This window comes from Pseudomonas sp. NGC7 (assembly GCF_047159675.1).
GTDB classification, from domain to species: domain Bacteria; phylum Pseudomonadota; class Gammaproteobacteria; order Pseudomonadales; family Pseudomonadaceae; genus Aquipseudomonas; species Aquipseudomonas kermanshahensis.
Window position 1 is genome coordinate 5,472,125 of sequence record NZ_BAAFZY010000001.1, and the last position, 112,908, is coordinate 5,585,032.

The following is a 112,908-nucleotide window of genomic DNA, read 5'->3' on the forward strand; positions in this document are numbered from 1 at the left end:
GGACTGGCTGGACAAGCTGCAGGTCGGCAACAAGACCCTGAGCAATATCCAAAGTTGCCTGCGATCAGCCCTAAACGACGCGGTCGACGAGGAGCTGCTGGACACCAATCCGCTGGCCGGCTGGACATACGCCCGTAAGGAAGCGCCGCCGAAGGATGACGACGTGGACCCGTTCACGCCTGAAGAGCAGCAGGCAATTCTTGCCGCCCTCAACGGCCAGACCAAGAACATGGTGCAATTCGCGCTCTGGACGGGGCTCAGGACAAGCGAGCTTGTCGCGCTGGATTGGGGAGATGTGGACTGGGTCCGAGGAGAAGTGATGATCAGCCGGGCAATGACGCAAGCTGCAGGTGGAGAGGCTGAGGTGACCAAGACTACCGCCGGTCGACGGTCGGTAAAGCTACTTCGCCCCGCTCTGGAAGCGCAGACCGATCAGAAGGCGCACACATTCCTGGCTGATCAAGAGGTATTCCAGAACCCGCGCACACTTGAGCGCTGGGCAGGAGATCAGCCGATCCGCAAAACCATGTGGCATCCCGCGATGAAGAAGGCCGGCGTTCGGTACCGACGTCCCTACCAGACCAGGCACACCTACGCATCGATGATGCTTTCAGCAGGAGAGCACCCAATGTGGGTGGCCAAGCAGATGGGGCACAGCGACTGGACCATGATTGCCAGGGTCTATGGTCGATGGATGCCTTCCGCAGACGCTGCTGCTGGGAGCAAAGCGGAGTGCCTATGGTCCAACGAACCGAAGCAAGAAAATCTTGCAAAATAGCTCTTTGCAAGATTTTCTTGCGAGCTATCCTATTCATAGCTATGCTCCGCAACCGAATGGAGGAGCCATGACCGCCCCAGTTATAACCTACCGCTTGCAGCATCTGCGCCGCACTCATTCCCTGACGCAGGAACAGCTTGCGCAGCAGCTTGGATTCAAAGACCGTCAGACTCTTTCTCAAATCGAGAACGGAGAGCGGAAGCTCAGCTCCGCAGAAATGGTTCGCGCATCAGAGATTTTCGGCGTTTCTTTGGATTACTTTACCGACCCATTTGAATTGGCCGGAGAAGGCCATTTTTCTTGGAGGGAGAACGGTACCAAGCCAGAAGCACTAGACGACTTTGAACTTCGTGCAGGGCGATGGATTGCTGCTTATAGACATCTATCTAAGCTCAAAGGAGACGTGATTAACTCGTCTACCCGAAGGGTAGCCCTTAATCACCAGTCCACATTTGAAGAGGCCATTGCTGAAGGCGAAGCAATGGGCAAAGCGCTAGAGCTTGGCAGTATTCCATCGAAAAAACTTGCCGAAGCTCTGGTAGATAAGCTGGATACTCTGGTCCTTGAAGTAGACACCGCACAAGGTATTTCAGGCGCGGCGTGCCGACTCAATCAGCTGAATGCCATTGTTATTAATCGTCAAGAAACTGCTGCGCGACGAAATTACGATATGGCACATGAGCTTTTCCATCTAATAACTTGGGATACAATGCCCCCACCCCGGCTTGATATTGCTGCCCCTACCGATAAAAAGGCAAAACGTGTAGAGCAGTTGGCCGACAATTTCGCTGCTGGGTTACTGATGCCGACAGCACTAATAGAGAAGCTAATTGAGGCTTCAGAATTAGCTAAAGGGCCGGAACTAGTACCTTGGCTTAATTCTCACGCTCAAATGCTGGGGGTAAGCGCAATTGCGCTTCAGTGGCGCCTTGTTAACATGGGTATCATTAACAAAGCCTGCATGGTAAGTGAGGATTTCATCAAGAACAATGGTGACTCCCAGCGTGCAAAGCCTCCAGCTAAATTCGGCAGGAAATTTATGGAAATTATCGGCTGGGGTCTCGACGAAGGACATGTTTCTGTTCGTAGAATTTCGTCCCTTCTGAATGTTACAGTCGATGAGCTCGCAACAATTTTCGAGAATCACGCCCTACCGATTCCGTATGACCTTTGAGGATACCAATGTTCGAGAAGGACCAAATCGTACTTATCGATACGAACGTGATACTTGAAGCTCATCGAGTGAGCTGCTGGAACACTCTCTCAAGCTATTTCAGACTCACAACGGTAGAGACTGTAGTGCAAGAGACTCAGACTGGCTTCCAAAACAGAAGTCCTGGGCAAACTATCCAGCTGGCACCACTCCGCGCCTCATTTCATCACATCGAGGATGTTAAGGATCTTGACAGGGCTCAGTTTGCCGCTGACCACCCTGGCGTGCTCCTCGACCCAGGTGAGCGCGATCTCGTCATCTACGCGGGTTCGATTGACCCCAAAACGGTTTGGTTTCTCAATAGCCCCGACATGGCCGCAGTTAGATACTGTCACGAAAACAAGTGGCTTGATCGCGTTGTGTCTCTCGAGGCGATGAACAGGCATATCCAGGCCCACACCACATCCAGCCTTCGTGACAATTTTACGGAGAGCTGGCTTAGCAGCCGGCGAACTCGTTTGAAGCTGAATAGTTTATGACAGCTTAATGCCAGCTTTATGGCCACAAGCCGCATAGACAAAGTGCCGGCTGCGGGTTCAAATCCCCCCGGCTCAAGAAAGATGTGACACTAGCCCCCACGACTCTCTTTTTCGCACCGTGTTTCCAGCCCTTTGTTCGCGCCGCTTCCTCCAAGTATCTCGCCCAGTGAACCTGCCGCATCCCCCCAAAAAATCCACGCCCCCCCTCACCTTTTTCATTGCACCCCGCAGCAATAAATCCTACCGTGCATGTCGTTTTTGGATATGGAGGCTAAGGATATGGCCCAACTCTTCCCCGCACTAAGTGCCTGCCGCTTCGACGCCCCAGGCGAAAAACGAATCGCCGAACGACTCGAAAAAAAGCTCTCAGACCACTGGTTGTGCTGGTTCAACGTGCCAGTCGGGCCAAAAGGCCTGCAACCTGATTTCGTCCTCCTGCACCCCAAAATCGGGCTGCTAGTGCTTGAGGTCAAAGACTGGAAAATCACTTCGCTGATCTCGATGACGGCCAGCGATGTAAAAAAATACGATGACGGCCAGGAAAAAACCGTCATCAACCCGCTGGCCCAAGCCCGCAAAAATGCCTTTGAAACGGTCCAGGCATTGGAAAAAGACAGCGCCTTAACCCAAGGTGCTGGGGCTTACCGGCCTGGCAAACTCATCATGCCGTACAGCTGGGGGGTGGTCCTCACCGAGATCACTCGCAAAGAGTTCGATGCAAAGAAGCTCGGCGCAGCGATGGAAGGCACGCGGGTAATCTGCAAAGACGAAATGTACGAAACTGCAGACAGCACGGTATTCGAACAGCAGGTGTGCAAGATGCTCGTACATCAGTTCCCGGTGCATTTGCAGCCGGAGCAAATTGACCGAGTGCGCTACCACCTGTTTCCCGAGATTCGGTTAAACCCGGCACGTGCTCAGTTCGGGTTGTTCAGTGAACAAGATGCTCCCCTTCCCAGCCTGCTTAAGGTGATGGACCTTCAGCAAGAGCAGCTGGCACGTTCCATGGGCGATGGCCATCGGGTGATCCACGGTGTCGCCGGTAGCGGTAAAACCATGATCTTGGTCTATCGCTGCTTGTACCTAGCCCGCGTAGCTACCAAACCGGTTTTGGTCTTGTGCTTCAACAAAACGCTTGCCGCGCGTTTGAGCCAAGTACTGCAGCAGCACCGTCAGGACCACAAGGTTACGATTATGGGCTTCCATGCCTGGTGCCACGGTTTACTGACCAATGCAAAGCTAAGTCTTCCTGAAATGAAAGGGGCGAAGTTCGTTCAAGCATTGGAAGAAGAAGTGCTTCGGCACATGGAAAGCGGCGCCCTAGCCCCAGAGCAATACGCCGCCATCCTCATTGACGAAGGGCATGACTTTAAACCCGAGTGGTTTCGCTTGGTCGTCCATCAGGTGGATCGCGAGCGTGAAGACCTGTTGGTACTGTATGACGACGCTCAAGCCATCTATCGCGGCAAGACGACGGGCACGGCCAAAATGGCGTTCAGCTTTGCCAGCGTAGGCATCAAGGCCTCTGGCCGGACCACAGTGCTGCGTACCAATTACCGCAACACCCTAGAAGTACTCTCGGTGGCCCATGCTTTCTCCAAGGATCTGCTAAGCGCACGTGATGCCGAAGACGATCATGTACCGGTGCTTGCACCTCAAAGTGCGGGGCGTCGGGGTGAGATGCCACAGCTTTTAAGCTTCTCTCAGCCAGCACAAGAAGCACAGTGCCTGGCGATGAGGTTAAGGGCAGAACATGAAAACGGCAGAGCCTGGGAAGACATGGCGGTGATTTACCGACATACCAGTCAAGCCATCTGGGTTGAGGAGGCGCTAAAAGCGGCAGGTATTCCGTACACCAGTGCTAGGGTGATCTCTCAGCGTACAAAGCTCTATGCCGAAAACTCGGTAAAAGTCGTCAGCATGCATTCCAGCAAAGGGCTGGAGTTTGGTTTTGTGATGATCCCGCGCCTGCATGAAATGCCAGGAAAAGGTGAGGATGAGGCCGACGAGATGCGCTTGCTGTACGTGGCGATGACACGGGCAGTTGATCGCCTGGTGATGAGCCATCAAGGCCAGTCAGGGTTCACCGAGCGTCTTGGGGAGGCGGTGGCCCAGGTAAAAGCCAGCCTTTAGGCAGCTGCTTAAATCAGTACCACATTCACCATGCGTGAAGGAGCCAACGTAAGTGCCCGCCATACGGCGGGCACTTCACAATCCAGAAATCGCCTTACCAGCTATAACTCAACTTAGCCGTAACCTCCCGCCCCGGGTTGTAATAATTCGCCGTCCCCGACCCCACCACATGCTGCTCATCAAACAGATTGCTCACATTCAGCGCAAGGTCGGTCCCCTTGGCAATCTTGTAATTCAAAGCCGCATCAAACAGCGTGGTCCCATCGCTTTTCTTGGTATTGGCCGCGTCCATGTAATAGGCCCCCACATACCGCGCCCCCAGCCCAACGCTCACGTCAGTATCAGGAATGCTGTAGTAGCTCCAAAGCGAGGCAGAATGCTTCGGCGCCGTGGTGAATTCCTTACCCTTCAGCGACGAGCCGTCATACAACGACCCACGCAGCACTTCAGACTCCATATACGAGTAAGCCCCGATCACGCTGATGTCTTGCGTCACCTGCGCCTTGGCTTCCAGGTCCAGGCCGCGCACGCGAGACTCACCCACTGTCTGCTGCTCGATGATGCCGCTCGGCAACACCACGGCAATGGTGACGTTCTCCTGCGTCAGGTCATAAACAGCCGCAGAGAACAACGCATCCATCCCCATGGGCGAATACTTCACGCCCACTTCGTACTGCCGGCCCGTTTGCGGGGTAACGCCAACCTGTGGCGGCGAAACGGATTCCACCATGCTCACGTAGGTCGACACTTCATCGTTGACGATATAGGTCAACGCACCGCGGTAGGAGGTTTCGGAGAAGCTGTCGTTTTCACTCGTGGCGCCGCCGATGTACTCCTTGCTGGACAGGTCCATGGAGTCGTTACGCACACCGGCAGTTGCAATAACGCGGTCGTAGAACGACAAGTTCTGCTGCAGGAAAACAGCCTTGGTCGTGGCGTCGTTCTTTTTGCGGGTATACGGCGAGATATCGCCCGGCACGCCGGTGAAGATTGGGTTGGCGATATCGATGGAAGGCGCCAGGCCATAGACGGAGCTTTGCTTGGTGGTGGAGTCGAGGTACTCCACGCCCACCAGGGTGCTGCTGTCGATGTGCTCGAACTGGGCATCGTATTGCAGCATCAGGTTGCCGTTGAGTTGGTCGGCATCGCTGTCGGTACCAAACACGTAGCGTGGGATCGTGGTGCCAACACGCGTAGGGCTGTCGCTCAGGTAGGCGTAGCCGAAGTCATCGCTCAGCTCGCTGTAACGCAGGTTGCTGCGCAGCACGAAGCCGTTGTCGAAGTCGTGGGTGATGTTACCGCTGAGGCTGGTGCGCTCGACGTTGTGGAAGTTGTAGCTGGGCTCACCGTAAAAATCGCTGCGGTCGTATTCCTTGTCCAGCGGGTAGCCACCGCTGTTGGGCGAGCTGTCGGTTTTCAGGTAGTCCAGGATGACGGTGGCCGAGGTGTAGTCGGTCGGCGCCCAGGTCAGGCCACCCATCACGAAGCGGTTGTCGTCTTGCGAGTGGTCGTACTCGCGGTCGCTGTTCTGCATCTTGGCGGTGAAGCGGCCGGCGACGGTTTTTTCGTCGTTCAGCGCATCGCCAACATCGATGCCGGTCTCGGCATGGTCGTAGGAGCCGTAAGTGACGTAGCCCTGGCCGAACTGCTCGAAGCGGGGCTGTTTGGTCACGAAGTTGACCGAGCCACCGGGGTCGGCCGGGCCGAACAGGGTGGAGTTGGCGCCGCGCAGAATCTCGATGCGCTCGTAGGCGTAGGGGTCTTCGCGCACACCGCGCATCGAGCTTAAGGTCAGGCCGTCGCGGTAGGTGGTGGCCTGGAAGCCGCGGATCTGGAAGTAGTCGTTGCGGTCGTCCGAGCCGTAGAAGTCGCTGATGACGCCTGGGGTGTAGAGCAGGGCCTCTTCGGTGGTGCTGACGCTGCGCTGCTCCATTTCCTTGCGGGTAACCACCGACACCGACGCGGGCGTGTTGAGGATGCTGGTCGCGACTTTGCCACCCACCCACAGCTCTTTGGCGACCACCGAGTCGGCATCGTCGTCAGCGCTGGCCTTAACCTTGGCATTGATGATGACGGGCGCCAGGCGATAGTCCTCGGTCGCGCCAAGTTCGAGCGGGCCGGCAGGCTTGGTTTGCGCAATGATCAGGTAGGCATTCGGGCCTTGCTGCTCTGGCTGCAACTCGGTCCCCTGCAACAATGACGACAGTGCTGCCGACGTCTCGAGCGTGCCTTGGACGCCTTGGGTCGTGCGGTTGCCGATGCTCTGCGCATCGTAAGACAGGCTGATGCCCGCCTGGCGCGCAAAGCGGTCGAGCGCCGGCGCCAGCGGCCCCCCCGGGATGTTCCACTGCTGCAGTTGGTTGTTGTGATCAGTGGCCAAGGGTTGCGCAAGCGACGGCAAGGCATAGCTGCTGACAACCAACCCCAAGAAAGCGCCGTGCAGGGCACGATTCAAGGGGTGGCGCTGTGGAACCGGGGTCGAACTCATTTTCTCGCTCCGTGGAGTGCTGGCAGACTGGCCTGTATTCCGGCCTTCTCTACAGGCCGAACGAGAATGAGAAAACACCTCATTTATTTTCAGGTTTCTGCGCAGCACACGTCACACGCGCGCTATTGAGACTCCTACACCGCCGTCGAGGCTTACCGTGCGCCCGCTTCCACCGTTGAATGTGCCCCGTCGTCGCGGTCATTCAACTTCAGAATGTGCTCTTTGATGGAAGTACCCGCCAGGCTGACGAACGTCATATAAAAGTCCTTACCCAGATGCAGCAATGGCGAGCCTTTCAAGGAGTCGGCGGCAGCCCTTAATGTAAATACCCCGAATTGTTCCGCGATGCTTTCGATGCTGCGCGTACGCTTGGAGGGCTCGTCATAGGGCTTCTGATACCAGGTGGCGATTTGGTAGTCGACATCTTCTCGTTCAAACACCGCATACACATGGCTGACCAGGGCTATGCTGGTTTCGCGAATCAAGCCAGGGTCGACATTGTGTTGTTCAAGCAGCGCTTCGATGGGCTGGTTCATGACAAACAGCAGGTCTGCATTCGTATAACCGGGCATCGGAGGGAACACGCCGGGAGGCAGTTCGATGGTTGGGGCAGGTACGTCGTCATTGTGCATGTGAAGCTCCTTCTTCAGCCTGAATTGGCGCGCAGTCAATGACATTTGCCAATTGAATTAGTTGCGCGTCAAGAAGAAACAATCGCATTGCGCCCACGGCCTCATCACTAGCCTCTGTACGGAAAGTTCTGTGGGAGCAACTGTCTTGCGCAATTTCTACAAATCTACGCATTGTGGGAGCGGGCTTGCCCCGCGAACACCGGCGAAGCCGGTGCCATGCACCGCGTAGCCCCATTCGCGGGACAAGCCCGCTCCCACAACGATGGATGACCCTACTTTTCGTACAAAACCTAGCCTTCGGTTATACGTGCATCCTGCAGGGCCGGCAGGGGTCGGCTCAGTAACACGCCGACCAGCACCGCGAACAGCAACGCCGCGACGCCCGCCACGTGCAACACGGCTTCAAACCCTCCGATGAAGGCCTGGCGGGCCAAGGGCGCCACTGCCTCACGCAGGCCAGGGTCCAGCACGGCTAAAGCCGCCTGCAGGTCGCCCGCGGCAACGCGCGTGGCCATCGTGGCAACCTCGCCCAAATGCGCGGGCGCCACGGCGGCCATGGCCTCGTGCAGCAGTTGGCCGCTACGGGCCGCCAGCACGCCGCCGAGCACACCGATGGCCAGCACGATCGCGCCGAAGCGCGTGGTGGTGCTCAGCCCCGAGGCCATGCCGGTACGCTCACGGGGCACGCAGGCCATGATGTTCTTCTGCGTGTCGCCATTGAGCAGCCCTGCCCCCGCGCCCAGCACCACGCTGGCCAGGGCAAAAGCGGTGTAGCCGCCGTAGCCAGCGGCCCAGGCACACAGCAGGTTGCCTGCGCCCACCAGCAGCAGGCCAAGGGCGAACACCTGGGCCGGGCTCAGGTGAGTGGCCAGGCGCATGCCCAGGCGGGGTGTCAGCAGCATGGCCACGGCGAACGGCAGCATCCCCGCCCCCGCCGCCAGGGCCGACAGTTGCAGGCCGTTTTGCAGGTAGAGCGGCAGCAGGGTCATCATCACCTGGGCACAGGCCGCATAGCCAAACATGCCCAACAGGGCCCCCACGAAACGCCCGCTGCGCATCAGCCGCAGGTCGATCATCGGCCGTGTCTGGCTGCGTTCGACCATGATGAACAGGCCGAACAGGAATGCGCTGATCACCAGCCGCGCCAGGGTCTGGGCGCTGCCCCAACCGACTTGGTTGGCGTCGATCATTGCCCAGATCAGGTAGCCCAGGCTGCCTGCGAAGGTCAGGCTACCCCAAGGGTCGAGGCGTGCTGCGGCGCTGTCGCGGGACGGCTCGACGCTGCGCAGTACCATCACGGCCAGCACCGCGACCAATGGCAGGTTGATATAGAAGATCCAGCGCCAGCCCAGCGTGCTGGCGATCACCCCGCCGAGCAGCGGCGCGAAGGTGATGGTGGCGCCCATGCAGGCGCCCCAGAAGGCCCAGGCGCGCAGGCGTTCCTGGGGTTCATGGAAGCGGTGGCCGATGGCGGCGAGTGCCGAGGTCAGCAGCATGGCGGCGCCGATGCCCTTGGCCGCTCTGGCCAGGTTGAGGAACATTAAGCTGGGGGCTGCGCCGCAGGCCAGCGAGGCGATGCCGAACACCGCCAGGCCGATCAGCAGCAGGCGGCGTCGGCCAAAGCGGTCGGCCAGGCTGCCGGCGGGCAGCAGGCAGGCGGCGAAGGCCAGCAGGTAGGCGCTGACCACCCATTCGATATCGGCGAACGCGCCGGACAAATCGCGGGCGATGCTGGGCAGGCTGACGGCGACGATGTTGGTGTCGAGGATGATCAGGGCGCAGACCAGTGAGGCGGTGAGCAGGGTGAAGCGCGGGGAAGCGGGCGTGGGCATGGCAAGGCTCCGAAGGCGGGCTGGATCTTTGGGGCCGCTGCGCGCCCCTTCGCAGCACAAGGCTGCTCCTACAGGTGCAGCGCATGCCTTGGGTGCTGCGCTGTACCTGTAGGAGCAGCCTTGTGCTGCGAAGGGGCGCGCAGCGGCCCCGGCAATATCACTCACAGCACCGATACCTTTGCCGCCATGGCACCAGCCTTGTAGTGTTGTCTTCACCCTAACGCCATCAGCCCCACGGCTTGTTAGCCACAGTGGCCCGCGTCATTAGCTTGCAGGTAACACCGCATGGAAATCCGCCATTTCCGCTACTTCCTCTGCGTCGCCCAGCACGGCCATTTCACCCGTGCCGCAGAACAGCTGGGCATCGCTCCGCCTACCCTAAGCCGGCAGATCCAGGACATGGAACGCGAGCTGGGCGTGCGCCTGTTCGAGCGCAGCCAACGCGAGGTGAACCTCACCGCTGCAGGCCAGGCATTGCTGATCGAAGCCGAGCAGGCCGTACGCCAGTTCGATGCCGCACAACTGGGTGCGCAGCGTGCAGGGCGCGGCGAAAGCGGGCGTATCGAGATGGGCTATGTAGCCTCTGCCGCGTATTCGGGCATGCTGCAGCGGCAGGTGACCGGCTTTAGCGAAAGCCACCCAGACGTACGCCTGAACATCCGCGAGTTGCCCATGGCGGAGTTGCCTGGACAGGTGCGCGATGGCCTGCTCGACCTCGCCTACGTGCGCTCGCCGATGGAGCTGCCGGAAGAACTGGAAACCATCGCCCTGCACCAGGAAGGTTTCGTTCTCGCCCTGCCGGCCAACTCGCGGATCAATGAGTTGCCACAGATCCCTGCATCACGCCTGGCCAATGAGACCTTCATCCTCCCCGAGCAGATTTCCGGCACGCTCGAAGTCTCGGCACAAGGTGGTTTCGTGCCACGGCTCGGCCCGCAACCTGGGAGCCTGGTCGCGGTCATCACCTTGGTTTCGTTGGGCCAGGGCATCGCCGTGGTGCCGGAGTCGGTCGTGCAGCGCATCAGCCTGGCGCAGGTGAATTACCGGCGTATCGCCGATTGCCAGGCCAGCTCATGGCTGAGCCTGATTCATCGGCGTTTCGAAAAGGCACCTGCGGTGATCAGGTACATCGAGATGATGCGCTGATCCCCCGCAGTAAACGTCTCACCCCATCGCCTGTATTGGGGCCGCTTTGCGGCCCATCGCGGCACAAGGCCGCTCCCACAATGTTCGCGCATGCCCTGTAAATAGGGCATAACGCGGTCGGTGTGAGAGCGGCCCCGGCATTCTTAAGTGAACAGGGGTGAGACTTTTGGCTTGGACGATTAAGCCGATCCCCTCACCGACCGCGCCGCCACTGCCTGCGTATGCCCCCGCGATGTGACTATCCCCAGGAAGGAAATCACGATCGCCAGGCCCAGTGTCGAGCTCACTTCCACCCGGTGCTCAGGCGTATACATCATCACCGCCAGCGCCGCGGCGATGAAGATGATCACCGCCCAGGTCAGCCATGGGAACAGCCACATGCGGAACTTCAGTTCGGCGTTCTCGCGCTCCAGGCGACGGCGCATGCGCAGCTGGGAGATGGCGATGACCATGTACACCAGCAGGGCGATGGCGCCAGAGCTGGCCAGCAGGAACTCGAACACGCCTTTGGGGGCGAAGTAGTTGAGGATGGCGATGGCCGCACCGATCAGGGTACTGCCAAATACCGCCGAACGCGGCACGCCGACCTTGGAGGTCTTGTTGAGGAAGGCCGGTGCGTCACCGCGCTTGGCCAGCGAATACATCATCCGCGAGGCGATGTAGATCGACGAGTTCATGCAGCTGGTCACGGCCACCAGCACCACCAAGTCGACCATGAAGGCTGCGTTGGGGATGTTCATGATCTCCAGCGCACGCTGGTAGGAGCCCACCACCGCCAATTGTGGATCGTTCCACGGCACCACCGAGATGATCACGAAGATCGACAGGATGTAGAAGGTGCTGATCCGCCAGATCACCGAGCGGGTGGCCTTGGCGATGTTGCGGGACGGGTCGCTGGACTCGGAGGCGGCGATGGTCACGGCCTCGGTACCGATGAAGCTGAACATCACGGTGATGAAGGCACCGATGACGGCAGACCAGCCCTTGGGCGCGAAACCGCCGTGCTCAGCGACCAACGTGCTCAAACCGCTGACTTCTCGGTTTGGCAGCCAGCCCATCAAGGCCGCGAAGCCCAGGCCGATGAAGCCGAGGATGGCGGTGACCTTGAGAATCGCGAACCAGAACTCGAACTCGCCGTACTTGGCCACGCTGAACAGGTTGGTACCTGCCAACAGCAGCACCGAGGCCAGTGCGAAGATCCAGCTGTCCACTTGCGGGAACCAAGCGTTCAGTACATGCCCCGCCGCCAGTGCCTCGATGGGGATGACCAACACCCAGAACCACCAGTACAACCAGCCAATGGTGTAGCCAGCCCAGCGGCCAATGGCCTGGTCGGCGTAGGTGGAGAAGGACCCAGTATCAGGGTGCGCGACGGCCATTTCGCCGAGCATGCGCATGACCAGCACCACCAGGGTGCCGGCCACGAAGTAAGAAATTATGGTGGCTGGCCCGGCCGCGGCAATCGCGTGCCCGGAGCCTACGAATAGTCCTGCACCGATAATGCCCGCGATGGACAACATCGTTACATGACGCGGCTTGAAACCTTGTGCAAGGTTGCCATCAGATCCCACGGTGTTCATTGATCTTGTTCTCTTTTTGCTGACACAAGGAAGGACGGGGGGCAGGCGTAGGCGAACATTATCTCCTAGAGAGTCCATCGGAATGACACATCACTCACGCGCTGTTGTTGGCCTTTTGCACGCATTCAGAGCAACGCACCAGCAGAATTCGAGGTCCATTTAAGCCCCGTAAGGCGTAGGAAAATTACACGAGAACGTCCCGCAGGTGTGCGATCACGACAACGCTTTTCCATTCCCGCCAGATGTCGCGATTGGCATGTCCAAACGCGCCATCGGGCCGTCTGAAGCTATCGTTTTTCATTTGGGTGTGCATCGCCCTGCAACGCTTGCTGCATGGTCAGGGCTCTGATTCTTGCACTGTAGGAGCAGCCTTGTGCTGCGAAGAGGCCGGTGAACACAGCAGAGATTCACTGTGTGTTCACCGGCCTCTTCGCAGCACAAGGCTGCTCCTACAGAGAGGGTGTTGGGCGCTTGGGTAGCGCGCTAGAAAGGGCTCAGCGCACCAGGCATGGGCGCTTGTTGTCGAACTGCCAGCCCGGTATCAGAAACTGCATCGCCACGCTGTCATCCCGCGCCCCGAGGCCCATGTTGCGGTAGCACTCGTGCGCCTTGGCCAGTTGGTCTTCATCGATCTCCACACCCAGCCCTGGGCGCGCCGGCACGCGCACATGGCCGTCGACGATACGCAGCGGCTCCCGTGTCAGGCGCTGGCCGTCCTGCCAGATCCAGTGGGTGTCGATGGCGGTGATTTCGCCCGGTGCGGCGGCAGCCACTTGGGTGAACATGGCCAGGGAGATGTCGAAGTGGTTGTTCGAGTGCGAGCCCCAGGTTAGCCCCCAGTCATTGCACATCTGCGCCACCCGCACCGAGCCCTGCAAGGTCCAGAAGTGCGGGTCGGCCAGCGGGATGTCCACCGATTGCAGCTGAATCGCATGGCCCATCTGCCGCCAGTCGGTGGCGATCATGTTGGTGGCAGTAGGCAGCCCCGTAGCCCGACGGAACTCGGCCATCACCTCGCGGCCCGAGTAGCCGTTTTCGGCACCGCAGGGGTCTTCGGCATAGGCCAGCACGTCGTGCTTGTCACAGCACAAGGCGATGGCCTCTTTAAGCGACCAGGCGCCGTTCGGGTCGAGGGTGATGCGCGCATCGGGGAAGCGTTCGGCCAGGGCGGTCACTGCCTCCATCTCTTCCTCACCGCGCAATACGCCACCCTTGAGCTTGAAGTCACTGAAGCCATAGCGCTGCCTGGCGGCTTCGGCCAGGCGCACGACCGCGTCCGGGGTCAGGGCCTTCTCGTGGCGCAGGCGGAACCAGTCATCGTCCGCCTCCGCTTCGCTGCGGTAGGCCAGGTCGGTCTGCTGGCGGTCGCCGATGTAGAACAGGTAACCGAGCATCTTCACCGCCTCGCGCTGCTGCCCTTCGCCGAGCAGTGCGGCCATGGGCACGTTCAGGTGCTGGCCAAGCAGGTCGAGCAATGCAGATTCGATGGCTGTCACAGCGTGCACGGTGATGCGCAGGTCGAAGGTCTGCAGGCCGCGGCCGCCGGCATCGCGGTTGGCGAAGGCCTGGCGCATGGCGTTGAGCACGCGCTGGTAATGGCCGATGGGCTGGCCTACGACCAGGCTGCGGGCATCCTCCAAAGTCTGGCGAATGTTCTCGCCACCCGGCACCTCGCCCAGGCCGGTGTTGCCCGCGCTGTCGCGCAGCACTACCACGTTGCGGGTGAAGTACGGGCCATGGGCGCCACTGAGGTTGAGCAGCATGCTGTCGTGGCCAGCCACCGGGATCACGCGCAAATCGGTGACCACGGGGGTGGTGGTGTGAACGGCGGGAGTCGTCTGCATGTTCATGGTTTTATCTCGCAGTCATCAGTGGGTCTGGCCCAGGGCCGAAGGCGCCTTGAGCTCATCGGAAGGAGCGCCCTTTGGGCGAGTGCGTACGAAGAACACGGCGATGGCCGCCAGCACCGAGGTCACCGCCAGGCCATACAAGCCGCCCTGGATCGAGCCGGTCTGCTGCTCGAGCAGGCCGAAGGTGGTGGGGGCCACGAAACCGCCGAGGTTGCCGACCGAGTTGATCAGGGCAATCACTGCCGCCGCGATGCGGGCGTCCAGGTAGCCCTGGGGGATCGGCCAGAACAGCGACGAGGCCGACTTGAAACCGATGGCGGCAAAACAGATGGCGACAAAGGCGAACACCGGCCCACCGGTGGTGGACATGAACATGCCGATGGCGGCGACCACCAGCGCGGCGGCTACCCAGGCCTGCTGGAACTTCCAGCGTGCCGAGCCGGACGCGAAGGCGTACATCGCCAGGATCGAGATCAGCCAGGGGATCGAGTTGAAGAAGCCAACCTGCAGGTCGCTGAGGTCGCCCATGCGCTTGATGATGCTCGGCAGCCAGAAGGTCGCGGCATAAATGGTCAGCTGGATGCAGAAGTAGATCAGGCAGAACAGCACGATCTGGCGGTCTTTGAGCAGGCTCCAGGCCGAGGTCTTGACGCTACCGACGGCCTCCCGCTCACGCTGCTCGCGGTCGATGGTGTGCACCAGCGCATCCTGCTCGGCCTGGCTCAGCCACTTGGCATCCTGCGGCTTGGAGTCGAGCCAGAAGAACACGAAGAAGCACAGCGTTACCGAGGCCATGCCCTCGATGAACAGCATCCACTGCCAGCCATGCAGGCCAAGGCCCTGGATTTGCATCAAGGCCCCGGCCAGCGGGCCGGAGATCAGCGACGCCAGTGCCGAGCCGCTGAGAAAAATCGCAATCGCCTTGCCGCGCTCGGCGCCGGGCAGCCAACGGGTGAAGTAGTAGATCACCCCAGGGAAGAACCCGGCCTCGGCGACGCCCAACAAAAACCGCAGCACATAGAACTGGGTTTCGGTCTGGACAAAGGCCATGGCCGTGGCCACCAGCCCCCAGGTGAACATGATGCGGGTCAGCCACAGCCGAGCGCCGACACGCTGCAGGAGCATGTTCGAGGGCACTTCGAACAATGCGTAGCCGATGAAGAACAGCCCGGCTCCAAACCCATAGGCAGCAGCACTGATGCCCAGGTCGCTTTCCAGGTGCGGGCGGACGAAGCCGATGTTGACGCGGTCGAGGTAGTTGACGATGAACATGATGACGAACAGCGGCAGGACGTGGCGCTTGACCTTGGCCACGGCACTGGCCAGAGCGTCGCCATCATTCCCGGCAGACGGAGCGAGGGTGTCGTTCACTTGCGGATCTCCCACTAGTTGTTTTTATGCGGGTTGTCTGACATGACAGTGGGGTGGAGCATATGCCCCGCGCAGTTGTACGACAAGATCGATAAAGTCGATAAAATTGTAAAATACAAGCTGTAAAAATGAGTATTTGCTGCGAACGTTCAAAAACAACCGAGCACGATGCGGCCTTCTCGATCAGAAAAATAAGCGGAAATTATTTTTGTGTTTTAACTTGTCGTACAAGCTATCGATACCACGGAGCACACCATGGACTCAGCACACCCCCGCGTGCGCGGCCACAGCCGCGCTCACGACCTGGTCTCCAGCCTGACGCAGCAGATTTTGCTGGGCACCTTCAAGCCAGGCGACAAGCTGCCCTCGGAAAACACCCTGGTGCGTGAACATGGGGTCAGCCGCACCGTGGTGCGCGAAGCCTTGTCGAAGCTGCAGGCCTCAGGGCTGGTGGAGCCCCGCCACGGGATCGGTACCTTCGTGATAGAGCGCCAGCCCCAGGCGGGGCTGCGCGTTGGCGCGGAAAACGCCGCCAGCGTGCGCGACCTGCTGGAATTGCGCATCGGCCTGGAAGGCCAAGCCGCCGCCCTCGCCGCAGTGCGCCGCAACGACGGGCACGTGGCACGCATGCGCCAGGCGCTGGACGACTATCAAGATTTGGCGGCCGCTGGCGACAGTTGCATCGAGGCCGACCGGCGCTTTCACCTGCTGATCGCCGAGGCCACCGGCAACCTGTACTTCAGCGAAATGATGGCCCAGCTCGGCAGCGGCCTGATCCCCCGCAACCGCATGGCCCTGGCCGAACGCGCCGGCGCCAAGCTGGCCAGGCATGCGTACCTGGCCAACCTGGAGCATGAGGCGATACTCAATGCCATCCGCCGCCAGGACCCGGATGCGGCACGGGCAGCGATGTGCCTGCACCTGTCCAACAGCCGCGACAGATTACTGCCCGACTAGGGGCCGCGATGCGGCCCATTCGCGGGCAAGCCCGCTCCCACCCGAACCGTGTAGCACCCAAGGCTAGCACCGCACCCGTGTAGCACCGAAGGCTAGCGCCGCACCCGTGTAGCCTCCAAGGCTAGCGCCGCACCTGTGGGAGCTGGCTTGCCAGCGATGAGGCCGGACAAGGCAATCGGACTCACAGGTGCGATTACCAGGTCAGGCAGATCTTGCCGAAATGCCGATTGCTCTCCTGGTAGCGAAACGCGTCGACGATCTGCTCCAGTTCGAAGTGCTTGTCCACCACCGGCCGCAGGCCATTGGCATCGATCGCCCGCACCATCGCCTGCTGCTGTGCACGGCTACCGACCAGCACGCCCTGCAGGCGGATTTGCCGCACCAGTGCCTGAACCAACGGCAACTGCCCCGCTACCCCGGTGAGAATGCCGATCAACGACACATGCCCGCCGATGCGCGTGGCAATCATCGACTGCTCCAGGGTCGCCGGCCCGCCCACTTCGATCACATGGTCGACACCGCGGTTGTGGGTCAGCTCACGCACCTTCTCACCCCAGGCCGGGGTGCTCTTGTAGTTGATCAGGTGGTCGGCGCCGAGGGCCTTGAGGCGCTCGAGTTTGGCATCGCTGGACGAGGTCGCGATCACCGTGGCACCCGCCAGCTTGGCAAACTGCAAGGCGAAGATCGACACCCCGCCCGTGCCCTGCACCAGCACGGTATCGCCGGGCTTGAGGTGGTCATCGCTCATCAAGGCCCGCCAGGCCGTCAGCCCTGCGGTGGTCAGCGTGGCTGCCTCCGCATGGCTGTAACCCTTTGGCGCCAGGGTGAAGGCCGTGGCGCGGGCAGTAACTTGTTCACGGGCGTAGCCGTCGAGGCCATCGCCGGGCACCCGGGCAAACCCTTCGACATTGGCCTGGCCGTCGAGCCAGTCTGGGAAGAAGGTACTGACAACGTTGTCGCCCACCTGGAACTCGCTGACACCCGGCCCCACTGCCGTGACCTCGCCGGCGCCGTCGGCCATGGGGATGCGCCGCTCGCTCGGCCCCCACATGCCGCTGACCACGGCGAAGTCGTGGTAGTTGAGGGAACTGGCGTGCAGACGCACAGTGATTTCGCCGGCCTGTGGCGCAGGCGCCTCGCAGGTGCCGACCTGGACGTTGTCGTAGCCGCCGCCAGGTTGGACGTAGATGGCCTTGCTGCTCATGGCTGGGTCTCCATTCAGGGAAAAACTGCGGTTCAGCATAGCCAGTGCAGGCTGCCTCCTCCCGTGTGGGAGCGGGTTTACCCGCGAAGAGGCGCACACGGCCAACACAAAAAATCAGCCAAGCATCGCGCGCAACGCTCGGCAATCCGCCGCATGCCAATCCACCAGATGCGGCCACGGGTTATCCGGCAAGTTGACCAATACGGTACGCGCCCCGGCCGCACGCCCACAATCCAGGTCAAACCGATAGTCACCCACCATCACCAGTTCGCTGGGCGCCACACCCCACGCCTCTGCAATCTTCAGCAGGCCATCCGGGCTAGGCTTGGGTTCGGCCTCATCACGGCCAAGCACATGCTCCACCGGGAAGCAGTCAGCCAGGCCGATGGCCTCCAGGGTGACATGCGCCAACTCCCGGGCATTGCGGGTCAGGATCGCCAGACGGCAGCCACGCCCGGCCAGTTCGCGCACCAGCTCCACCGCCCCCGTCGCGGCCGTCGAAGCCAGCGCCAGGTCGCGTTCATGCTCCAGCAGCCAGGCGTGCTTGGCCGCCGCTTGCGCCGCCGGCAAGGCCGCCAGGTGGGTCAGTATGTCGTCTTCAGGCGGTATCTCCAGCGCTTCGCGAATCGCCGCAAAGTCATGCACCGCCACGGTCAGGGTGCCGTCCATGTCGAACACCCAATTACGTACCTCGCCCAGGCTCATGCCCAGTCCTTGCGATGGCGAATCAGGCCTTCCTGGCTCGACGACGCCACCAGTTGCCCGGCCTGGTTGAAGATGCTGCCACGGCAGAAGCCGCGGGCATTGCCGGCCCACGGGCTGTCGGTGGCGTACAGCAACCACTCGTCGGCGCGCAGGTTGCCATGGAACCACAGCGAATGATCGAGGCTGGCAATCTGCATGTCGCGCTGCCACACCGATTTGCCATGGGGCAGCAAGGCGGTGGTCAGCAGGCCGAAGTCCGAGGCGTAAGCCAGCAAGTACTTGTGCAGCGCAGGCACGTCCGGCAGGTTGCCGTCGGCACGGAACCAAGCGTACTTCACCGGGTCGCCGGGCTTGGGGTTGAACGGGTCACGCTCGGTCACCGGGCGTATCTCGATCGGCTTGGCGCACAGCACTTTGTCGCGGATGCGCTCAGGCAGGTGCTCAGCCATGGCACTGGCCAGTTCGACTTCGCTGGGCAGGTTTTCCGGGCCGACCACATCGGGCATCTGCGCCTGGTGCTCGAAGCCCTCTTCGTCGTACTGGAACGACGCGCTGCAGGTGAAGATGGTGTGGCCCTTCTGGATTGCCGTCACCCGCCGGGTGCTGAAGCTGCCGCCGTCACGCACGCGGTCCACCGAATAGACCACCGGCAAACTGGCATCGCCAGGGCGCAGAAAGTAACCGTGCAGCGAATGCACATGGCGCGCATCTTCGACCGTCTGGCTCGCCGCCGACAATGACTGGCCCAGCACTTGCCCGCCGTACAACTGGCGGAAGCCCAGGTCCTGGCTGCGTCCACGGAACAGGTTCTCCTCGATGGACTCGAGGCTCAACAGGTCGACCAGGTCGTCCAACACATGACTCATCGGGGGTTCTCCTAGCAAGGCAACACGGCTCTACAGCGCTTTCATGAAGGCGAATGATACAGGGTTTGTCATTCGCACCGCGCATGCCCATCCATTCAGCCGCGCAGGGTCTGCTCCCAGCGTGCGCGGTCGATGCGATACAGCACATGCGGGCGCAAGGGGTGGCCGGCAGGCAGGCGCGGGTGTTCGAAACTGCCGCTCGGGTCCTGCTGCATGCCGATGGCCTGCATCACTTTCTGCGAGGGCAAGTTGCTCTCACTAGTGAACGACACCACCTCGTCCAGGCGCAATTGGGCGAAGGCACAACGCAGGCAGGTCCAGGCCGCTTCACTGGCAAACCCCAAGCCCCAGTGGCGACGCGCCAGGCGCCAGCCGATTTCTACCGCGGGCGCAAAATCGGCATCGAAGCTGACGTTCAGCAGCCCGGTCATGCCGATGAAGGCGCCGCTGTCTTTGCGCTCCAGCGCCCACAGGCCAAACCCATGCTCATTGAAATGGCCACGGATTCGACCAATCAGCGCAGCCGCCTCCAAGCGCGTCAGGGGTGCCGGAAAATACTGCATCACGTGCGGGTCGGCGCACAGCGCGGCGAACTCGCGCAGGTCGTCGTCGTGCCATTGCCGCAGCACCAGCCGTGCGCTTTCCAGGTGAAGAATCGGGGTCATCGGGCGTGCTCCGGTTTTGCTGTCTTGCAGTTTACAGCGTAGGCGCGGGCGACGGTTTCACTCAAGCGGCGGCGCCTGAATGCAATTTTCACAACGCCTTCACCGCCACCCGACAGGCCGCTCACCAGAATGTCGCCAGCCACGACCACACCCGGCGCGGCCATGCCATCGGAGTCCCGCATGCTATCGAGCAATACCCTGGGCCACCCTGCCATCCACGCCCGGCGCAAGCGACGTTTGTCACGCAAGGCCCTCGGTGCCGCTTTGGGCCTGTGCATGGTCGTGGCGGCGTTGACCACCTGGCTGGCAACGAGGACGCACATCGTGGACCTTGGCAACGAGCAACAGTTGAGTGACAGCGGCCTGCTGCAGGATTGGGCCGAAGGCGCAGTGATCGTGATGATCCGCCATGCCGAACGCTGCGACAGCGCACCCGGGCCCTGCCTGGACGACCCCACCGGCATCACCGTGGCCGGCACCCAGGCGGCCACCCGCGTCGGCCAGGGTTTGCACACGCTGGGCTTAAGCAATGCCGATGTGCTGAGCAGCCCCAAAGTACGTACTCGCCAGACCGCGCACTTCATTCTGGGCCAGGCCGTGCCGAGCTCTGCCTGGCTGGAGAGCTGCGACAACCAGTTCGCCGATGAAGCCCTGGCGCGCAAACGCCCGGGTCACAATCTGGTCTTGGTGACCCACAATGGTTGCATCGACCACTTCCAGCGCCAGCAGCGTGTAGTCGGCGGGGATCGGGAAAGCGGCTATGCCAGTGCGCTGTTCGTGTCGGTCGACGGCAACGGCAAGGCGCGGATTCTCGGGCGCTTGAACGAGCCGGATTGGCAGCGAGTACTGGCCAGCACCGGCAAATGACAAGCTAATGCCACAAGCCGGTTGCGCGGCGCGCCACAACTGGCAAGATCAGCACTGGCCCCGATTGCGAACCGACCATGCCGTTGCCGCTGATCTACCACGATGACTACAGCCCGGAATTCCCCGCCGAGCACCGCTTCCCGATGGACAAGTTTCGCTTGCTGCGCGACCACCTGGTCGACAGCGGCCTAACCCGTGACCAGGACCTGTTGCGCCCGCAAATCTGCCCCAACGACATCCTTGCCCTGGCCCACGACCGAAGCTACATCGAACGCTACATGAGCGGCGACCTGTCCCGCGAGGACCAGCGTCGCCTCGGCCTGCCCTGGAGCGAGGCGCTGGCCCGGCGCACCGTGCGCGCCGTGGGCGGTTCGCTGCTGAGCGCCGAGCTGGCCCTACAGCACGGCATCGCCTGCCACTTGGCCGGCGGCACCCACCACGCCCATTACGACCACCCTGCAGGCTTTTGCATCTTCAACGACCTGGCCGTGATCAGCCGCTACCTGCTGGAAGCCGGGCGGGTGCACCGGGTGCTGATCTTCGACTGCGACGTGCACCAGGGCGACGGCACCGCGCGAATTCTGCACGACACCCCCGATGCAATTACCGTGTCCCTGCACTGTGAACAGAACTTCCCGGCCCGCAAGGCCCAGAGCGACTGGGACATCCCCCTGCCCCGTGGCATGGGCGACGCGGCCTACCTCAAGGTGGTGGAAGACGCCCTCAACTACCTGTTGCCGCTCTACCAGCCAGACCTGGTGCTGTACGACGCCGGCGTCGATGTGCACAAGGACGATGCCCTGGGCTACCTGCAGTTGACCGATGAGGGCCTGGCGGCACGCGACGAGTTGGTGATGCGCCAGTGCCTGGGCCGCGACATCCCGGTGGTGGGCGTGATCGGTGGCGGCTACAGCAAGGACCGCGTGGCCCTGGCACGGCGCCACGGCATCCTGCACCACAGTGCGGCGCGGGTCATGGGTTGTTCACAATGACTGTGGAACCGCCTGTGGATAAGCTGCTGGAAAGCGGCTGCAGCCCTTTAGCTACGCCACCTGTAGAGTATTGATCATTTTTTGACCAGTGCTTCCGCCTACCGGCCTGCGCTAGAATGCGCGCTCTTTTCCACAGCCTGCCGCCCCCATGCCCGATCTACACCACTGCACCCCTCCCCTTGTCGCCGTCATCGGTGGCGGCCCCGCCGGCCTGATGGCCGCCGAAGCGCTGGCCCAGGCGGGCTTGGCGGTCGAGGTGTTCGATGCCATGCCCTCGGTCGGCCGCAAGTTCCTGCTGGCAGGTGTCGGCGGCATGAACATCACCCATTCCGAGCCCTACCCGGCCTTTGTCGCGCGCTACGCCGAACGCCAGGGCGAGATTGACGCCCTGCTGCGCGGCTTCGATGCCGACGCGCTGCGCCAGTGGATTCACGGCCTGGGCATCGAAACCTTCGTCGGTACCTCGGGCCGGGTCTTCCCGCGCGACATGAAGGCCGCGCCCTTGCTGCGCGCCTGGCTCAAGCGCCTGCGCGACAGCGGTGTAGTTATCCACACCCGCCATCGCTGGGTGGGCTGGCATGACGATGGCAGCCTGCGGATCGCTTATCCACAGGGTGAACGCCAGGTACACGCGGCCGCCGTGGTGCTTGCACTGGGTGGGGGTAGCTGGGCGCGCTTGGGGTCTGACGGTGCGTGGCAGCCGCTGCTGGCAGAGCGGGCTGTGGATATCTCGCCCTTGCAGCCGAGCAATTGTGGGTTTGAAGTCGAAGGCTGGAGCACCTTGCTTAAAGACAAGTTTGCCGGCGCACCGCTGAAGAACATTGCCCTGAGCGTGCCCGGCAGCCTGCCGCGCAAAGGTGAGTTCATCCTCACTGCGCAAGGTGTCGAAGGCAGCCTGGTGTATGCCTGGTCGGCGCCGGTGCGTGAGGCCATCAAGCGTGACGGCCGGGGCGTGCTGCTGCTCGACCTGCTGCCGGACAAGGCTGTGGATAACATCGCCCAGGCATTGGCCAAGCCACGCGGCTCGCGCTCCATGGCCAAGCACCTGCACAGCCAGTTGGGCATCGATGGGGTCAAGGCGGCGTTGTTACGGGAGCTGACCGATCAGGCCACGTTCGCCGATCCACAGGCGCTGGCGCGGGCCATCAAGGCGTTGCCGATCACGTTGGTGCGTACCCGGCCGCTGGATGAGGCCATCAGCAGTGCTGGCGGGGTGCGTTTCGAAGGGCTGAGCGAGGGGTTAATGCTCAAGGCATTGCCGGGGGTGTTCTGTGCCGGCGAGATGCTGGACTGGGAGGCGCCGACCGGGGGGTATTTGCTGACGGCATGTTTTGCCAGCGGGCTGCGCGCCGGGCGGGCGGCGGCGCAATGGGTGGCGGCGGGGGCGGCCTGATAGATCGCCGGGACCGCTTTGCGGTCCTTTCGCGACACAAGGCCGCTCCTACAAAGGCAACGCGATCTCCAGTAGGAGCGGCCTTGTGTCGCGAAAGGGCCGCAACGCGGCCCCAAAATCTCAAGGCTTACGCTTACGCGGCCCACCATTGAAGCTCGGCACCTTACGCACCGCTTTCACTGACGGCGCCGGGCTCGCGGCCTCGGCACTGTCCATCCAGCGCCCCAAACCACGCTTCGCGCTGTTCTCTTTCGGCTTTTTAGGCTTTTTCGGTTTCTTGATCACCTGGCCACTGGCATCGGTCATCGGCACGCGGTGCTCTGGGATAAAGTCCGGCTCTTCATGCCGCGGCAAGGTCTGGCGGATCAATGTCTCGATCGACGCCAGCATCTGCACTTCGTCGGCACACACCAGCGAAATCGCCTCCCCTTTGTTACCGGCGCGGCCAGTGCGGCCAATGCGGTGCACATAATCCTCGGCGACGATCGGCAGGTCGAGGTTGACCACCAGCGGCAGGTCGTCGATATCCAGCCCGCGCGCAGCAACATCGGTCGCCACCAACACCTGGATCTCACGGGCCTTGAAGGTATCCAGCGCACGTTGGCGCGTGGCCTGCGGGCGATCGCCATGGATGCCGTCGGCGTTGATACCCTCGCTCAACAAGCGCTCCACCAACTGGTCGACACCGTTGCGGGTCTTGGCAAACACCAGCACCTGGCTCCAGCGCTGCTTGCGCAGCAAATGGCAGAACAGGTCGGCCTTGCGCTTTTTGTCCACAGGCACCAACCACTGTTTGACCGTGTTGGCGGCGGCATTGCGGGGGCTCACTTCAATGCTCAGCGGGTCGTTCAGGGCCAGGCCGGCGAGGACCCGGATCTGGTCCGAGAAGGTCGCGGAAAACAGCAAGGTCTGGCGCTTGCGCGGCAGTGCGGCGTACACCGACTGCAGCTCTTCGGCAAAACCCAGGTCGAGCATGCGGTCGGCTTCATCGAGCACCAGGGTTTGCACCTGGTTGAACTTCACCGCGTTCTGCCGGAACAGGTCGAGCAAGCGGCCCGGGGTGGCGACCAGCAGGTCGACGCCACGGCGCAGGCGCATCATCTGTGGGTTGATGCTCACCCCGCCGTACACCGCATAGGTGCTCAGCGGCAGGTTCTCGGCATACTCGCGCACATTGTTGTGCACCTGCTCGGCCAGCTCGCGGGTCGGTACCAGCACCAGCGCGCGGATCGAGTTGCTGGCAACCTTCTCACCTTCCAGAGCCAGGCGCTGCAGCACCGGCAGGGCGAAGCCTGCGGTCTTGCCGGTGCCGGTCTGGGCCGCAGCCATCAGGTCGCGGCCGGCCAGCACGGCGGGGATGGCCTGGGCCTGGACCGGGGTCGGGGTGGTGTAGTCCAGCTGCTGCAGGGTACGCAGCAAGGGTTCGATCAGGCCGAGTTTGGCGAAATTCATGGCAATACCGTCAGGGGGTTCAGCGAAGGCGGCAAGTTTACCGCAACACCCCCGTCTACTTGCAGATTTCGCCCTTCAACGGTTGCGCAGGCGCGGGAGCCTTGCGCCACTGAGGCAGGCCGATCAGCACCACTGCGCCAATGATCACCGCCATGGCCACGCATTCTTCGGCGCCGATCTGTTCGCCGGCGAAGACGATCCCCAACAGCACCGCCACCGCCGGGTTGACGTAGGCATAGCTGGTAGCCGCCGCCGGGCGCACATGCTTGAGCAGGTACATGTAGGCACTGAACGCCAGGATCGAGCCGAAGAACACCAGGTAGGCCAGCGCGCCCCAACCGGCAGCGGTGGGCATCTGGGTCATGCGCTCGCCCGACAGCACACTGCCCAGCAGCAACACGGCACCGCCCACCAGCATTTCGGCGGCACTGGCCATCGGCCCCTGCGGCAGCGGCAAGCTTTTGCTCCACACCGAACCAAATGCCCACGAGGCCGCCGCGAACAGAATCAGTGCCGCGCCAATCGGGCTTGCCTGCAAGTTGGAGCCGAGGTTAAGCAGTGCAATACCGGCCAGCCCGAGGCCGATCCCCGCCCATTCGAGCCGCGAGTTGCGGTGGCCGAACAGCAGGCCGAAGACCAGGGTGAACAGCGGCACCGTCGCTACCGCCAAGGCCGCCACGCCGGACGCTACACCGGCGTGTTCGGCCACGGTGACGCCGCCGTTACCGCAACTGAGCAACAGAAAGCCGATTGCCCCTGCGGCCCGCCATTGCGGCCAGGTCGGTGCCGGCACACCGCGCCAGCGCAGAAAGCCATACAACAGGCCCCCGGCGATCAGAAAGCGCACGCCTGCCATGAGCATCGGTGGCCACGATTCGACGCCGATGCGAATGAACAGGTAGGTGGACCCCCAGACCAGGTACAGGGCCATGAAGGCACCGATGAGCAGGAGTGGGAAGCGGCGGGAGGCAGGCATGGCTAAGTACTCGAAATCCGTTTACGGGTGACTTAGTTTAGAAAGGTCACTGCGTAAACTTAAGTTACAAAACCGGAATAAATGAGCGACACACTTGGTGGGGGTGCGTTGAGGTTGTGTGCTGGCCCGGGTGTTTGGCTTGAGGTTTTGGGGGTGTTTGAGATCGAGCGCCGCCCGCGCGGCGCATCGCGAGCAACGCTCGCTCCTACGTTTGTTTCGGGCCAATTATTCCTGGGGCATATGCGCGCGACCGCCTTTGGCGCATGGCGCGATATCGCGTCGAACAAACAAGGCGGTCGCGCGCAGCTACCACAGGCGTGACTGGCCCGAAACAGACGTAGGAGCGAGCGTTGCTCGCGATGCGCCGCGCGGGCGGCGCTCGATCTCCCAGGCGCTAAAAACCTAACGCCATGCCCCTCTTCGCCCTGACGCCATCAACACCCCTCCACCTCGCGCCCCAACCCCGCGCTCAATGCCGCAACAACAACCGCCCCTCAATAGGCACATAACGGCTCGCAGCACGGATCAGTGACATCGCCGTAAGCCCAGGCACGCCATACACCACCGCTTCGGCACCATGGCGCTGGATAACCCGCTCCAGCAACAAATCGAAGTCGCCATCACCGGAGGCCAACACCACCTGGTCCACGCGGCTGGCGGCGTCGATCACATCCAGGGTAATGCCCACATCCCAGTCACCTTTGGCCGAGCCGTCACTGCGCTGGATGTACGGTTTAAGGCGTACCTCGAACCCGAGGTTGCGCAAGATCTGCTGGAACTGCTGTTGCTTGCTGTCACCGCGGTCGATGGCATAGGCCACGGCTTCGACAATCTGCCCTTCACGGCTGACCTCGGCCCACAACGCGGCGTAATTGAAGTGGCAGCCATGCGCCTGGCGCACGGTGTAGTAGAGGTTCTGCACGTCGGCGAACAACGCGATCTTTTTCACGGGAACCTCATGGTCTGATGGAATCCGGGGCTGCCGTGCAGCCCCAAATGCCAGCAGTATGCCAGACCCGTCAGACGTAGGAATCGTCGTCGGAGAAGAACCCGCCGTCACCACCGCCGTAATCGGTATCGGCGTAACCACTCTGGTCATTGCCCCAACCGCCGTTGTCGGCCACCTGCTGCTGCCCGCCCTGGTCGTTCCAGCCGCCGCTGTCGCTGGCCGGTGTCGGCTCTTCCTTGATCACTTCCACCACTTCCTCTGGCTGCGAGTTGTGGTTGAACAGGCTGCTGATCCCTTGGGCCAGCAACACCCCGCCGGCCACGCCGGCAGCGGTCTGCATCGCACCGCCGAGGAAGCTGCTGGCGCCCCCTCGCGCTGGCGCTGCGCCGAAGCCAGCTTGCTGCTGTTGCTGCGGTTGCTGCGGGCTGAAGCCCGGCGCCGACGGTTCACGCCAGCCACCCCCGCCAGCAACGGGCGCCGAGGGGCGCTGCGGTTGCACGGCCGGTGGCGTGTTACGCCCACCCGAACCAAAGAGGCTCGACAGAAAACCACCGCCACCGTTGCTGGTGGGGCTGCTGTTACCGGCGCGGCTGACTTCGACCTGTGCGCGAGCTTGCTGGAGCTCCGCCTCCAGTTGCTTGTTCTGCTCGTCAAGGCGCTTGATCGCGGCTTCTTGCACGAGGATCGCCTGGGCCATGTAGTAAGGCGCTGCCGGCTGCTGGCGCACATGCGCCTCGATGCACGCCTGGGCCTGCGCGTCGCGCGGCTGGCTCGGGTCTTCCGCTTGCTTGATGCGGCCGAACAGGCTATCGATCAGGGTTTGTTCTTCAGTGTTCATGAAGCTACCTCATGGGGAAGCGGGACAACGGACAGCGTCAAAGATGGGGCGTTCAGGCACGGGATTCAATCACCTCGGCGGTGAAACTTTTTTCAGCAAGTGACAGCTACACGCCTGCTTTGGGCTAAAGTACACCCCTGCTTTTACTGCCATGCGATGTTGACCGATGAATCCGCTGAGCGTTCTGCGCGACTCCCTGTACTTCTTCCGCCGCCACCTGCCGAACATCCTCCCGCTGTGCCTGCCGCTGGTGGTGCTCGAAGCCTTAATCACCCAGCTGCTGTACCGGCAAATGGGCGACCAGGCGTCGCCGGCCTACGGCATGCTGGTCAGCTTGCTGTTGTACCCGCTGTACAGCGCGGCGCTGATCCTTTACCTCGACACCCGCAGCAATGGCCAGGAGATCGCCAAGCGCGACCTGTTTGCCCGGGCCGTGCAACTGTGGCCGCAGCTGGCCCTGCTGATTCTCATCAGCTCTCTGCTGATCATGGCCGGCCTGGCGTTGTTCATCTTCCCGGGCGTGTGGATCATGATCAACCTGGTGTTCGCCGAGTACCTGCTGGTACTGCGGGGCCTGCCGGTGGTGCAGTCGATGCGCGAAAGTGCACGGATGACCACCGGCAACTTCCTGCGCATCATGATTTGCGTGCTGGCGGTGCTGGCGCCGATCTGGCTGATCGACGGGCTGCTGCTGATGGCCTTCCCAGAGCCGTCCCCCGGCATGGAACTGGCCATGGACAGCCTCAGCGGCTTCTTGCAGCTGTTCAGCACCGTGGTGCTGTACCGCCTGTTCACGCTGCTGGAGTCTCCTGCCAGCAGCTGAGAACAGCGCCGTGAAAAGGTTCACGCTGCCCCCACCTGCCATGCCTGTCTACCGTGCGTGCTTCTTTAATTGAATTCGAGAAAGCACCATGGACGAAGACATCCAGGCGGGCTACGCCAGGTCATTTCGCGGCAAACTGTATGTACGGGCAGTCGGGCGCGATATTCCGTTGCGGTTAAGCCGCAGCACCGACAAGTTCAGCTGGGGCATCACCCCGGAAGATGACTGGCTGCAAGCTGGCGGACCAAAGGATTCGCCAGTCATGAGCTTCCATTTCGACTCCCGGACCGAAGATCGACTGCATTATCACATCAGCATTCCGGGTAACCCACGCACCAAAAAACTGGGCATTAGCCGCAATGGCTACCTGGGGTTTTACTGGAACGCCGAAGTGACAGATTTCTGGAAAATCGAACCGCTGCAACTGACCGATGAAGGCCTTGTTTGCTACCTGCGAGACCACAAGGGCCACAGGGTTGGCGCACTCCAAGATGATCCGCACTTCAGTGGCGACTGGATTGCCTTGCTCAATGTCGAGCAAGGCACGGTCGTGACCTTCCTGCTCAAACAGACGGCTTGAACGCAGTATCCATTAAACCCTCAGGTACCCCGTGGCTTGGCCCGCGCCGTGGCTTCGGCTACCAGCGGGTCATCCGGCCAATAGTGCTTGGGATACCGGCCCTTGAGGTCCTTCTTCACCTCGGCATAGGTCGTGCGCCAGAAGTTGGCCAGGTCCTGGGTCACTTGCACGGGCCGGCGTGCTGGCGATAGCAGGTGCAATTTGACCTGCTGTCGCCCTTGGGCGATGCGTGGCGTGTCTGCCAGGCCAAACAGCTCCTGCAGGCGCACGGCGAGGATGGGCGGGTTTTCACTGTAGTCCAGCCGTATGTGCGAGCCGGACGGCACGGCCAAGTTCGCCGGCGCCCATTCGTCGAGGCGCTGCGGCAAAGGCCATGGCAACAGGTTGCGCAGCATCGACGACAGGTCCAACGCGGCGAAATGGCTCAAGCGGGACACTTTGCCCAGGTAGGGTTGCAGCCAGCCTTCCAGGTTCGCCAGCAGGGCTTCGTCGCTTAAATCTGGCCATTCACTTTGCCCGGTCTTGTCCAGGTCCAGCTGACGTAACAACGCCACCCGCGCCTGCCACTGGCGCAACTCGGGTGTCCAGGTCAGCAGGTTCAAGCCTTTACGCCGTACCAGGCCGAGCAGGGCTCTGGCGCGGGCGTCGTCGTCCAGGCCAGGCAACGGCTCGCGGCTGAGCACCAGTTCGCCGACCTTGGTCTGGCGCTCGGCGCGCAGCACCTGCTCGCGGTCGTCCCAGTCGAGGATATCAATACGCTCGACCTGCTCGGCCAGCACGTCGTCCAGCAGTGCGGGGTCGAACTCGGCCGCCAGGTATATGCGTTCTTCCCGCTGGCCTTGGCGGCTGCCCAGGTCGGCAATCACCAGCCAGGGGCATTTCATCAAGGCATCGACCTCGGCGAAAAGGGCCGCGCGGCCATTGGCCAGGCGATACTCGGCACCGCCCTCGCGGCGCTGCTGGGCAACCCGGTCTGGGTAGGCCAGCGCCAACAGTGCGCCCAACCAGCGTGGATGATCAGGGTCGGCAACCCCGGCACCCGCCTTGCCACGCAGCAGCCCACGGTACTGGCGGGCCAGCTGCCGCGCACGCTGCACGCCGCCCTGCCCGCCTCGGGCTGTTTTGCTTTCACCGCTGATCAGCGCCAGCCGGCTGTGCAGGTCGGCGCCACCCCCGCGCTGGATATCACGCTCACCCAACAGGGCCGCGACATCACAGGCCATGGCCGCCAAGCCCAGACCCTGCCCGCGCAGCAGCAAATGGGCGATACGTGGGTGGGCCGGCAGTTCGGCCATGGCCTGGCCGTGCTCGCTGAGGTTGTCGCGGCTGCCCGCCTTGAAGGCACTGAGCCGTGCCAGCAGGTCCTGGGCCTGGGAGAACGCCGCCGCGGGCGGTTGGTCCAGCCAGTGCAGTTGATCAGGGGTGACGCCCCACCGGGCCAGTTGCAAGGCCAGGCCGGCGAGGTCGGCCTGGAGGATTTCTGCGCTGCCATGCGCCGCCAACTGGTCATGCTGGGCCTCGGACCACAGCCGGTAGCACACCCCCGGCTCCAGGCGGCCAGCCCGGCCGGCGCGCTGGGTGGCGCTGGCGCGAGAGATACGCTGGGTGTCGAGCCGCGTCATGCCGCTGCCGGGGTCGAAGCGCGGCACCCGTGCCAAGCCGGCATCAACCACCACGCGCACGCCGTCGATGGTCAGGCTGGTTTCGGCGATGTTGGTGGCCAGCACCACTTTGCGCTTGCCGGCAGGGGCTGGGTCGATCGCCGCACGCTGGGCATTGAGGTCGAGCTCGCCGTGCAATGGGCAAAGCAGGATGTCGGAACGTTCGCCCAGCATGTCCTGAAGGCTCTGATGAACGCGGCGGATTTCGGCCTGGCCGGGCAGGAATACCAGCACGCTGCCGGCCTGGTCCGCCAGCGCATGGAGCACGCAATCGACGACCCGCGGCTCAATGAACTCGCCCGGCTGGAACGGCCGACCCCAGCGGATATCCACCGGGTACATGCGGCCTTCACTGCTGACCACCGGCGCATCGTCGAGCAGCCGCGACAGCCGCTCGCCCTCCAGCGTCGCCGACATCAGCAAGATTTTCAGGGGCGGTTCGTCACGTAGCAGTTCACGCCCATTGAGGCTCAAGGCCAGGGCCAGGTCAGCGTCCAGGCTGCGTTCGTGGAACTCGTCGAAGATCAACAGCCCCACACCCTCCAGCGCAGGGTCTGCCTGCAAGCGGCGGGTGAGAATACCCTCGGTGACCACCTCGATACGGGTTTTCGGCCCGACCTTACTGTCCAGGCGAATACGATAGCCCACGGTCTCCCCGACCTTTTCACCCAGCTCGCTGGCCAGCCTTTCGGCCGCCGCGCGGGCGGCCAAGCGGCGTGGTTCGAGCATCACGATGGTTTGCCCAGCCAGCCACGGCGCGTCCAGCAATGCCAAGGGCACACGGGTGGTCTTACCGGCGCCGGGCGGTGCTTCGAGCACGGCTTCGTCGCGGTTTTCCAAGGCCTGGCGCAAGGCGGGCAAAACAGTATCGATCGGTAATGAAATCATGGTGGTCCTCGAACAGTCGGGCGAGTATAACGGCGAACCCAGCCTGCTCTATCATGGTCTTAGCATCAGGTGCTGGCGCTTCGCTTGCCCTGCTGAATACCTTTTCGGAGATTTACATGCGTATCCCATCCCGTGTCATCGGCGGCGCCCTCATCGTCACCTTGCTGACCCAGCTGACGGCCTGCGGCACGCTGTTCTACCCAGACCGCCGCGGCCAGATCGACGGCAAGATCGACCCCGTGGTCGCCGCCATGGATGCCATCGGCATTCTCTTCTACGTAATCCCCGGGCTGATCGCCTTCGGCATCGACTTTGCCACCGGCGCCATCTACTACCCGGGTGGCCGCACAGCCCAGGTCGCCCCAGAGAAACTGCGCGAAGCGGTAAGCCCGGACGGCAAGGTCGACAACCTCAAGCTGCAGGCCATTCTTGAAAGCGAACTGGGCCAGCGCCTGCCGCTCAACGACCCACGGCTGATCCAGCACCGTGGCAGCGTTGAGCAACTGGCCGCCTACCAGTTGGTACCGGCTGCCTGACCCTGACAAGGACATCCCCCCGGCATGATCACCCCGGCTGAACACCAGCGTCTGCTACGCCTGGCCACCCGCGCGTCACTGGCGGTGGCTAGCATCCTGGTCGTGAGCAAGGCGCTGGCCTGGTGGCTGAGCGGCTCAGTGAGCCTGTTGGCCGGGTTGACCGATTCGGCACTGGACGCCGTCGCCTCGTTCCTCAACTTGCTCGCCGTGCATTACGCCCTGCGCCCCGCCGATGACGACCATCGGTTTGGCCACGGCAAGGCCGAGGCCTTGGCGGGCATGGCCCAGGCGCTGTTCATCGCAGTCAGCGCGGTGCTGATCGGGGTGCAGGCAGTCGAACGCCTGCAAACTCCACAACCCTTGGGTGACACGGGCGTCGGCATCGCGGTCATGCTGCTTTCACTGGCCCTGACCGTTGCCTTGCTGGCGTTGCAGCACAAGGTCATACGCCTGACCGGCTCCACTGCGGTGCGGGCAGACTCCCTGCACTACCGCTCAGACCTGCTGCTGAACGGCAGCATCTTGCTGGCGTTGCTGCTGACCCAGTTTGGCTGGTCGCAACTGGATGCCCTGTTCGGCCTGGGCATTGCCTTCTACATTCTCTGGAGCGCGCTGCAGATCGCGCGGGAGAGCACCGCCATCCTGATGGACAAGGAGCTGCCAGGCGATGTGGGCGAGGCGATGTCCGCCCTGGTACTGGCCATCCCTGGTGTGAAGGGGGTGCATGATTTGCGTACACGGGTCTCGGGCAACCAATGGTTCGTGCAGTTGCACCTGGAGTTGCCAGGCGAGTTGGCGCTGCATGAGGCGCACAACCTGTGCGTGGCGGCATCGGAGGTGATCCGCCAGCGTTATCCACAGGCGGATGTGATGGTGCACGCCGACCCGGTGTAACCCTGTCCGGCCCTATCGCCGGCAAGCCGGCTCCCACCCGAACTGTGTAGCCTCAAAGCCTAGCGCCGCACCTGTGGGAGCAACTGTCTTGTTCAAATTTCTGAGGGCATTCCATCCTCTGGGAAATCAGCCAGCCCTTTGGACCGCGTTGTCGAGCAGAGAAGTGCTCGCAGCACCTCCGGCAGTCAGCTTGCCATTCACCGCTCTCACTCCTGATTCTAATACCCCCTCAAGACACAAGCCGGCTTGCCGGCGATAGGGCCGGATCATTCAGCGACAATTTCAGTTGATGCTGTAACCCCGCCCGCTGAAACAAGCCCCCAGCGCACGCCGGTAGGTATCGGTCACATTCAAAGGGGGTGCATAGGCCGCCGTCGCTGGGTCAAAGCCTGACTGGCTCACCGCCCAACGGTGGCACTGGTAGCGGTCCTGTTCCTGCTGTTCCTGCCCCTGGCCATACATCGGATAAGCCACCACATCATAGCCACCCGCTGCTGGAGCCATTGGCGCAGGCGCGGGTGCAACCATCGGCGGGTTGACCACCACATACTCGCGGCTGTCCGCCAGGTACTGGTAATAGGTATCGGCTACCAGGAAGTACAGCGCCCCACCCAGCCAAACCTCACGCGCATACGCCGGCAGGTACTCCACCCGCGCCCCATAAGGCGGTGCTACGACGATGTAACTGCCGCCGTGCGGTCGATACCAATAGCCGCCCGAATAGAAGTAGTCGTGCCCGCGGTAAGGCACCTTCCAGTAGCGATCCGGGAAGCGGTCGATGGTCTGCCCTGGGCGATACTGCGGCCCTGGCCCCCAGCCATTGCCATGGCCGTCCGGGCGCCCCTGCCAGTCACCGCCCGGCCGCTGCCCCGGCCCACCGGCTTGCCAATAGCGGTTATCGCCATTGTGCCGGGGGATGTCCTGGTAATAGCCCTGGCGCGGTGGCTGGGTCTGGCGTACTTCGTCGCGCGAGTTGAGCGGGGAGCGGCCCGCGGCAGCGCCGTTCGGGTCCTGTGGCCCGTTGCCGCCGTGGCCCCCGCCATGCCCCTCATCAGGCCCCTGCGCCACAGCGCCAAGGCTGATGCTCAACGTAACCAAACCAACACCTGCCCACTGCCAGATGCGCGACTTCATGGTGCCCCTCTCGATCAAAATGACTGCAGCCGCTGCCAGTCTACCGCGCCGGCCACACCGGCAACTTAAAATCGCGGACATGAAAAAAGGGAGGCCGTAGGGCCTCCCTTTGGGAATTGTCGTCCGTGCTCGGCACTTGTGGCGCCGGCTCACCTCACGCCGTCTTCTGGACGGTGTGTAGCCCGGGGGCCTGGCGGATCCTGTTGGATGGCTGGGCCGCGACCGCTCGCCTAGAGCGCGTCGCCGTGGACTGATGTCCGGGCAGTGATTCTGTGGATAAAGATACCGGGCAGAGGGCGACAGAGGATTGCGAAGATTGCTCAGATAAATAGCACTTGCGCAATTTTTCACCTTAGATTGATAATTCACCGCAATCTGAACAGAAAAGGCATATTCCATGAGCAAACTTGACCGCTACGACCTGAGCATCCTCGCCGAACTGCAGCGCGATGCGCGCATTTCCAACCAGGAGCTGGCCGAACGCATCGGCTTGTCGCCTTCGCCGTGCTCGCGTCGGGTCAAACAACTTGAGGACGACGGCTACATCTCGCGCCAGGTTGCCCTGCTCGATCGCAAGAAGCTGGGGTTGAGCCTGACCGCCTATGTACTGATCGGCATGGACCGCCACACCCCAGAGCGCTTCGAGACCTTCGAGGCCGCCATCCGCAACTTGCCCCAGGTGCTTGAATGCAGCCTGGTCACCGGTATGGACGCCGACTACCAGCTCAAGGTGGTGGTACCGGACATGGACCACTATCAGAAATTGCTACTCGGCAGCCTGACCCGCATCGAAGGCGTCACCAGCGTGCGTTCTAGCTTCGTGCTGAACCAGGTACTGGCCAGTACCGAGCTTCCATTGACCCACCTGCGTTGAATACTTCATCGCCCGGCGTATGATCGAGCGCTCAGCCTGCCTGGAGAACACTGATGGATCCCGCCGTATTCGAAGAATGGATGATGATCATCCTCGTCACCGTGTTGATCGGTTTCATGGGCTTTATCGTCTGGGACCTGGCGAAAAAGTCCAAGGCCGGGCGGTTTGGCACCCTGATCCTATTCTTCGTGCTGGGGCTTGGGGTACTGGCCTTTATCATCAAGAGCGTGGTGGTGGCGTTTCTGGAAGGGGTATAACAGCCGGGCATGGGCCAGGGACCTGTGGGAGCTGGCTTGCCAGCGATGAGGCCGGAACAAGCACCACAAGACAGTTGCTCCCTCAGAGACTTGAGCAGGCTTCGAGGTTTCCCAGTTATCTCGGTAGCTTGGCTGGGACTTCGCGCCAACAGCCTTGGTCCAACCCGTCCAACGTCCAGTCGCCAATCCGCACCCGCACCAGGCGCAAGGTCGGCAACCCCACCGCCGCCGTCATCCGCCGCACCTGGCGGTTGCGCCCTTCGCGAATCACCAGCTCCAGCCAATGGGTCGGCACGCTCTTGCGAAAACGTACCGGCGGGTTGCGCGGCCACAGTTCAGGCTCATCCAGGCGGCGGGCCTCGGCCGGCAAGGTCGGGCCGTCATTGAGCATCACCCCCTCGCGCAGGCGTTGCAGCTGCTCGTCGCTCGGCTCACCTTCCACTTGTACCCAGTAAGTCTTGGCCAGCTTGTGCTTGGGGTCGGCGATGCGCGCCTGCAGGCCGCCATGGTTGGTCAGCAGCAGCAGGCCTTCACTGTCGCGGTCCAGCCGCCCAGCCGGGTAGACGCCCGGGATGTCGATGAAGTCCTTGAGGGTCGCGCGCCCTTCACCATCGCTGAACTGGGTCAGCACGTCGAACGGCTTGTTGAACAGGATCAGGCGCGGCTCGGCCGGCGGCGCCTTGGGCTGGCGACGCGGGTCGGCAGGCCGCGCCTGAGGGCGGCGCGGCTTGGAACGGGGTGGCAGGGGCATGGATCCTCAGCGGAACGGCGGCTCATCGAAGCTGCGCAGTTTACGCGAGTGCAACGAATTGAGCTCGGTACGTAGCAGGTCGAGGGCGGCAATGCCGATCTTCAAATGCTGGCTGACCGCCCGGTTGTAGAACGCGTTGGCCGAGCCCGGCAGCTTGATCTCGCTGTGCAGCGGCTTGTCGGAGACACACAGCAACGTGCCGTACGGCACCCGCAACCGGTAGCCTTGAGCGGCAATGGTGCCACTCTCCATGTCCACCGCCACCGCACGTGACAGGTTGATCAATGGCCGCTCCTGGGCCCAGCGCAGTTCCCAGTTACGGTCATCGTAGGTCAACACAGTGCCGGTGCGCAGGCGCTTTTTCAGCTGTTCGCCGCGCTCACCGGTCACCTGTGCTGCCGCCTCCTGCAAGGCCATCTGCACCTCGGCCAGGGCCGGGATCGGAATGTTTGGCGGCACCACACGGTCAAGAATGCCGTCGCGCCGCATGTACGCGTGCGCCAGCACATAGTCACCGATGGTCTGCGACTGACGCAGGCCGCCGCAGTGGCCGATCATCAGCCAGCAGTGCGGGCGAAGCACGGCCAGGTGGTCGGTGATGTTCTTGGCATTGGAAGGGCCGACGCCGATGTTGACCAAGGTCACGCCGTCGCCATCGGCGGCGATCAAGTGGTAGGCCGGCATCTGGTAACGGTGCCAGACCACGCTGGCCACCAGGGCCTGGGTTTCGCCATGGTCCATACCCTTTTCGATCACCACGTTGCCCGGCAGCACCATGCGCACGAAACGCGGGTCGTCACGCAGTTGCTCAAGGCCATGGCTGATGAACTGATCGACATAGCGGTGGTAGTTGGTCAGCAAAATCCACGGCTGTACATGCCGCCAGTCGCTGCCGGTGTAGTGCACCAGGCGACGCAGCGAGAAGTCGACACGCGCGGCATCGAACAGCGCCAGCGGCAGGGTTTCGGTGCTGTCCCAGTCGTACAGGCCATCGGCGATATTGTCGGTGGCTGCCGACAGGTCAGTGCTGGGGAACACCCGTGCCAGCTGGGCGGCGGTGATGCCGCTGCCGGCCAGTTCGTCGCCCTGGTCGACCACGTACGGGTACGGGATGTTCTGCTCGCTCACACCCACTTCCACTGTCACGGTGTAGTCGTGCATGAGCGGGCGCAGTTGCTCGAGCAGATAGCCACGGAACGCGGCTGGCTGGGTGACGGTGACGCTGTAGGTGCCGGCGACCTGGACCTTGGCGTAGGCACGCGTGGTGGCCGCGACCTCACCCTGGCTGTAATAGGTCAGGCGCAGCGCGGGATAACGGAACAGCCCGCGCTCGTCGGCATCGGGCTCGGTTCGGTCCTTGAGGTAGCGCTTGAGGGCTTGGCTGAGGGCACCGGTGGCCTGTTCATGCAGGGCCGCCAGACGGTCGACGGCCTGTTCTGGGGTATCAACGACTACAAAAGCGTGGCTCACACTGTGCTTCCTGTCTGGACATGCATGTGGACCATCTTGCCTGCCTTCGTGGGTAAATACACCCCCATTGATCAGTCTTGCCAGACCGGCGTGGCCCTTGCCACCAGCGCCTGCACATCCACACCCCGCGGCAGCGCGCCATAGGCCCGACCACCACCGGCCAGGCGGCTGCCGATGAACGCATCGCTAACCACCGCATTACCCGCCTCCAGCAGCAGCTTGGCCTGCAGCGCCAGTGCAATGTCCTCGGTCAACTGACGGGCGCGGTACTGGATGTCGGTGGTGTCGGCGAACGCCCCCTTGAGGTTGCCAATGTGCGCAGCCAGCCGTGGGTCGCCATGGCCATCACCCAGCTCGGTGAACAGCGCGTCCAGCACCCCCGGCTCCTTGGACAAAGCCCGCAACACGTCCAGGCACTGCACATTGCCCGAGCCTTCCCAGGTCGAGTTGACCGGTGCTTCGCGGTACAACCGCGGCAGGATGCTGTCTTCGACGTACCCGGCCCCGCCCAGGCATTCGGCGGCCTCGTTGATCATTGCCGGGGCACGCTTGCAGATCCAGTACTTGCCCACCGCTGTGACCAGCCGGGCAAAATGCGCCTGCTGCGGGTCATCGAGCTGCTCCAGGGCCTGCCCCATGCGCAGGCTCAGGGCCAGCGCCGCCTCGCTCTCCAGCGCCAGGTCGGCCAGCACGTTCTGCATCAGCGGCTGCTCGTTCAATACCCGGCCGCCGACCTTGCGGAACGCGCAATGATGGGCGGCCTGGGTGAGGGCCTGGCGCATCAGGGCACTGGAGCCGACCATGCAGTCGAAACGGGTCATGGCGACCATCTCGATAATGGTCGGCACACCCCGCCCTTCTTCACCCACCATCCACGCCAGGGCGCCCCGAAACTCGACTTCACTGGACGCATTGGAGCTATTACCCAGCTTGTTTTTCAAGCGCTGGATATAGAACTGGTTGCGGTTGTCATCCGGGCGATGGCGGGGCAACAGGAAGCAGCTCAGGCCTTTTTCGGTCTGGGCCAGGGTAAGAAAGGCATCGCACATCGGCGCCGAGCAAAACCACTTGTGCCCGACCAGTTCATACGCCTGGCCAGGGCCCGGCGCACCGACCGGGTAGGCGCGCGTGGTGTTGGCACGCACGTCGGTGCCGCCCTGCTTCTCAGTCATGGCCATGCCCAGGGTAACCCCGGTCTTGTGCCGGTCCCCGACGTTGCGCGGGTCATATTCGCAGGCCAGGATTTTCGGCAGCCAGTACTCGGCCAGTTCGGGCTGAAGGCGCAGCGCCGGCACGGCGGCGAAGGTCATGGTCAGCGGGCAGCCAGTGCCAGCTTCGGCCTGGCTGTGCAGGTAGGTCATCGAAGCCCGCGCTACGTGGGCACCGGCGCGGGGTTCTGCCCATGGCAGAGAAGGCAGACCGTGCTCGACGGCAGTGCGCATCAGCTCGTGGTAGGCCGGATGGAACTCGACCAAGTCAATACGATGGCCATAACGGTCGTGGCTGCTGAATTCGGGCTTGTGCGCGTTGGCCAAGAAGCCCGCAGCCATCAGCGGCCCACCGGCCAAGGCACCGTAGGCATCGATCCGCGACTCGGCCCAGCCAGCGCCAAAACGCCGCGACCACTCCTGCAAGGGTTGGTCAAGGCGGTACAGGTTGGCGCCGTCGAGGGACGGCGGCTGGTTGGTGACTTCGTGGGTTTCAGCGTACTGGTGCAGGTTCATTGGCAGCTCCTGGATCCGTGCAGGCCTGAAAGTCCCAGTGAAGCACTCCCTGGGGGTCAGTCAAAGTGACAAAAATGACTAATCGGGATGGCATTTGGCTGCGGCGGTGATTATCGGACGACATCCAAATCTGCATTTCGTGTAGGAGGCTTCCTAAACCATTCTTCCAGTGAAATGTGCCGTTTCCAGAGTGCTAGGTTCGGGCTTCCACCCTTTTAGGAAGCGTCGAACCATGAGCCAGCGTATGAACATCCTTGGCAAAGGCCAGGGACTCGACGGCGACCAGACCACCACAGGTGCCACCTGCATCGCCGGCCAGGCACGTGGGCGTGTACACGGGAGCGGCTGGCTGCTGGTGGGCGACAAAACAACACCCTGCCCACTCTGCGGTAACGAAGGGACCATCGTTGAAGGCGAACGTCGATGGAAGCAGGACGGGATACCGACCGCCGTGGATGGCGCACTGGTCCAGTGTGGCTGCCCCATAGGCAGCAATCGCTTGGTTGCGCGGGCACCCAATGGGCCGACCCCGCGCAGAGCGCCCGCACCTGCGACCGTCTATGAGGCACAGCCACAGGCCCAAACGAGTAACCCGACAAGCAGTAGCTACCGACCTGAGGGGTTTCAGCCCTCGCCCGCTACGCAAGCCATGGAACCTGGCTTTTACATCGTCCCGCGCTGCATGACCTACCAGGAAGTCCTGGCAGAGCTCGGCGCGCCACAAGCCAACTTACCGCGTTCAATCCTGGAACGGCTGAACCCGACGTATCAGAGTGGGTTCAAGGCAGGCGAAATCTTTGTCATCGGCGACGGCCAGAGACGCCCGGTGTGCACCCGTGAAGAGCTACAGGCGATGAGTGCGGCGAAACAGGCACGGGAAGCGTTGGCGAGCCTGACACCAGAAGAAGCCGAATTCATGATGCGTCATTTGCCCCAAATAGCTGGGTTACTCAGCGATGCCAGCCTGGCAATGGGCGTGAGCGAAGCGATGATGGCCCAGGCGCTGGATGATCTGAGCGCGACATTGCGCAAGATTGAAAATTTGCACCAGCGGCAGTTCTCTAAGTATGGACATCTGCGCAGCCCCGAGTTTTTTACTGAGCGTTCAAAGCTTTTCAGACAATTGGATGCGCATTTGAGCATGGGCCTTCTTAACAAGCACATGAATCTGGGTAGTTATGACAGCTTACGCAGGGATCTGGGGATATCAAGTCGTAGTCTTGTTCACCACTGGAACAAAGCTGGAGCACCTGGAGCGATCCCGGGGTATTCAACACATTTGGACAAATTGGCACGCCTGTCGAATTTTCTTAAAAAAGGAGGTTATGTAGGAATAGGGTTGGGCGCAGGGAGCGGCCTCATGAACATTAAGCAGGCATGCCAAGAAGGAAAAGCCGACGCCTGTAAAAAAATAGTATTTAAAGAGTCAGGGAATTTTGCAGGAGGTTTAGCGGGAGGAGCGCTTGCGGGCAAAGCGTCAGGCGCTATTGCAGCTGCCGCCTGCGTAAGCTTTGGACCACTTAGCGCCGCCGCATGCACCATCATTATAGTAGGCGCAGGTACTGCCGCTGGGAGCATGGCAGGCATGGCTGGAGGCGAGTGGCTTGGCGAAGTCATTTATGAATATACAGAATAGAAGAATACATTATGGAATTTCGAGCGAAATAATGAAATTACTTATGACGACAACATCATGCCTCATGATCATGACCGGACTGGCACTTTATATCCGCCTGGCACAAAGCAAAACCATGGAAACAATGATTTCCGCATTACCAAGCAGTTACTGGCTGAAATTGAATGTTGCCATATGGGGCAAACAAAGCCTTCGCTCACGACTACAGCTAATAGGAGTCGTATCAGCCGTATTATTTTGGCCAATAAAAAACCTGCATATCCGCCACAACAAACTAGACCCAAAAGATATCGACAAATTTCCGAAGAACTTAAGAAAACAGCTACTGCTCTGCAATTATCTACTTTACCTAGGCGCAGCCTGCTTTGGTATAACTTACTTCATATACAGCTAGCACCACATAGGCAAAACTGCTTTGACTGGAAGCGTTGGCGGCATGAAACATGGCGAATCAATCTTCGAAGGCTCTGGAAATGATTGATCACCTTGACGTAAAACTAAGGCTATTTTTGTTAGGCACCCCTATCTGCCTCGCCTTGATCGGGCTTGTATCTGACCTTCACATCGCTTGCTCTCGCCAATATAAAGAAATGACCTCAGCACTCCAACGGAGCGCGTGCCTTCCATTTGCGACCGGCATGTGGGGAGAGAAAAAAATAGGTTCCAGAATTCTAGTTATTTCTGTAATCGCTGGCGCCATTGGATCCCCCGCTTCGAGCATTCGCAGCGGGCTATTGAATGAGCAAGATCACTTACAATTCCCTAGGTATTTGAGAAGAAAAATACTTATTGCATCTTCGTTAAACACTATTGGAGTTGTCTGGGTAGCGGCATATTACCTAATGAAGCTAATAAAATGAGAGAACACCAAATGAGCTCCGACCAGAAGCACCCTCACGAGTCGCCCCAAAAAATACAGCTCTATGTCATCTCCATATCAAAGCTCATGATCATGGGATCTTTATCAATGGGCCTGTACCTTTACTACTGGTACTATCGACACTGGTTACTCATCAGAGGTCAGCATGGCCTCAGACTCATCCCGCTGCTTTGTACAATTTTCGGCGCTGTAACAATCTACTTCCTAATGAAAAAAATCGTAGCGCGCTGCACTCAAGCGAACCGGCCAGTAGAAGGTAGTGCGGTCGGTGTCACTCTGATGTTTTACGCACCCATCCTGATGATAGTGGGCTGGGAATTCTATATATCCGAAAAGTTATTCGATAGCCTGCCACTCTCCTTTTTCACTATAATCCCGATTATGCTCACACTCCTGTATACCACCTTTTTCTCGGTAGCAATGGTACAGATACAGCAATCAGTCAATGTTTGTGAGGGTGATGCGTGTGGGTTTGAAAATTCAAAAATAACTTGGGCAAATGTTCTATGGCTGATTGTCTGCTGGATGCCCATTACCGCTCTTTTTGGCTATTTGTCGGCTTACGCACCATGAATGCAGTAACCCGCGCTGCCTAGCCTTGGCTGAGGCGTATCATCCAGCAACGCCTTGGCCATGGCTCCTGTGCAGATGCGTAGGAAGAGGCTGGAGTTGTTGTAGGTCGCGGGGGCGAGTCTTGAGAATGCATCAGGGCTGACAGGTGCTCGCCACAACACATTCAGCGCCCATGAGACCGAGCGCCGCCCGCGCGGCGCATCGCGAGCAACGCTCGCTCCTACGTTTGTTTCGGGCCAGTAACGCCTGTGGCAGGCGCGCGCGACCGCCTGGTGTGTACGACGCGATATAGAGCCATGCGCCAAGGCGTACGCGCGCAAAACCCACAGGAATAATTGGCCCGAAACAAACGTAGGAGCGAGCGTTGCTCGCGATGCGCCGCGCGGGCGGCGCTCGATTTCCCAGGCGCTAAACCTCCCGCGGCGGGCGCCTGTAGCCCCAAACGCGTCCTGCCCGCTATCGATACACCTACTACTAGAAGGAGCGACGCGTCTGCTGCGAGTGCGAAGGCAACTGCACCTGCGATATCGCGACTTTCATCGTCAGCTCGAACCGGCTCCCCAACCCGCGCGTAGAGTCATGCGACAGCGTGGCCCCCAGCAACTCGCCCATCTGCCTGCAAATCGACAAGCCGATGCCCAGCCCGCCATAACGCCGGGTCATGGAACCATCAACCTGGAAAAAACGCTGGTAAAGCGTGGCCTGGTCGAGATCATCAAAGCCGATGCCACTGTCGCTGACCGTAAAGGTAAGCGCCAGGTTGTCCGGCCCCAGGCGCTGGCCACGCACCTGCAGCATGACCCCGCCCTGATCGGTGAACTTCAGGCCGTTGTCCAGCAGGCAACCCAGGCAACGGGCCAGTTTTTGCGCATCGGTCAAGAGCGCGTCTGGCAGATCGGCAGGTATGTCCAGGCTCAGGTACAACCCTTTACCCAGCGCCTGGCCAGCGTGTGCGGCTCGCAAGCCTTGCAGCATGTTACGCAGGCTGAAGGGCGCGGCCTGCACACGCAAGCGGCCGCCCTGCAGCTCGGAGAGGGTGAGGATGTCGTCGACCATGTCCATCATGCTCTGCGCCGACGTGACCGCTGTGCGATGGTACTGGGCCATTTCGGCCTCCATCGGCAGGGTGTGCATCAATTCAAGCGAGCCGATCACACCATTCATCGGGGTGCGCAGTTCATGGGTGACCGTGGCCAGGAACTCGTCCTTCAAGCGGTTGCTCCTGGCCAGTTGCAGGTTCAACTGCTCCAGGGTTCGACCGGTTTCACGCAGGGTCTGCGCCTGTTGCTCGCGCAGGCTGTTGATACGGTCGGCCAGCGCCAGCGACAGCAGCGCCACCTCCAGCGCCGAGCCCAACTGGCTGGCATACATGGTGATAAACACGTTCGGCAGGTAACCCAGCACCATCAAGGTGTTGACCAGCCCGCCCAGCAAAAACGCCGACCAGGCGATGATGAACCAGCGCGCCACCCGCAAACCGCGCGACCAGGCATACACGCCTGCGGCAAAGATGCTGACGGTGAACAGCAACGCCAGCACCGTGGCCATGCGCAGGGCGATGCCATACGGCATGCTCACGGCCAGTACCATCACCAGCCCGCCGCCCAGCATCAGCAGTTGCAACAACCGGTCGAAGCCACGGCTGATCTTGCCCAGTTGCAGAAAATGCCGGGCGAACTGGCAGCCGAATAAACCGGCAGCGCCAATGAACAAGGGCGTCGAGGCATTCGCCCACCAGGGGCTGTCCGGCCAGAAGTAGGCGACTCCCGCACCGTTCACCGAAACCTGATAAAGGCCGAACGAGGCGATGTAGAGGATGTAGTAGAGGTAGCTGACATCCCGCACGCTGAGGTAGATGAACAGGTTGTACACCAGCATCACCAGCAACACGCCGTAGATCATGCCCAGTACATACAGGCGCGTGGGCTGGTCCTCCATGTAGGCCTCGGCCGACCATAGCGCCAGCGGCGCCTGCACCGAACCCTGGCTGTGCAAGCGCAGGTAGACGGTGGTCGCCTGGCCTGGGGGCAGCGGCAACTCGAACAGGTAGTTGTTCTGCCGGATCTGCCGGCTGGCGTAAGGCAAGGCGTCGCCCGTGCGCTGGGCCAGGCGGTAAGTACCGGTGCTGTCGGGCAGGTACAACTCGAGGTGATCCAGAGGTGGGTAGGCCAGTTCCAGCAGCCATTGGCGGGGGGTGGCAGTGGCCGACGGCAGGTAACGCAGGTCGATCTTCAACCAGAACACCGACGTGGAATAACCAGCGTTCAACACAGGCTCGTGATGGGCCCGAAAGTGCTTGGCGAACGTGGGCTCACTGACTTGGGCAATGCTGGTACTGCCATCAGGGTCTTCGAAGACCTGAAGGGTTTCGCCCAGCGGAAGATGGCGGGTAGCGTCGTCGAAGTCGACCGCAACGGCCAGCACGGGCAACAAGCCCAGAAGCACAATCAGCAAATAGCGCATACAGCCCCAGCATGGCCTGTCCGGTCGCGTCGCGGTTGCCTCCCATCCGTTTGAGACGACGTAATCCGGCAGAACCCGTTTGTCGAGTTATCCGAGCACTCTAGCATAGCTTTCCTACCTGGCAATCGGCCATCTCCAATTGCGACCAAAAGGCTCTAAATCAATACTTTCAGCAGAACAACACACCTGAATCTGACCGGTCGATCAGCAAAACTCGTTTGTAGGACGATCCCCACAAATGGGTTTGGTGGTAAGCTCGCCGCCCATGAATACCTACAGCTCCCGCCCCGTTGTCCTCTGTCTCTCCGGCCACGACCCCAGTGGCGGCGCCGGCTTGCAGGCAGATATCGAAGCCCTGATCGCCCAAGGCTGTCACGCCGCACCCGCGGTGACCGCCCTGACCGTCCAGGATACCGTCAATGTTTCCGACTTCCGCGTGCTCGACCGCGAGTGGGTGCTGGCCCAGGCCAACGCCGTGCTGGCTGACTCCACGGTAGCGGCCGTCAAGCTGGGCATGCTCGGTTCGATCGACATGGTCGACACCGTCGCCGAACTGCTTGCCGCCCACCCGCACCTGCCGCTGGTCTGCGACCCGGTCCTGCGTGCCGGTGGCGGTGGCCGCCTGGGCAAGGACGAAGTGGGCTACGCCGTGCGCGAACGCCTGCTGCCGCTGGCGACCATCGCCACGCCGAACCTGCCGGAAGCGCGCATTCTCGCCGAGCTGCCTGAAGGCACCGCCGACGAGTGTGCCGAGAAACTGTTGCCGTTCTGTAGACACCTGTTGATTACCGGGGGTCACGGCGACGAAGACGAAATCCACAACCGCCTGTACAGCCGCGATGGCCAACGCCTGACCTGGACCTGCCAACGCTTGCCAGGCAGCTACCACGGTTCCGGTTGCACCCTGGCCAGCGCCCTGGCCGGTCGACTGGCCCTGGGCGAAGCACTGCAAAGCGCTGTGCGCAGTGCCCTGGACTACACCTGGCGCACCCTGCGTGACGCCGAGCAACTGGGCAAGGGCCAGTACGTGCCGCGCCGCCTGCCCCTGGATTTCTGCTCCTGATACGAGGCTTTCAGATGAAGCTACGCGGTCTGTACGCAATCACCGACAGCCAGCTGCTCGCCGGCCGTTTTCTGTCCCATGTCGAAGCGGCCCTGGACGGCGGGGTGCGACTGTTGCAGTACCGCGACAAGAGTGACGACGCCGCGCGCCGCCTGCGCGAAGCCGAAGCCTTGAAGCAACTGTGCGAGCGCTACGACACCCAGCTGATCATCAACGACGACGCCGAACTGGCCGCGCGCCTGGGTGTCGGCGTGCACCTGGGCCAGACCGACGGCCCACTGACCCCGGCACGTGCGTTGCTGGGCCGCGACGCCATCATCGGCTCGACCTGCCACGCGCAGCTCGACCTGGCCCGCCAGGCCGCCAGCGAAGGCGCCAGCTACGTGGCCTTCGGTCGCTTTTTCAACTCCGTGACCAAGCCGGGCGCACCGGCCGCCAGCCTCGACCTGCTGGAACAGGCCCGCGCCCAGGTCAAGCTGCCGATCGCCGTGATCGGCGGCGTCACCCTCGACAACGCTGCCCCGTTGGTCGCCCATGGCGCCGACCTGCTGGCGGTGATCCACGGCCTGTTTGGTACCGATAGCGCGCAGGAAGTCACCCGCCGCGCCCGTGCCTTCAACGCCCTGTTCGCTTCCTGATTTCGAGAGAAGATCCCATGTCCCGTTCCGAAACCCTGTTCGCCCAAGCCCAGAAGCACATCCCGGGCGGCGTCAACTCGCCCGTCCGCGCGTTCAAGAGCGTTGGCGGCACGCCGCTGTTCTTCAAGCACGCCGAAGGCGCCTATGTTGTTGACGAAGACGACAAGCGCTACGTCGACTACGTGGGTTCCTGGGGCCCGATGATCCTCGGCCACGGCCACCCTGAAGTGCTCGACGCGGTGCGCAACCAGCTGCAACACGGCCTGTCCTACGGCGCCCCGACCGCCATGGAAACCGAGATGGCCGACCTGGTCTGCTCGCTCGTGCCGTCGATGGAAATGGTCCGCATGGTCAGCTCGGGCACCGAAGCCACCATGAGCGCCATCCGCCTGGCCCGTGGCTACACCGGCCGCGACGCCATCATCAAGTTCGAAGGCTGCTACCACGGCCACTCCGACAGCCTGCTGGTGAAAGCCGGCTCGGGCCTTCTGACCCAAGGCGTGCCAAGCTCGGCAGGCGTGCCGGCGGACTTCGCCAAACACACCCTGACCCTGCCGTTCAACGACATTGCCGCGGTCGAAAAAACCCTGGCTGACGTCGGCCAGACCGTGGCGTGCATCATTGTCGAGCCGGTCGCCGGCAACATGAACTGCGTACCGCCAGCCCCGGGCTTCCTCGAAGGCCTGCGCGAGCAGTGCGACAAGCACGGCGTGGTGTTGATCTTCGACGAAGTGATGACCGGCTTCCGCGTCTCGCTGGGCGGCGCCCAAGGCTACTACGGCATCACCCCTGACCTGTCGACCTTCGGCAAGATCGTCGGCGGCGGCATGCCGGTCGGCTGCTTCGGCGGCAAGCGCGAGATCATGGGCTGCATCGCCCCGCTGGGCCCGGTCTACCAGGCCGGTACCCTGTCGGGCAACCCGCTGGCCATGGCCGCCGGCCTGACCACGCTGAAACTGATCAGCCGCCCAGGCTTCCACGCCGAACTGACCGATTTCACCAGCCGCATGCTCGACGGCCTGCAACAGCGTGCCGATGCCGCTGGCGTACCGTTCGTCACCACGCAGGCGGGTGCCATGTTCGGCCTGTACTTCAGCGGCGCCGATGACATCGTCACCTTCGATGACGTGATGGCCAGCGATGCGGATCGCTTCAAGCGCTTCTTCCACCTGATGCTCGACGGTGGCGTGTACCTGGCGCCAAGCGCGTTCGAGGCGGGCTTCACCTCTATCGCCCATGGCGACAAGGAGCTGCAGATCACCCTGGATGCGGCTGAAAAGGCCTTTGCTGCACTGAAGTAAACCGCCACATTTGCCCCTGTAGGAGCGCCCTTACAGCCCTTTCGCGACGTAAGGCCGCTCCTACACAATCAGCTGACTTCCCCAACCCGACAGAATTTCGCGTAAAACTTTGTAAGGTTGGCGCTGCTTATCCCATAATGTGCCACCAGAGACATTGGCCGCAGCTTTGCAGAGGTAAGTCGATCCCCATGAACCGCACCGGCCGCGCCCTGACCCTGGGCTGCCTGTTGCTTCTACAGCCCCTGCTGGCCCTGGCGGAGGGTGGAAACTCATTGCTGATTCCAGCGACGAGCCGCTGCACCCTGAATGTTCAGCCAGAAGACCTCGCCAATGCCCTCAAGGCCTGCGAGCAGACGGCGACGACGGGGGATGCCCAGGCGCAGTTCGAACTGGGCGAGTACTACTACACCCAGACGCCCAAAGACCTGAACAAGGCCCTGAACTGGTTTCAGCAGGCCTCGTTGCAAGGCCACGCCCAGGCCCAATACCGGCTTGGCGCCATGTTCTTCCGCGGCGAAGGGGTCAAGGCCAACAACGTGCAGGCCTACATTCTGCTGAAGATGGCCGCGGTCAACGGCGCCGAAGATGCGCTGGACATGGCCGACGAAGTGACCGAGCAGATGCCCCGCGACGAGCTGGAGCACGCGACCCAAGTGCTCGGCCAGATCTTCCGCAAGTACCTGCTTGAACTGCAGAACGCCGAAGGGCGCTCGCCGTTCTCGCCACTTCCCTGAAACGCCCTACTTCTCTGGCATCGGCATGGGGAACGGCATCACATTGCCGCCGCCCTTGGCCTCGCTGATCTTCGCCGTGCCCAAGCGCTCGACCTCGTCGATGCGCACGATCGAATGCATCGGCACGAAGCTGCGGATCACGCCCTCGAACTGGCTCTTGAGCTTCTCTTCGCTGGGGTCGACCACCACCTGGGTGCGCTCGCCGAAGACGAACTCCTCGATTTCCAGGAAGCCCCACAGGTCGCTCTGGTAGATCTGCTTGGCATACATCTCGAAGACCTGCCCCTGGTTGAGGAAGATCACTTTATAGATGGCGGGTTCGCGTTTGCTCATGGTTGGCGGGATAACACATGCGTAAGAAAAGGTGCGCATCATAGCAGTGCCGGCCTCTTCGCGGGTAAACCCGCCCCCACAGGCTCTCCACCGCCCTTGAAACCTGTGCAGTACCTGTGGGAGCGTGTTCACCCGCGAACAGGCCAGAACAGGCCCTACATACCGTTGAACGTTTCAGTGCTTTCGCCACTGCCATTCAAGGGTTATTCTTGAGCTCACACCCATTGCCGTCGGGCGGCTAAAAACGACCTTGAACGCACCCATAGAACCTCATCGTTTCATCCTCGAACCTTTCGAGGCCCACCGTTTCGCCAACTTGTGCGGCCAGTTCGACGAGCACCTGCGCCTCATCGAGCAACGCCTGGCCATCGAGATCCGCAACCGCGGCAATCAGTTCGAACTGATCGGCGAACCCAAGACCACCTCCGCTGCCGAGCAACTGCTGCGCCGCCTCTACCGCGAGGCCAAGGCCACCGACTTGTCGCCAGAAACGGTCCACCTGTACCTGCAGGAATCGACCGTCGAGAACATCGACAACCCGGCGGTCAACGAGGTCAGCGTCTCGTTGCGCACGCGCAAGGGCAACATTCGCCCGCGCGGTGTCAACCAGCAGCGGTACGTCAAGGAAATCCTGGCCAACGACATCAACTTCGGCATCGGCCCGGCCGGTACCGGCAAGACGTACCTGGCCGTGGCCTGTGCCGTAGATGCCCTGGAGCGCGAGCAAGTGCGCCGCATCCTGCTGGTACGCCCGGCAGTCGAAGCGGGCGAAAAGCTCGGCTTCCTGCCCGGTGACCTGGCACAGAAGATCGACCCGTACCTGCGCCCGCTGTACGACGCCCTGTACGAAATGCTTGGCTTCGAACACGTGGCCAAGCTGATCGAGCGCCAGGTGATCGAGATCGCCCCGCTGGCCTACATGCGTGGCCGTACCCTGAACAACAGCTTCATCATCCTCGACGAAAGCCAGAACACCACGCTCGAGCAGATGAAGATGTTCCTCACCCGCATCGGCTTCGGCTCGACGGCGGTGATCACCGGTGACATCACCCAGGTCGACCTGCCCCGTGGCACGAAGTCGGGCCTGGCGCACGTGATCGAGGTGCTCCGGGACGTTCCGGGTATCAGCTTTACCCATTTCCAACCCAAAGATGTGGTTCGTCACCCACTGGTGCAACGCATCGTCGAGGCCTATGACCGCTTCGAAGGCCGTCAGGCCAAGCCAGAGGCACCCGGCAAAGATGCTTGAACTTGACTTGCAACGGGCCACGGACGCCGCCGCCCCTGACGATGCTGCCTTCCGCCGCTGGTGCGAGTTGGCCCTGCGCCAGCGCAGCGCCGACTCGGAGATGACCATCCGCCTGGTCGACGAAGCCGAAGGCCGCGAGCTGAACAACACCTACCGGCACAAGGACTACGCGACCAATGTGCTGTCGTTCCCGGCCGACGTGCCTGATGACCTGCTCGATATCCCCCTGCTGGGCGACCTGGTGATCTGCGTGGCGGTGGTCGAGCGCGAAGCCGCCGAACAGGGCAAAATCCTGGAGGCCCACTGGGCGCACCTGGTCATCCACGGCTGCCTGCACTTGCTCGGCTACGACCACATCGACGATGACGAAGCCGAGGAAATGGAAGCCCTGGAACGAGAATTGCTGGCAGAACTGGGTCACCCTGACCCGTATGCCGACGATGAAGACGAAACCATCACACACTGATACTGCAAGGATCACGAGAACCGCCATGAGCGAAGATCGATCGAGCAACGGGCAAAAGTCCTGGCTGGGTAAACTGACCCAGGCTTTTGCCCATGAGCCGAAAAACCGCCAGGAGCTCCTTGAGCTGCTGCGCGAAGCCCATCAGAACAAGCTGCTCGACAGCGAAGCGCTGACCATTGTCGAAGGCGCTATCCAGGTTGCTGACCTGCAGGTGCGCGACATCATGGTGCCGCGCTCGCAAATGATCAGCATCAAGGCCAGCCAATCGCCTCGCGAGTTCCTGCCGGCGGTGATCGACGCCGCGCACTCGCGCTACCCGGTGATCGGCGAAAGCCACGATGATGTGCTGGGCATCCTGCTCGCCAAGGACCTGCTGCCGCTGATCCTCAAAGAGAACGGCGACAGCTTCAACATCAAGGACCTGCTGCGCCCGGCCACCTTCGTGCCGGAGTCCAAGCGCCTGAACGTGCTGCTGCGCGAGTTCCGCGCCAACCATAACCACATGGCCGTCGTCATCGACGAATACGGCGGTGTGGCAGGCCTGGTGACCATCGAGGACGTGCTCGAACAGATCGTCGGTGACATCGAGGACGAACACGACGTCGAGGAAGACAGCTACATCAAGCCGCTGCCCAGCGGCGACTTCCTGGTCAAGGCGCTGACCCCGATCGAGAACTTTAACGAGTTCTTCGACAGCACCTTCTCCGATGACGAATTCGACACCGTGGGCGGCCTGGTGATGAGCGCGTTCGGGCACCTGCCCAAGCGCAACGAAACCACCGAGATCGGTGCCTACAAGTTCCGCATTCTCAATGCCGACAGCCGGCGGATTCACCTGCTGCGCCTGACACCGATCACCCGCTAAGGACAATCATGCGTTGGATCACCCGCCCCGGCTGGCCCGGTAACCTGCTGGCCATGGCGGCCGGCGCTTCCACCCTCCTGGCCCTGGCGCCGTTCGACATCTGGCCGCTGGCCCTGTTGTCCATCGCCCTGCTTTACCTTGGCCTGCGCGAGCTCAGCCCGCGCCAGGCCATGGGCCGCGGCTGGTGTTTCGGCTTTGGCCTGTACGGCGCCGGCACCTGGTGGATCTACGTCAGCATGAACACCTACGGCGGCGCTTCGCCGCTGCTGGCGATCCTGCTGCTGCTGGCGTTCTTCGCCGCCCTTGCCTGGTTCTTCGCCCTGCCCACGTGGCTGTGGGCGCGCTGGCTGCGGCGCAACGAGGCGCCGCTGGCCGATGCCTTGTGCTTCGCTGCCCTGTGGCTGTTGCAAGAGGCCTTCCGAGGCTGGTTCCTGACCGGCTTCCCCTGGCTTTATGCGGGCTACAGCCAGCTCGATGGCCCCTTGGCGGGCTTGGCGCCGCTAGGCGGCGTGTGGCTGATTTCCTTCACCCTGGCGCTTAGCGCTGCCTTGCTGTGCAACCTGCATCGGCTACGCGCCCGGCCCTCGTTCCTGGCCGTCGCCGGCGTGCTGCTGCTCGCCCCCTGGGTACTGGGCATGGCCCTCAAGGGGCACGCCTGGACCAAGCCTGCGGGTGATCCACTCAAAGTGGCCGCCATCCAAGGCAACGTCGAGCAGGAGCTGAAATGGGACCCGGCGCACATCGACGCACAGCTGGCGCTGTACCGCGACATGACCTTCACCTCGAAGCCCGTAGACCTGTTGATCTGGCCCGAAACCGCGGTCCCGGTGCTCAAGGACCAGGCCCAAGGCTACATCGACGTGATGGGCCGCTTTGCCGCCGAGCGGCATTCGGCGCTGATCACCGGCGTCCCCGTACGTGAGGTGGTGCACCACCAGCGCCGCTATTACAACGGCATCACCGTGACCGGCGAAGGCGACGGCACCTACCTCAAGCAGAAACTAGTACCGTTTGGCGAGTATGTGCCGCTGCAAGACATGCTGCGTGGCGCGATCGAGTTCTTCAACCTGCCCATGTCGGACTTCGCCCGGGGCCCCGAAGACCAGCCGCTGCTGCAGGCCAAGGGTTACCAGATCGCGCCGTACATCTGCTACGAAGTGGTGTACCCCGAGTTCGCGGCGAGCCTGGCGGCGCGCAGCGACCTGCTGCTGACCATCAGCAACGACACCTGGTTCGGCACCTCCATCGGCCCCCTGCAACACCTGCAGATGGCGCAGATGCGGGCACTGGAAGCCGGCCGCTGGATGATCCGCGCCACGAACAACGGCATAACCGCGCTGATCGACCCGTTCGGGCGCATTACCACGCAAATTCCGCAGTTCCAGCAGGCGGTGCTGTATGGCGAGGTGGTGCCGATGCAGCAATTGACGCCTTACCTGCAGTGGCGCTCGTGGCCGCTGGCGATTGTCTGTGTGGTGTTGCTGGGCTGGGCGTTGCTGGCGGGGCGCATCGCCAAGACTGTCTGATGCAGACTGTGCCGGCCTCTTCGCGGGTCAAGCCCGCTTGTATGGTTAGACTTGAAGGGGTGGTGGGACTAAATGCCCGATTCTGACTGTTCGCAGCAGTACAGACCGTGGGAGACATCGCCTTGCTCGCGTAGCATTCGCCCTGATGAAAAATCAGGACGAATATGTCACCAAAGCGAGCAAACCGGCTTGCTGAAAACCATAGAATCTCCCACAAGCAACCATTGCTCCAGGGCGCAGTTGCAAAGTGTGGGAGCGGGCTTGCCCCGCGAAGAGGCCGGCACAGGCAACCTAGATTCAATAGAACACCCGATACCCCACCAACCCCACCGCCTCATTCAGCAACTGCCCGCTCTGCCACATCGCCCGGCTCTCTGGCAGCAACCCGGCAAACGGCCGGGCATGATCACGCCCCAGGAACCCCATCGGCGCTGGCACCACCTCGAACCCCGCCTGCTCAAAGCTGAAACGCGAACGCTGCATGTGCCAGGCCTGGGTCACCACCACCACGCGACGAATACCCAGCGGCTGCAGAATATCCGCCGTGAACCGCGCATTTTCCCAGGTGGTACGGCTGGCCTCCTCTTGCCACTTCACCTCGACGCCAAAGTCTTCACGCAAGCGGTCCGCCATCAACCGCGCCTCGCTCGGCGGCGTGCCGTAGTGCAAGCCACCGCTGGTCAGCACCGGCAACCCCGACGCCTTGGCCAACCGCGCAGCAAAGCGCATGCGCTCAAGGGCCGTTGCCGTAGGCTGGTCATCCCCACCCCAGGCCGGGTCACCGCGCTCACGCCCGGCACCTAGCACGACGATGGCATCCGCCCTACCGGCAAGGCCTGCCCACTCGCTGACCTGCAAAGGCGGTTCGGTTTCCAGCAACCGTGCCGACTCCTGCACCACCAGCGGCAAACTCATCAGCCACAGGCCACCCAGCCCCACTGCAAAGCACAGCGCCGCCAGCCGCGGGCGGCGGGTACGCAGCCACCAGGCGGCCAGCAGCAGCAGGAACAGGACGCCCGGCGGCATCAGCCATTGCTTGATGAAGAATCGAATGGGCATCGGCTACACCTCCATGGAAGGCGTGCAGCCTAAGAGGATCGACGCCGGGCAACAAGTGTGCGGCCGGCGACGATCGTGAGAAGTGTATTGAAGAACCGGCGCGCGATGGCCTGCGCCTGGCGTCCTGAACGGCTAACGATGCGGCAGCGTCCTGGATCTCGCCGTGCTGGCGGGGCGTTTCTTGTCCTTGAGCCAGATGATCTTGGCCGATGTCGGCTCCGCTTGCGGGTAACTGCCGGCACAGGCATTTTGGCGCTCCGGAAGGGATTCCAGGTAGGCCTTGATCACTTCGAACTCTGCGTGGCTAAGGCCGCGCAACTCCAGCTCGGCTGGACTCTCGTCGCGCAATCGTACCGACGTCCGGGCAACTTCCAATGCCAGGCCAAGGCGGTCGATCAGGCGTTCGTAAAGCTCCGGTTTGATTGCGGGTAGCTGCGTCTCTCCCATCCGTTCACCTCATTGAAGATAAAAATATCTCCCCCCACACCTGAGCTTAGCGTCACTCTAAAAAGCAGCCGTTTGCCGCGACCAGCGGGCATTCGCAATCAAGGTTTCCCACGATGCGCAGCGCTGCTGTATGCTACGGCGTTCACTCTAAACGACACCGGAGTACCGGTTGCAGCGAGGTTCCGCTGCCTGGAACAAGGTCTCTTCTCTCTCAGCCAAAAGTAGCCATGCACGAACAATACACGCCCCGTGATATCGAAGCCGCCGCCCAGAACTTCTGGGACGAGCAACAATCGTTCGCTGTTACCGAACAGCCAGGCAAAGACACCTACTATTGCCTATCGATGTTCCCGTACCCGAGCGGCAAGCTACACATGGGCCACGTGCGCAACTACACCATCGGTGACGTGATTGCCCGCTACCAGCGCATGCTGGGCAAAAACGTCCTGCAGCCGATGGGCTGGGACGCTTTCGGCATGCCCGCGGAAAACGCGGCGATGAAAAACAACGTCGCCCCGGCCAAGTGGACGTACGAAAACATCGACTACATGAAGACCCAGCTCAAGAGCCTGGGCCTGGCCATCGATTGGGCACGTGAAGTCACCACCTGCAAGCCGGACTACTACCGCTGGGAACAGTGGCTGTTCACCCGCCTGTTCGAAAAGGGCGTCATCTACCGCAAGAACGGTACCGTGAACTGGGACCCGGCCGACCAGACCGTGCTCGCCAACGAGCAGGTCATCGACGGCCGCGGCTGGCGTTCGGGCGCGCTGATTGAAAAGCGCGAAATCCCGATGTACTACTTCCGCATCACCGACTACGCCGACGAGCTGCTCGAGAGCCTCGACGAGCTGCCGGGCTGGCCTGAACAGGTCAAGACCATGCAGCGCAACTGGATCGGCAAGTCGCGCGGCATGGAAGTCCAGTTCCCGTTCGACCAGGCCAGCATCGGCCACGAAGGCGCCCTCAAGGTCTTCACCACCCGTCCTGACACGCTGATGGGCGCCACCTACGTCGCCGTCGCCGCCGAACACCCGCTGGCCACCCAGGCTGCCCAAGGCAACCCGGCGCTGCAGGCGTTCATCGACGAGTGCAAGAGCGGCAGCGTCGCCGAGGCCGACATGGCCACCCAGGAGAAGAAGGGCATGCCCACTTCCCTGCTGGTGGAACACCCGCTGACCGGCGAGAAGCTGCCGGTCTGGGTCGCCAACTACGTGCTGATGCACTACGGCGACGGCGCCGTGATGGCCGTGCCGGCCCACGACGAGCGCGACTTCGAGTTCGCCCACAAGTACAACCTGCCGGTCAAAGCCGTGGTGCGCACCAGCGCTGGCGATGAAGTCGGCAACGAGTGGCAGGCTGCCTACGGCGAGCATGGCCAACTGATCAACTCCGGCGAGTTCGACGGCCTGGACTTCGCCGGCGCCTTTGACGCCATCGAAGCCGCCCTGATCCGCAAGGAACTCGGCAAGTCGCGCACCCAGTTCCGCCTGCGCGACTGGGGCATCAGCCGTCAGCGTTACTGGGGCTGCCCGATCCCGATCATCCACTGCCCGTCCTGCGGCGACGTGCCGGTGCCGGAAGACCAGCTGCCGGTCACCCTGCCAGAAAACGTGGTACCGGACGGTGCCGGCTCGCCGCTGGCGCGCATGCCCGAGTTCTACGAATGCACCTGCCCGAAATGCGGCACGGCGGCCAAGCGCGAAACCGACACCATGGACACCTTCGTCGAGTCGTCCTGGTACTTCGCCCGCTACGCCTCGCCAAACTACGACCAAGGCCTGGTCGACCCTAAAGCCGCCAACCACTGGCTGCCGGTCGACCAGTACATCGGCGGTATCGAGCACGCGATCCTGCACCTGCTGTACGCGCGCTTCTTCCACAAGCTGATGCGTGACGAAGGCCTGGTCACCTCGAACGAGCCGTTCAAGAACCTGCTGACCCAGGGCATGGTGGTCGCCGAGACCTACTACCGCGTTGCCAGCAACGGCGGCAAGGACTGGTTCAACCCGGCCGATGTCGAGATCGAACGTGACGCCAAGGCCAAGATCATTGGCGCCCGCCTGAAGACCGACGGCCTGCCGGTGGAAATCGGCGGCACCGAGAAGATGTCGAAGTCGAAGAACAACGGCGTCGACCCGCAATCGATGATCGAAGCCTACGGCGCCGATACCTGCCGCCTGTTCATGATGTTCGCATCGCCGCCCGACATGAGCCTGGAGTGGTCCGATTCCGGCGTCGAAGGCGCAAGCCGCTTCCTGCGCCGTGTCTGGCGTCTGGCCCAAGGCCACGTCAGCCAGGGCCTGCCGGGCAAGCTGGATGTCGCCACGCTGGACGACGCGCAAAAGGTCATCCGCCGCGCCATCCACGCCGCGATCAAGCAGGCCAGCACCGACGTGGGCCAGTACCACAAGTTCAACACCGCCATCGCCCAAGTGATGACCGTGATGAACGTGCTGGAAAAGGCCCCGCAAGCCACCGAACAGGACCGTGCCCTGCTGCAGGAAGGCCTTGAAGCCGTCACCCTGCTGCTGGCGCCGATCACCCCGCACATCTCCCACGAACTGTGGAAGGCGCTGGGCCACGACCAGGCGGTCATCGATGCTGGCTGGCCAGCCGTCGACGAGAGCGCACTGGTACAGGACAGCATCGTCCTGGTGGTGCAGGTCAACGGCAAGCTGCGTGGCCAGGTCGAAATGCCGGCCGCCGCCAGCCGCGAGGAAATCGAAGCCGCCGCCCGCAGCAACGAGAATGTCCTGCGCTTCATCGATGGCCTGACCATCCGCAAGGTCATCGTGGTACCGGGCAAGCTGGTCAACATCGTCGCCAATTGATGGCACGCCCGCCCGCAGGTTCTGCGGGCGGGCGGTACAGGCCCAAGAGGGAGCAACAACATGATCAAACGCAATCTGCTGGTAATCGGCCTGGCCGTCGTGCTCAGCGCCTGCGGTTTCCAGCTGCGTGGCACCGGCACCACCGAGCTGAGCGTCAAAGAGATGGACGTCAGCGCGCGCAATGCCTATGGCGAAACCGTGACCCAGCTGCGTCAGGTTCTGGAGCGTAACGGCGTCAACGTGCACGCGGGCGCGCCTTACCGCCTGGTGCTGACCAACGAGCAGGAAAACGAACGCGCCGCGACCTACACCGGTGGCAGCCGCTCGGCCGAGTACGAGCTGACCACGGTACTGAACTACAGCATCCAGGGCCTGAACAACCTGGAACTGCTCAGCGACAAACTGGAAATGCGCAAGGTCTACGTGCGTGACGGTTCCAACATCACCGGTTCCGAGCAGGAAGCCAAACGGGCACGTGACGAAATGCGCCGCGACCTGGTCAACGCCATGGTCGTACGCCTGCAGATGCTGACCCCGACGCAACTCGACGAGCTGCAGCGTAAAGCCGACGAACGCGCCCAGGCTGAAGCCGCCGCGCTGGAAGCGGCACGCCGCCAGCAGGCGGAAACGCCTCAGCAGTCGCCAATGGAAGTTCCGGGCAACTGAGCCCGTGCGGGGCACCTTAGGTGCCCCGCCTGTTTCCGATGAAACTCGCCCCCGCCCAACTCAACAAGCACCTGCAAGGCGCCCTGGCACCGGTTTACGTGGTCAGCGGCGACGACCCATTGCTGTGCCAGGAAGCCGCTGACGCCATCCGCGGCGCCGCACGCCAGCAAGGTTTCGACGAACGCCAGGTGTTCAGCGCCGACGCCAATTTCGACTGGGGCACCTTGCTCCAGGCGGGCGCCAGCCTGTCGCTGTTCGCCCAGCGCCGCCTGCTGGAACTGCGCTTGCCCTCCGGCAAGCCCGGTGACAAGGGTGCTGCCGCCTTGATGGAATACTGCGCCAGGCCGGCCGAAGACACGCTGCTGCTGATCAGCCTGCCCAAGCTCGACGGCAGCGCGCAGAAGACCAAGTGGGGCAAGGCGCTGATTGAGGGCGCCCATTGCCAGTTCATCCAGATCTGGCCGGTGGATGCGCACCAATTGCCGCAGTGGATCAACCAGCGGCTGTCGCAGGCAGGCCTTTCGGCTCAACGCGATGCCGTGGACCTGATCGCCGCCCGGGTCGAAGGCAACCTGCTGGCTGCCGCCCAGGAAATCGAAAAACTCAAGCTGCTGGCCGACGGCAACCAGATTACCGTCGAGACCGTACAGGCGGCGGTCGCCGACAGCGCCCGCTTCGATGTCTTCGGCCTGGTCGATGCCATTCTCAATGGCGAAGCCGCGCACGCCCTGCGCATGCTGGAAGGCCTGCGCGGCGAAGGTGTGGAGCCGCCGGTGATTCTGTGGGCCCTGGCGCGCGAACTGCGCCAACTGGCCGGGCTGGCCCAACAGTTCAGCCAGGGCGTGCCGCTGGACAAGGCCTTCAGCCAGGCGCGGCCACCGGTGTGGGATAAACGCCGCCCACTGGTCAGCAAAGCCCTGCAGCGCCTCTCGGCGCAACGCTGGGCGCAGCTGTTGCAGGATGCCCAGCGGATCGATGCGCAGATCAAGGGCCAAGCCGAGGGTTCGCCCTGGACTGGGTTGTCGCGCTTGTCGCTGCTGATGGCCGGCCAGCGGCTAGCGCTCCCTTCCGAATAGCCGGGGCCGCTTCGCGGCCCATCGCGACACAAGGCCGCTCCTACAGCAATCGCGTCCCCCTGTAGGAGCGGCCTTGTGTCGCGATGGGCTGCATAGCAGCCCTAAGTCCCCAACCATATACACAATCAATTGGCCCTCCCCCACCCAGCGGCCTACAGTGCGCCCCGAAAGCCACCCATCGGGAATCCGCACCATGAGCAAAAAGCCGAAGAAGCACGGCCCCAACAAGGCCAAGTCGATCGTCGCCCAGCCACTGTTCCGCTGCCGCCAGGAACAACCGGACAAGGGCAAAGGCAGCTACCGCCGCGAAGCCTTCCAATCGAGAGATTGGGAGGCTTCTTACTTTTTGGCGGCATGAAAGCATCGAAAGCGCAGGCATGGTATGGTCGTCACCTGACCTGAAATTCTGGATCTGTGCATGCTCCTCAGCCTTCTTCCCCGTTGGAAATCCCGCCAGCTGATCGCGGCCTCCAGCTTCATCCTGCTCGTCGCCTGCGCGGAAAAACCCACCGCCGCCGATGCCTTGCCGCTGGCACCTGCCCAGCCCGCCCCGGTGGTGAACGTGCCTGGTGCAACGCCCGACGCCAGCACTACTGAGATCCAGCCCCTGCAAACCTTCGCGCAATGGCAGGCCGGCTTCCGCCAACAAGCCTTGCAGGCTGGCATTTCGCCAAACACCTTCGACCGTGCGTTCCTCGGTGTCACCCCCGACATGGACGTGATCAAGGCCGACCGCAGCCAGCCAGAATTCACCCGCCCGGTGTGGGAATACCTGGAAGGCGCACTGTCGCCACTGCGCGTGCGCAACGGCAAGAAGCTGATGGAGCAGAATGCAGAACTGTTGACCCGCATCGAACAGCGCTATGGCGTGGACCGCCAAGTGCTGGTTTCGGTCTGGGGCATGGAGAGCAACTTCGGCCAGTTCCAGGGCAGCAAGTCGGTCATTCGCTCACTGGCGACCCTGGCCTACGAAGGCCGCCGCCCCCAATTCGCCCAAGACCAGCTGATTGCCGCCCTGCAAATCCTGCAGAACGGTGATATCCAGCCAGAGGCCATGCGTGGCTCGTGGGCTGGCGCCATGGGCCAGACCCAGTTCATCCCGACCACTTACAACACCCATGCAGTGGATTTCGACGGTGATGGCCGCCGGGATATCTGGAACAGCACCCCCGATGCCCTGGCCTCCACAGCGCACTACCTGCAGAGCTCTGGCTGGAAACGGGGCCAGCCTTGGGGCTTTGAAGTGCAAGTGCCGGCCGGGTTCGACTTCTGGCTGGCCGACGGGTCGCTGCGCAAGCCGGTGAGCGAGTGGCTGCAACTGGGCGTGAAGCTGCCAGCCGGTACTCAGCTGCCCGCCAACAGCAATCAGCTGTCTGCCGCCCTGCTGCTGCCCGCAGGTGCGCGCGGCCCGGCGTTCCTGGTGCTGGACAACTTCCGCGCCATCCTCAAGTACAACAACTCGTCGTCCTACGCACTGGCCGTAAGCCTGCTGGGTGACCGGTTCTCGGGCTGGGGCTTCATTGCCGGCAGCTGGCCGAAAGAGGACCTGCCTTTGAGCCGCAGCGAGCGCATGGAGCTGCAACACCTGCTCAACGCCAGCGGGCATGACGCGGGCAACGCCGATGGCATCATAGGCGCCAACACCCGCAAGGCCATTCGCAATGCCCAGCAGGGGTTGGGATGGCCGGCGGATGGGTACCCGACGCACAAGTTGCTCGAGAGCCTGCGTCAGCAGTAAGAACGCTGGGGGCGCGTTGCGGCCCCCACGATCTCAAGCCCTAAACAAATCCTGCTGCAACACCAGCCTCATCTCCCCACTGTCCAGCACCACCTCAGCCCCCAGCGGCAAGCACACGTTCGGATCACAATGCCCACTGCGCCACCCGGCCAGCACCGGCACGCCCAGCGGCCCGAAAATGTCCTGCAACAGCGGCGTCAACGCCGCCACGGTGATCCCGGCAAAATCCCCCACCAGCACCCCCTTCACCCCCGCAAGCTTGCCCGCCAGGCGCAACTGGGTCAGCAAACGATCCACCCTGAACAACGGCTCGTTGACGTCTTCGATAAACAGAATGCAGTCCTGCGTATCGATCTCTGCCACCGTTCCCAGGGTCGCCCCCAGCATCGACAGGTTGCCCCCCAGCAAACGCCCGCGGGCAACCCCCGGCACCACGCAGCTCAACGCATAGTCGGTCGGATGCGCGATCGCATCGCCTGCACCCAGCTGCCCAATCAGTTGCGCCAGCAGCGACGACTCGGTCGGCTCAAGTTTGGCGCCCAACAGGTCGGCATTCAGCATCGCTCCATGGAAGGTCAGCAACCCGGTTTTGCGCTGGATAGCCGTGTGCAGCGCGGTGATGTCGCTGTAGCCGATCAGCGGCTTGGGGTTGCAACGGATCAGGTCAAAGTCGAGGCTGTCGAGCAGGCGCATGCTGCCATAGCCGCCGCGCATACACAGGATGGCGTCGATGGCCGGGTCAGCAAACGCATCGTGCAGGTCCTGCAGCCGCTGCTGATCGGGCCCTGCCAGGTAGCCCTGCGCCTGTTCAACGCCCGGGTAGATACGGCAGCGGTAGCCACGCTCGGTAAACCACTGGCTGGCCTTTTGCGCATCCAGCCGCGCCGGCCCGGCCGGGGCGACGATGGCAAAGCAGGCATTCTCCCCCAGGGCAGCGGGCAGTCGGGATTCAACGGTTTCGGCGCAATTCATCGCAACTCCTTGCAGTGCAGGGCACACAAATAAAAATGCCGATGCCGCCTTTCGGCGCGCATCGGCACGGGTGCTTCAGACCAGGCTCAGAGCTTGATCTTGGCTTCGTGAGCCTGCTGGTCAGCGTGGTACGAAGAACGCACCAGCGGGCCGGAAGCCACGTTCTTGAAGCCCATCTTGTAGCCTTCTTCGGCGAACCAGGCGAAGGTGTCCGGGTGCACGAAACGCTGCACCGGCAAGTGGCTGCGCGACGGCTGCAGGTACTGGCCGAGGGTCAGCATGTCGATGTCATGCTCGCGCATGCGGTGCATCACTTCGATGACTTCTTCGTCGGTCTCGCCCAGGCCGAGCATCAGGCCCGATTTGGTCGGTACGTGCGGGACCATCTGCTTGAACTTCTGCAGCAGGTCCAGCGACCAGTCGTAGTCCGACCCGGGACGCGCGGCCTTATACAGGCGCGGTACGGTTTCCAGGTTGTGGTTGAAGACATCCGGCGGCTCTTGCGCGGTAATCTCCAGGGCCACGTCCATACGGCCACGGTAGTCCGGGACCAGGGTTTCCAACTGCACACCCGGCGACAAGGCGCGGATCTCGCGGATGCAGTCGGCAAAGTGCTGGGCACCACCATCACGCAGGTCGTCGCGGTCCACCGAGGTGATTACCACGTACTTCAGGCGCAGGTCGGCGATGGCGACGGCGAGGTTCTTCGGCTCATCGAGGTCCAGTGGCTTCGGTCGGCCGTGGCCAACGTCGCAGAATGGGCAACGACGGGTGCAGATGTCACCCATGATCATGAAGGTCGCGGTACCGCCCGAGAAGCACTCGCCCAGGTTCGGGCAGGAGGCCTCTTCGCAGACGCTGTGCAGCTTGTGCTTGCGCAGCAGTTGCTTGATGCGGTCTACCTCGGGCGAGACCGGGATGCGCACGCGGATCCAGTCAGGCTTTTTAGGCAGTTCATCGGTAGGGATGATCTTTACCGGGATGCGCGCGACCTTGTCGGCGCCACGCAGTTTGACCCCAGCTTCCACCTTCTTCGGCGCTGGGCGCGGGGTGGCATCCTGGGTAGGTATCAGGTTCGGCACGGCTTCTTGCACAGTTGTCATATTCAGTCGATTCCGCCCGTGAGGGTCGTCTGCTCAGCGTAGTCGAGGTGCTTGACCAGCTGTCCGCGCAGCCTTGTCCTGACCTCGTTGAGTTCGATCGGGCCTGCCAGATCGCGTAGCTGGGTCATGGCCAGCCCCGCATAACCGCAGGGGTTGATTCGGCGGAATGGCGCAAGGTCCATGTCCACGTTCAGGGCAAGGCCGTGGAACGAACGGCCGTTGCGGATTCGCAGGCCGAGGGAGGCGATTTTCGCTCCATCGACATAGACACCCGGAGCGTCGGGCTTGGCCGCCGCCTGGACATCGTAACTGGCAAGCAGGTCGATCAGGGTCTGCTCGATGCGGCTGACCAGCTCACGTACCCCAAAACCCAGCCGCCGCACATCCAGCAGCAGGTAGGCCACCAGTTGCCCGGGGCCATGGTAGGTCACCTGGCCACCGCGGTCGGTCTGCACCACCGGGATATCACCCGGAATCAGCAGGTGCTCGGCCTTGCCGGCCTGGCCCTGGGTAAAGACCGAAGGGTGTTCGACCAGCCAGATTTCATCCTGGCTGTCGGGCCCTCGCTGCTCGGTAAAGCGACGCATGGCTTCCAGCACCGGTTCATAGGGCTGCAGGCCAAGATCGCGAAAACCGAGACAGGCGGACATCAGAGCACCATTTTCACGATGCCGGTAGCGCGCAGGGCGCTGTTGATATCGTGCAGCTGGTTCTCGCTCTCGGCAACGATGTGCAGTTGCACCGTGGTGTACTTGCCTTCTTTGCTCTGGCGCTCGGCCAGCGTGGCGAGGTCGACCTTGGCGTGTTTGCTGAGGACTTCGATGACCATGTCCTTGAAACCGACAACGGTATCGCCGATGACCTTGATCGGGTAGTCGGCGCAGGGGAATTCGATTTTGTGCGACTTGACGTCAGGTTCGCTCATAGCGGAAACGGCCTCGTAAGCCGTGGCAACAACAACGCTCCCGCCTGAACAGCGGGAGCGTGGCAGGTCACGTTATCAGTTGAACAACCCGTAGAAGAATAGACGGATGCTATCCCACATACGGCGGAAGAAACCACCTTCCTCGACGCCATCGAGGGCGATCAGGTCGGCGCTGTGAACCACGTTCTCGTCCAGTTTGACTTCCACTTTGCCGATCACGTCACCTTTGGCGATCGGTGCGGTGAGCTGCGGGTTCATGGTCATCGAAGCCTGAAGGCGCTTCAATTGGCCTTTAGGCATAGTCATGGTCAGGTCGTTGGCCAGGCCAGCTTTAACCTGGCTGGTGGCGCCCTTCCAGACTGGAGCCTGGGTCAGCTCGGTGCCTTTCTGATAGAAGGTCTGAGTTTCGAAGAAGCGGAAGCCGTAGGTCAGCAGCTTCTGGGTCTCGGCAGCACGGGACTGCTCGCTGTTGGTGCCGAACACCACGGCAATCAGGCGCTGGCCGTCACGTACGGCCGAAGCCACCATGCAGTAACCGGCTTCGTCGGTGTGGCCAGTTTTCAGGCCGTCGACGGTCTTGTCACGCCACAGCAGCAGGTTGCGGTTCGGCTGCTTGATGTTGTTCCAGAAGAACTCTTTCTGCGAGTAAATCGCATAGTGGGCCGGGTCGACGTCGATGATCGCGCGCGCCAGCAGGGCCATGTCGTGCGCCGAGGAGTAGTGCTCGGGGTTCGGCAGGCCGGTCGGGTTCATGAAGTGGCTGTTGGACATGCCCAGGTCAGCGGCCGTCTTGTTCATCATGTCGGCGAAGGCGTCTTCGCTGCCGGCAATGTGCTCGGCCAGCGCAACGGACGCATCGTTACCCGACTGGATGATGATGCCGTGCAGCAGGTCGCTGACAGTCACCTGGCTGCCAACCTTGATGAACATGCGCGAACCACCGGTACGCCAGGCGTTTTCGCTGACGGTGACCGGGTCGTTTTCACCGATCTGGCCGCGGCGAATGTCCAGGGTGGCGATGTAGGCGGTCATCAGCTTGGTCAAGCTGGCTGGCGGCAGGCGCTCGTCACCGTTGTTCTCGACCAGCACGTTGCCGCTGGACGCGTCCATGAGTACGTAGGACTTGGCTGCCAGTTGCGGTGGTGCCGGCATCATCTGCTCTGCCGCGAAAGCAGCAGGCGTGATCATCAGCAGTACGGGCAGGCAAAGTCGTTTGGCAAGGTTGGTGATGTTCATCCGTCTCTCGAAAATCGCTAATGGTCTGAGATGTTGCCTGGGCCACATCGTGTGCCCAGCGCCAGTCAGTCTAGTTTTTAAGGCCTTGGGCCGAGCCCGCACACTGCGGCTTTATGTCGCTGCGGGCAAAAGCGGACATTGTACATGCCCGCGCCCGTCAATTCATGACAAAACCGACAGTTTGGCCGGTGCGGTCAGTCAGCTGTGACCAGCTTGGCCTGCCCCAAGTTCGCCAGGCGAATGCTGTTCTGCGCCTGCTGGATCTCGCCCTGGCTGCTGATCGGCCCTAAACGCACGCGGTGCAGGGTTTGCTGGTTACGCACGATGGAGCTGATGAACACCGGCGCGCTGACCATGGTGCTCAGTTTCGAACGCAGCAGTTCGGCGGCGTCCGGGTTGGCGAAGGCGCCCACCTGCAAGAAGCTGCCGCCGTTGCCTGCCGGCACATTGTTGCCGCCGACTTGAACGGGCACTACGGGTGCAGCGTGCTGCTGGGGTGGCGGCGTCCACTGCTCGACACGGCCGGTGCTGGCCGGGATCGACTGGGTCTGGGCAACCTGGGGTTCCTTCAGCACCAACGGTGGCTGCTGGCCACGCTGGGCCCACCATTGTTGCGGGTCGATACCTTCGACGCGCACATGGGCGGTGCCGATTTCGGCGTAGCCGAGCTTCTTCGCCGCCGCGTAGGACAGGTCGATGATACGGTCGGAGTAGAACGGGCCACGGTCGTTGACCCGCAGGACCACGCTGCGGCCGTTGGCCAGGTTGGTCACCCGCACATAGGCCGGCAGCGGCAAGGTCTTGTGCGCCGCGCTCATGCCGTACAGGTCATAAAGCTCGCCGTTGGCCGTGTTCTGCCCGTGAAACTTGGTGCCATACCACGACGCGGTACCCTCGGCGCGGTAGTTGCGCGAGTCCTGCATCGGGTAGTAGGTCTTGCCCAGTACCGTGTAAGGGTTGGCCTTGTAGTTGCCGGTGTGCACGGTTGGCGTGGCGTCGGGGATCTTGTTCACGTCCACGTCCCACCACGGCGCACCGTCCTTGTGGGCACGGTTGATGTCCAGGCCGGGCTGGGCGCGGACTGTATTACCGCTTTTCTGGGTGGTGGTCGGGCGGCTGGAAGAGCAGCTGACCAACAGCATGCCGACAGTCATGCAGGTCAGCAGCTTGAAGGTAGTGGCAGAGATGATTGCGCGCATTACTTGACGCCCCGTGCTTGGACCAGCTGTTCCGAAAGCTGATGCACCGCCATGGCGTACATCACGCTGCGGTTGTAGCGAGTGATCGCGTAGAAGTTCTTCAGGCCCATCCAGTACTCGGGGCCGTTTTCGCCCTCCAGGCGGAAGGCGGTGACCGGCAGATCATCGCGCAGCGCATCATGACTCGACCAGCCCAGCGCCCGCAACTCCCCGACAGTCTTCACCGGCTCGATACCCGTGGTCAGGCCTTCATCAACCCGCTCGCCCTGCACCATGGCACGGCTGACCACGCCTTCGCCGGCTACCCAGCCATGGCGCTTGAAGTAGCTGGCTACGCTGCCGATGGCATCGTCCGGGTTGTTCCAGATATTGATGTGGCCATCGCCGTCGAAGTCCACGGCATAGTTGCGGAAGCTGCTCGGCATGAACTGCGGCAAGCCCATGGCGCCTGCATAGGAGCCTTTGAGCGTGAGCGGGTCAAGCTGCTCGGCACGGGCCAGCAGCAGGAACTCGCGCAACTCCTTGCGGAAGAATTCGGCCCGCGGCGGGTAGTCGAAGCCCAGCGTCGAGAGGGCGTCGATGACCCGGTAATTGCCGGTATTGCGGCCGAAAAAGGTCTCTACGCCGATGATCGCGACGATGACTTGCGCCGGCACCCCGTATTCCTGCTCGGCCCGCGCCAACACCGCTTCGTGCTGGCGCCAGAAGTCCACACCGCGGGCGATGCGCGCGTCGGTGATGAACATCGGACGGTAGTCCTTCCACGGCTTGACCCGTTCGGCCGGCCGCGAGATGGCATCGAGAATTGACTGTTTACGCTGGACCTCACGGAACACGCCCATCAGCTGCTCGCTGGCAAAGCCGTAGTCGCGGGTCATTTCGCCAACGAACTCGGCCACTTGGGGCGAGCCTTCGTAGTCGCCGGCATGGGCCAGCTGGACAGCGCCGAACAGGCCCACCGCGCCGATCCACGGCGCACAACGGGCAGCCCAGTTACGCACTGCTTGCATGAAATTCTTCACCTTATTCAAACCTGTGCGATCCATTTGCGGTGCGTATGGATCGACATCAGAACGCCAAACGCTGACAGCAGCGTCACCAACGAAGTTCCGCCATAGCTGATGAAGGGCAGCGGCACGCCCACCACGGGCAGAAGGCCGCTGACCATACCGATATTGACGAACACGTATACAAAGAAGGTCATCGTCAAGCTGCCCGCCAGCAGCTTGCCGAACAGGGTCTGCGCCTGGGCCGTGATCATCAGGCCGCGACCAATCAGCAGCAGGTAGACGATCAGCAGCAGGCAGATGCCGACCAAGCCGAACTCCTCACCGAGCACGGCGATGATGAAGTCGGTGTGGCTCTCGGGCAAAAAGTCCAGGTGCGACTGGGTGCCCAGCAGCCAGCCCTTACCGAATACCCCGCCCGAACCGATCGCAGCCTTGGACTGGATGATGTTCCAGCCGGTGCCCAAGGGGTCGCTTTCCGGGTCGAGGAAGGTCAGCACGCGCTGCTTCTGGTAGTCGTGCATGACGAAGAACCACATGGCCACTGCCACCGGCACCGCCGCCGCCACCACACTGACAATCCAGCGCCAACGCAGCCCGCCCATGAACAGCACGAACGCACCGGAGGCCAGAATCAACAGCGCCGTGCCCAGGTCGGGCTGGCGAACGATGAGGATGAACGGCACGCCGATCAGCACCAGGCTGATCGCCACATGCTTGAGGTGTGGCGGCAAGGTGCGCTTGGACAGGTACCAGGCGATGGTCGCCGGCATGATGATCTTGAGAAATTCCGAGGGCTGGAAGCGAATCACCCCGGGGATGTTGATCCACCGGGTGGCGCCCATGGCGTTGTGGCCCATCACGTCCACCACCACCAGCAACAGCACCCCGGTGACGTAGGCCAATGGCACCCAGCGCGCCATGAACCGCGGCTCCAGTTGGGCGATGACGAACATCGACACCAGGCCGATGCCGAACGAAGTCGCCTGCTTGAGCAGCAGGTCCCAGTTCTTGCCACTGGCCGAATACAGCACGAACAGGCTGCCAGCCGCGAGGGTCAGGAGGATGACCAGCAACGGGCCATCGATATGGATGCGCTGCAGGAAGCTGGCGCGCCGACGCATCACATCCTCGCTGGAGAGCATGCGATCGAAATTGTTCATCACAGGGCCGATTCCTGGGTAACGGTGGCGGGAGCGAACTCGGACTTTAGCCGGCCGTGCTCGTCGAGCAACCAGGCGTCCATGATCTGGCGCACCACGGGTGCGGCGACGCCAGAGCCGGATTCGCCGTTCTCGACCATCACCGACACCACGATCTTCGGGTCGTCGGCCGGGGCGAAGGCGACGAACAGGGCGTGGTCGCGGTGGCGTTCCTGAAGTTTGTTACGGTCGTATTTTTCGCCTTGCTTGATCGCCACCACCTGGGCAGTACCGCTCTTGCCGGCGATGCGGTACTGGGCGCCGGCAGCAGCCTTGCGCGCGGTACCACGGGCGTTGTGCATCACCTGCTCCATGCCGTGGGTCACCTTGGCCCAGTCCGACTTGTCACGCAGGATGATGTTATCCATCGGGTTCTCGTCCACCGGCGGTTGGCCTTCGATGGTCTTGGCCAGGTGCGGGCGGTTCCACACGCCTTTGTTGGCGATCAACGCGGTGGCCTGGGCCAACTGCAGCGGCGTGGCCTGCATGTAGCCCTGGCCGATCCCGAGAATCAGGGTTTCGCCGGGGAACCAGGCCTGACGGCGGGTGGCACGCTTCCATTCGCGAGACGGCATCAGGCCGGCGGACTCTTCGAACATGTCGAGCGAAACCCGCTGGCCGATGCCGAACTTGTTCATGTAGCTGGACAAACGATCGATGCCCATTTTGTGGGCAAGGTCGTAAAAGTAGGTGTCGTTGGAGCGCATGATCGCGGTATCCAGGTCGACCCAGCCATCGCCAGAGCGGTTCCAGTTACGGTATTTGTGATCGTAGTTGGGCAGCTGGTAATAGCCTGGGTCGAACACCCGGCTGCCGGCATTGACCACGCCACTGTCCAAACCGGCGATGGCCACCGCTGGCTTGATGGTCGAGCCAGGTGGGTACAGCCCGCGCAGTACGCGGTTGAACAACGGCCGGTCGATCGAATCCCGCAGCTCGGCATAGGCCTTGAAGCTGATGCCGGTGACGAACAGGTTAGGGTCGAAGCTTGGCTGGCTGACCATCGCCAGCACTTCGCCGGTACGCGGGTCGAGCGCCACCACCGCGCCACGACGGCCACCCAAGGCGGCCTCGGCGGCTTCCTGCAGCTTGATGTCGAGGCTCAGGACGATGTCCTTGCCAGGCTTGGGGTCTGTACGCTTGAGCACCCGCAGCACGCGGCCGCGGGCGTTGGTCTCGACTTCCTCGTAACCGACCTGGCCGTGCAACGCATCCTCGTAGAAACGCTCGATACCGGTCTTGCCGATATGGTGCGTACCGCTGTAGTTCACAGGGTCGAGGGTTTTCAGCTCTTTCTCGTTGATACGCCCGACATACCCCACCGAGTGCGCAAAATGCGCACCTTGCGGGTAATGCCGCACCAACTGCGCGACCACTTCCACGCCGGGCAGGCGGAACTGGTTCACCGCCACCCGGGCGATCTGCTCTTCGCTCAGTTCGAACAGGATGGGCACCGGCTCGAACGGCCGACGGCCCTGGCGCATGCGCTTCTCGAAGAGGGCGCGGTCGTCGTCAGTCAGCTCCAGCACTTCGACGATATTGTCCAGCACTTCCTGCCAGTTACCCGCACGTTCACGGGTCATGGACAGGCTGAAGCTGGGCCGGTTATCGGCGATGATCACCCCATTGCGGTCGAAGATCAGCCCACGGGTCGGCGGGATCGGCTGCACATGCACCCGGTTGTTCTCCGACAGCGTCGAGTGATAGTCGTACTGGATGATCTGCAGGTAATACAGCCGCGCGATCAAAACGCAGATAAGCAGCATGATCGCCACCGCGCCGACCACGACGCGGTTACGCACCAGGCGGGCGTCTTTCTCGTGGTCCTTGAGACGGATCGGCTGCGACATCGGACTGCTTACAGGCTCATTTGTGGTAAGGGTGCCCGGACAACACGGTCCAGGCGCGATAGATCTGCTCGCCGATGAGTATCCTTACCAACGGGTGCGGCAACGTCAGCGGCGACAGCGACCAGCGTTGCTCAGCGCGTGCGCAAACCTCAGGCGCCAGCCCTTCCGGGCCGCCCACCATCAAATTCACCGTGCGCGCATCCAGGCGCCAGCGGTCCAGCTCGGTCGCCAGCTGCTCGGTACTCCAAGGCTTGCCATGGACCTCGAGGGTGACGATGCGTTCCCCAGGCTGAACCTTGCTCAGCATGGCTTCGCCCTCCTGACGGATCAGGCGAGCGACGTCGGCATTCTTGCCACGGGTATTCAGCGGGATTTCCACCAGCTCAAGCGACAGCTCCGGGGGCAGGCGCTTGGCATATTCATGCCAACCGTCCTCGACCCACTTGGGCATGCGCGAGCCGACCGCGATCAGGCGCAGACGCACGACGCTTCCTTATTCCCGGTCTTTGAGCTTGTCGGAGTACTCGTGGGCGTGGTCCGGGCTGTGGTGCTTGCCATCGGCGGCACGGCTTTGCTCGGCACCCTGCCACAGGCGCTCCAGGTCGTAGAACTGGCGGGCAGCGGCGGTCATCATGTGCACGATGACATCGTTCAGGTCCAGCAGCACCCAGTCGCTGTCGCCCTTGCCTTCTTCACCCAGGGGTTGAGCACCCTTGGCCTTGACGGCTTCACGGACCTTTTCGGCCATCGCGTTGATCTGGCGGTTGGAGGTACCGGTGGCAATGATCATGAAGTCGGTCAGGCTGTGCTTTTCACGCACGTCGATGACCTGGATATCCTGGGCCTTGACGTCTTCCAGCGCTGCCTTGGTCACTTGGACCAGTTCTTCGCCGTAAATTTTCTGCTTGGTCATATAAAACTCGTTCAACTTGTTGGATGAGGTGCCGGAGCACCGTCAGTTAGGCACACGATACAGTTCGTGTGCCTCGATGTAGGCCAGTACGGCGTCCGGCACCAGGAACCTCACCGATTTGCCGCTGGCCAGCAGCTGTCGGATCTGTGTAGCCGACACCGCAAGCGGTGTCTGCCAGACGAACGAAATATTTCCCGCCGGGCCGGACATGGCGGTGGGATCGCTCTCGGAGCGCGCAGCCAACAGGTTGCGCAGCTCGTCAGGGGGTTCAACGTCGGCATCCGGGCGTTGCAACACCAGGATGTGACAGTGTTGCAGCAGCTCTTCCCAGCGGTGCCAGGCGGGCAGGCCACAAAAGGCATCCCAACCCAGCACCAGGAACAGCTGGTCGTCAGCGCCCAGTTCGGCGCGGATCGACTCCAGGGTGTCGATGGTGTACGACGGCTTGTCGCGGGCAAGCTCGCGGGCATCCACGCTCAGGCAGGCAACACCCTGCACGGCGCTGCGCACCATGGCCAGGCGATCTTGCGCGGCCACTTGCGGGGTGTCGCGGTGCGGCGGCCGGGCATTGGGCAACAGGCGCAACTCGTCCAACGCCATCAACTCGGCCACTTCCAGCGCGCTGCGCAGGTGGCCGATGTGAACGGGGTCGAAGGTGCCGCCTAGAATGCCGATGCGCCGGACTGCCTGGGCCTTGCTCAACTCAGCAGGACTCCTGGCCGCGTAGCTGGCCATCGCCGATCACCACGTACTTCTCGCAGGTCAGGCCTTCTAGGCCAACCGGGCCGCGGGCATGCAACTTGTCGGTGGAGATACCGATCTCCGCGCCCAGGCCGTACTCGAAACCGTCGGCGAAGCAGGTTGGGGTATTGAGCATCACCGACGCCGAGTCGACCTCTGCCATGAATTGGCGGGCCTGGCCCTGGTGCTCGGTGATGATCGAATCGGTGTGGTGCGAGCCATAGTGGTTGATGTGTTCGATGGCCTGGTCCAGGTCATCGACTACACGAATCGACAGGATCGCATCCAGGTATTCGGTGTGCCAGTCGTCTTCGCTGGCCGGCTTGGCCGCGATGAGCGCACGCGTGCGCTCGCAGCCACGCAGTTCAACGCCCTTTTCCTGGAAACGGCGGGCCATTTCCGGCAGGAAGCGCTCGGCTACACGCTGGTCGACCAGCAGGGTTTCCATGGCGCCACAGATGCCGTAGCGGTAGGTCTTGGCGTTGAAAGCGACGCGCCAGGCCTTGTCCAGGTCGGCATGTTCGCTGACATAGACATGGCAGATGCCGTCCAGGTGCTTGATGACCGGCACCCGCGCATCGCGGCTGATACGTTCGATCAGGCCACGGCCACCGCGCGGCACGATCACATCGACGAACTCGGGCATGCTGATCAGCGCGCCCACGGCTTCGCGATCGGTGGTCTCGACCACTTGCACTACCGCCGCCGGCAGGCCGGCCTCGGCCAGGCCACGCTGGATGCAGGTGGCGATGGCACGGTTGGAGTGGATGGCCTCGGAGCCGCCACGCAAGATGGTCGCATTGCCGGACTTCAGGCACAGGCTGGCGGCATCGATAGTCACGTTGGGGCGCGATTCGTAGATGATCCCGATCACCCCCAGGGGGGCACGCATCTTGCCGACCTGAATACCCGATGGGCGGTAGCTCATGTCGCGGATGGCGCCGACCGGGTCCGGCAGGCTGGCCACCTGGCGCAGGCCCGTGATCATGCCGTCGATACGCGCCGGGGTCAGCGCCAGGCGGTCGAGCAGTGCGGGCTCCAGGCCATTGGCGCGGCCTGCGGCGAGGTCCAGTGCGTTGGCGGCGGTCAACTCGGCGCGGGCAGCGTCCAGTGCATCGGCAGCCGCTTGCAGGGCGCGGTTCTTCTGCGCGGTGCTGGCACGGCCGATCACCCGGGAAGCCTGGCGAGCAGCGCGACCCAAACGGGTCATGTAGTCAAGAACGGACTCAGTCATGGGTTCGGTGTCTTGGCGAAGGGGAAATCGGCTGATTATAACTGTCGCGCAGGTATACGCCCAGCGGCGGGTGGCGGATGGTAGAAAATGGTGGGCTTGGCTTGGTTTTTAGCACCCGGCAGGGCGGGCGCCGCATGCGCGGCGCTTCGCAGCACAAGGCTGCTCCTACAGGAGATGGGCGGCCCAGGAATAATTGGCCCGAAACAGATGTAGGAGCAGCCTTGTGCTGCGAAACGCCGCGCGGGCGGCGCTCGATCTCCCAGACACCAAATCCCCCAAGACGAACACCTCTCAGCCCCCCAAAGAAACATGCAGATACCATTCAACCACCCACCCGGTTCAGCCTCGATTAAGCCATTCATTGCTATCATCCAAGCCTTTGAAGCCACGAACTGCCAGCATGCCAGCCCTGCCCGACCGCTTTTTCGACCGTGACGCCCAGACCCTGGCCAAGGAGTTGCTGGGCAAGGTCATCCGCCATCGCCAGGGCGACCTCTGGCTGGCCGCGCGAATCATCGAGACCGAGGCCTACTACCTGACCGACAAAGGCAGCCATGCCTCGCTCGGGTATACGGAAAAGCGCAAGGCCCTGTTCCTCGACGGCGGGCACATCTACATGTATTACGCCCGCGGTGGCGACTCGTTGAACTTCAGCGCCCATGGCCCGGGCAATGCGGTGCTGATCAAGTCCGCCTACCCTTGGCAGGATGACCTCTCGAACGCCAACAGCCTGGCGCAGATGCAACTGAACAACCCCGACGCCAGCGGCAACCTGCGCCCGGCCGAGCGCCTGTGCGCAGGCCAGACCCTGCTATGCCGTGCACTGGGCCTGAAAGTGCCGCGCTGGGACGCGCAGCGGTTCGACCCTGAGCACTTGTACGTCGACGACTGCGGCATCGCCGTGCCGCGGGTGATCCAGGCTGCGCGCCTGGGTATCCCGCAGGGCCGCGATGAGCACCTGCCGTACCGCTTCGTCGACGCCGAATACGCCCGCTTCTGTACACGGAACCCGTTGCGACGCGGCCAAGTCGAAGGCCGAGACTTCTTCATTCATCAACAAGGAAACTGACACATGGGCCAATGGCTCGACAGCCTGACCGGCTGGCTAAGCGCCAACCCCCAGTGGCTTGGCCTGGCGATTTTCCTGGTGGCCTGCATCGAATGCCTGGCCATTGCCGGCATCATCGTGCCTGGCACCGTGCTGCTGTTCGCGGTCGCCGTGCTGGCCGGCAGCGGTACCTTCAGCCTGGGCGAAACGCTATTGCTGGGCTTTCTCGGCGGCTTGCTGGGTGATGCACTGTCGTACACGGTCGGCAAGTATTTCCACCAGAACATCCGCCGCCTGCCACTGCTACGCCACCACCCGGAATGGATCGGCAGCGCCGAAACCTACTTCCAGCGTTATGGCATCGCCAGCCTGCTGGTCGGGCGCTTCATTGGGCCGCTGCGGCCCATGCTGCCGATGGTCGCCGGCATGTTCGACATGCCACTGCCGCGCTTCATTGCCGTCAGCCTGGTGGCAGGCGCCGGCTGGTCAGTTGCCTACCTGCTGCCTGGCTGGGCCACGGGCGCCGCCATGCGCCTGCCTTTACCGGAAGGCTTCTGGCTGGATGCGGGCATCCTTGCCGGTGCGTTGGCGGTGCTCATCGGCCTGAGCCTGAACAGCAGCATCCGCGATCAACGCCACGGCACTCGGCTGATCGCCGGCTTGAGCTTCGCGGCCCTGGCCGGGGTATTCCTGGGCTGGCCGTACTTGCACGAATTCGATCAGGGCGTGATGACACTGGTGCAGGAACACCGCAGCCAAGTCATCGACGGCACCGTGGTACTGGTGACACGGCTGGGTGATTTTCGCACGCAGTTTTTCCTCGGTGGGCTGCTGACCGGCCTGCTGCTGCTCGCCCAACAATGGCGCCATGCACTGTTTGCGGGCGGCGCATTGATGGGTACGGCGATTGCCAATGGCACGCTCAAGTGGCTATTCGCCCGCGCGCGGCCCGAGGTGCTGACCGACCCACTGACCAGCTACAGCATGCCCAGCGGCCACAGCTCGGCGTCGTTTGCGTTCTTTTTGGTAATGGCGGTGCTGGCGGGGCGTGCCCAGCCGCCGCGGATGCGCCTGACCTGGGTGTTGCTGGGGTGCATTCCTGCCTTGGCGATTGCGTTGTCGCGGGTTTACCTGGGGGCGCACTGGCCGACCGATATTCTGGCCGGCGCCTTGCTGGCGTGCTGCGTCTGCGCGGTTAGCCTGACCTTGGTGCAGCATCGCCAGCCGCTTCCAGCGCTGCCGCTACGGGTGTGGTGGTTGGTGCTGCCGGCGTGTGTCGCGCTGCTGGCGTTCTTTGCCATGCACGCGCTGCCGCAGGCTTTGGAGCGGTATCAGTATTGATGTTGCCTATGCCGGCCTCTTCGCGGGCAAGCCCGCCCCCACAGGCAGTCTGCCATGCACCACACCTGTGGGAGCGGGCTTGCCCCGCGAAGAGGCCACAACAAGCCACAGTGATCAGTCAGGCAAACAGCTCACCCTGAATCCGCTCCAACAGCCTCTGAATCTCTTCCAGCCGCAACTGCGGCGAGTCGATGCTCAGCAGGTCCAGCTTGTCCTCTTCCATGAACGGCAGCAGATACGCCAGCTGATTGGCCAACGCTTGCCGCCCATCCACCGGCCGCGGCATGTCCAGCGCCTCGACCATCGGGTGCTCACCCAGGGCAACCAGCAATGCCAGCAGGTCTTCGTCCGCCTCGCCCAGGGGGCTATCAGCCAGCTCCGGCAACCACTGCACCTGCCCGACCAGTAACTGGTCCTTCTGCACCTCGGTCTGCTCCAGGTTGAAACGCCGCACCCCTTCGACACGGATACCCAGCAAGCCGTTATCCTGCTGCACGAAGTCGCGGATCATCGCCTCGCAACCGATCGAAGCAACCGTCGGTGGCGCTTTGCCAACCTGCTCCCCTTCCAGGATGCACACCACCCCAAAGCCCTCGCCCTGCTTCATGCAGCGGCTGATCATGTCCAGGTAGCGCGCCTCAAAAATCTGCAAATCGAGGAAGCACCCCGGAAACAGCACGGTATTGAGGGGAAACAGCGGTAGCGTCATCACAACTCCTCAAGCCACCAGGCTGACCGCCAGCGGCAGGAACACCGCCGTGGCCACCCCCATCAGGCTCATCGCCAGCGCGGCGAAAGCGCCGCATTCATCACTTTCCTGCAGGGCCACCGAAGTGCCCACCGCATGCGCGGTCACGCCCAGCGACATGCCGCGCGCCTCAGGGCTGTGCACACCGAGGCGGGTCAACAGCGCCGGGCCGAAGATCGCACCGATAACGCCGGTGATCAGCACGAACACCGCGGCCAGCGCCGCCACGCCACCAATCTGCTCGGCCACCAGCATGGCGATCGGCGACGTCACCGACTTCGGCGCCATGGTCATCAGGATCATGTGTTCGGCGCCGAACCACCAGCCCAGCAGCAGGCAGCAGACCGTGGCGAACAGGCCTCCGATTACCAGCGTAGTAAATGTCGGCCAGAACAGTTGGCGAATACGCCGCAGGTTGAGGTAGAGCGGCACGGCCAGGGCCACAGTGGCAGGCCCCAGGAGCGTGTTCATGATCTCGGTACGCTGGCGGTACTCGCTGTAGTCGATGCCGCACACCAGCAGCACGCCAATTACCAGCAGCATCGACACCAGTACCGGCTGCAGGAAGATCCAGCGGGTCTTCTCATAGCCCGCAAGCACAACCTGATAGGCCCCCAGGGTAATGCCGATGCCAAACAAAGGATGGTGGATGACTGCATCGAGCGCGCCTTGCCAGTCGAGCATCATGGCTGCTCCTCGTGCTTGCCTTGGCGGTGGATGAGCTTCTGCATCAACACGCCGACGAACACCAGGGTCAGCAGGCACGAAATGAACAGTGCACCGGCAATCGCCCAGAAGTCGGCGGCGATGTCCTTGGCATACACCATTACCCCCACCGCCGGCGGCACCAGCAACAGTGGCAGGTAGCGCAGCAAGCTGCTGGCGGCTTCATTGAGCGGCTTGCCGACCTCCCCCCTGGCCATCAGGAAGCACAGCAGCAGCAACAGGCCGATGATCGGCCCCGGCAAAAACGGCACAAACAGGTGATTGATCGCCGTACCCAGCAGTTGAAACAACACCAGCCAGGTCAAACCACGCAACAGCATAAGCACCTCCCTCGGGCATGGCGGCCATTATAAGCACGCTAAGGGTATAAGCCGATAATCGCCGAAAAACGCGCAACTTGACTGAAACGGTGGGCCGTGCTGATCTTGCACCTTCGTACCAACTTACAACCTGGAGAGTCGCGATGCCCTATGTACCGGTTACAGAGCTTTCGCAGTACGTTGGCAAGGAACTGGGCCGTTCTGCCTGGCTGAAAATCGACCAACAGCGCATCAACCTGTTTGCCGAAGCCACAGGCGATTTTCAGTTCATCCATGTCGACCCGGAGAAAGCGGCGAAAACACCGTTTGGCTGCACGATCGCCCATGGTTTCCTGACGCTGTCGCTGATCCCTACGCTGATGGAGGACATCCTGGTCCTGCCGCAAGGGTTGAAGATGGTCGTGAACTACGGGCTGGACAGCGTGCGGTTCATTCAACCGGTCAAGGTCGACAGCCAGGTGCGGCTGAAGATCGATCTCGCCGAAGTGCTCGAGAAAAAACCCGGCCAGTGGCTGCTCAAGGCAATCGCCACGCTGGAAATCGAAGGGGAAGAGAAGCCTGCTTATATAGCGGAGTCCCTGTCGCTCTGTTTTGTCTGAGTGATCGCCGGGGCGCTGTGCGCCCCATTCGCGACAGGCCCCCGATACAATCCACAAACCCCGCGCACTCGCGTAAACTGCGAGCCTTCGCGCAGCCTCGGGCTGCCCCTGTCGATTTACCAAAGGTGCCCGCCATGCCCTGGCTGCAAGTACGCCTGGCCATCAGCCCGGAACAAGCCGAAACCTACGAAGACGCCCTGCTTGAAGTAGGCGCCGTCTCGGTCACGTTCGTGGACGCAGAAGATCAGCCGATCTTCGAACCCGACCTCAACACCACCCCGCTGTGGTCGCACACTCACCTGCTGGCCCTGTTCGAGGCCGATGCCGAGCCCGAGCAGGTGTTCGCCCACGTCCGCCTGCTGACCGGCGCCGAGCTGCCCGAGCACCAGGCTGAAGTGATCGAAGACCAGGACTGGGAACGCAGCTGGATGGACAACTTCCAGCCGATGCGCTTCGGCCGCCGCCTGTGGATCGTGCCAAGCTGGCACGAAGCGCCGGACAAGGACGCGGTAAACCTGCTGCTCGACCCAGGCTTGGCGTTCGGCACCGGTACCCACCCGACCACCGCCCTGTGCCTGGAATGGCTCGACGGCCAGCAACTCGAAGGCACCCAAGTGCTGGACTTTGGCTGCGGCTCGGGGATTCTGGCCATTGCCGCCCTGCTGCTGGGCGCGCGCGAAGCGGTCGGTACCGACATCGACGTGCAGGCCATTGAAGCCTCGCGCGACAATGCCCAGCGCAATGGCATCGCCGACGAGAAGCTGGCGCTGTACCTGCCCGAGCACATGCCGGCCATGCAGGCAGACGTACTGGTCGCCAACATCCTGGCCGGCCCGCTGGTCTCGCTGGCGCCGCAGTTGTCTGGCCTGGTCCGCCCTGGTGGCCTGCTGGCACTCTCGGGCATCCTTGCCGAACAAGGCGATGAAGTGGCTGCTGCCTACGCCGCCGACTTCGAGCTGGACCCGATCGCCGTACGCGATGGTTGGGTGCGCATCAGTGGTCGCCGCCGTTAAGCGCGCTAGAATAACTTTTGTACAACCCCGGATCGCCGCATGACCGACAGTTTCGTCACCCAGTGCCCGCATTGCCAGACCAGCTTTCGCGTCACCCATCACCAGTTGAGTGTGGCGCGCGGCGTGGTGCGGTGCGGCCATTGCCTGCAGGTGTTCAACGCCGCAAAGCAACTGCTGGAGCAGAACCGCGCCGGTGATGCCAGCGTGCCTGTGGAACCTAGAGCGCCCGTGGCGCCCGTGGTACCCGTCCCGCCTGCAGCGCCTGCCGAGCCGATTGCCAAGCCTGCGGTCACGCCCGATCCCCCCGCCAGCGAACGCCCAGCGCCCCCTGAGGACGACTGGGCGCTCACGGCCCAGGCCCTGGATGAACTGGACCTGGACCAAGAGCTGGCCCGCCTTGAACGTCGTGGCGAACCTGCCGCCGTTCGCCCGCCCAGCGCGGACAACGGTCTGCAGGCCCGCCGTGAAGAACATCAGCCAGACGCCCATACCGATGAGCTGTTTGGCAACGCCACCGACGACCGCTTCGAGCCTGAACAGGCGCCTGAACCTGCACCCACGCTACTGACACAGCATGCGCTGGAACAGGAAGCGTTCGAACAAGAGTCACTGGACCTGGAGCCCGCCCCAGGCGATCGCACCGAGCCGACCCTGGGCGGCCACCTGGACCTGGACATCGACGACGAGCCCCCCGTACGGCGCGACATCGAGGCCGACGAGCACCATGCGTTCGTCAGCGAGCACTTCGCTGCCAGCCACGATCCAGCCCCGGAAAAGGGCCTCAGCGCGCGCGACGATGACGAACTGGACCTGCACCTGTCGGCCCACGACGACGACGACGACCCTGTAGAGCCGTTGCCCGGTGAACGCCTGGAGCCTGGCCTGTCCAGCAAGCCCGAGCGTGCGCCGCGTAAGGAGCCGCTGGTCGACGTGGTCGACGACCCGCTTCAACTGGGCTGGGAAAAGCCCCAGCCCAACTGGGGCAAGCGCTTGCTGTGGGGCTTCCTGACGCTGCTGGCTGCAGGCCTGCTGGCGTTCCAGTACGTGTGGTTCCATTTCGATGAAATGGCCCGCCAGGACCAGTACCGGCCGATCTTCCAGCAGGTATGCCCGCTATTCGGCTGCGAAGTGCCGACCCGCGTCGACATCGCCCGCATCAAGAGCAGCAACCTGGTGGTGCGCAGCCACCCTGACTTCAAGGGTGCGCTGATCGTCGATGCGATCATCTACAACCGCGCCCCCTTCGCCCAGCCGTTCCCACTGCTCGAGCTGCGTTTCGCCGACCTCAATGGCCAACTGATCGCCAGCCGGCGCTTCAAGCCCAGCGAGTACCTCTCTGGCGAACTGGCCGGGCGCGGCGAGATGCCCAGCCAGACCCCGATCCACATTGCCCTGGACATCCTCGACCCAGGCCCCAAGGCCGTGAACTACAGCCTGAGCTTCCGCTCGCCGGAGTAATCGGCTGATCCTGGGGGCACTTTGTGCCCCCAGCCTCGCCTACCCACACCAAAAGTCATAAGCCGACAACTGTTCAGATTTTATCCAAATCCATCTTTATCCGGTCACCGAGAGCGGGTATCATGCCCACCCTTTTTCGAACTCCAAGATTCGGCCCCACAACAGGGATCACCTATGTCGGCGGTACGCATCGGCCCATACACACTGCGAAACAACCTGATCCTCGCCCCCATGGCCGGGGTCACGGACCAGCCTTTCCGAACACTTTGCAAGCGCCTGGGCGCAGGCATGGTGGTGTCGGAGATGGTGTCCAGCGACATGAGCCTGTGGAACAGCCGCAAGTCGAGCCTGCGCCGCATTCACGAAGGCGATCCCGAGCCGCGCTCGGTGCAGATCGCCGGCGGGGATGCCCAGATGATGGCAGCGGCGGCAAAGGCCAACGTCGAAGCGGGTGCCCAGATCATCGACATCAACATGGGCTGCCCGGCAAAAAAAGTCTGCAACAAAGCTGCAGGCTCTGCTTTATTGAGAGATGAAGCCTTGGTCAGCGAGATTCTCCACGCCGTGGTAGGCGCCGTGGACGTCCCGGTGACGCTGAAGATCCGCACGGGGTGGGATCGGGCGAACAAGAACGGCCTGAATGTGGCGAAGATCGCTGAACAGGCCGGCATCCAGGCGCTAGCGGTGCATGGCCGCACACGCGCCGACCTGTACACAGGCGAAGCCGAATACGACACCATCGCTGCCATCAAGCAGGCGGTGTCTATCCCGGTATTTGCCAACGGCGATATCACATCGCCAGAAAAGGCCCGGGCGGTACTGGACGCCACCGGGGTCGATGGCCTGTTGATCGGCCGCGCTGCCCAAGGGCGGCCCTGGATCTTTCGCGAGATCGAGCATTACCTGCGGACCGGCGAACAGTTGCCGGCCCCGCAGCTGGACGAAGTGGAACGCATCCTGCTAGAGCACCTGGCCGCGCTGCATGCCTTCTATGGCGACGTGATGGGCGTACGTATCGCCCGCAAGCACGTTGGCTGGTACCTGGCAACACGACCCGGCGGCAAGGAGTTTCGCTCCCGGTTCAATGCTTTGGAAGACACACAAGCGCAGTGCGCCAACGTTCGCGCGTTTTTCAGTGAACGTCGACAGAGCCTTGAGACAGAGGACGGACAAGGGGTGGCCGCATGACGATGATGACCGAGACATTTGTGAGTGGAACAACGCCCGTGAGCGACAACGCCAACCTGAAACAGCACCTCAACACGCCAAGCGAAGAGGGCCAGACCCTTCGCGACAGCGTCGAGAAGGCGCTGCACAACTACTTCGCCCACCTGGAAGGCGCGACCGTCACGGACGTGTACAACCTGGTGCTCTCCGAAGTCGAGGCGCCCCTGCTTGAAAGCGTGATGAACTACGTGAAGGGCAACCAGACCAAGGCCAGCGAGATGCTCGGGCTCAACCGAGGCACCCTGCGCAAGAAGCTCAAGCAGTACGACTTGTTGTAAGCCAGAATCCCAATCAGAAAAGGCGGCTCCCTGAACAGAGGCGCCTTTTTTGCTGACTCCACCGCGTTATGGAATCCGAAATGACCGACCAGACTACCCGCCTGCCGATCCGCCGCGCCCTGATCAGCGTCTCCGACAAGACCGGTATCCTCGAATTCGCCCGTGAGCTGCAGCAGCTCGGTGTCGAGATCCTGTCCACCGGCGGCACCTACAAGCTGCTCAAGGATAACGGCGTGAACGCGGTGGAAGTGGCCGACTACACCGGCTTCGCCGAAATGATGGATGGCCGGGTCAAGACCCTGCACCCGAAAATCCACGGTGGCATTCTGGGCCGTCGCGGCATCGACGACGCCATCATGAACGAGCACGGCATCAAGCCGATCGACCTGGTCGCCGTCAACCTGTACCCCTTCGAAGCCACCATCTCCAAGCCAGGCTGTGACCTGCCGACCGCCATCGAGAACATCGACATCGGTGGCCCGACCATGGTCCGCTCCGCTGCCAAAAACCACAAAGACGTTGCCATCGTGGTCAATGCCAGCGACTACGCCAGCGTCCTCGACGGCCTGAAAGCCGGCGGCCTGACCTACGCCCAGCGCTTCGACCTGATGCTCAAGGCGTTCGAACACACCGCCGCCTACGACGGCATGATCGCCAACTACATGGGCACCATCGACCAGGCCAAGGACACCCTGAGCACTGAAGCACGCAGCGAATTCCCGCGCACCTTCAACAGCCAGTTCGTCAAAGCCCAGGAAATGCGCTACGGCGAGAACCCGCACCAGAGCGCGGCGTTCTACGTCGAAGCCAAGAAGGGTGAAGCCAGCATCTCCACCGCCATCCAGCTGCAAGGCAAGGAGCTGTCGTTCAACAACGTGGCCGACACTGACGCCGCGCTGGAGTGCGTGAAGAGCTTCGTCAAGCCTGCCTGCGTCATCGTCAAGCACGCCAACCCGTGCGGCGTGGCCGTGGTACCGGAAGACGAAGGCGGCATCCGCAAGGCCTACGACCTGGCCTACGCCACTGACACCGAGTCGGCCTTCGGCGGCATCATCGCCTTCAACCGCGAGCTCGATGGCGAAACCGCCAAGGCCATCGTCGAGCGCCAGTTCGTCGAAGTGATCATCGCCCCGAAAATCTCCCAGGCCGCCCGCGACGTGGTCGCCGCCAAGCAGAACGTTCGCCTGCTGGAATGCGGCGAATGGCCAGCTGAGCGTGCTGCCGGCTGGGACTTCAAGCGCGTCAACGGTGGTTTGCTGGTGCAGAGCCGCGATATCGGCATGATCACCGCCGATGACCTGAAAATCGTCACCAAGCGCGCCCCGACCGAGCAAGAAATCCACGACCTGGTGTTTGCCTGGAAAGTGGCCAAGTTCGTCAAGTCCAACGCCATCGTCTACGCCAAGCAGCGCCAGACCATCGGCGTCGGCGCCGGCCAGATGAGCCGCGTCAACTCCGCTCGCATTGCTGCAATCAAGGCCGAGCATGCTGGCCTGCAAGTTCAAGGTGCGGTCATGGCGTCGGATGCGTTCTTCCCGTTCCGTGACGGCATCGACAATGCGGCTAAAGTGGGTATCAGCGCCGTAATTCAGCCAGGTGGTTCGATGCGTGATGCCGAAGTCATCGCCGCAGCCGACGAAGCCGGCATCGCGATGGTGTTCACCGGTATGCGCCACTTCCGCCACTGATTACACGGATTCCGGGGCGAGCAGCGGGCCTGTGGGAGCGGGCTTGTCCCGCGAATGCGGCGGTGAATTCACCATCGCATTCGCGGGGCAAGCCCGCTCCCACAAGGTCCGCCGCCAGCCTCGAAACCACCTTGAATTGAGGTTTTGACATGAAAGTTTTGATCATCGGCAGCGGCGGCCGTGAGCACGCCCTGGCCTGGAAAGTCGCCCAAGACCCACGCGTCGAGAAAGTTTTCGTTGCCCCGGGCAACGCCGGCACCGCCACTGAAGCCAAGTGCGAAAACGTCGCCATCGACGTCAACGCCCTGGAGCAACTGGCCGACTTCGCCGAACAGAACGTGCAACTGACCATCGTCGGCCCTGAAGCGCCGCTGGTCGCAGGTGTCGTCGACCTGTTCCGCAGCCGTAACCTGGACTGCTTCGGCCCCACCAAAGGCGCCGCACAGCTCGAAGGCTCCAAGGCCTTCACCAAGGATTTCCTGGCGCGTCACAAGATCCCGACCGCCGACTACCAGAACTTCACCGAAATCGAGCCAGCCCTGGCCTACCTGCAGGAAAAGGGTGCGCCGATCGTGATCAAGGCCGACGGCCTGGCGGCGGGCAAAGGCGTGATCGTCGCCATGACCCTGCAAGAAGCCGAAGACGCCGTGCGTGACATGCTGGCCGGCAACGCCTTTGGCGATGCGGGTTCGCGTGTGGTCATCGAAGAGTTCCTGGACGGCGAAGAAGCCAGCTTCATCGTCATGGTCGACGGCCACAACGTGCTGCCAATGGCCACCAGCCAGGACCACAAGCGCGTCGGCGACGCCGACACCGGCCCGAACACCGGTGGCATGGGCGCCTACTCGCCTGCCCCAGTCGTGACCGCCGACGTGCACCAGCGCGTGATGGACCAAGTGATCTGGCCGACCGTGCGCGGCATGGCCGAGGAAGGCAACGTCTACACCGGCTTCCTTTATGCTGGCCTGATGATCGACAAGGCGGGCAACCCCAAGGTCATCGAGTTCAACTGCCGCTTCGGTGACCCGGAAACCCAACCGGTCATGTTGCGCCTGGAGTCGAGCCTGGTGCTGCTGATCGAAGCCGCCTTCGCCGAGGCCCTGGACAAGGTTGAAGCCCAGTGGGACCCACGGCCGAGCCTGGGCGTCGTGCTGGCTGCCGGCGGCTACCCGGGCGACTACGCCAAAGGTGACGCGATCAGCGGCCTGGACGCAGCCGCCAAGCTCGAAGGCAAGGTGTTCCATGCCGGTACCACCCTGAAAGACGGCCAAGTGGTTACCGCCGGCGGCCGAGTGCTCTGCGCCACTGCCCTGGGCCAAACCGTCGAAGCTGCTCAGCAGCAGGCCTACCGCCTGGCAGAGCAGGTCAAATGGGACGGCAGCTTCTACCGTACCGACATCGGCTACCGGGCCATTGCCCGCGAGCGCGGTGAACACCAGCAGTAACCTTTACCGAAGCGCCGTGACGCCTTGCGCCCACGGCCTTCGGCTCGTCGACAGGGCCCTTTCTGGGCCTTGCCTTCGACTTGGCGCGCCGCGCATAGTTAGTATCCGGCACATCGGCTAAGAAGGGATTTCGTAGTGCGTCGGCTTCGGATTGCCACAGCTCTGATCGTCAGCTTGCTGACCCTGCTCTGCCTGCTCCCGGCCTCGGCCGAAGAAGGCGGAGGCTGGTCCGTTCTGCTCGACGAACAGGCCAACCTGCAATTAAGCGACGTGCGCTCCGATCGCTACCGCAACCAGTTTAGCCCATTGCTGCTCAGCGACCTGGATGCCGCCCCTGCCGAACAAGCCCTGTGGCTGCACTATCGCCTGGAACCTGGCGATCAGGAGCAACTGCTGCGGGTGTTCGCCCCAGACCTATCAGGCCTGGACCTCTACGCCCTCGAGGGCGACAAATTACTGCGTCAACTGCACCACGGGCGCCAGGCCGGCAATGCCAGCCCGACCCTGCGCGGCAGCGACCATGTGCTGCCATTGCCCAACAGCCGGCAGCCGCTGGACATCTACCTGCGCTTGGTTTCCGAGCACCAATTGCGCCCGGCCATCAGCCTTGAGCCCGCGGCCGTGGCCGCTTCCGACCAGACCCAACCGCTGCTGTTCGGCATGCTGTTCGGCGGCCTGGTGATGCTGATCCTGCACAACCTGATCCGCTTCCTCTATGGCCGCTCCACCACCACGTTGATTTTGGCGCTCTACCACGGCCTGATGCTGCTCAGCGGGTTGATCCTGCTCAACCTCAGCGGCCCCTGGTGGCACGTGTGGCACAGTGCGCAAACGCCAGCGGCCTACCTCACCCTGGTCCTTGCAGGCCTGGCCGGGCTGTATTTCACCCTGCATTTCTTCTCGCCGTGCGATTCGCCGCGGCTCAACCGCCTGTTGCAGGGGGAGATGCTGGTGGCTGCGGTCAGCGGCCTGGTGCTGCTGTTCGTCGACACCTTGCCACTCAACCTGATGACCTATGCCCTGCTGGCCCTGGGCAGCGTCAGCATGCTGCTGGTCAGCGCCTATCACTGGTACAAGGGCTACGCGCCCGCACGCCTGTTCACCCTCGCCATGGGGGTCTACAACCTTGGCGGCCTGGTGCTGTTGCCGGCGCTTCTGGGCCTGACCCGCACGTCGACGCCGTGGCTGCTGTGCGTGCTCATGGGCTTGACCGTCATTTGCGGCCTTTTGCTTAACCTGGCGGTCAGCGAACGCCTGCGACGCATGAGCGAAGAGCGCTTCAGCGCCAGCCGCGCCCTGGCCGCCAGCGATGCCGAGATCAACGCCAAGGCCGAGTTCCTGGCCAAGATCAGCCACGAAATCCGCACGCCCATGAACGGCGTGCTCGGCATGACCGAGCTGCTGCTCGGCACGCCGCTGTCGGTCAAGCAGCGCGACTACGTGCAGACCATCCACAGCGCCGGCAACGAGCTGCTGACGCTGATCAACGAGATTCTCGACATCTCCAAGCTTGAGTCCCGGCAGATCGAACTGGACGATGTGCAGTTCGACCTCAATGCATTGATCGAGGACTGCCTGAACATCTTCCGGGCCAAGGCCGAACAGCAGAACATCGAGCTGATCAGCTTCACCCAGCCACAAGTGCCTCGCGTGATCAGTGGCGACCCAACGCGCCTGCGCCAGGCACTGTCGAGCCTGCTGGAAAATGCCCTGAAAAACACCGACCAGGGGGAGATCCTGCTGGTGGTGGCACTCGACCAACGTGGCGAGGCGCCGCGCTTGCGCATTGCCGTGCAGGACAGCGGCGAACCGTTGCCCGCCGCTGAGCGCGAAGCCTTGTTGCAAGCCGAGCTGCACAGCCATCACTTCCTCTCCAGCAACAAGCTCGGCGGCCACCTGGGGCTGGTCATCGCCAAGCAGTTGATCGGCCTGATGCAGGGCGAATTCGGCATCAAGAGCAGCAGCGGCATGGGCAACACCCTGTGGCTGACCCTACCGCTGGACCCTTCGCGCCTGGAACAACCGCCCGCCGACCTCGATGGCCCGTTGCGCGACGCGCGGGTACTGGTGGTGGACGACAACGACACCTGCCGCAAGGTGCTGGTACAGCAGTGCAGCGCCTGGGGCATGAATGTCAGCGCGGTGCCTTCCGGCAAGGAAGCGCTGGCATTGCTGCGCACCAAGGCGCACCTGCGCGACTACTTCGATGCCGTGCTGTTGGACCAGAACATGCCCGGCATGACGGGCATGCAACTGGCGGCCAAGATCAAGGAAGACCCAAGCCTTAACCACGACATCCTAGTGGTAATGCTAACGGGCATCAGCAACGCGCCGAGCAAAGTCATCGCACGCAATGCCGGGGTCAAGCGGATACTCGCCAAACCAGTGGCAGGCTATACGCTGAAGACCACACTGGCCGAAGAGCTGGCCCAACGCGGCCGTGAGCAAGCGGTGCCGGCCACCCCTCCCGGTGTGCCGCAAGCACTGGACCTGCCCCGCGACTTCCGCGTGCTGGTCGCCGAGGACAACAGCATCTCGACCAAAGTGATCCGCGGCATGCTGGGCAAGCTCAACCTTGAGCCAGACACGGCCTGCAATGGTGAAGAAGCGTTGCAAGCCATGAAGGCGCAGCGCTATGACTTGGTGCTAATGGATTGCGAAATGCCCGTGCTGGATGGTTTCTCGGCCACCCAGCAACTGCGCGCATGGGAAGCCGCGCACCAGCGTCCACGTACGCCCGTGGTCGCGCTGACCGCGCACATCCTTGCCGAGCACAAGGAGCGCGCCAAGTTGGCGGGCATGGATGGGCACATGGCCAAGCCTGTGGAGTTGTCGCAATTGCGCGAGCTGATCCAGTATTGGGCGAATCACCGGGAAGCCAAGACGGATCCGGCGCCTATCCCCTAAGCAATGCCGACGATGCATCGACAGGCACCCACCGCAGCCGAGGATCCCAACCCATGCTCCATGAGTTGTTCAGTGTCTACCTGAAGATGCTCGTGCTCTACAGCCCGTTCTTTGTGCTGTCGTGCTTCATCAGCCTGACCCGCGGCCATTCCAGCAAAGAACGCAAGCAACTGGCCTGGAAGGTTGCCCTCGCCGCCCTGGTCGCCAGCGTGCTGTTGTACCTGTTCGGCCGGGCGATCTTCGGCATTTTCGGCATCACCGCCGACGCCTTCCGCATCGGTGCCGGCAGCGTGCTGTTCATCTCGGCGTTAGGCATGGCGCAGGGCAAACCGGCGGTGCAGGCCGACAACGTGCAGCAGGACGTGACCATCGTGCCCTTGACCATCCCGCTGACCGTCGGCCCCGGCACCATCGGTGCCCTGCTGGTGATGGGCGTGGGCCAGCCGCATTGGGACGATAAATTGCTGGCCATCGCCAGTATCGCGCTGGCCAGCTTCACCGTGGGTCTGGTGCTGTACCTCTCGCACGGCATCGAGCGCATTCTCGGCGACCAAGGCCTGCAGATCGTCAGCCGTTTGATGGGATTGTTCGTCTGTGCCCTGGCGGCGCAGATCATCTTTACCGGGATCAAGGGTTACCTGGTACCCTAAAAATCCGCCTTTTTGATCTCCTCCAGCGCGGTTTTCACCAGCGCACGTTCCACCCCGCTGCGACGCTCTTGGTCGAACAGGCGCGTATTGAACCGCACCAGCTCTGCCATCACGCGCATGTTGCGGCGCTCACGAAACAGAAAACCGGCCGTGAATGCAGCGCGGCCGCCAGCCTCGTGATACAGCACAATGTCTACATAGTTGGCATTCACGGGCGCGCAGGACATCAGCTGAAACTTCCCTTGTTCACCGCTTCGCTTCTCAAAATGCAGCAAAGGCGTATCGTTCTTCTTCAATTTCTCCAACGCCAGTGCCATGTAGGTTGAATGGCTATCCCCCGCGACCGCATCGATCGCACTCAGCACTTGATCGACTATTACCACGCGCTGAGGGTCAGGCCAGTGGACCTCTTCTGCGGTCTTCGCATCCCACCCAAGAAACATCAGCTTCTTGCGGTAGTAGTGGTATTGGTCCTTGGCAGCTTCCTTCTTCATGTCCGTCAAGGTCACGGTCTCAGACCACAACGCGGCAAGCTTGATCGCGTTGCGCTGTCGAAGGCTAACGCCAGGGATAAACGAAACCAGGCTTGCGCCAACCACATCGGCTTCATGTTCGTGCATGGTCATGCTCCGGTTTTAGCAGGCCCAGGTTCCTGATGTGTGCCGCGTTCTGCGTGCGCTCAAGCAGGTCACGCAGCTCTTTGCGATTGGCGTCAGAAACGAACTCGCCCAGCGTTGCGCCACTGGCGCGCAAGTCGATACCGTTGGTTGAACACTGCGGGGTCTTGAACGCTACACCACACAGGTCGAGGACAGCACCAGGCAGCAACACGCCCAACTCTTGAACGACTGCCGTGGTCTTACCCTGCATGGCCTGGGTAAAGGGCCGCACGGCGTGCTGCGCCTCATCTTGCGAAAGCGCGTTGATGGCCGCTTGCAGATGGCCTGACAGGCTGGGATGACGACCCTGCAAATAACCTGTGAGGCAGTCTGCTGATGCTCGTAGCACGTCGCCCTGCATGCGCGGGTAGTCACTGTGACTGAAGGTGATGACCCAACCACGCTCTTCCAGAGCCGTTCGATAGCCGCTGTACCAAAGCCCGTAGCGGGCAAATCGTGGGCCGTTCAATTTGTCCGAGCGCAGTTGGGCAAACAGTATCGAGTCCAATGCATATTGCAGCGTGGATTGCGCCGTCTCGTCGACCAATAAGGCCGTTCCGCCAACGAGCCACAAGGAATAGACTCCCTTACTCATCGGGTTACCTCGCATTTCAAACACACAGAAAGAAGTACGGGGCCCGAAAGCCCCGTTCAATATCAAATGTCGAATTCACTGGCTGCCTTGACGGCCTTGTCGATCAAGCGTTTCTCGACCGAGGCGCGCACCGCGTCGGTGTAAACCACGTCGTTAAAGCTGAGCACGGCCGAGCCACAGTAGCGGTCCTTGCTCGAACTCTTCCATTCGAACACCGTGGTATTCAGGTCGTTTTCGCTCGGTGAGGCACTGAATGCGTTTACCAGCATGAACAGTTCGCCTTCAGGCGTTTCGATGCAGGCCCCAAGACCCGTCGTCGAGACTGGATGCTTTTTGACGTTCTGCTGGTAGACCTGCTGCGCTTCCTCGATATTGCCCAACGCGCTGATAGCATCGCCCGCCAGCTTGGCCATGGCTTCGCCTACTGGCCCACCGAGCAGTGCTTTACCGGCAGCGCTAGCGACCTTGAAGGCAATCGGGCCCAAGGTCAGCGATCGGCTCTGGTCATAATCCCGCTCGTAAGAACGCTTGCCAGCAACCCAGCCAAGCGTACGCATCACTTCCAGAAACTTGTTGAACCAGGCCTCGGATTCGCCATCGCGATCATGCAGCTTGGACGCCACGCGAGAGGCAAACTGGAAGGTGGTCTTGGCATCACGCCGGCTTTGCGCCGACATGCCAGCGCTGAGCGCCAGAAGCGATTGTTCGACAACGGCAATGCTGTTAGTGCTTACATCGGTCATGTGCAGAATCCTTGAAGGCCCCCGACGGGTATCGTCGAGGGGCCTTCACCCTAAGCTGCAAACAACCGCGGTACAGGCATGAACGGGTTCCCTCGGCGCCTCACTCGGCGCTCGGGTACCAACGCGGCGTGTACACCCACGGGGTGCCATCGGCCTTGGGGAACTGACAGGTCGTGGAAGAACCCAGCAAGACCATGGTGCGCATGTCGACCATTTCTGGCACCAGTTCGGCCAAGGAGACCACCTTGAGTGTCTGCCCTGGCCTACCAATGTCGCGGCCAAGGACTACAGGCGTGTTCCCATCACGGTGCTGTCGCACGATCTCCAGCGCACGCCCGAGCTGCCAAGGCCGCGAGCGGGAAATCGGGTTATAGAACGCCAGAACCAGATCGGCCTGGGCCGCCAGGTCCAGGCGATGCTCGATGACCGACCACGGTTTGAGGTTGTCCGACAGCGACATCACGCAGAAGTCGTGCCCCAGCGGCGCCCCCGCCTGGGCGGCGGTGGCCAGCGACGCCGAAACACCCGGCAGGATCTCCAGATCGACCCGCTGCCAGGCCGGGTCGCTGGAGGCGTGCAGCGCTTCGAGCACGGCGGCGGCCATGGCGAAGACACCCGGGTCACCCGACGACACCACCACTACCGAGCGCCCTTGTGCAGCAAGCTCGAAGGCGTGGCGAGCACGCTGCATCTCTTCGCGGTTGTCGGTGCAATGCTGCACTTGGTCTGCACGGAACGGCCCGGCCATGCGCACGTAGGTTTCGTAGCCAAGGATGTCCTGGGCGCGTGCCAGCTCTGCCTTGACCGCCGGCACCATCAACTCGGCAGCGCCAGGGCCGAGGCCGATCACCGCCAGGCGGCCACGGCGGCGGCCGATCCGTTCGGCATCCACCGGTGCCGAAGCCACTGCGATGACGGCATTGGCCTGCTCGATCAACTGCGCGTCAGGCAGCGCCTGGGCCACCATGCCACGCAGGTCGCCAGGCTTGGCCGCGAAACGCAGCGCCACACCAAGCGCCTGCGCCGCCTCGTGCAAGGCGGCATCGGCCATGGCGTGCTCGCTCGCCAGCAGGCAGGCCAACGACTGCTCGGCAATGCCCGCGTCCTTTAGCGCTGCGCGAATGCCCTGCAAGTCTGCGGTATCGACGCCCACCACCACCGAACGCGGGTGGATCAGCAACTCGTCCCGGCTGCTCGCACGTGCCTGATGGCCGACATGAATCGTGCGCCGGGCCGATTCGCTGGCAGGCAACTGCGCCTGATCCAGCCACGGCGCAGCCCCTTCGACGCGCACCGTCTCGCCGGCCAACAGGTCGGAAACAAAGCGCTTGCCTTGCTCGATATCCGCCAGGGCATAGCCCTGTGGCGGGTTCAGCAGGCAGGTGCCGAAACGCAGCTCGCCACTGGTGGTGATCGCAGCCGCCACGCCCAATGTCTCGCCAATTTCGCGCGCCATCACGTTTACACCACTCAGGCCACCGAGCAGCGGCACGACTGCGCTGCCATCCTCGGCCACCGCCAGTACGGGCGGTTCGACGCCTTTCTCGCTGAGCACGCAGGCCAGGCTGCGAATGACAATACCGGCGGCGCACAAGGCGATGATCGGCGTGTCCTGCTGATACAGCGCGCGCAGGGTGTCGCCAAACGAGGCGTACGTTTGATCGACGCCCTCGACACGGCCACTCAGGCCATGAATCACCGCCTGTGGATAACGCTGCTGGATACGCTGCGCCGTGGCCAGGCTACCTGGCCCCAGAATGACGATTGCCGGTGCCTTGTGCATGCTCATCCCTGCCATTTTTCACCCGGCACGATGATCAGCGAGAAGTACGGCGACGACAGGGGGTCGACGTCCGCCAGCGGCACGATCTTCTGGTTGGCCATGGTCGCCCGCTCGACATACAGCGCACGCCCGTCCAGGCCCAGTTCGGCCAGCACATCACGCACCTTGGGGAAGTTGCGGCCCAGCTTCATGATCACCGCCGCATCGGCATCGGCCAGGCGCCGCTTGAGCTCCTCGGCCGGCAGCACGCCCGACAGCACTGACAGGCTCTGGTTGCGGTACACCAACGGCGCGCCGAGCACCGAGGCGCCCCCGAGCATCGAGCAGACGCCAGGAATCACTTCAGCCTCATAGCGCTGCGCCAGGCGATCATGCAGGTACATGTAGGAGCCGTAGAAGAACGGGTCGCCCTCGCAGATCACCGCCACATCGCGGCCGGCGTCCAGGTGCTCGGCAACCTGCACGCTGGCTTCATCGTAGAAGTCGCTGATGACCTGTTCATAGGACAGCGGTGCCGGCAGGGCCTCGGTGGTGACCGGGTAGACCAGCGGCAGCAAGGTTTGCTCTGGCTGCAGGTGCGCCTCGATGATGCCGAACGCATTGCCGCGCTTGCCCTTGGCCACGAAGTAGCCAACCACCGGCGCCTCGCGCAACAGGCGCAGCGCCTTGACGGTAATCAGTTCAGGGTCGCCGGGGCCTACGCCCAGGCCGAGCAGACGTCCACGTGGCGCCATCATTCCACCTCCGTGGCAAGGGCGTTGACTGCGGCGGCGGCCATCGCGCTACCGCCCAGGCGGCCTTGCATGATCACGAACGGCACGCCACGGCTGTCGGCGGCGAGCATGGCCTTGGATTCGGCCGCACCGACGAAGCCGACCGGGAAGCCGAGAATGAGCGCAGGCTTGGGGGCGCCGGCGTCGATCATCTCCAGCAGGTAGAACAGCGCGGTCGGGGCGTTGCCGATCACCACCACGCTGCCTTCCAGGTACGGCCGCCACAGCTCCAGGGCCACGGCGGAACGGGTATTGCCGGCGTCTTTGGCCAGGCCAGGCACGCTCGGGTCGCGCAAGGTGCAGACCACTTTGTTGTCGGCGGGCAGGCGCGCGCGGGTGATGCCTTCGGCGACCATGTGCGCATCGCAGAGGATAGGTGCGCCCTTGGCCAGGGCTTCACGGCCGGCGCGGCCGGCCCCTTCGGAGAACTGCAGGCCGTCGATGGCTTCGACCATGCCGCAGGCATGGATCACGCGCACGGCGAGCTTTTCGAGGTCTGCGGGTATCCGCTCGAGTCGGGCTTCCTCACGGATGATCCGGAAGGAATTGCGATAGATCTCCTGACCATCGCGGATGTAGTCAATCATCAAGGTGCTCCGTCGGCAGGTCGAGCATGGCGCCTGCTTCGTTCAAGGTGAGGTCGATGCCACGCAGGGCGCCGAAGCCCGGCAGGCGCGCATCGCGCACATACAGGTCGTAACGGCCCGGTGAACGGGCCAGCAAGGTGGCCGGGGCAATATGGGCCACGGCGCAGGATCGGGGGCACCCGGACAGGTGCACGCTGCCCGGCACGCCAGGGCCCAGCAGCGCGGCCAAAGCCACGGCATCGGCCTTGGTTTCGCCCTGTGCCTTGGCGCAGCCACTGCTGCCGGTGCAGGCGCTGATGCGGGCCAGTGGCTCGTGGCTGTGGCACAGCAGGCCCAGCGTGGACAACTCGCCCTGGGCTTGCGTGATCTGGCCCGGGTCGAGATTGGTCAGCACCAGGCTTTGCCAAGGGCTCAGGCGCAGGCTGCCGTCGCCCTGGTGCCGGGCGATGCGCGCGGCACCCCGCAGCATCTCGGGGGTCAAGCGGCCCTGCGGCGGAGCAACGCCCAGGGCGAGACCGTGGGCTTGTGGCAACACACCCAGCCACTCGGGTTGGCGTGTCGGGCGGCGCCATTCAAGCACGGCGGCATCGCGGCGGATGTCCAGGCCGAGCCCTTCGACGAACGCCGCAGGCGAATAGCATTCGAGCAACTGGCGCATGCGCGACTGGTCCACAGCGGCCAGGTCAAGGAAGCGCTCCAGCACCGCACGGACCAGGGCCAGGCCCTGCTCCACCGGCACCGCCCCGAGCACCTGGCCATCGGCGGGGCAGCCCGCCAGGCCAAACGCCAGCCACGTCCGCTGCCCGATAGGCAGCGCCGAGAGCCACAGGTCATGCGGGTGCTCAAGCATCGCCAGGCCTTCGCCGGCGTCCAGTAGCACGGCGAACTTCGCCGACAACTGGTGATACCGCGGCGTGCCTTCCAGCAGGTCGAGGATCTGCCCCGCCAGCGGCCGGGCATCCAGCAACATGGCAGGGTCATGCCCGGCCAGCGGGCTGAGCATCAGGTTGCGCACATCGTCACCGGCGGCTTCGCGCGGGCCCAGGCCTGCCGCGAGCAGCCTGGCGATCAGGCCTTGGTGGTCGCTGCCAATACCGCGAATCTGCAGGTTGCCGCGGTTGGTTGCCTCGATCACGCCACCGGCAAAGCGCTCGGCGGCCTCGGCCACGGCATCGGCCTGGTCGGCCAGCAGCAGGCCACCCGGCAGCTTGATGCGGCAAATGCCGCCATCACGGGCACTGACGATGCGCCACAACCCCGGGCAGGCCGAGGGGCGAGGTGAAACGTCGGGGGCATGGGCCTGCTTCAAAGGGGTGTCCGGCAATCTGTGAAAGTGCGCTTGAGTGTAGAAGGCGCGGTATTATGCCTGCTTTGTCCGGCGGCATGAAAAGCCGGTGGTCGAGCTTATCGTTTACCCGGGGCGCGAAGCGGCCTCAGAAATGGCGGATTGAAACACATGGCACCCTGGCTGACAGTAGTAGGCATCGGCGAAGACGGCTTCAATGGCCTTGGCAAGCAGGCCCGGCGTGCCCTGCTGGGCGCTTCGCAGATCTTCGGCAGCCCGCGCCAACTGGCTTTACTGCCACGCTGCGTGGTCGGCGAGCGGCTGCTTTGGCCAACCCCTTTCTCTTTGGCGCCCGTGCTCGCCCAGCGCGGCGAACCGGTCTGCGTGCTGGCCAGCGGTGACCCGATGTTCTTCGGCGTCGGTGCCAGCTTGGCGCGCCAGGTGCCCGCCAGCGAGATGCGAGTGCTGTCGATGCCTTCCTCGTGTGCACTGGCCGCCGCCCGCCTCGGCTGGCCGCTGCAGGACGTGCAGGTGGTGTCGGTGGTCGCCCGGCCGCTGGCGGCGCTCAATGCACACCTGCACAGTGGCGCCCGCCTGTTCGTACTGAGCAACGACGGTGACAGCCCAGCAGCAATCGCCGCACAACTGTGCGAGCGTGGCTTTGGGCCGAGCCGCCTGCGTGTGTTCGAACACTTGGGTGGCACAGATGAACGCGAAGTGGCGGGCACCGCCCAGGACTGGCCTCACACCCAGGTTGCAGCGCTCAACCTGGTGGCCATCGAGTGCCTCGCCGCGCCCGATGCCCCGCGCCTGCCGCGGGTCGCCGGGCTGCCGGACAGCGCCTTCCAGCACGACGGCCAACTGACCAAGCGCGATGTCCGCGCCATCACCCTGGCCCGTCTCGCCCCCCTGCCCGGCGAGCTGCTGTGGGACGTGGGCGCGGGTTGCGGCTCGATCGGCATCGAGTGGATGCGCGCCCACCCCGCCTGCCGTGCGCTAGCCATCGAGGCCGACGAAGGGCGCCAGGGTTTTATCGAACACAATCGCGATGCGCTGGGCGTGCCCGGCCTGCAACTGGTCCGTGGCAAAGCGCCTGAAGCCTTGGCAGGGCTTGAGCAGCCCGACGCGGTCTTCATTGGTGGCGGGGTAACGCGTGAAGGCGTGCTCGACCTGTGCTGGCAGCGCCTGCGCCCCGGCGGGCGACTGGTGGCCAATGCGGTCACCCTGCAAAGCGAACTGGCCCTGGCGCACTTTCGCGAGCGACACGGTGGTGAATTGACCCGCATCCATGTTGCCCATGCACAGCCGCTGGGCACGTTCGACACCTGGCGCCAGGCACTGCCAATCACCTTGCTCGATGTGGTGAAGCCCCTCAATGCGTGAAGAAACCCACGAGCAGCCCGCGCCCCTGCGCAGCGGCCTGACCACCGGCAGCTGCGCTACCGCCACCAGCCTCGCGGCGGCGCGCCTGCTGCTGACCGGCGTCTGCAGCGACGCCGTGAGCATCACCCTGCCCAAGGGCAAGGTCGTGCAGATGCGCCTGGAGTTTTGCCGCCGCGATGGCGAATATGCCGAAGCCGGCACGCTGAAGGACGCCGGTGACGATCCGGACGTGACCCATGGTGCCCTGCTGTTCAGCCAGGTCCGCCTGCTGGCAGAGCCCGGCATCCGCTTCGTCGCAGGCCAAGGCGTCGGCACCGTGACACGCCCGGGGCTGGTACTGGCGGTGGGCGAACCAGCGATCAACCCAGTGCCCCGGCGCATGATGGGCGAACACCTGCAACGCCTGGCTGACGAGTGCGCCTACCGCGGCGGTTTCGAAGTCACGGTCAATGTTCAGGGCGGTGAACAGCTGGCATTGAAAACCATGAACCCGCGCCTGGGCATCCTCGGCGGGCTGTCGATTCTGGGCACCAGCGGCATCGTCCGGCCGTTTTCCTGCGCGGCCTACATCGCCTCGATCCATCAGGGCATCGACGTGGCCCACACCAACGGCTACACGCACATCGCCGCCTGCACCGGCAATGCCAGCGAAGACACCATGCGCCGGGTCTACGGCCTGCCGGAAATCGCCCTGATCGAGATGGGCGACTTCGTCGGCGCCGTGCTCAAGCACCTGCGCAAGGTGCCGGTACACCGCCTGAGCGTGTGCGGGGGGTTCGGCAAGATCAGCAAGCTGGCTGCCGGGCACATGGACCTGCACAGCCGCCACTCAAGCATCGACCTGCCGCAGCTGGCCGGCTGGGCAGCGGATATCGGCGCCGACGCAAACCTTCAGGCCGCGATCATCGCCGCCAACACCAGCCAGCAAGCCCTGGCGCTGGCGCATGCCGCAGGCATCGCCCTGGGCGACGCCGTCTGCGCGCACGCGCTGGCCTTCGCCCGCAGCGTGGTGCCGCCGCAGGTGCAGGTAGAGGTGTTCGCCATCGACCGCCAAGGCGGCATCGTCGGCCAGGCAGGTGTGCAATGAGCGCGCGCATCCTGCTGCTGGGCGGCGTCACCGAGGCCCTGGCCATCGCCCGCCAGTTGGGCCCGCAGCACGTCTACAGCCTGGCAGGCATCGGCCGCGTACCGCAGGACCTGACCTGCCAGGTGCGCGTCGGCGGCTATGGCGGTGCTGAAGGCCTTGCCCAGTACCTGCGCGAGGCGGGCATTACCCTGCTGATCGATGCCACCCACCCCTATGCCGCGCAGATCAGCCGCAACGCCGCCCTCGCTTCACGTCGTGCAGGTATCCCCTGCTGGGCGCTGCGCCGCCCCGCCTGGCAGGCTCAGCCGGGTGACGATTGGCGCGAGGTGGACGACTGGGCGGGGCTGATCGAGGCGCTCGGGCCTTTCCGGCGACCGCTGTTCACGCTGGGCCGCGAGCCGCTGCAACACCTGGCAGAGATCCCGCCGGATCAGTTCTGGACCTTGCGCGCACTGGAGGCCTGCCCCGGTAACGAACGTTGCGAGGTTATCGGCGCACGCGGGCCATTCCGAATCGAAGACGAACGTGTGTTGTTCGCGCGCCGCAAGATCGACGTACTGATCAGCAAGAACAGCGGCAGCGTGGCGACCGAGCCCAAGCTGGACGTGGCGCGGGAGCTAGGGATACCAGTATTGATCCTGCGGCGGCCGGAACTGCCGGTGGTCGATGAGACATTCATTCACTCAGACGCGTTGCTTGCCAGGCTGACGCTTTGACTGCTCGCCAGTCATGACGTATATCCCATTGACATATACGACATGCAACCTAAACTTCTGTCACACATTGTCGCTACCCTAGGAGGCCCATCATGGAGCAAGGTGCTGTCTTCAAAAGCAACCGCAGCCAGGCCATCCGCTTGCCAAAATCCGTCGCACTTCCCGATGGCATCACCCGAGTGGATATTGTTGCAGTTGGGCGTACGCGCATCATCACACCTGCTGGTGAATCATGGGACAGCTGGTTCGAAAGTGAGCCTGCAAGCGCGGATTACATGGCCAGCCGTGACCAACCTGCAGACCAGGAACGTGAAGGTTTTTAATGCTCAGGTACCTGCTCGACACCAATATCTGCATTTTCACGATCAAGAATAAACCGCAACGCGTCCGCGAAGCGTTCAATCGCCATCACGGTCAATTGGCGATCAGCACAATCACTTTGATGGAACTGATCTACGGCGCTGAGAAGTCGGATCATCCTGAGCGCAATCTCTCGGTGGTCGAGGGCTTTGCCGCGCGCCTTGAAGTACTCGATTACGATAGCCATGCGGCTGAGCACAGTGGCCAGCTTCGTGCGGAATTGGCCAGATCAGGGACCCCCATTGGTCCTTACGACCAACTGATTGCCGGGCATGCCCGAGCGCTTGGCTTAATTTTGGTGACTAACAATGTGCGCGAGTTTCAACGAGTACCCGGTCTAAGGGTTGAAGACTGGCTCGTTTCGCCCTGACAGCGTAACGGTTAGTTCTGCTGTCCTACAGCGCCTATCGACTTTGCCACCGCTTCACGCGGTCGCACTCGAATGGCCTTTGCTCGCTCCGTTGCCTTAGACTTCAGCCCTCTCCCCCAGAAGGCTTCATTCATATGGACATGCAATGGTGGATATGGCTGGTCTTCGGTATCGCGCTGATCCTGCTCGAACTGGTCCTGCCCACGTTCTTCATTCTCTGGTTCGGCATCGGCGCCGTGCTGGTTTCGCTCATCTCGCTCGCCGCGCCCAGCCTGCAACTGGATATGCAGATGCTGCTGTGGGTGCTGCTTTCTTCAGTCACCACTGCGCTGTGGTTCAAGGTGTTCCGGAACAAGAAGCCGGATGTGCGCTGGACAGCCGACAGCGTGATTGGCGAAGTCGGCCTGCTGACCGCCAGCGTTTCCGAGTTCCAGAAAGGCCGCGTGCGTTTCCAGAAGCCAATCCTCGGCAACGAGGAATGGACCTGCGTCGCCGACACTGACATTCCATCCGGCGAGCGCGTGCGCCTTACCGCCATCGAAGGGAACACCGCCCGCGTCATCCGGGCCTGAATCCGTCCTAAAAGGAAGTTCGTATCATGACCAGCCTTATCGTCGTGGGCGCCCTCGCCCTGTTCGTCCTGATCACCGTGTTCAAGGGGGTGCGTATCGTGCCTCAGGGCGAAGAGTGGATCGTCGAGCGCCTGGGCCGCTACAACAACACCCTCAAGCCCGGCCTGAACATCGTCATTCCTTACGTGGACGTGGTCGCCTATCGCCTGCCCACCAAAGACATCATCCTCGATGTGCAAGAGCAGGAAATCATCACCAAAGACAACGCGGTGATCGTCGCCAATGCCCTGTGCTTCGCCAAAGTGGTCGACCCACAGAAGGCCTCCTACGGCGTGCAGAACTTCTCCTTCGCCGTCACCAGCCTGACCATGACCTCGCTGCGCGCCATCGTCGGTGCCATGGACCTGGACGAGGCCCTGTCCAGCCGTGAACAGATCAAGGCACGCCTGCGCGAAGCGATGTCCGAACAGACCGAAGACTGGGGCGTGACTGTGCGCTCGGTAGAAATTCAGGACATCAAGCCGTCACAGAACATGCAACTGGCCATGGAGCGCCAGGCCGCCGCCGAGCGTGAGCGTAAAGCCGACGTGACCCGTGCCGAAGGTGCCAAACAGGCCGCGATCCTCGAGGCAGAAGCGCGCCTGCAATCGGCCAAGCTGGACGCCGAGGCGCAAATCAACCTGGCCGAGGCTTCGGCGCGGGCGATTTCGCTGGTCAAGGACGCGGTGGGTAACGAGACCGTGCCGGCCATGTACTTGCTGGGCGAACGGTACATCGGCGCAATGGAGAACCTGGCCAGCAGCGACAATGCCAAAGTCGTGGTGCTGCCGGCCGACCTGCAAGAAACCGTGCGCGGCTTGATGGGCCGCAACAAGGTTTGAGATTGCCGGGCCGCTCTGCGGCCATTCGCGGGGCAAGCCCGCTCCCACACCCTGTGGGAGCGGGCTTGCCCCGCGAATGGGCTGCAGAGCAGCCCCACCCCCCCCCGCCAACTGCGTCACTTCACCGCACCCCACCTTTTTTACCTATACTGCGCCTTACAATAGCCACCACGATTCCTGACCGGATCTCTCCATGCCCCCACGTCGGCACATTGCCTGGATAGCCTGCCTAGCAGTGCTGTTCAACCTGCTGGCCATGCCGCTGTCCTCTGCCGCGCCCAAGGGCCCGGCCGAGCAGTTGCTGTGGGGGGCGTTCTGTTCCAGCATGGCCAACAAGGCCAAGGTAGACGTCCAGGCCCTGGCCAAGATCGACCTCGGCCCGCAGAGCGATGACAGCGCCAGCATGATGAACTGCTGGTGTTGCTCCGGTGCCGCCCCGCTGCTGGCCTTGCCGGGCTATCCGCCACAGCTGCATAACCCGCCGCCCCTGCACGCCGGGTACTCGCCGCAGCTTGCCGATTACCAACCCACGCCGCGCCAGCTATGGCCCGCGCTCAACCCCCGCGCCTCCCCTTTGGTCTGAGTTGCTCACGCTGTCTGCCTGAACCTGAACAGATCGGAGACTCACCATGCTCAAGCACGCTCTCGTCGTGGCTGCCCTGCTGCTGCCCAGCGCCTTCGCCACTGCCCATGAATACACCGTGGGCGACCTGCACATCGCGCACCCCTGGTCGCTGCAACTTCCACCGAATGCACCCAACGTCGCCGCCTATTTCGTCGTGCACAACAATGGCCAGGCGGATGATCGTCTGCTCAGTGTCGACAGCCCCATCAGCGACGACGCCCAATTGCACGAGCACGCCATGACGGCCAGCGGCACCATGAAGATGCAGCAGGTGCCCAACGTGGTAGTGCCCGCTGGCAAGGAGGTGACCTTCGCCCCCAGCGCCTACCACGTGATGCTGATGCAGCCTAAAGACCGCAGCCTGCTCACCGACGGCAAGCGTTTCCCGCTGACCCTGCATTTTGAAAAAGCCGGTGACGTCACCGTCGAAGTCGCCGTGCAGAAAGAGGCGCCCTCGGGAACGCCCCAGGCCCACGAACACGCGCACTGACCATTAGCTGACAGGCACTCGCCATGAGCCTGCCGCGCAACAGCCTCAGCCGTACCACCCGCCCTGAACGCAGGCGCGTCGGTGGCGGTTGGCTGAGCCTGTTCGCCATGTGGATGATCTTCATCGGCCCGCTGATTTCTCAGTCGATGCCGATGGATCACCACGCCGGCATGAACATGCCGATGGAAATGTCGATGCCCACCGGGCATCAGCATGGCGCCGACTCGCATCACGGCCACGGTGACGATGGCCAATTGCATGTGATGTGGGAAAAGTGCGGTTACTGCAGCCTGCTGTTCAACTGCCCCGCACTGCCACAAACCCTCAGCCCGCTCAGTGCCAGCATCGTAGTACCCACCACCCACCTTACTGCCGCCACGCACCAGGGGCATGCCCGGCAGGCTGTATTCCCTGGCGCACGCAGCCGCGCACCGCCTTCCTCGATCAGCGTCTGAACACCCATTGTTCGCACGGAGCCAGGAGGCTTCGCGCCCACTCATGACTGATCGACTGGAATCATTATGTCCGGCTGCACCCCTGTTTTTGCCCTGTCCCTGCGTGGGGCCATCGCCGCCGTGTGCGGTTCGCTGCTCGCGCCGGTGGCCCTGGCCAGCGACCTCGGCCACGCTGACCACGCGCACGACGCACCCGAGTTGAGCCCAACGGTGATCACTGCGGTGGTGCCCAGCTCGCCGCTGACCGTTGTCACCAACCCGAAAGACCCTCGCCAGCCGGTGCCGGCCAGCGACGGGGCCGACTACCTCAAGACCATCCCCGGCTTCTCGGCCATCCGCTCCGGCGGCACCAACGGCGACCCGGTATTGCGCGGCATGTTCGGTTCACGCCTGAACATCCTCACCAATGGCGGCGTCATGCTGGGCGCCTGCCCCAACCGCATGGATGCCCCCACCTCGTACATCTCGCCGGAAACCTACGACCGCCTGACCGTGATCAAAGGCCCGCAAAGCGTGATCTGGGGGCCTGGCGGTTCGGCCGGCACCATCCTCTTCGAGCGTGAGCCCGAACAGTTCGGCACCCTCGGCAGCCGCGTCAACGCAAGCCTCTTGGCCGGCTCCAATGGCCGCTTCGACAAAGTGCTGGACGCCGCCGCAGGCAACAGCCAGGCCTACGCCCGCTTCGTCGGCAACCAGTCGCGCTCGGACGACTACCACGACGGCAACGATGACACCGTGCCCTCGCGCTGGGACAAATGGAACGGCGATGTGACCCTCGGCTGGACCCCCGACCAGGACACCCTGCTGGAACTCACCGCGGGCAAGGGCGATGGCGAAGCACGCTATGCCGGGCGTGGCATGGACGGCTCGCAGTTCAAGCGTGAAAGCCTTGGGCTGCGCTTCGAGAAGTCCAACCTTGGCGAGGTGCTCGACAAGGTCGAGGCACAGGTCTACTACAACTACGCCGACCACGTGATGGACAACTACAGCCTGCGCACGCCCTCGGGCAGCGGCATGATGGGCATGCCGATGGTCAGCAACGTCGACCGCCGTACGATGGGCGCCAGGGTCAAGGCGACCTGGCGCTGGGCCGACGTGCAACTGGTCAGCGGTATCGATGCGCAGACCAACGAACACCGCCAGCGCGGCGGCATGGGCGTCGATGCGCACAAAGGCCAGGCCTGGACCAAGGATGCCGATTTCCATAACTACGGTGCCTTCAGTGAGCTGACTTGGTACGTCAGTGACGAGGACCGGCTGATCACCGGCGCCCGCCTGGACCGCGCCTCGGCCCGCGACTTCCGTAAAGGCAGCGCCACCGAAGGCGACACCCGCGCAGACACCCTGCCCAGCGGTTTCGTCCGTTACGAACATGACCTGGCGGCCATCCCCGCCACCACCTACGTCGGCCTCGGCCACGCCCAGCGCTTCCCCGACTACTGGGAGCTGTTCTCGCCCAAGTTGGCGCCAGCCGGCGCAGCGAACGCCTTCGACGGCATCAAGCCGGAAAAGACCACCCAGCTCGACTTCGGCATCCAGTACCGTGACGCCCGCCTCGAAGCCTGGGCATCGGGTTATGTCGGGCAGATCCGTGACTACATCCTGTTCGACTACCGCACCGGCATGATGGGCATGAGCACGTCCCAGGCCCAGAACATCGACGCCCGCATCATGGGCGGCGAAGTGGGCGCGGCCTACAAGCTCAGCGAAAATTGGAAGGCCGACGCAACCCTGGCCTACGCTTGGGGCAAGAACAGCAGTGATGGCAAAGCGCTACCTCAAATGCCGCCCCTGGAAAGCCGCCTGGGCCTGACCTACAGCCGCGACGTCTGGAGTGTGGGTGCGCTGTGGCGGCTGGTGGCCGCACAAGACCGCATCGCCGAGAACCAAGGCAACGTGGTCGGCAAGGACTACGAAAAGAGCGCGGGCTTTGGTGTGTTCTCGCTCAATGGTGCCTACAAGGTGAACAACAACCTCAAGCTCAGCGCAGGGGTCGACAACCTGTTCGACAACACCTACGCCGAGCACTTGAACCTGGCCGGGAACGCCGGGTTCGGCTACCCGGCCACAGATCCACAGCCGGTGAACGAGCCAGGCAGGACCTTCTGGACCAAGGTCGATTTCAGCTTCTGACAACAACAACGGGCGCGGCCACGGTCGCGCCCCTCACCTGGTCAAACAGGAGGTTCCCATGCGCGGAACACGCATCTCTTTCTACAACCTGGCCTGGCGTTGGCACTTTTACGCGGGGCTGTTCGTCGCCCCGTTCATGATCCTGCTGGCGATCACCGGGATCATCTACCTGTTCAAGCCGCAGCTCGACCCGCTGCTGTACCGCGACCTGATGGTGGTCGAAGCCGGCCATCAGCGACAGGCCGCAGATGTGATGCTGGCCGAGGTACGCCAGGCGTATCCGCAAGGCCATGTGGGGCAGTACCTGCCGCCCCTGAATGCCGAACGCAGCGCGCAGTTCGTGGTGCATGACGGCGGCCGTGAACTGAACGTGTTCGTCGACCCCTACAGCGGCAAGCTGCTCGGTGCGCAGGACGGCAAGCAGAACCTGCAAGCGATTGCCCGTGCCCTGCACGGCGAGTTGATGGTCGGCACGGTCGGTGACCGCCTAGTGGAGCTGGCAGCAGGCTGGGGCATCGTGCTGGTGGTGTCCGGCCTGTACCTCTGGTGGCCACGTGGGCGCAACAGCGCGGGTGTGCTGTGGCCGCGTTTTTCCGCACGCGGTCGGCTGCTGTGGCGTGACCTGCATGCGGTGACGGGGTTTTGGGGCTCGGCCCTGCTGCTGCTGATGCTGCTCAGTGGCATGACCTGGACGGGCCTGTGGGGCAAGCAATACGCCGATCTGTGGAACCGCTTCCCGGCCGCGATGTGGAACGACGTACCCAAGTCCGATCAGCAGGCAGGTGAGCTCAACAGCGCCCATCGCCAGACAGTGCCTTGGGCAATGGAAAACACCCCCATGCCGCAGTCCGGCGCCCATGCCGAACATGCCGGGCATCACATGATGTCGAATGCCCCGGCAGCGCCGCAGGTGAGCCTGCAGCAGGTCGAGGACATCGCCACTGCGCGCCAGGTCGAACCGGGCTACAGCATTACCTTGCCGACCACGGCCGACGGCGTGTTCACCGTTGCGGTATTCGCCGACGACCCGCGCAACGACGCCACGCTGCATGTCGACCAGTACACCGGCAAGGTGCTGGCCGATGTGCGCTGGCAGGATTACAGCCCGGTTGCGCGTGCCACCGAGCTGGGCGTGATGCTGCATGAGGGCAAGATGTTCGGGGCGTTCAACCAGGCCATCATTCTGCTGGTGTGCCTGATGATCTTGCTGGGTTCGGTCAGTGGCCTGGTGATGTGGTGGAAACGCCGGCCGGCTGGCGGGCTGGGAGTGCCGCCGCTGCGCCATGACCTGCCGCGCTGGAAGACGGCGGTTGGGGTGATGGTGGTGTTGGGGGTGATGTTCCCGCTGGTGGGGATGTCGATGGTGGTGATGTGGCTGGTCGATAGCCTGGTGGTGCGCAGGCGCCGAGTGCTGGCCAGCGCCTGATCCTTGCTGTGACCTTACGGGCCTCTTCGCGGGACAAGCCCGCTCCCACAGGGTGACGTGCTTCTCAAGCGCAACACAATACCTGTGGGAGATTCTATGGTTTTCAGCAAGCCGGTTTGCTCGCTTTGGTGACATATTCGTCCTGATTTTTCATCAGGGCGAATGCTACGCGAGTCTGTACTGCTGCGAACAGTCAGAATCGGGCATTTAGTCCCACCACCCCTTCAAGTCTAACCATACAAGCGGGCTTGCCCGCGAAGAGGCCGGCAACAGGTACAACGCTGCACCGCAAAGGTCGTGTCGATCTGTCGCGCCCCGAATTGGGACGCCCGTGTTAGCCTACTCGGCTTTCACAAAAAGACTGACCCTCAATGGAATGCAGCCAATGACCCGGACCTCTTCCCCGCCCGCTGAAGAGCAGCATCTGCAGCGCAACCTGACCAACCGTCACATTCAGCTCATCGCCATCGGTGGCGCGATCGGCACCGGCCTGTTCATGGGCTCGGGCAAGACCATCAGCCTCGCCGGCCCGTCGATCATCTTCGTGTACATGATCATCGGCTTCATGCTGTTCTTCGTCATGCGCGCCATGGGCGAATTGCTGCTGTCGAACCTCAACTACAAGTCGTTCATCGACTTCTCGGCCGACCTGCTCGGCCCCTGGGCCGGCTACTTCACTGGCTGGACCTACTGGTTCTGCTGGGTAGTCACCGGTATCGCCGACGTGGTCGCGATTGCCGCCTACACGCAATTCTGGTTCCCCGACCTGCCGCAGTGGATACCCGCGCTGACCTGCGTGGCGGTACTGCTGTCGCTGAACCTGGTTACCGTGAAGATGTTCGGCGAACTCGAGTTCTGGTTCGCGCTGATCAAGATCGTCGCCATCCTCGGCCTGGTCGCCACCGGCCTGTACATGGTCATCAGCGGCTTCGAATCGCCGAGCGGGCGCACCGCGCAACTGGCCAACCTGTGGAACGACGGCGGTATGTTCCCTAATGGCCTGATGGGCTTCTTCGCCGGGTTCCAGATTGCCGTGTTCGCCTTCGTCGGTATCGAGTTGGTCGGCACCACCGCCGCGGAAGCGAAGAACCCCGAACGCACCTTGCCACGGGCGATCAACTCGATCCCGATCCGTATCATCGTGTTCTACGTACTGGCACTGATCGCGATCATGGCCGTGACCCCGTGGCGCGATGTGGTGCCAGGCAAGAGCCCATTCGTCGAACTGTTCGTGCTGGCCGGCCTGCCAGCGGCAGCCAGCATCATCAACTTCGTGGTGCTGACCTCGGCCGCCTCGTCGGCCAACAGTGGCGTGTTCTCTACCAGCCGCATGCTGTTCGGCCTCGCCCAGGAAGGCGATGCCCCCCGCGCGTTCGAGAAGCTGTCGCGGCGCGCCGTGCCGGCCAACGGCCTGTACTTCTCGTGCACCTGCCTGCTGTTGGGCGCGGCGCTGATCTACCTGGTGCCCGATGTGGTCGAGGCGTTCACCCTGGTCACCACGGTGTCGGCGGTGCTGTTCATGTTCGTCTGGACGCTGATCCTGCTGTCGTACCTCAGCTACCGCAAACGCCGCGCCGCGCTGCACCTGGCGTCGAAGTACAAAATGCCCGGCGGGCGCTTCATGTGCTACGTGTGCCTGGTGTTCTTTGCCGGCATTCTGGTGCTGCTGAGCCTGGAAGACGACACCCGCGCAGCGCTGCTGGTGACGCCGATCTGGTTCGTGCTGCTGGCAGTGACCTACCAGGGTGTGCGCAGCAAGCGCCAGCCACGCACCGCAGTGCGCGACAGCTGATGCCGCATGGGGCTGCTTTGCAGCCCATCGCAGGCAAGCCAGCTCCTACAGACGACCGCGATCACTTGTAGGAGCTGGCTTGCCTGCGATGGGCCGCACAGCGGCCCCAATCCTGTGCACATCACTGTCCCGGGCACCAACCTGGACCTCGCTAACGCCCCAACACCTCGCACACCCCCTCTATTACGCACCTTCCGCCACTCGGCACACCCCTTGCAACGCCCCTCCCGCTTGGCCAACACCATAAAAAATCTCAGCGGAGAGAGCACATGAAGCGTCGCAGTCTGATCAAGGCCTTTACCCTCAGCGCATCGATTGCGGCGATGGGTCTTAGCTGGAGCATCCAGGCCGCCGAGACCATCAAGGTCGGCATCCTGCATTCGCTGTCCGGGACCATGGCCATTTCCGAAACGTCGCTCAAGGACATGGCGCTGATGACCATCGACCAGATCAACGCCAAGGGCGGTGTGAACGGCAAGATGCTCGAAGCGGTGGTGGTCGACCCAGCGTCCAACTGGCCGCTGTTCGCCGAAAAGAGCCGTCAGCTGCTGACCCAGGACAAGGTCGCCGTGGTGTTCGGCTGCTGGACGTCGGTGTCGCGCAAATCGGTGCTGCCGGTGTTCGAGGAGCTCAACGGCCTGCTGTTCTACCCGGTGCAGTACGAAGGCGAAGAGATGTCGCCGAACGTGTTCTACACCGGCGCCGCGCCTAACCAGCAGGCCATCCCCGCCGTGGAATACGTGATGAGCGAAGAAGGCGGCAGCGCCAAGCGCTTCTTCCTGCTGGGTACCGACTACGTCTACCCGCGCACCACCAACAAGATCCTGCGCGCCTTCCTGCACAGCAAGGGCGTGGCCGACAAGGACATCGAAGAGGTCTACACCCCGTTCGGCCACGCCGATTACCAAACCATCGTCGCCAACATCAAGAAGTTCTCCGCGGGCGGCAAGACGGCGGTCATCTCCACCGTCAACGGCGACTCCAACGTGCCGTTCTACAAAGAGCTGGCCAACCAAGGCCTGAAAGCCACCGACGTGCCCGTGGTGGCGTTCTCGGTGGGTGAGGAAGAACTGCGCGGCATCGACACCAAGCCGCTGGTGGGCCACCTGGCCGCGTGGAACTACTTCGAGTCGGTGGATAACCCGGTCAACCAGAAGTTCGTCGCCGACTGGAAGGCCTACGCCAAGGCCAAGAACCTGCCGGGCGCCGACAAGGCGGTGACCAACGACCCGATGGAAGCCACTTATGTGGGCATCCATATGTGGGCGCAGGCGGCTGAAAAAGCCAAGTCCACCGATGTCGACAAGGTGCGCGAGGCACTGGCTGGCCAGAGCTTCCAGGCACCGTCCGGCTTCACCCTGACCATGGACAAGACCAACCACCACCTGCACAAGCCGGTGATGATCGGCGAGATCCAGGATGACGGGCAGTTCAGTGTGGTCTGGGAAACCGAGCAGCCGCTGCGGGCACAGCCTTGGAGCCCGTTCATTCCGGGCAACGACAAACGCCCTGACTATGCGGTGAAAGGTAACTGAGTGCACGGGGCCGCTGTGCGGCCCATTCGCGGGGGCAAGCCCGCTCCCACAGAGATCGCTTTACACAGGTCACTGTGGGAGCGGGCATGCCCCGCGAAGAATCCACCGCCGATTTCCAGGATTACCCGCATGCTCAGACTCCTGCTCACCCTGCTGCTCCTGCTGCCCCTGGCAACCCAGGCCAGCGAGGGCGAATTCTTCCTCACCGCCAAGCCCGCCGAGCAAGCCCGCCTGCTCGAAGGCTGGGCAGCCCAACCCGATGCCGCGCGCCTGCCGCTGCTGGAAAACCTGCGCCAAGGCCGCATCGCCGAGGGCGACACCCGCAAGGTGCGCCTGAACAACCGCCTGCGCAGCCTGATCGACAACGCCCTGGCCAGCCACCAGTTGCTCAGCGACAACAGCGACACTCGCCTGGCCGCTGCCCAGCAACTGCAAAAGAGCGCGCAACCCGCACAGATGGCCTTCCTCGACCGGCGCTTTGCCGGCGAACCGGACGCAGCCGTACACGCAGCCCTGGGCTTGGCCCTAGCCAACCTGCAACTGGGTGCCAGCGAACCTGCCGTACGCCTGGCCGCCGTGCGCTTGCTGGGCGAGACCGGCGACCCGGTCGCCCGTACGCGCCTGGAAGCGCTGCTGCAGCCCGGCGTCGAAAGCGACGCCGCCGTGCGCACGGCGGCTGAAACCAGCCTGGCCCAGGTCAAACGCAAACTCATGGTCGGCGAACTGCTCGGCCAAGCCTTCAGCGGCCTGTCGCTGGGCTCGATCCTGCTGCTGGCAGCCCTGGGCCTGGCGATTACCTTCGGCCTGCTCGGGGTGATCAACATGGCCCATGGCGAGATGCTCATGCTCGGGGCCTACAGCACCTACATGGTCCAGGTGCTGCTGCAGCGTTACGCCCCCGGCGCGATCGAGTTCTACCCGCTGATCGCCCTGCCCGTGGCCTTCGCCGTCAGCGCCGGGGTCGGCATGGCGCTGGAGCGCACGGTGATCCGTCACCTTTACGGCCGCCCACTGGAAACCTTGTTGGCAACCTGGGGGATCAGCCTGATCCTGATCCAGGCCATCCGCCTACTGTTCGGCGCGCAGAACGTCGAAGTGAGCAACCCGGCGTGGTTGTCCGGCGGTATCCAACTGCTGCCCAACCTGGTGCTGCCGTACAACCGCCTGGTGATCATCGGCTTCGCCCTCGCCGTGGTACTGCTCACCTGGCTGCTGCTCAACCGCACGCGGCTTGGCCTTAACGTGCGCGCAGTGACCCAGAACCGCAACATGGCCGCCTGCTGTGGTGTGTCCACCGGGCGCGTCGACATGCTCGCCTTTGGCCTGGGCTCGGGCATCGCCGGGCTGGGTGGCGTGGCCTTGAGCCAGGTCGGCAACGTCGGCCCGGACCTTGGCCAAAGCTACATCATCGACTCGTTCCTGGTGGTGGTGCTCGGCGGTGTCGGGCAACTGGCTGGCAGCCTCTGGGCCGCCTTCGGTCTCGGCATCGCCAACAAGCTGCTGGAGCCGCAGATCGGCGCGGTGCTTGGCAAGATCCTCATCCTTGCGTTGATCATTCTGTTCATCCAGAAGCGCCCGCAAGGCCTGTTCGCCCTCAAGGGACGGGTAATCGACTGATGAACCAGCCACTGCTTGTCACCGCTTCGCAAAAAGCCGGGCCGCGCCTGTCGCTGGCCATCGGCGCTGTCGTCGTCCTGCTGTTGCTGGCCCTGCCGCTGCTGTCGTTATTGCCGGCGGACCATGCCCTGCAGGTTTCGGCCTACACCCTGACACTGGTCGGCAAGATCCTCTGCTATGCCATCGTCGCCCTGGCCCTGGACCTGGTCTGGGGCTATGCCGGGCTGCTGTCGCTGGGCCACGGCCTGTTCTTCGCCCTCGGTGGCTACGCCATGGGCATGTACCTGATGCGCCAGGCCGCCGGGGACGGGCTGCCGGGTTTCATGACCTTCCTGTCGTGGACCGAACTGCCTTGGTACTGGGCCGGTACTCAGCATTTTGCCTGGGCGCTGTGCCTGGTGGTGCTGGCGCCGGGCCTGCTGGCGCTGGTGTTCGGCTTTTTCGCCTTCCGTTCGCGGATCAAGGGCGTGTACTTCTCGATCATGACCCAGGCCCTGACCTTTGCCGGCATGCTGCTGTTCTTCCGCAACGAAACCGGTTTTGGCGGCAACAACGGCTTCACCAGCTTCCGCACCATCCTGGGCTTCGACATCGCCGCGCAAGGCACACGCGCGGTGCTGTTCCTGCTCACTGTCGGCCTGCTGCTGGCCAGCCTGTACCTGTGTTGGCGCCTGACCCAAAGCAAATTCGGCCGCCTGCTCACCGCCGTGCGCGACGCTGAAAACCGCCTGATGTTCTGCGGCTACGACCCACGCGGTTTCAAGCTGCTGGTGTGGGTGCTGAGCGCCGTGCTGTGCGGCCTTGCCGGTGCGCTGTACGTGCCTCAAGTGGGCATCATCAACCCCAGCGAGATGTCGCCGACCAACTCCATCGAGGCCGCCGTGTGGGTCGCCCTTGGCGGGCGTGGCACGTTGATTGGCCCGCTGCTCGGCGCTGGCCTGGTCAACGGCATGAAGAGCTGGTTCACCGTGGCCTTCCCGGAGTTCTGGCTGTTCTTCCTCGGTGCGCTGTTCATTCTCGTCACCCTGTACCTGCCCAAGGGCGTGGTCGGTCTGTTGAAGAAAAGGAGCCAACCATGAGAGGCGTGCCCCCTGTGCATCCAGAATTCATGCTTGAACCGGTGTTCGACAACCTCGGCGCCGGCCGCGACGCCATCGGCCTGGGCAGCCGCCGTACAGCGGGCCTGGACACCCGCCATGGCACGGTGCTGAGCCTGGAAGACATCAGCGTCAGCTTCGATGGTTTCAAGGCCCTCAACGCGCTCAACCTGTACATCGGCGTCGGTGAACTGCGCTGCATCATTGGCCCCAACGGTGCCGGCAAGACCACGATGATGGACGTGATCACCGGCAAGACCCGCCCCGACACCGGCAGCGCGTTCTTTGGCGACACCCTCGACCTGACCCGCATGAGCGAATACCAGATCGCCCAGGCCGGCATCGGCCGCAAGTTTCAGAAGCCGACGGTGTTCGAAGCACTGACCGTGTTCGAGAACCTGGAGCTGGCCCTGAAGACTGACAAGTCGGTGTGGGCCAGCCTGGCCGCGCGGTTGAGTGGTGAGCAACAGCAGCGCATCGACGAGGTGCTCGCCACCTTGCGCCTGCAATCCCTGGCGCAGCGCCAGGCGGGGCTGCTGTCTCACGGCCAGAAGCAGTTCCTGGAGATCGGCATGTTGCTGGTGCAAGAACCACAACTGCTGCTGCTCGATGAACCGGTGGCCGGCATGACCGACGCCGAGACCGAGTTCACCGCCGAACTGTTCAAGGGCCTGGCCGGCAAGCATTCGCTGATGGTGGTGGAGCACGACATGGGGTTTGTCGGGAGTATTGCCGACCATGTGACCGTGCTGCACCAAGGTAGCGTGCTGGCGGAGGGGTCGCTGGAGCAGGTGCAGGCGGATGAGCGCGTGGTCGAGGTGTACCTGGGCCGATGATTCAAACAGCCTGCACCGGCCCCTTCGCGGGGCAAGCCCGCTCCCACAGGGGAATCACCCCATCCGAAAACTGTGGTGAACCTGTGGGAGCGGGCTTGCCCCGCGAAGGGGCCGGTGCAGCCACAACAAGAAACTCAGGGACATGACATGCTCAAGATTGACACCCTGCACCAATACTACGGCGGCAGCCACATCCTGCGCGGCCTGTCCTTCGAGGCCAAGGTCGGCGAAGTCACCTGCCTGCTGGGCCGCAACGGCGTGGGCAAGACCACCCTGCTGCGCTGCCTGATGGGCCTGGTCGCCGCCCGCGAAGGCAGCGTCGAATGGGAAGGCAAGCCGATCACCACGCTCAAGCCCCAGCAACGGGTCCACGCCGGCATCGCCTACGTGCCCCAAGGCCGCGAGATCTTCCCGCGGCTGACCGTGGAAGAAAACCTGCTGATGGGCCTGTCGCGCTTTCCCGCCCGCGAGGCCCGCGAAGTGCCCGCCTTCATCTACGAGCTGTTCCCGGTACTGGAACAGATGAAACAGCGCCGCGGCGGCGACTTGTCTGGGGGCCAGCAGCAGCAACTTGCCATTGGCCGTGCCCTGGCCAGCCGCCCGCGCCTGCTGATCCTCGACGAGCCCACCGAAGGCATCCAGCCCTCGGTGATCAAGGAAATCGGCGCGGTCATCCGGCGCCTGGCCGAGCGTGGCGACATGGCCATCCTGCTGGTCGAGCAGTTCTACGACTTTGCCGAAGAACTGGCCGACCAGTACCTGGTGATGGCGCG

At 62.9% G+C, this 112,908-nt stretch carries 106 protein-coding genes and 1 pseudogene (2 of these 107 only partly in view); 60 read left to right on the forward strand and 47 right to left on the reverse strand.

Features of this window, described 5'->3' with window-relative positions; all coding sequences use genetic code 11:
* Nucleotides 1-778: the 3' portion of a tyrosine-type recombinase/integrase gene (locus ACMCNM_RS24445; protein WP_412765582.1), read on the forward strand. 395 nt of this gene lie to the left of the window's left edge; 778 of the gene's 1,173 nt are visible here — the last part of the coding sequence; its start codon lies beyond the left edge, outside the window; the stop codon is at nt 776-778.
* A gap of 67 nt (nt 779-845) precedes the next feature.
* Nucleotides 846-1,952, forward strand: coding sequence for a helix-turn-helix domain-containing protein (locus ACMCNM_RS24450; RefSeq protein WP_412765583.1), 1,107 nt, complete (start codon nt 846-848; stop codon nt 1,950-1,952).
* Nucleotides 1,953-2,149: 197 nt separating this feature from the next.
* Here ACMCNM_RS24450 and ACMCNM_RS24455 read toward each other — a convergent pair whose 3' ends face one another.
* The gene (locus ACMCNM_RS24455; protein WP_412765584.1) at nt 2,150-2,389 is read right to left on the reverse strand and encodes a hypothetical protein; all 240 of its coding nucleotides are present in this window, start codon (nt 2,387-2,389) and stop codon (nt 2,150-2,152) included.
* 360 nt (nt 2,390-2,749) lie between these two features.
* On the opposite strand from ACMCNM_RS24455, the gene ACMCNM_RS24460 reads away from it, so the two are divergent.
* On the forward strand, nt 2,750-4,603 hold the full coding sequence (locus ACMCNM_RS24460; protein ID WP_412765585.1) for a 3'-5' exonuclease: 1,854 nt from the start codon (nt 2,750-2,752) through the stop codon (nt 4,601-4,603).
* A gap of 94 nt (nt 4,604-4,697) precedes the next feature.
* Here the strand turns inward: ACMCNM_RS24460 and ACMCNM_RS24465 are convergent, their stop codons facing one another.
* The 3 genes from ACMCNM_RS24465 to ACMCNM_RS24475 all read right to left on the reverse strand — a co-directional run bounded on the left by ACMCNM_RS24465 (nt 4,698) and on the right by ACMCNM_RS24475 (nt 9,555).
* Nucleotides 4,698-7,091 (reverse strand): TonB-dependent siderophore receptor, encoded by a 2,394-nt coding sequence (locus tag ACMCNM_RS24465; RefSeq protein WP_412765586.1) that lies wholly within the window; start codon nt 7,089-7,091, stop codon nt 4,698-4,700.
* Between the two features lie 152 nt (nt 7,092-7,243).
* Nucleotides 7,244-7,723 carry a hypothetical protein gene (locus tag ACMCNM_RS24470; RefSeq protein WP_412765587.1) on the reverse strand — a complete coding sequence of 160 codons (480 nt, stop codon included), beginning with the start codon at nt 7,721-7,723 and terminating at the stop codon, nt 7,244-7,246.
* A 290-nt stretch (nt 7,724-8,013) separates the two neighbouring features.
* The gene (locus ACMCNM_RS24475; protein ID WP_412765588.1) at nt 8,014-9,555 is read right to left on the reverse strand and encodes an MFS transporter; all 1,542 of its coding nucleotides are present in this window, start codon (nt 9,553-9,555) and stop codon (nt 8,014-8,016) included.
* 285 nt (nt 9,556-9,840) lie between these two features.
* Between ACMCNM_RS24475 and ACMCNM_RS24480 the strand changes: the two genes are divergently transcribed.
* On the forward strand, nt 9,841-10,701 hold the full coding sequence (locus tag ACMCNM_RS24480) for a LysR family transcriptional regulator (RefSeq protein WP_412765589.1): 861 nt from the start codon (nt 9,841-9,843) through the stop codon (nt 10,699-10,701).
* A 179-nt stretch (nt 10,702-10,880) separates the two neighbouring features.
* Here the strand turns inward: ACMCNM_RS24480 and gabP are convergent, their stop codons facing one another.
* The 3 genes from gabP to ACMCNM_RS24495 all read right to left on the reverse strand — a co-directional run bounded on the left by gabP (nt 10,881) and on the right by ACMCNM_RS24495 (nt 15,502).
* Nucleotides 10,881-12,281, reverse strand: coding sequence for a GABA permease (gabP, locus tag ACMCNM_RS24485; protein ID WP_085272366.1), 1,401 nt, complete (start codon nt 12,279-12,281; stop codon nt 10,881-10,883).
* A gap of 494 nt (nt 12,282-12,775) precedes the next feature.
* A complete protein-coding gene (gudD, locus tag ACMCNM_RS24490; RefSeq protein ID WP_412765590.1) occupies nt 12,776-14,131 on the reverse strand; it encodes a glucarate dehydratase in 1,356 nt (451 codons plus the stop codon).
* An 18-nt stretch (nt 14,132-14,149) separates the two neighbouring features.
* Complete coding sequence (locus ACMCNM_RS24495; protein ID WP_099430513.1) at nt 14,150-15,502, reverse strand: MFS transporter; 1,353 nt, start codon at nt 15,500-15,502, stop codon at nt 14,150-14,152.
* A gap of 255 nt (nt 15,503-15,757) precedes the next feature.
* On the opposite strand from ACMCNM_RS24495, the gene ACMCNM_RS24500 reads away from it, so the two are divergent.
* Entirely contained in the window at nt 15,758-16,459 is a 702-nt protein-coding gene (locus ACMCNM_RS24500; RefSeq protein ID WP_412765591.1) for a FadR/GntR family transcriptional regulator, read from the forward strand.
* Nucleotides 16,460-16,652: 193 nt separating this feature from the next.
* On the opposite strand, the gene ACMCNM_RS24505 is transcribed toward ACMCNM_RS24500, so the two are convergent.
* The 4 genes from ACMCNM_RS24505 to ACMCNM_RS24520 form a co-directional block, all read right to left on the reverse strand.
* Nucleotides 16,653-17,663, reverse strand: coding sequence for a zinc-dependent alcohol dehydrogenase family protein (locus tag ACMCNM_RS24505; RefSeq protein WP_085272362.1), 1,011 nt, complete (start codon nt 17,661-17,663; stop codon nt 16,653-16,655).
* Nucleotides 17,664-17,777: 114 nt separating this feature from the next.
* On the reverse strand, nt 17,778-18,368 hold the full coding sequence (locus ACMCNM_RS24510) for an HAD family hydrolase (protein WP_027595073.1): 591 nt from the start codon (nt 18,366-18,368) through the stop codon (nt 17,778-17,780).
* The gene (gene tesB, locus ACMCNM_RS24515) at nt 18,365-19,234 is read right to left on the reverse strand and encodes an acyl-CoA thioesterase II (RefSeq protein ID WP_027595074.1); all 870 of its coding nucleotides are present in this window, start codon (nt 19,232-19,234) and stop codon (nt 18,365-18,367) included. The genes ACMCNM_RS24510 and tesB overlap by 4 nt, the downstream gene beginning before the upstream one ends.
* A gap of 95 nt (nt 19,235-19,329) precedes the next feature.
* Nucleotides 19,330-19,899, reverse strand: a complete 570-nt coding sequence (locus ACMCNM_RS24520) for a GNAT family N-acetyltransferase (RefSeq protein WP_186682990.1) — start codon at nt 19,897-19,899, stop codon at nt 19,330-19,332.
* 180 nt (nt 19,900-20,079) lie between these two features.
* On the opposite strand from ACMCNM_RS24520, the gene ACMCNM_RS24525 reads away from it, so the two are divergent.
* The 3 genes from ACMCNM_RS24525 to ACMCNM_RS24535 all read left to right on the forward strand — a co-directional run bounded on the left by ACMCNM_RS24525 (nt 20,080) and on the right by ACMCNM_RS24535 (nt 23,151).
* Nucleotides 20,080-20,766 (forward strand): histidine phosphatase family protein, encoded by a 687-nt coding sequence (locus ACMCNM_RS24525; RefSeq protein ID WP_412765592.1) that lies wholly within the window; start codon nt 20,080-20,082, stop codon nt 20,764-20,766.
* A 77-nt stretch (nt 20,767-20,843) separates the two neighbouring features.
* Complete coding sequence (locus tag ACMCNM_RS24530; protein WP_186682994.1) at nt 20,844-21,758, forward strand: histone deacetylase; 915 nt, start codon at nt 20,844-20,846, stop codon at nt 21,756-21,758.
* A gap of 148 nt (nt 21,759-21,906) precedes the next feature.
* Complete coding sequence (locus ACMCNM_RS24535; protein WP_412765593.1) at nt 21,907-23,151, forward strand: TIGR03862 family flavoprotein; 1,245 nt, start codon at nt 21,907-21,909, stop codon at nt 23,149-23,151.
* A gap of 120 nt (nt 23,152-23,271) precedes the next feature.
* Here the strand turns inward: ACMCNM_RS24535 and ACMCNM_RS24540 are convergent, their stop codons facing one another.
* The 4 genes from ACMCNM_RS24540 to ACMCNM_RS24555 form a co-directional block, all read right to left on the reverse strand.
* Nucleotides 23,272-24,603, reverse strand: coding sequence for a DEAD/DEAH box helicase (locus tag ACMCNM_RS24540; protein ID WP_085272358.1), 1,332 nt, complete (start codon nt 24,601-24,603; stop codon nt 23,272-23,274).
* Between the two features lie 55 nt (nt 24,604-24,658).
* Complete coding sequence (gene yedA / locus ACMCNM_RS24545) at nt 24,659-25,579, reverse strand: drug/metabolite exporter YedA (RefSeq protein ID WP_085272357.1); 921 nt, start codon at nt 25,577-25,579, stop codon at nt 24,659-24,661.
* 469 nt (nt 25,580-26,048) lie between these two features.
* On the reverse strand, nt 26,049-26,528 hold the full coding sequence (locus ACMCNM_RS24550; RefSeq protein ID WP_027595082.1) for an NYN domain-containing protein: 480 nt from the start codon (nt 26,526-26,528) through the stop codon (nt 26,049-26,051).
* 70 nt (nt 26,529-26,598) lie between these two features.
* The gene (locus tag ACMCNM_RS24555) at nt 26,599-27,366 is read right to left on the reverse strand and encodes a DUF2076 domain-containing protein (protein ID WP_412765594.1); all 768 of its coding nucleotides are present in this window, start codon (nt 27,364-27,366) and stop codon (nt 26,599-26,601) included.
* A gap of 166 nt (nt 27,367-27,532) precedes the next feature.
* Here ACMCNM_RS24555 and ACMCNM_RS24560 point away from each other — a divergent pair, with 166 nt between their 5' ends.
* Both ACMCNM_RS24560 and ACMCNM_RS24565 read left to right on the forward strand, forming a co-directional pair.
* Nucleotides 27,533-28,189, forward strand: a complete 657-nt coding sequence (locus ACMCNM_RS24560) for a YciC family protein (protein WP_412765595.1) — start codon at nt 27,533-27,535, stop codon at nt 28,187-28,189.
* A gap of 88 nt (nt 28,190-28,277) precedes the next feature.
* Entirely contained in the window at nt 28,278-28,769 is a 492-nt protein-coding gene (locus ACMCNM_RS24565; RefSeq protein WP_186683003.1) for a hypothetical protein, read from the forward strand.
* A 20-nt stretch (nt 28,770-28,789) separates the two neighbouring features.
* Here the strand turns inward: ACMCNM_RS24565 and hrpB are convergent, their stop codons facing one another.
* Nucleotides 28,790-31,318 carry an ATP-dependent helicase HrpB gene (gene hrpB, locus ACMCNM_RS24570; RefSeq protein ID WP_412765596.1) on the reverse strand — a complete coding sequence of 843 codons (2,529 nt, stop codon included), beginning with the start codon at nt 31,316-31,318 and terminating at the stop codon, nt 28,790-28,792.
* 116 nt (nt 31,319-31,434) lie between these two features.
* Here hrpB and ACMCNM_RS24575 point away from each other — a divergent pair, with 116 nt between their 5' ends.
* Both ACMCNM_RS24575 and ACMCNM_RS24580 read left to right on the forward strand, forming a co-directional pair.
* Nucleotides 31,435-31,854 (forward strand): hypothetical protein, encoded by a 420-nt coding sequence (locus ACMCNM_RS24575; RefSeq protein ID WP_027592641.1) that lies wholly within the window; start codon nt 31,435-31,437, stop codon nt 31,852-31,854.
* A gap of 24 nt (nt 31,855-31,878) precedes the next feature.
* A complete protein-coding gene (locus tag ACMCNM_RS24580; protein WP_275747572.1) occupies nt 31,879-32,748 on the forward strand; it encodes a cation diffusion facilitator family transporter in 870 nt (289 codons plus the stop codon).
* Between the two features lie 282 nt (nt 32,749-33,030).
* Here the strand turns inward: ACMCNM_RS24580 and ACMCNM_RS24585 are convergent, their stop codons facing one another.
* The gene (locus tag ACMCNM_RS24585) at nt 33,031-33,882 is read right to left on the reverse strand and encodes a DUF6515 family protein (protein WP_412765597.1); all 852 of its coding nucleotides are present in this window, start codon (nt 33,880-33,882) and stop codon (nt 33,031-33,033) included.
* 397 nt (nt 33,883-34,279) lie between these two features.
* Between ACMCNM_RS24585 and ACMCNM_RS24590 the strand changes: the two genes are divergently transcribed.
* Nucleotides 34,280-34,756 (forward strand): Lrp/AsnC family transcriptional regulator, encoded by a 477-nt coding sequence (locus ACMCNM_RS24590; RefSeq protein WP_003249795.1) that lies wholly within the window; start codon nt 34,280-34,282, stop codon nt 34,754-34,756.
* A 53-nt stretch (nt 34,757-34,809) separates the two neighbouring features.
* Nucleotides 34,810-35,013, forward strand: coding sequence for a DUF2788 domain-containing protein (locus tag ACMCNM_RS24595; protein WP_027592638.1), 204 nt, complete (start codon nt 34,810-34,812; stop codon nt 35,011-35,013).
* 115 nt (nt 35,014-35,128) lie between these two features.
* On the opposite strand, the gene ACMCNM_RS24600 is transcribed toward ACMCNM_RS24595, so the two are convergent.
* From ACMCNM_RS24600 to ACMCNM_RS24610, 3 genes are all read right to left on the reverse strand, one after another.
* Nucleotides 35,129-35,764 (reverse strand): pseudouridine synthase, encoded by a 636-nt coding sequence (locus tag ACMCNM_RS24600; RefSeq protein WP_027592637.1) that lies wholly within the window; start codon nt 35,762-35,764, stop codon nt 35,129-35,131.
* Between the two features lie 6 nt (nt 35,765-35,770).
* A complete protein-coding gene (gene amn, locus ACMCNM_RS24605; protein WP_027592636.1) occupies nt 35,771-37,234 on the reverse strand; it encodes an AMP nucleosidase in 1,464 nt (487 codons plus the stop codon).
* Nucleotides 37,235-37,305: 71 nt separating this feature from the next.
* The gene (locus ACMCNM_RS24610; RefSeq protein ID WP_186702357.1) at nt 37,306-38,958 is read right to left on the reverse strand and encodes an acyl-CoA dehydrogenase family protein; all 1,653 of its coding nucleotides are present in this window, start codon (nt 38,956-38,958) and stop codon (nt 37,306-37,308) included.
* A 244-nt stretch (nt 38,959-39,202) separates the two neighbouring features.
* On the opposite strand from ACMCNM_RS24610, the pseudogene ACMCNM_RS24615 reads away from it, so the two are divergent.
* The 4 genes and pseudogenes from ACMCNM_RS24615 to ACMCNM_RS24630 all read left to right on the forward strand — a co-directional run.
* Nucleotides 39,203-39,388, forward strand: a pseudogene (locus ACMCNM_RS24615) (PAAR domain-containing protein); the annotation flags it as partial.
* A gap of 252 nt (nt 39,389-39,640) precedes the next feature.
* Nucleotides 39,641-40,594 (forward strand): hypothetical protein, encoded by a 954-nt coding sequence (locus tag ACMCNM_RS24620; RefSeq protein ID WP_412765958.1) that lies wholly within the window; start codon nt 39,641-39,643, stop codon nt 40,592-40,594.
* A 57-nt stretch (nt 40,595-40,651) separates the two neighbouring features.
* Nucleotides 40,652-41,071, forward strand: a complete 420-nt coding sequence (locus ACMCNM_RS24625) for a hypothetical protein (RefSeq protein WP_412765598.1) — start codon at nt 40,652-40,654, stop codon at nt 41,069-41,071.
* Between the two features lie 394 nt (nt 41,072-41,465).
* Nucleotides 41,466-42,047, forward strand: a complete 582-nt coding sequence (locus ACMCNM_RS24630; RefSeq protein ID WP_412765599.1) for a hypothetical protein — start codon at nt 41,466-41,468, stop codon at nt 42,045-42,047.
* A gap of 474 nt (nt 42,048-42,521) precedes the next feature.
* On the opposite strand, the gene ACMCNM_RS24635 is transcribed toward ACMCNM_RS24630, so the two are convergent.
* Nucleotides 42,522-44,510: a sensor histidine kinase gene (locus ACMCNM_RS24635; protein WP_412765600.1), complete on the reverse strand. Its 1,989-nt coding sequence runs from the start codon at nt 44,508-44,510 to the stop codon at nt 42,522-42,524.
* 265 nt (nt 44,511-44,775) lie between these two features.
* On the opposite strand from ACMCNM_RS24635, the gene ACMCNM_RS24640 reads away from it, so the two are divergent.
* The 4 genes from ACMCNM_RS24640 to ACMCNM_RS24655 all read left to right on the forward strand — a co-directional run bounded on the left by ACMCNM_RS24640 (nt 44,776) and on the right by ACMCNM_RS24655 (nt 48,246).
* Nucleotides 44,776-45,573 carry a hydroxymethylpyrimidine/phosphomethylpyrimidine kinase gene (locus ACMCNM_RS24640; protein WP_085272375.1) on the forward strand — a complete coding sequence of 266 codons (798 nt, stop codon included), beginning with the start codon at nt 44,776-44,778 and terminating at the stop codon, nt 45,571-45,573.
* 14 nt (nt 45,574-45,587) lie between these two features.
* Complete coding sequence (gene thiE / locus ACMCNM_RS24645; RefSeq protein ID WP_099455386.1) at nt 45,588-46,211, forward strand: thiamine phosphate synthase; 624 nt, start codon at nt 45,588-45,590, stop codon at nt 46,209-46,211.
* A 17-nt stretch (nt 46,212-46,228) separates the two neighbouring features.
* The gene (hemL, locus tag ACMCNM_RS24650) at nt 46,229-47,512 is read left to right on the forward strand and encodes a glutamate-1-semialdehyde 2,1-aminomutase (RefSeq protein ID WP_085272346.1); all 1,284 of its coding nucleotides are present in this window, start codon (nt 46,229-46,231) and stop codon (nt 47,510-47,512) included.
* Nucleotides 47,513-47,700: 188 nt separating this feature from the next.
* Complete coding sequence (locus ACMCNM_RS24655) at nt 47,701-48,246, forward strand: tetratricopeptide repeat protein (RefSeq protein WP_027592628.1); 546 nt, start codon at nt 47,701-47,703, stop codon at nt 48,244-48,246.
* A 6-nt stretch (nt 48,247-48,252) separates the two neighbouring features.
* Here ACMCNM_RS24655 and ACMCNM_RS24660 read toward each other — a convergent pair whose 3' ends face one another.
* On the reverse strand, nt 48,253-48,579 hold the full coding sequence (locus tag ACMCNM_RS24660; RefSeq protein WP_027592627.1) for a DUF1820 family protein: 327 nt from the start codon (nt 48,577-48,579) through the stop codon (nt 48,253-48,255).
* 250 nt (nt 48,580-48,829) lie between these two features.
* On the opposite strand from ACMCNM_RS24660, the gene ACMCNM_RS24665 reads away from it, so the two are divergent.
* From ACMCNM_RS24665 to lnt, 4 genes are read left to right on the forward strand one after another with little or no spacing between them, the layout of a single operon-like run.
* Nucleotides 48,830-49,828, forward strand: a complete 999-nt coding sequence (locus tag ACMCNM_RS24665) for a PhoH family protein (RefSeq protein WP_027592626.1) — start codon at nt 48,830-48,832, stop codon at nt 49,826-49,828.
* Nucleotides 49,821-50,294, forward strand: a complete 474-nt coding sequence (gene ybeY / locus ACMCNM_RS24670; RefSeq protein WP_412765601.1) for an rRNA maturation RNase YbeY — start codon at nt 49,821-49,823, stop codon at nt 50,292-50,294. Before ACMCNM_RS24665 ends, ybeY begins: the two co-directional genes overlap by 8 nt.
* A 25-nt stretch (nt 50,295-50,319) precedes the next feature.
* A complete protein-coding gene (locus tag ACMCNM_RS24675) occupies nt 50,320-51,159 on the forward strand; it encodes an HlyC/CorC family transporter (protein WP_027592624.1) in 840 nt (279 codons plus the stop codon).
* Nucleotides 51,160-51,167: 8 nt separating this feature from the next.
* A complete protein-coding gene (gene lnt / locus ACMCNM_RS24680; protein ID WP_412765602.1) occupies nt 51,168-52,685 on the forward strand; it encodes an apolipoprotein N-acyltransferase in 1,518 nt (505 codons plus the stop codon).
* A gap of 297 nt (nt 52,686-52,982) precedes the next feature.
* On the opposite strand, the gene ACMCNM_RS24685 is transcribed toward lnt, so the two are convergent.
* Complete coding sequence (locus ACMCNM_RS24685) at nt 52,983-53,744, reverse strand: YdcF family protein (protein ID WP_412765603.1); 762 nt, start codon at nt 53,742-53,744, stop codon at nt 52,983-52,985.
* Nucleotides 53,745-53,876: 132 nt separating this feature from the next.
* Complete coding sequence (locus ACMCNM_RS24690) at nt 53,877-54,191, reverse strand: hypothetical protein (protein WP_027592621.1); 315 nt, start codon at nt 54,189-54,191, stop codon at nt 53,877-53,879.
* A gap of 227 nt (nt 54,192-54,418) precedes the next feature.
* On the opposite strand from ACMCNM_RS24690, the gene leuS reads away from it, so the two are divergent.
* From leuS to ACMCNM_RS24715, 5 genes are all read left to right on the forward strand, one after another.
* The gene (leuS, locus tag ACMCNM_RS24695) at nt 54,419-57,025 is read left to right on the forward strand and encodes a leucine--tRNA ligase (RefSeq protein ID WP_027592620.1); all 2,607 of its coding nucleotides are present in this window, start codon (nt 54,419-54,421) and stop codon (nt 57,023-57,025) included.
* 60 nt (nt 57,026-57,085) lie between these two features.
* Nucleotides 57,086-57,691 (forward strand): LPS assembly lipoprotein LptE, encoded by a 606-nt coding sequence (gene lptE / locus ACMCNM_RS24700; RefSeq protein WP_027592619.1) that lies wholly within the window; start codon nt 57,086-57,088, stop codon nt 57,689-57,691.
* 38 nt (nt 57,692-57,729) lie between these two features.
* Entirely contained in the window at nt 57,730-58,767 is a 1,038-nt protein-coding gene (gene holA / locus ACMCNM_RS24705) for a DNA polymerase III subunit delta (protein ID WP_186677450.1), read from the forward strand.
* A 193-nt stretch (nt 58,768-58,960) separates the two neighbouring features.
* The gene (arfA, locus tag ACMCNM_RS24710; protein ID WP_016501800.1) at nt 58,961-59,125 is read left to right on the forward strand and encodes an alternative ribosome rescue factor ArfA; all 165 of its coding nucleotides are present in this window, start codon (nt 58,961-58,963) and stop codon (nt 59,123-59,125) included.
* Between the two features lie 60 nt (nt 59,126-59,185).
* Entirely contained in the window at nt 59,186-60,505 is a 1,320-nt protein-coding gene (locus tag ACMCNM_RS24715; RefSeq protein WP_412765604.1) for a lytic murein transglycosylase, read from the forward strand.
* 33 nt (nt 60,506-60,538) lie between these two features.
* Here the strand turns inward: ACMCNM_RS24715 and ACMCNM_RS24720 are convergent, their stop codons facing one another.
* The 13 genes from ACMCNM_RS24720 to ACMCNM_RS24780 all read right to left on the reverse strand — a co-directional run bounded on the left by ACMCNM_RS24720 (nt 60,539) and on the right by ACMCNM_RS24780 (nt 72,887).
* On the reverse strand, nt 60,539-61,477 hold the full coding sequence (locus ACMCNM_RS24720; protein ID WP_412765605.1) for a S66 peptidase family protein: 939 nt from the start codon (nt 61,475-61,477) through the stop codon (nt 60,539-60,541).
* An 86-nt stretch (nt 61,478-61,563) separates the two neighbouring features.
* Nucleotides 61,564-62,580: a lipoyl synthase gene (lipA, locus tag ACMCNM_RS24725; RefSeq protein ID WP_027592615.1), complete on the reverse strand. Its 1,017-nt coding sequence runs from the start codon at nt 62,578-62,580 to the stop codon at nt 61,564-61,566.
* A 2-nt stretch (nt 62,581-62,582) separates the two neighbouring features.
* Entirely contained in the window at nt 62,583-63,230 is a 648-nt protein-coding gene (gene lipB, locus ACMCNM_RS24730; protein ID WP_027592614.1) for a lipoyl(octanoyl) transferase LipB, read from the reverse strand.
* Nucleotides 63,230-63,505, reverse strand: a complete 276-nt coding sequence (locus tag ACMCNM_RS24735) for a DUF493 domain-containing protein (protein ID WP_012312556.1) — start codon at nt 63,503-63,505, stop codon at nt 63,230-63,232. The genes lipB and ACMCNM_RS24735 overlap by 1 nt, the downstream gene beginning before the upstream one ends.
* Before the next feature lie 75 nt (nt 63,506-63,580).
* Nucleotides 63,581-64,741: a D-alanyl-D-alanine carboxypeptidase family protein gene (locus tag ACMCNM_RS24740; protein ID WP_027592613.1), complete on the reverse strand. Its 1,161-nt coding sequence runs from the start codon at nt 64,739-64,741 to the stop codon at nt 63,581-63,583.
* Between the two features lie 194 nt (nt 64,742-64,935).
* Complete coding sequence (locus ACMCNM_RS24745; protein ID WP_027592612.1) at nt 64,936-65,940, reverse strand: septal ring lytic transglycosylase RlpA family protein; 1,005 nt, start codon at nt 65,938-65,940, stop codon at nt 64,936-64,938.
* Complete coding sequence (gene mltB, locus ACMCNM_RS24750) at nt 65,940-66,950, reverse strand: lytic murein transglycosylase B (RefSeq protein WP_027592611.1); 1,011 nt, start codon at nt 66,948-66,950, stop codon at nt 65,940-65,942. Before mltB ends, ACMCNM_RS24745 begins: the two co-directional genes overlap by 1 nt.
* Before the next feature lie 17 nt (nt 66,951-66,967).
* Nucleotides 66,968-68,071, reverse strand: a complete 1,104-nt coding sequence (rodA, locus tag ACMCNM_RS24755; protein ID WP_050580719.1) for a rod shape-determining protein RodA — start codon at nt 68,069-68,071, stop codon at nt 66,968-66,970.
* A 38-nt stretch (nt 68,072-68,109) separates the two neighbouring features.
* Complete coding sequence (gene mrdA, locus ACMCNM_RS24760) at nt 68,110-69,999, reverse strand: penicillin-binding protein 2 (RefSeq protein WP_412765606.1); 1,890 nt, start codon at nt 69,997-69,999, stop codon at nt 68,110-68,112.
* A 16-nt stretch (nt 70,000-70,015) separates the two neighbouring features.
* On the reverse strand, nt 70,016-70,483 hold the full coding sequence (gene rlmH / locus ACMCNM_RS24765) for a 23S rRNA (pseudouridine(1915)-N(3))-methyltransferase RlmH (protein WP_023382530.1): 468 nt from the start codon (nt 70,481-70,483) through the stop codon (nt 70,016-70,018).
* A gap of 9 nt (nt 70,484-70,492) precedes the next feature.
* On the reverse strand, nt 70,493-70,912 hold the full coding sequence (gene rsfS, locus ACMCNM_RS24770) for a ribosome silencing factor (protein ID WP_252825956.1): 420 nt from the start codon (nt 70,910-70,912) through the stop codon (nt 70,493-70,495).
* Nucleotides 70,913-70,954: 42 nt separating this feature from the next.
* Nucleotides 70,955-71,647 (reverse strand): nicotinate-nucleotide adenylyltransferase, encoded by a 693-nt coding sequence (gene nadD / locus ACMCNM_RS24775; RefSeq protein ID WP_050580718.1) that lies wholly within the window; start codon nt 71,645-71,647, stop codon nt 70,955-70,957.
* The gene (locus tag ACMCNM_RS24780; RefSeq protein WP_027592606.1) at nt 71,616-72,887 is read right to left on the reverse strand and encodes a glutamate-5-semialdehyde dehydrogenase; all 1,272 of its coding nucleotides are present in this window, start codon (nt 72,885-72,887) and stop codon (nt 71,616-71,618) included. Before ACMCNM_RS24780 ends, nadD begins: the two co-directional genes overlap by 32 nt.
* A gap of 400 nt (nt 72,888-73,287) precedes the next feature.
* On the opposite strand from ACMCNM_RS24780, the gene ACMCNM_RS24785 reads away from it, so the two are divergent.
* Both ACMCNM_RS24785 and ACMCNM_RS24790 read left to right on the forward strand, forming a co-directional pair.
* Nucleotides 73,288-73,956: a DNA-3-methyladenine glycosylase gene (locus ACMCNM_RS24785; protein ID WP_027592605.1), complete on the forward strand. Its 669-nt coding sequence runs from the start codon at nt 73,288-73,290 to the stop codon at nt 73,954-73,956.
* 3 nt (nt 73,957-73,959) lie between these two features.
* Entirely contained in the window at nt 73,960-75,276 is a 1,317-nt protein-coding gene (locus tag ACMCNM_RS24790; protein WP_412765607.1) for a bifunctional DedA family/phosphatase PAP2 family protein, read from the forward strand.
* A gap of 118 nt (nt 75,277-75,394) precedes the next feature.
* On the opposite strand, the gene ACMCNM_RS24795 is transcribed toward ACMCNM_RS24790, so the two are convergent.
* From ACMCNM_RS24795 to ACMCNM_RS24805, 3 genes are read right to left on the reverse strand one after another with little or no spacing between them, the layout of a single operon-like run.
* Entirely contained in the window at nt 75,395-75,985 is a 591-nt protein-coding gene (locus tag ACMCNM_RS24795; RefSeq protein ID WP_099455398.1) for an LON peptidase substrate-binding domain-containing protein, read from the reverse strand.
* A 9-nt stretch (nt 75,986-75,994) separates the two neighbouring features.
* On the reverse strand, nt 75,995-76,711 hold the full coding sequence (locus ACMCNM_RS24800) for an LrgB family protein (protein WP_027592602.1): 717 nt from the start codon (nt 76,709-76,711) through the stop codon (nt 75,995-75,997).
* Complete coding sequence (locus ACMCNM_RS24805; RefSeq protein ID WP_027592601.1) at nt 76,708-77,070, reverse strand: CidA/LrgA family protein; 363 nt, start codon at nt 77,068-77,070, stop codon at nt 76,708-76,710. The genes ACMCNM_RS24800 and ACMCNM_RS24805 overlap by 4 nt, the downstream gene beginning before the upstream one ends.
* A 143-nt stretch (nt 77,071-77,213) precedes the next feature.
* On the opposite strand from ACMCNM_RS24805, the gene ACMCNM_RS24810 reads away from it, so the two are divergent.
* The 9 genes from ACMCNM_RS24810 (at nt 77,214) to ACMCNM_RS24850 (ending at nt 88,335) form a co-directional block, all read left to right on the forward strand.
* A complete protein-coding gene (locus ACMCNM_RS24810) occupies nt 77,214-77,669 on the forward strand; it encodes a MaoC family dehydratase (protein ID WP_027592600.1) in 456 nt (151 codons plus the stop codon).
* A gap of 134 nt (nt 77,670-77,803) precedes the next feature.
* Nucleotides 77,804-78,682, forward strand: a complete 879-nt coding sequence (gene prmA / locus ACMCNM_RS24815) for a 50S ribosomal protein L11 methyltransferase (RefSeq protein WP_027592599.1) — start codon at nt 77,804-77,806, stop codon at nt 78,680-78,682.
* A 39-nt stretch (nt 78,683-78,721) separates the two neighbouring features.
* Nucleotides 78,722-80,140: a DUF3426 domain-containing protein gene (locus ACMCNM_RS24820; RefSeq protein WP_412765608.1), complete on the forward strand. Its 1,419-nt coding sequence runs from the start codon at nt 78,722-78,724 to the stop codon at nt 80,138-80,140.
* A gap of 174 nt (nt 80,141-80,314) precedes the next feature.
* Entirely contained in the window at nt 80,315-81,328 is a 1,014-nt protein-coding gene (gene dusB / locus ACMCNM_RS24825) for a tRNA dihydrouridine synthase DusB (RefSeq protein WP_027592597.1), read from the forward strand.
* Nucleotides 81,325-81,645 carry a DNA-binding transcriptional regulator Fis gene (fis, locus tag ACMCNM_RS24830; protein ID WP_012274390.1) on the forward strand — a complete coding sequence of 107 codons (321 nt, stop codon included), beginning with the start codon at nt 81,325-81,327 and terminating at the stop codon, nt 81,643-81,645. The genes dusB and fis overlap by 4 nt, the downstream gene beginning before the upstream one ends.
* 80 nt (nt 81,646-81,725) lie before the next feature.
* Nucleotides 81,726-83,333 carry a bifunctional phosphoribosylaminoimidazolecarboxamide formyltransferase/IMP cyclohydrolase gene (gene purH, locus ACMCNM_RS24835; protein WP_085272339.1) on the forward strand — a complete coding sequence of 536 codons (1,608 nt, stop codon included), beginning with the start codon at nt 81,726-81,728 and terminating at the stop codon, nt 83,331-83,333.
* 149 nt (nt 83,334-83,482) lie between these two features.
* Entirely contained in the window at nt 83,483-84,778 is a 1,296-nt protein-coding gene (gene purD, locus ACMCNM_RS24840) for a phosphoribosylamine--glycine ligase (RefSeq protein ID WP_027592595.1), read from the forward strand.
* A gap of 135 nt (nt 84,779-84,913) precedes the next feature.
* Nucleotides 84,914-87,685: a hybrid sensor histidine kinase/response regulator gene (locus tag ACMCNM_RS24845; protein ID WP_027592594.1), complete on the forward strand. Its 2,772-nt coding sequence runs from the start codon at nt 84,914-84,916 to the stop codon at nt 87,683-87,685.
* A gap of 53 nt (nt 87,686-87,738) precedes the next feature.
* Nucleotides 87,739-88,335, forward strand: a complete 597-nt coding sequence (locus ACMCNM_RS24850) for a MarC family protein (protein WP_186677428.1) — start codon at nt 87,739-87,741, stop codon at nt 88,333-88,335.
* Here the strand turns inward: ACMCNM_RS24850 and ACMCNM_RS24855 are convergent.
* From ACMCNM_RS24855 to cobG, 7 genes are all read right to left on the reverse strand, one after another.
* A complete protein-coding gene (locus ACMCNM_RS24855) occupies nt 88,332-88,955 on the reverse strand; it encodes a hypothetical protein (protein ID WP_412765609.1) in 624 nt (207 codons plus the stop codon). The two genes, ACMCNM_RS24850 and ACMCNM_RS24855, sit on opposite strands and share 4 nt — an antisense overlap.
* On the reverse strand, nt 88,942-89,589 hold the full coding sequence (locus ACMCNM_RS24860) for a hypothetical protein (RefSeq protein WP_186677424.1): 648 nt from the start codon (nt 89,587-89,589) through the stop codon (nt 88,942-88,944). The genes ACMCNM_RS24855 and ACMCNM_RS24860 overlap by 14 nt, the downstream gene beginning before the upstream one ends.
* Before the next feature lie 62 nt (nt 89,590-89,651).
* Nucleotides 89,652-90,332 carry a hypothetical protein gene (locus ACMCNM_RS24865; RefSeq protein WP_412765610.1) on the reverse strand — a complete coding sequence of 227 codons (681 nt, stop codon included), beginning with the start codon at nt 90,330-90,332 and terminating at the stop codon, nt 89,652-89,654.
* A gap of 100 nt (nt 90,333-90,432) precedes the next feature.
* Entirely contained in the window at nt 90,433-92,115 is a 1,683-nt protein-coding gene (gene cobJ / locus ACMCNM_RS24870; protein WP_412765611.1) for a precorrin-3B C(17)-methyltransferase, read from the reverse strand.
* Between the two features lie 2 nt (nt 92,116-92,117).
* Nucleotides 92,118-92,852 carry a precorrin-2 C(20)-methyltransferase gene (locus tag ACMCNM_RS24875; RefSeq protein WP_186702372.1) on the reverse strand — a complete coding sequence of 245 codons (735 nt, stop codon included), beginning with the start codon at nt 92,850-92,852 and terminating at the stop codon, nt 92,118-92,120.
* Complete coding sequence (locus ACMCNM_RS24880) at nt 92,849-93,475, reverse strand: precorrin-8X methylmutase (RefSeq protein WP_027592587.1); 627 nt, start codon at nt 93,473-93,475, stop codon at nt 92,849-92,851. The genes ACMCNM_RS24875 and ACMCNM_RS24880 overlap by 4 nt, the downstream gene beginning before the upstream one ends.
* Nucleotides 93,468-94,799 carry a precorrin-3B synthase gene (gene cobG / locus ACMCNM_RS24885; RefSeq protein ID WP_412765612.1) on the reverse strand — a complete coding sequence of 444 codons (1,332 nt, stop codon included), beginning with the start codon at nt 94,797-94,799 and terminating at the stop codon, nt 93,468-93,470. Before cobG ends, ACMCNM_RS24880 begins: the two co-directional genes overlap by 8 nt.
* Nucleotides 94,800-94,931: 132 nt before the next feature.
* On the opposite strand from cobG, the gene cbiE reads away from it, so the two are divergent.
* The 18 genes from cbiE to urtE form a co-directional block, all read left to right on the forward strand.
* A complete protein-coding gene (gene cbiE, locus ACMCNM_RS24890) occupies nt 94,932-96,143 on the forward strand; it encodes a precorrin-6y C5,15-methyltransferase (decarboxylating) subunit CbiE (RefSeq protein ID WP_412765613.1) in 1,212 nt (403 codons plus the stop codon).
* A complete protein-coding gene (locus tag ACMCNM_RS24895) occupies nt 96,136-97,230 on the forward strand; it encodes a cobalt-precorrin-5B (C(1))-methyltransferase (protein WP_412765614.1) in 1,095 nt (364 codons plus the stop codon). The genes cbiE and ACMCNM_RS24895 overlap by 8 nt, the downstream gene beginning before the upstream one ends.
* The gene (locus ACMCNM_RS24900) at nt 97,227-97,946 is read left to right on the forward strand and encodes a cobalt-precorrin-6A reductase (RefSeq protein ID WP_412765615.1); all 720 of its coding nucleotides are present in this window, start codon (nt 97,227-97,229) and stop codon (nt 97,944-97,946) included. The genes ACMCNM_RS24895 and ACMCNM_RS24900 overlap by 4 nt, the downstream gene beginning before the upstream one ends.
* A gap of 92 nt (nt 97,947-98,038) precedes the next feature.
* Nucleotides 98,039-98,269: a type II toxin-antitoxin system VapB family antitoxin gene (gene vapB, locus ACMCNM_RS24905; protein WP_085272331.1), complete on the forward strand. Its 231-nt coding sequence runs from the start codon at nt 98,039-98,041 to the stop codon at nt 98,267-98,269.
* Nucleotides 98,269-98,676, forward strand: a complete 408-nt coding sequence (vapC, locus tag ACMCNM_RS24910; protein WP_027592581.1) for a type II toxin-antitoxin system tRNA(fMet)-specific endonuclease VapC — start codon at nt 98,269-98,271, stop codon at nt 98,674-98,676. Before vapB ends, vapC begins: the two co-directional genes overlap by 1 nt.
* 134 nt (nt 98,677-98,810) lie before the next feature.
* On the forward strand, nt 98,811-99,248 hold the full coding sequence (locus ACMCNM_RS24915; protein ID WP_027592580.1) for an NfeD family protein: 438 nt from the start codon (nt 98,811-98,813) through the stop codon (nt 99,246-99,248).
* Nucleotides 99,249-99,274: 26 nt separating this feature from the next.
* Entirely contained in the window at nt 99,275-100,129 is an 855-nt protein-coding gene (locus ACMCNM_RS24920; protein WP_027592579.1) for an SPFH domain-containing protein, read from the forward strand.
* A gap of 193 nt (nt 100,130-100,322) precedes the next feature.
* Entirely contained in the window at nt 100,323-100,712 is a 390-nt protein-coding gene (locus ACMCNM_RS24925; protein WP_027592578.1) for a DUF2946 domain-containing protein, read from the forward strand.
* Between the two features lie 46 nt (nt 100,713-100,758).
* Nucleotides 100,759-101,244: a copper chaperone PCu(A)C gene (locus ACMCNM_RS24930; RefSeq protein ID WP_027592577.1), complete on the forward strand. Its 486-nt coding sequence runs from the start codon at nt 100,759-100,761 to the stop codon at nt 101,242-101,244.
* 23 nt (nt 101,245-101,267) lie between these two features.
* On the forward strand, nt 101,268-101,699 hold the full coding sequence (locus ACMCNM_RS24935; RefSeq protein WP_412765616.1) for a DUF2946 domain-containing protein: 432 nt from the start codon (nt 101,268-101,270) through the stop codon (nt 101,697-101,699).
* 66 nt (nt 101,700-101,765) lie between these two features.
* Nucleotides 101,766-103,832, forward strand: a complete 2,067-nt coding sequence (locus ACMCNM_RS24940) for a TonB-dependent copper receptor (RefSeq protein WP_412765617.1) — start codon at nt 101,766-101,768, stop codon at nt 103,830-103,832.
* A 58-nt stretch (nt 103,833-103,890) separates the two neighbouring features.
* Entirely contained in the window at nt 103,891-105,258 is a 1,368-nt protein-coding gene (locus ACMCNM_RS24945; protein ID WP_412765618.1) for a PepSY-associated TM helix domain-containing protein, read from the forward strand.
* Between the two features lie 385 nt (nt 105,259-105,643).
* Entirely contained in the window at nt 105,644-107,050 is a 1,407-nt protein-coding gene (gene cycA, locus ACMCNM_RS24950; RefSeq protein ID WP_412765619.1) for a D-serine/D-alanine/glycine transporter, read from the forward strand.
* Nucleotides 107,051-107,319: 269 nt separating this feature from the next.
* Nucleotides 107,320-108,585: an urea ABC transporter substrate-binding protein gene (urtA, locus tag ACMCNM_RS24955; protein ID WP_027592572.1), complete on the forward strand. Its 1,266-nt coding sequence runs from the start codon at nt 107,320-107,322 to the stop codon at nt 108,583-108,585.
* Between the two features lie 129 nt (nt 108,586-108,714).
* Complete coding sequence (urtB, locus tag ACMCNM_RS24960) at nt 108,715-110,202, forward strand: urea ABC transporter permease subunit UrtB (protein WP_412765620.1); 1,488 nt, start codon at nt 108,715-108,717, stop codon at nt 110,200-110,202.
* Complete coding sequence (gene urtC, locus ACMCNM_RS24965) at nt 110,202-111,281, forward strand: urea ABC transporter permease subunit UrtC (protein WP_027592570.1); 1,080 nt, start codon at nt 110,202-110,204, stop codon at nt 111,279-111,281. Before urtB ends, urtC begins: the two co-directional genes overlap by 1 nt.
* The gene (gene urtD / locus ACMCNM_RS24970; RefSeq protein ID WP_027592569.1) at nt 111,278-112,135 is read left to right on the forward strand and encodes an urea ABC transporter ATP-binding protein UrtD; all 858 of its coding nucleotides are present in this window, start codon (nt 111,278-111,280) and stop codon (nt 112,133-112,135) included. The genes urtC and urtD overlap by 4 nt, the downstream gene beginning before the upstream one ends.
* A 147-nt stretch (nt 112,136-112,282) precedes the next feature.
* A protein-coding gene (gene urtE, locus ACMCNM_RS24975; protein WP_027592568.1) for an urea ABC transporter ATP-binding subunit UrtE crosses the window boundary here: on the forward strand, nt 112,283-112,908 show its 5' portion. The gene runs 73 nt beyond the window's last position; 626 of the gene's 699 nt are visible here — the first part of the coding sequence; the start codon lies at nt 112,283-112,285; the stop codon falls past the right edge of the window.

Bases quoted from the DNA above. Each gene is read 5' to 3' on its own strand.
- ACMCNM_RS24450 (WP_412765583.1), top strand. From the start codon at position 846: ATGACCGCCCCAGTTATAACCTACCGCTTGCAGCATCTGCGCCGCACT.
- ACMCNM_RS24460 (WP_412765585.1), top strand. From the start codon at position 2,750: ATGGCCCAACTCTTCCCCGCACTAAGTGCCTGCCGCTTCGACGCCCCA.
- ACMCNM_RS24465 (WP_412765586.1), bottom strand. From the start codon at position 7,091: ATGAGTTCGACCCCGGTTCCACAGCGCCACCCCTTGAATCGTGCCCTG.
- ACMCNM_RS24470 (WP_412765587.1), bottom strand. From the start codon at position 7,723: ATGCACAATGACGACGTACCTGCCCCAACCATCGAACTGCCTCCCGGC.
- ACMCNM_RS24475 (WP_412765588.1), bottom strand. From the start codon at position 9,555: ATGCCCACGCCCGCTTCCCCGCGCTTCACCCTGCTCACCGCCTCACTG.
- ACMCNM_RS24480 (WP_412765589.1), top strand. From the start codon at position 9,841: ATGGAAATCCGCCATTTCCGCTACTTCCTCTGCGTCGCCCAGCACGGC.
- gabP (WP_085272366.1), bottom strand. From the start codon at position 12,281: ATGAACACCGTGGGATCTGATGGCAACCTTGCACAAGGTTTCAAGCCG.
- gudD (WP_412765590.1), bottom strand. From the start codon at position 14,131: ATGAACATGCAGACGACTCCCGCCGTTCACACCACCACCCCCGTGGTC.
- ACMCNM_RS24500 (WP_412765591.1), top strand. From the start codon at position 15,758: ATGGACTCAGCACACCCCCGCGTGCGCGGCCACAGCCGCGCTCACGAC.
- ACMCNM_RS24505 (WP_085272362.1), bottom strand. From the start codon at position 17,663: ATGAGCAGCAAGGCCATCTACGTCCAACCTGGCGGCGGCTACGACAAC.
- ACMCNM_RS24510 (WP_027595073.1), bottom strand. From the start codon at position 18,368: ATGAGCCTGGGCGAGGTACGTAATTGGGTGTTCGACATGGACGGCACC.
- tesB (WP_027595074.1), bottom strand. From the start codon at position 19,234: ATGAGTCATGTGTTGGACGACCTGGTCGACCTGTTGAGCCTCGAGTCC.
- ACMCNM_RS24520 (WP_186682990.1), bottom strand. From the start codon at position 19,899: ATGACCCCGATTCTTCACCTGGAAAGCGCACGGCTGGTGCTGCGGCAA.
- ACMCNM_RS24525 (WP_412765592.1), top strand. From the start codon at position 20,080: ATGCTATCGAGCAATACCCTGGGCCACCCTGCCATCCACGCCCGGCGC.
- ACMCNM_RS24530 (WP_186682994.1), top strand. From the start codon at position 20,844: ATGCCGTTGCCGCTGATCTACCACGATGACTACAGCCCGGAATTCCCC.
- ACMCNM_RS24535 (WP_412765593.1), top strand. From the start codon at position 21,907: ATGCCCGATCTACACCACTGCACCCCTCCCCTTGTCGCCGTCATCGGT.
- ACMCNM_RS24540 (WP_085272358.1), bottom strand. From the start codon at position 24,603: ATGAATTTCGCCAAACTCGGCCTGATCGAACCCTTGCTGCGTACCCTG.
- yedA (WP_085272357.1), bottom strand. From the start codon at position 25,579: ATGCCTGCCTCCCGCCGCTTCCCACTCCTGCTCATCGGTGCCTTCATG.
- ACMCNM_RS24555 (WP_412765594.1), bottom strand. From the start codon at position 27,366: ATGAACACTGAAGAACAAACCCTGATCGATAGCCTGTTCGGCCGCATC.
- ACMCNM_RS24560 (WP_412765595.1), top strand. From the start codon at position 27,533: ATGAATCCGCTGAGCGTTCTGCGCGACTCCCTGTACTTCTTCCGCCGC.
- ACMCNM_RS24565 (WP_186683003.1), top strand. From the start codon at position 28,278: ATGGACGAAGACATCCAGGCGGGCTACGCCAGGTCATTTCGCGGCAAA.
- hrpB (WP_412765596.1), bottom strand. From the start codon at position 31,318: ATGATTTCATTACCGATCGATACTGTTTTGCCCGCCTTGCGCCAGGCC.
- ACMCNM_RS24575 (WP_027592641.1), top strand. From the start codon at position 31,435: ATGCGTATCCCATCCCGTGTCATCGGCGGCGCCCTCATCGTCACCTTG.
- ACMCNM_RS24580 (WP_275747572.1), top strand. From the start codon at position 31,879: ATGATCACCCCGGCTGAACACCAGCGTCTGCTACGCCTGGCCACCCGC.
- ACMCNM_RS24585 (WP_412765597.1), bottom strand. From the start codon at position 33,882: ATGAAGTCGCGCATCTGGCAGTGGGCAGGTGTTGGTTTGGTTACGTTG.
- ACMCNM_RS24590 (WP_003249795.1), top strand. From the start codon at position 34,280: ATGAGCAAACTTGACCGCTACGACCTGAGCATCCTCGCCGAACTGCAG.
- ACMCNM_RS24595 (WP_027592638.1), top strand. From the start codon at position 34,810: ATGGATCCCGCCGTATTCGAAGAATGGATGATGATCATCCTCGTCACC.
- ACMCNM_RS24600 (WP_027592637.1), bottom strand. From the start codon at position 35,764: ATGCCCCTGCCACCCCGTTCCAAGCCGCGCCGCCCTCAGGCGCGGCCT.
- ACMCNM_RS24610 (WP_186702357.1), bottom strand. From the start codon at position 38,958: ATGAACCTGCACCAGTACGCTGAAACCCACGAAGTCACCAACCAGCCG.
- ACMCNM_RS24620 (WP_412765958.1), top strand. From the start codon at position 39,641: ATGACCTACCAGGAAGTCCTGGCAGAGCTCGGCGCGCCACAAGCCAAC.
- ACMCNM_RS24625 (WP_412765598.1), top strand. From the start codon at position 40,652: ATGCCTCATGATCATGACCGGACTGGCACTTTATATCCGCCTGGCACA.
- ACMCNM_RS24630 (WP_412765599.1), top strand. From the start codon at position 41,466: ATGAGCTCCGACCAGAAGCACCCTCACGAGTCGCCCCAAAAAATACAG.
- ACMCNM_RS24635 (WP_412765600.1), bottom strand. From the start codon at position 44,510: ATGCGCTATTTGCTGATTGTGCTTCTGGGCTTGTTGCCCGTGCTGGCC.
- ACMCNM_RS24640 (WP_085272375.1), top strand. From the start codon at position 44,776: ATGAATACCTACAGCTCCCGCCCCGTTGTCCTCTGTCTCTCCGGCCAC.
- thiE (WP_099455386.1), top strand. From the start codon at position 45,588: ATGAAGCTACGCGGTCTGTACGCAATCACCGACAGCCAGCTGCTCGCC.
- hemL (WP_085272346.1), top strand. From the start codon at position 46,229: ATGTCCCGTTCCGAAACCCTGTTCGCCCAAGCCCAGAAGCACATCCCG.
- ACMCNM_RS24655 (WP_027592628.1), top strand. From the start codon at position 47,701: ATGAACCGCACCGGCCGCGCCCTGACCCTGGGCTGCCTGTTGCTTCTA.
- ACMCNM_RS24660 (WP_027592627.1), bottom strand. From the start codon at position 48,579: ATGAGCAAACGCGAACCCGCCATCTATAAAGTGATCTTCCTCAACCAG.
- ybeY (WP_412765601.1), top strand. From the start codon at position 49,821: ATGCTTGAACTTGACTTGCAACGGGCCACGGACGCCGCCGCCCCTGAC.
- ACMCNM_RS24675 (WP_027592624.1), top strand. From the start codon at position 50,320: ATGAGCGAAGATCGATCGAGCAACGGGCAAAAGTCCTGGCTGGGTAAA.
- lnt (WP_412765602.1), top strand. From the start codon at position 51,168: ATGCGTTGGATCACCCGCCCCGGCTGGCCCGGTAACCTGCTGGCCATG.
- ACMCNM_RS24685 (WP_412765603.1), bottom strand. From the start codon at position 53,744: ATGCCCATTCGATTCTTCATCAAGCAATGGCTGATGCCGCCGGGCGTC.
- ACMCNM_RS24690 (WP_027592621.1), bottom strand. From the start codon at position 54,191: ATGGGAGAGACGCAGCTACCCGCAATCAAACCGGAGCTTTACGAACGC.
- leuS (WP_027592620.1), top strand. From the start codon at position 54,419: ATGCACGAACAATACACGCCCCGTGATATCGAAGCCGCCGCCCAGAAC.
- lptE (WP_027592619.1), top strand. From the start codon at position 57,086: ATGATCAAACGCAATCTGCTGGTAATCGGCCTGGCCGTCGTGCTCAGC.
- holA (WP_186677450.1), top strand. From the start codon at position 57,730: ATGAAACTCGCCCCCGCCCAACTCAACAAGCACCTGCAAGGCGCCCTG.
- arfA (WP_016501800.1), top strand. From the start codon at position 58,961: ATGAGCAAAAAGCCGAAGAAGCACGGCCCCAACAAGGCCAAGTCGATC.
- ACMCNM_RS24715 (WP_412765604.1), top strand. From the start codon at position 59,186: ATGCTCCTCAGCCTTCTTCCCCGTTGGAAATCCCGCCAGCTGATCGCG.
- ACMCNM_RS24720 (WP_412765605.1), bottom strand. From the start codon at position 61,477: ATGAATTGCGCCGAAACCGTTGAATCCCGACTGCCCGCTGCCCTGGGG.
- lipA (WP_027592615.1), bottom strand. From the start codon at position 62,580: ATGACAACTGTGCAAGAAGCCGTGCCGAACCTGATACCTACCCAGGAT.
- lipB (WP_027592614.1), bottom strand. From the start codon at position 63,230: ATGTCCGCCTGTCTCGGTTTTCGCGATCTTGGCCTGCAGCCCTATGAA.
- ACMCNM_RS24735 (WP_012312556.1), bottom strand. From the start codon at position 63,505: ATGAGCGAACCTGACGTCAAGTCGCACAAAATCGAATTCCCCTGCGCC.
- ACMCNM_RS24740 (WP_027592613.1), bottom strand. From the start codon at position 64,741: ATGAACATCACCAACCTTGCCAAACGACTTTGCCTGCCCGTACTGCTG.
- ACMCNM_RS24745 (WP_027592612.1), bottom strand. From the start codon at position 65,940: ATGCGCGCAATCATCTCTGCCACTACCTTCAAGCTGCTGACCTGCATG.
- mltB (WP_027592611.1), bottom strand. From the start codon at position 66,950: ATGCAAGCAGTGCGTAACTGGGCTGCCCGTTGTGCGCCGTGGATCGGC.
- rodA (WP_050580719.1), bottom strand. From the start codon at position 68,071: ATGCGTCGGCGCGCCAGCTTCCTGCAGCGCATCCATATCGATGGCCCG.
- mrdA (WP_412765606.1), bottom strand. From the start codon at position 69,999: ATGTCGCAGCCGATCCGTCTCAAGGACCACGAGAAAGACGCCCGCCTG.
- rsfS (WP_252825956.1), bottom strand. From the start codon at position 70,912: ATGACCAAGCAGAAAATTTACGGCGAAGAACTGGTCCAAGTGACCAAG.
- nadD (WP_050580718.1), bottom strand. From the start codon at position 71,647: ATGGCCAGCTACGCGGCCAGGAGTCCTGCTGAGTTGAGCAAGGCCCAG.
- ACMCNM_RS24780 (WP_027592606.1), bottom strand. From the start codon at position 72,887: ATGACTGAGTCCGTTCTTGACTACATGACCCGTTTGGGTCGCGCTGCT.
- ACMCNM_RS24785 (WP_027592605.1), top strand. From the start codon at position 73,288: ATGCCAGCCCTGCCCGACCGCTTTTTCGACCGTGACGCCCAGACCCTG.
- ACMCNM_RS24790 (WP_412765607.1), top strand. From the start codon at position 73,960: ATGGGCCAATGGCTCGACAGCCTGACCGGCTGGCTAAGCGCCAACCCC.
- ACMCNM_RS24795 (WP_099455398.1), bottom strand. From the start codon at position 75,985: ATGACGCTACCGCTGTTTCCCCTCAATACCGTGCTGTTTCCGGGGTGC.
- ACMCNM_RS24800 (WP_027592602.1), bottom strand. From the start codon at position 76,711: ATGATGCTCGACTGGCAAGGCGCGCTCGATGCAGTCATCCACCATCCT.
- ACMCNM_RS24805 (WP_027592601.1), bottom strand. From the start codon at position 77,070: ATGCTGTTGCGTGGTTTGACCTGGCTGGTGTTGTTTCAACTGCTGGGT.
- ACMCNM_RS24810 (WP_027592600.1), top strand. From the start codon at position 77,214: ATGCCCTATGTACCGGTTACAGAGCTTTCGCAGTACGTTGGCAAGGAA.
- prmA (WP_027592599.1), top strand. From the start codon at position 77,804: ATGCCCTGGCTGCAAGTACGCCTGGCCATCAGCCCGGAACAAGCCGAA.
- ACMCNM_RS24820 (WP_412765608.1), top strand. From the start codon at position 78,722: ATGACCGACAGTTTCGTCACCCAGTGCCCGCATTGCCAGACCAGCTTT.
- dusB (WP_027592597.1), top strand. From the start codon at position 80,315: ATGTCGGCGGTACGCATCGGCCCATACACACTGCGAAACAACCTGATC.
- fis (WP_012274390.1), top strand. From the start codon at position 81,325: ATGACGATGATGACCGAGACATTTGTGAGTGGAACAACGCCCGTGAGC.
- purH (WP_085272339.1), top strand. From the start codon at position 81,726: ATGACCGACCAGACTACCCGCCTGCCGATCCGCCGCGCCCTGATCAGC.
- purD (WP_027592595.1), top strand. From the start codon at position 83,483: ATGAAAGTTTTGATCATCGGCAGCGGCGGCCGTGAGCACGCCCTGGCC.
- ACMCNM_RS24850 (WP_186677428.1), top strand. From the start codon at position 87,739: ATGCTCCATGAGTTGTTCAGTGTCTACCTGAAGATGCTCGTGCTCTAC.
- ACMCNM_RS24855 (WP_412765609.1), bottom strand. From the start codon at position 88,955: ATGCACGAACATGAAGCCGATGTGGTTGGCGCAAGCCTGGTTTCGTTT.
- ACMCNM_RS24860 (WP_186677424.1), bottom strand. From the start codon at position 89,589: ATGAGTAAGGGAGTCTATTCCTTGTGGCTCGTTGGCGGAACGGCCTTA.
- ACMCNM_RS24865 (WP_412765610.1), bottom strand. From the start codon at position 90,332: ATGACCGATGTAAGCACTAACAGCATTGCCGTTGTCGAACAATCGCTT.
- cobJ (WP_412765611.1), bottom strand. From the start codon at position 92,115: ATGCACAAGGCACCGGCAATCGTCATTCTGGGGCCAGGTAGCCTGGCC.
- ACMCNM_RS24875 (WP_186702372.1), bottom strand. From the start codon at position 92,852: ATGATGGCGCCACGTGGACGTCTGCTCGGCCTGGGCGTAGGCCCCGGC.
- ACMCNM_RS24880 (WP_027592587.1), bottom strand. From the start codon at position 93,475: ATGATTGACTACATCCGCGATGGTCAGGAGATCTATCGCAATTCCTTC.
- cbiE (WP_412765613.1), top strand. From the start codon at position 94,932: ATGGCACCCTGGCTGACAGTAGTAGGCATCGGCGAAGACGGCTTCAAT.
- ACMCNM_RS24895 (WP_412765614.1), top strand. From the start codon at position 96,136: ATGCGTGAAGAAACCCACGAGCAGCCCGCGCCCCTGCGCAGCGGCCTG.
- ACMCNM_RS24900 (WP_412765615.1), top strand. From the start codon at position 97,227: ATGAGCGCGCGCATCCTGCTGCTGGGCGGCGTCACCGAGGCCCTGGCC.
- vapB (WP_085272331.1), top strand. From the start codon at position 98,039: ATGGAGCAAGGTGCTGTCTTCAAAAGCAACCGCAGCCAGGCCATCCGC.
- vapC (WP_027592581.1), top strand. From the start codon at position 98,269: ATGCTCAGGTACCTGCTCGACACCAATATCTGCATTTTCACGATCAAG.
- ACMCNM_RS24915 (WP_027592580.1), top strand. From the start codon at position 98,811: ATGGACATGCAATGGTGGATATGGCTGGTCTTCGGTATCGCGCTGATC.
- ACMCNM_RS24920 (WP_027592579.1), top strand. From the start codon at position 99,275: ATGACCAGCCTTATCGTCGTGGGCGCCCTCGCCCTGTTCGTCCTGATC.
- ACMCNM_RS24925 (WP_027592578.1), top strand. From the start codon at position 100,323: ATGCCCCCACGTCGGCACATTGCCTGGATAGCCTGCCTAGCAGTGCTG.
- ACMCNM_RS24930 (WP_027592577.1), top strand. From the start codon at position 100,759: ATGCTCAAGCACGCTCTCGTCGTGGCTGCCCTGCTGCTGCCCAGCGCC.
- ACMCNM_RS24935 (WP_412765616.1), top strand. From the start codon at position 101,268: ATGAGCCTGCCGCGCAACAGCCTCAGCCGTACCACCCGCCCTGAACGC.
- ACMCNM_RS24940 (WP_412765617.1), top strand. From the start codon at position 101,766: ATGTCCGGCTGCACCCCTGTTTTTGCCCTGTCCCTGCGTGGGGCCATC.
- ACMCNM_RS24945 (WP_412765618.1), top strand. From the start codon at position 103,891: ATGCGCGGAACACGCATCTCTTTCTACAACCTGGCCTGGCGTTGGCAC.
- cycA (WP_412765619.1), top strand. From the start codon at position 105,644: ATGACCCGGACCTCTTCCCCGCCCGCTGAAGAGCAGCATCTGCAGCGC.
- urtA (WP_027592572.1), top strand. From the start codon at position 107,320: ATGAAGCGTCGCAGTCTGATCAAGGCCTTTACCCTCAGCGCATCGATT.
- urtB (WP_412765620.1), top strand. From the start codon at position 108,715: ATGCTCAGACTCCTGCTCACCCTGCTGCTCCTGCTGCCCCTGGCAACC.
- urtC (WP_027592570.1), top strand. From the start codon at position 110,202: ATGAACCAGCCACTGCTTGTCACCGCTTCGCAAAAAGCCGGGCCGCGC.
- urtD (WP_027592569.1), top strand. From the start codon at position 111,278: ATGAGAGGCGTGCCCCCTGTGCATCCAGAATTCATGCTTGAACCGGTG.